Annotated in this window: 111 protein-coding genes and 1 tRNA gene (2 of these 112 only partly in view); 54 read left to right on the plus strand and 58 right to left on the minus strand. The window is 68.7% G+C overall.

From position 1 onward, the window contains the following. The 4 genes from SY26_RS14085 to SY26_RS14100 all read right to left on the minus strand — a co-directional run. Window positions 1-752 carry the 5' portion of a sugar-binding transcriptional regulator gene (locus SY26_RS14085; protein WP_046001030.1) on the minus strand. 205 nt of this gene lie to the left of the window's left edge, so 752 of the gene's 957 nt are visible here — the first part of the coding sequence; the start codon lies at window positions 750-752; its stop codon lies beyond the left edge, outside the window. Next, window positions 749-1,399 carry an HAD family phosphatase gene (locus SY26_RS14090; RefSeq protein ID WP_045982113.1) on the minus strand — a complete coding sequence of 217 codons (651 nt, stop codon included), beginning with the start codon at window positions 1,397-1,399 and terminating at the stop codon, window positions 749-751. The genes SY26_RS14085 and SY26_RS14090 overlap by 4 nt, the downstream gene beginning before the upstream one ends. Before the next feature lie 63 nt (window positions 1,400-1,462). After that, entirely contained in the window at window positions 1,463-6,082 is a 4,620-nt protein-coding gene (locus SY26_RS14095; protein WP_046001031.1) for a DUF3320 domain-containing protein, read from the minus strand. A gap of 156 nt (window positions 6,083-6,238) precedes the next feature. Then, complete coding sequence (locus SY26_RS14100; RefSeq protein WP_157020505.1) at window positions 6,239-8,173, minus strand: TonB-dependent receptor domain-containing protein; 1,935 nt, start codon at window positions 8,171-8,173, stop codon at window positions 6,239-6,241. Between the two features lie 200 nt (window positions 8,174-8,373). Between SY26_RS14100 and phnC the strand changes: the two genes are divergently transcribed. The 4 genes from phnC (at window position 8,374) to phnE (SY26_RS14120) (ending at window position 12,329) form a co-directional block, all read left to right on the plus strand. Continuing rightward, the gene (gene phnC, locus SY26_RS14105; protein WP_046001033.1) at window positions 8,374-9,192 is read left to right on the plus strand and encodes a phosphonate ABC transporter ATP-binding protein; all 819 of its coding nucleotides are present in this window, start codon (window positions 8,374-8,376) and stop codon (window positions 9,190-9,192) included. 19 nt (window positions 9,193-9,211) lie between these two features. Further along, complete coding sequence (phnD, locus tag SY26_RS14110) at window positions 9,212-10,111, plus strand: phosphonate ABC transporter substrate-binding protein (protein ID WP_046001034.1); 900 nt, start codon at window positions 9,212-9,214, stop codon at window positions 10,109-10,111. 62 nt (window positions 10,112-10,173) lie between these two features. After that, a complete protein-coding gene (gene phnE, locus SY26_RS14115; protein ID WP_046001035.1) occupies window positions 10,174-11,019 on the plus strand; it encodes a phosphonate ABC transporter, permease protein PhnE in 846 nt (281 codons plus the stop codon). After that, a complete protein-coding gene (gene phnE, locus SY26_RS14120; protein ID WP_046001036.1) occupies window positions 11,016-12,329 on the plus strand; it encodes a phosphonate ABC transporter, permease protein PhnE in 1,314 nt (437 codons plus the stop codon). The genes phnE (SY26_RS14115) and phnE (SY26_RS14120) overlap by 4 nt, the downstream gene beginning before the upstream one ends. Here phnE (SY26_RS14120) and phnF read toward each other — a convergent pair. Next, a complete protein-coding gene (gene phnF, locus SY26_RS14125) occupies window positions 12,326-13,033 on the minus strand; it encodes a phosphonate metabolism transcriptional regulator PhnF (RefSeq protein WP_046001037.1) in 708 nt (235 codons plus the stop codon). The two genes, phnE (SY26_RS14120) and phnF, sit on opposite strands and share 4 nt — an antisense overlap. Before the next feature lie 87 nt (window positions 13,034-13,120). Between phnF and phnG the strand changes: the two genes are divergently transcribed. Genes phnG through phnN form a run of 8 tightly spaced genes read left to right on the plus strand, consistent with a single transcriptional unit; the run spans window position 13,121 to window position 18,588 of the window. Beyond that, window positions 13,121-13,558, plus strand: coding sequence for a phosphonate C-P lyase system protein PhnG (gene phnG / locus SY26_RS14130; RefSeq protein WP_046001038.1), 438 nt, complete (start codon window positions 13,121-13,123; stop codon window positions 13,556-13,558). Next, on the plus strand, window positions 13,555-14,103 hold the full coding sequence (phnH, locus tag SY26_RS14135; RefSeq protein ID WP_046001039.1) for a phosphonate C-P lyase system protein PhnH: 549 nt from the start codon (window positions 13,555-13,557) through the stop codon (window positions 14,101-14,103). Before phnG ends, phnH begins: the two co-directional genes overlap by 4 nt. Further along, on the plus strand, window positions 14,103-15,170 hold the full coding sequence (locus tag SY26_RS14140) for a carbon-phosphorus lyase complex subunit PhnI (RefSeq protein WP_046001040.1): 1,068 nt from the start codon (window positions 14,103-14,105) through the stop codon (window positions 15,168-15,170). The genes phnH and SY26_RS14140 overlap by 1 nt, the downstream gene beginning before the upstream one ends. Beyond that, window positions 15,167-15,766, plus strand: coding sequence for an HAD family phosphatase (locus SY26_RS14145; protein ID WP_046001041.1), 600 nt, complete (start codon window positions 15,167-15,169; stop codon window positions 15,764-15,766). Before SY26_RS14140 ends, SY26_RS14145 begins: the two co-directional genes overlap by 4 nt. Beyond that, window positions 15,763-16,623, plus strand: a complete 861-nt coding sequence (locus tag SY26_RS14150; protein WP_046001042.1) for an alpha-D-ribose 1-methylphosphonate 5-phosphate C-P-lyase PhnJ — start codon at window positions 15,763-15,765, stop codon at window positions 16,621-16,623. Before SY26_RS14145 ends, SY26_RS14150 begins: the two co-directional genes overlap by 4 nt. Continuing rightward, window positions 16,620-17,378, plus strand: a complete 759-nt coding sequence (gene phnK, locus SY26_RS14155) for a phosphonate C-P lyase system protein PhnK (RefSeq protein ID WP_046001043.1) — start codon at window positions 16,620-16,622, stop codon at window positions 17,376-17,378. The genes SY26_RS14150 and phnK overlap by 4 nt, the downstream gene beginning before the upstream one ends. 2 nt (window positions 17,379-17,380) lie before the next feature. Beyond that, complete coding sequence (gene phnL / locus SY26_RS14160) at window positions 17,381-18,064, plus strand: phosphonate C-P lyase system protein PhnL (protein WP_046001044.1); 684 nt, start codon at window positions 17,381-17,383, stop codon at window positions 18,062-18,064. After that, window positions 18,061-18,588, plus strand: coding sequence for a phosphonate metabolism protein/1,5-bisphosphokinase (PRPP-forming) PhnN (phnN, locus tag SY26_RS14165; RefSeq protein ID WP_046001045.1), 528 nt, complete (start codon window positions 18,061-18,063; stop codon window positions 18,586-18,588). Before phnL ends, phnN begins: the two co-directional genes overlap by 4 nt. On the opposite strand, the gene SY26_RS14170 is transcribed toward phnN, so the two are convergent. Continuing rightward, window positions 18,564-19,229 carry a DUF1045 domain-containing protein gene (locus tag SY26_RS14170; RefSeq protein WP_046001170.1) on the minus strand — a complete coding sequence of 222 codons (666 nt, stop codon included), beginning with the start codon at window positions 19,227-19,229 and terminating at the stop codon, window positions 18,564-18,566. The two genes, phnN and SY26_RS14170, sit on opposite strands and share 25 nt — an antisense overlap. A gap of 95 nt (window positions 19,230-19,324) precedes the next feature. Here SY26_RS14170 and SY26_RS14175 point away from each other — a divergent pair, with 95 nt between their 5' ends. After that, window positions 19,325-20,461 (plus strand): alpha-D-ribose 1-methylphosphonate 5-triphosphate diphosphatase, encoded by a 1,137-nt coding sequence (locus tag SY26_RS14175; RefSeq protein ID WP_046001046.1) that lies wholly within the window; start codon window positions 19,325-19,327, stop codon window positions 20,459-20,461. Window positions 20,462-20,494: 33 nt separating this feature from the next. Here the strand turns inward: SY26_RS14175 and SY26_RS14180 are convergent, their stop codons facing one another. Beyond that, window positions 20,495-22,000 (minus strand): ABC transporter substrate-binding protein, encoded by a 1,506-nt coding sequence (locus SY26_RS14180; protein ID WP_046001047.1) that lies wholly within the window; start codon window positions 21,998-22,000, stop codon window positions 20,495-20,497. Window positions 22,001-22,221: 221 nt separating this feature from the next. On the opposite strand from SY26_RS14180, the gene SY26_RS14185 reads away from it, so the two are divergent. The 4 genes from SY26_RS14185 to SY26_RS14200 all read left to right on the plus strand — a co-directional run bounded on the left by SY26_RS14185 (window position 22,222) and on the right by SY26_RS14200 (window position 26,471). Next, the gene (locus tag SY26_RS14185; protein WP_045983896.1) at window positions 22,222-22,650 is read left to right on the plus strand and encodes a MarR family winged helix-turn-helix transcriptional regulator; all 429 of its coding nucleotides are present in this window, start codon (window positions 22,222-22,224) and stop codon (window positions 22,648-22,650) included. Beyond that, window positions 22,647-24,254 carry an MFS transporter gene (locus tag SY26_RS14190; RefSeq protein WP_046001048.1) on the plus strand — a complete coding sequence of 536 codons (1,608 nt, stop codon included), beginning with the start codon at window positions 22,647-22,649 and terminating at the stop codon, window positions 24,252-24,254. The genes SY26_RS14185 and SY26_RS14190 overlap by 4 nt, the downstream gene beginning before the upstream one ends. Further along, the gene (locus SY26_RS14195; protein WP_046001049.1) at window positions 24,251-25,276 is read left to right on the plus strand and encodes an HlyD family secretion protein; all 1,026 of its coding nucleotides are present in this window, start codon (window positions 24,251-24,253) and stop codon (window positions 25,274-25,276) included. Before SY26_RS14190 ends, SY26_RS14195 begins: the two co-directional genes overlap by 4 nt. 265 nt (window positions 25,277-25,541) lie before the next feature. Next, the gene (locus SY26_RS14200) at window positions 25,542-26,471 is read left to right on the plus strand and encodes a bile acid:sodium symporter family protein (RefSeq protein WP_046001050.1); all 930 of its coding nucleotides are present in this window, start codon (window positions 25,542-25,544) and stop codon (window positions 26,469-26,471) included. Window positions 26,472-26,478: 7 nt separating this feature from the next. Here SY26_RS14200 and SY26_RS14205 read toward each other — a convergent pair whose 3' ends face one another. Beyond that, window positions 26,479-26,982 (minus strand): cell wall hydrolase, encoded by a 504-nt coding sequence (locus SY26_RS14205; protein ID WP_046001051.1) that lies wholly within the window; start codon window positions 26,980-26,982, stop codon window positions 26,479-26,481. A 199-nt stretch (window positions 26,983-27,181) separates the two neighbouring features. Here SY26_RS14205 and SY26_RS14210 point away from each other — a divergent pair, with 199 nt between their 5' ends. The 11 genes from SY26_RS14210 (at window position 27,182) to recR (ending at window position 39,620) form a co-directional block, all read left to right on the plus strand. Further along, window positions 27,182-28,663, plus strand: a complete 1,482-nt coding sequence (locus SY26_RS14210) for a sugar ABC transporter ATP-binding protein (protein WP_046001052.1) — start codon at window positions 27,182-27,184, stop codon at window positions 28,661-28,663. 50 nt (window positions 28,664-28,713) lie between these two features. Further along, window positions 28,714-29,721 (plus strand): ABC transporter permease, encoded by a 1,008-nt coding sequence (locus SY26_RS14215; RefSeq protein WP_232303354.1) that lies wholly within the window; start codon window positions 28,714-28,716, stop codon window positions 29,719-29,721. Window positions 29,722-29,779: 58 nt separating this feature from the next. Then, window positions 29,780-30,760: a substrate-binding domain-containing protein gene (locus SY26_RS14220; protein WP_198143181.1), complete on the plus strand. Its 981-nt coding sequence runs from the start codon at window positions 29,780-29,782 to the stop codon at window positions 30,758-30,760. A gap of 62 nt (window positions 30,761-30,822) precedes the next feature. Next, window positions 30,823-31,578, plus strand: a complete 756-nt coding sequence (locus SY26_RS14225) for a GolD/DthD family dehydrogenase (RefSeq protein ID WP_046001054.1) — start codon at window positions 30,823-30,825, stop codon at window positions 31,576-31,578. An 11-nt stretch (window positions 31,579-31,589) separates the two neighbouring features. Then, the gene (gene dhaL, locus SY26_RS14230; RefSeq protein WP_046001172.1) at window positions 31,590-33,341 is read left to right on the plus strand and encodes a dihydroxyacetone kinase subunit DhaL; all 1,752 of its coding nucleotides are present in this window, start codon (window positions 31,590-31,592) and stop codon (window positions 33,339-33,341) included. A 57-nt stretch (window positions 33,342-33,398) separates the two neighbouring features. Beyond that, window positions 33,399-34,058 (plus strand): dihydroxyacetone kinase subunit DhaL, encoded by a 660-nt coding sequence (gene dhaL, locus SY26_RS14235; protein ID WP_046001055.1) that lies wholly within the window; start codon window positions 33,399-33,401, stop codon window positions 34,056-34,058. After that, window positions 34,055-36,076, plus strand: a complete 2,022-nt coding sequence (locus SY26_RS20590; protein WP_084693858.1) for a bifunctional sugar-binding transcriptional regulator/dihydroxyacetone kinase subunit DhaK — start codon at window positions 34,055-34,057, stop codon at window positions 36,074-36,076. The genes dhaL (SY26_RS14235) and SY26_RS20590 overlap by 4 nt, the downstream gene beginning before the upstream one ends. A gap of 91 nt (window positions 36,077-36,167) precedes the next feature. Further along, window positions 36,168-36,827 carry an HAD family phosphatase gene (locus SY26_RS14245; protein WP_046001056.1) on the plus strand — a complete coding sequence of 220 codons (660 nt, stop codon included), beginning with the start codon at window positions 36,168-36,170 and terminating at the stop codon, window positions 36,825-36,827. Between the two features lie 55 nt (window positions 36,828-36,882). Next, window positions 36,883-38,667, plus strand: a complete 1,785-nt coding sequence (locus SY26_RS14250) for a DNA polymerase III subunit gamma/tau (RefSeq protein ID WP_046001174.1) — start codon at window positions 36,883-36,885, stop codon at window positions 38,665-38,667. 3 nt (window positions 38,668-38,670) lie between these two features. Next, complete coding sequence (locus tag SY26_RS14255) at window positions 38,671-39,015, plus strand: YbaB/EbfC family nucleoid-associated protein (RefSeq protein WP_045982936.1); 345 nt, start codon at window positions 38,671-38,673, stop codon at window positions 39,013-39,015. Between the two features lie 5 nt (window positions 39,016-39,020). Next, the gene (gene recR, locus SY26_RS14260) at window positions 39,021-39,620 is read left to right on the plus strand and encodes a recombination mediator RecR (RefSeq protein WP_046001057.1); all 600 of its coding nucleotides are present in this window, start codon (window positions 39,021-39,023) and stop codon (window positions 39,618-39,620) included. Window positions 39,621-39,716: 96 nt separating this feature from the next. On the opposite strand, the gene SY26_RS14265 is transcribed toward recR, so the two are convergent. The 4 genes from SY26_RS14265 to SY26_RS14280 form a co-directional block, all read right to left on the minus strand. Then, window positions 39,717-40,169, minus strand: a complete 453-nt coding sequence (locus SY26_RS14265) for an Hsp20 family protein (RefSeq protein WP_045982934.1) — start codon at window positions 40,167-40,169, stop codon at window positions 39,717-39,719. 114 nt (window positions 40,170-40,283) lie between these two features. Beyond that, entirely contained in the window at window positions 40,284-41,579 is a 1,296-nt protein-coding gene (glcF, locus tag SY26_RS14270) for a glycolate oxidase subunit GlcF (RefSeq protein WP_046001058.1), read from the minus strand. Further along, window positions 41,579-42,616 carry an FAD-binding protein gene (locus SY26_RS14275; protein ID WP_046001059.1) on the minus strand — a complete coding sequence of 346 codons (1,038 nt, stop codon included), beginning with the start codon at window positions 42,614-42,616 and terminating at the stop codon, window positions 41,579-41,581. Before SY26_RS14275 ends, glcF begins: the two co-directional genes overlap by 1 nt. Further along, window positions 42,606-44,063 carry an FAD-linked oxidase C-terminal domain-containing protein gene (locus SY26_RS14280; RefSeq protein ID WP_046001175.1) on the minus strand — a complete coding sequence of 486 codons (1,458 nt, stop codon included), beginning with the start codon at window positions 44,061-44,063 and terminating at the stop codon, window positions 42,606-42,608. The genes SY26_RS14275 and SY26_RS14280 overlap by 11 nt, the downstream gene beginning before the upstream one ends. A 91-nt stretch (window positions 44,064-44,154) precedes the next feature. On the opposite strand from SY26_RS14280, the gene SY26_RS14285 reads away from it, so the two are divergent. Then, window positions 44,155-44,931 (plus strand): DUF599 domain-containing protein, encoded by a 777-nt coding sequence (locus SY26_RS14285; protein ID WP_046001060.1) that lies wholly within the window; start codon window positions 44,155-44,157, stop codon window positions 44,929-44,931. On the opposite strand, the gene SY26_RS14290 is transcribed toward SY26_RS14285, so the two are convergent. Continuing rightward, window positions 44,837-46,036, minus strand: coding sequence for an MFS transporter (locus SY26_RS14290; RefSeq protein WP_045982930.1), 1,200 nt, complete (start codon window positions 46,034-46,036; stop codon window positions 44,837-44,839). The two genes, SY26_RS14285 and SY26_RS14290, sit on opposite strands and share 95 nt — an antisense overlap. 99 nt (window positions 46,037-46,135) lie before the next feature. Then, window positions 46,136-46,501, minus strand: coding sequence for a hypothetical protein (locus SY26_RS14295; RefSeq protein ID WP_232303355.1), 366 nt, complete (start codon window positions 46,499-46,501; stop codon window positions 46,136-46,138). Window positions 46,502-46,555: 54 nt separating this feature from the next. Between SY26_RS14295 and SY26_RS14300 the strand changes: the two genes are divergently transcribed. Next, window positions 46,556-47,332: an alpha/beta fold hydrolase gene (locus SY26_RS14300; protein ID WP_046001061.1), complete on the plus strand. Its 777-nt coding sequence runs from the start codon at window positions 46,556-46,558 to the stop codon at window positions 47,330-47,332. Here SY26_RS14300 and SY26_RS14305 read toward each other — a convergent pair. The 4 genes from SY26_RS14305 to SY26_RS14320 form a co-directional block, all read right to left on the minus strand. Then, complete coding sequence (locus SY26_RS14305) at window positions 47,329-47,628, minus strand: hypothetical protein (RefSeq protein WP_052715303.1); 300 nt, start codon at window positions 47,626-47,628, stop codon at window positions 47,329-47,331. The two genes, SY26_RS14300 and SY26_RS14305, sit on opposite strands and share 4 nt — an antisense overlap. 43 nt (window positions 47,629-47,671) lie before the next feature. Further along, complete coding sequence (locus SY26_RS14310; protein WP_045982928.1) at window positions 47,672-48,034, minus strand: cell division protein ZapA; 363 nt, start codon at window positions 48,032-48,034, stop codon at window positions 47,672-47,674. Window position 48,035: 1 nt separating this feature from the next. Next, complete coding sequence (locus SY26_RS14315; protein WP_052715294.1) at window positions 48,036-48,506, minus strand: hypothetical protein; 471 nt, start codon at window positions 48,504-48,506, stop codon at window positions 48,036-48,038. A 104-nt stretch (window positions 48,507-48,610) separates the two neighbouring features. Further along, window positions 48,611-50,380, minus strand: a complete 1,770-nt coding sequence (locus SY26_RS14320) for a BCCT family transporter (RefSeq protein WP_084693859.1) — start codon at window positions 50,378-50,380, stop codon at window positions 48,611-48,613. 205 nt (window positions 50,381-50,585) lie between these two features. Here SY26_RS14320 and SY26_RS14325 point away from each other — a divergent pair, with 205 nt between their 5' ends. The 5 genes from SY26_RS14325 (at window position 50,586) to ade (ending at window position 55,603) form a co-directional block, all read left to right on the plus strand. Then, a complete protein-coding gene (locus SY26_RS14325; protein WP_045982927.1) occupies window positions 50,586-51,242 on the plus strand; it encodes a TrkA family potassium uptake protein in 657 nt (218 codons plus the stop codon). Further along, complete coding sequence (locus tag SY26_RS14330; protein ID WP_232303356.1) at window positions 51,239-52,585, plus strand: TrkH family potassium uptake protein; 1,347 nt, start codon at window positions 51,239-51,241, stop codon at window positions 52,583-52,585. The genes SY26_RS14325 and SY26_RS14330 overlap by 4 nt, the downstream gene beginning before the upstream one ends. 45 nt (window positions 52,586-52,630) lie before the next feature. Further along, a complete protein-coding gene (gene hisB, locus SY26_RS14335) occupies window positions 52,631-53,218 on the plus strand; it encodes an imidazoleglycerol-phosphate dehydratase HisB (RefSeq protein WP_046001062.1) in 588 nt (195 codons plus the stop codon). After that, the gene (gene hisH / locus SY26_RS14340; protein ID WP_046001063.1) at window positions 53,218-53,847 is read left to right on the plus strand and encodes an imidazole glycerol phosphate synthase subunit HisH; all 630 of its coding nucleotides are present in this window, start codon (window positions 53,218-53,220) and stop codon (window positions 53,845-53,847) included. Before hisB ends, hisH begins: the two co-directional genes overlap by 1 nt. A 61-nt stretch (window positions 53,848-53,908) precedes the next feature. Beyond that, window positions 53,909-55,603 (plus strand): adenine deaminase, encoded by a 1,695-nt coding sequence (gene ade / locus SY26_RS14345; RefSeq protein WP_046001064.1) that lies wholly within the window; start codon window positions 53,909-53,911, stop codon window positions 55,601-55,603. A gap of 37 nt (window positions 55,604-55,640) precedes the next feature. Here ade and SY26_RS14350 read toward each other — a convergent pair whose 3' ends face one another. Then, window positions 55,641-56,228, minus strand: coding sequence for a d(CMP) kinase (locus SY26_RS14350; RefSeq protein WP_046001065.1), 588 nt, complete (start codon window positions 56,226-56,228; stop codon window positions 55,641-55,643). Window positions 56,229-56,438: 210 nt separating this feature from the next. Here SY26_RS14350 and SY26_RS20010 point away from each other — a divergent pair, with 210 nt between their 5' ends. Continuing rightward, window positions 56,439-57,197 carry a LuxR family transcriptional regulator gene (locus tag SY26_RS20010; RefSeq protein ID WP_052715295.1) on the plus strand — a complete coding sequence of 253 codons (759 nt, stop codon included), beginning with the start codon at window positions 56,439-56,441 and terminating at the stop codon, window positions 57,195-57,197. Between the two features lie 187 nt (window positions 57,198-57,384). Here SY26_RS20010 and tsf read toward each other — a convergent pair whose 3' ends face one another. Further along, window positions 57,385-58,296, minus strand: a complete 912-nt coding sequence (gene tsf / locus SY26_RS14360; RefSeq protein ID WP_046001066.1) for a translation elongation factor Ts — start codon at window positions 58,294-58,296, stop codon at window positions 57,385-57,387. 84 nt (window positions 58,297-58,380) lie between these two features. Continuing rightward, window positions 58,381-59,163: a 30S ribosomal protein S2 gene (rpsB, locus tag SY26_RS14365; protein WP_045982920.1), complete on the minus strand. Its 783-nt coding sequence runs from the start codon at window positions 59,161-59,163 to the stop codon at window positions 58,381-58,383. A gap of 261 nt (window positions 59,164-59,424) precedes the next feature. Here rpsB and eda point away from each other — a divergent pair, with 261 nt between their 5' ends. Beyond that, window positions 59,425-60,066 carry a bifunctional 4-hydroxy-2-oxoglutarate aldolase/2-dehydro-3-deoxy-phosphogluconate aldolase gene (gene eda, locus SY26_RS14370; protein WP_045982919.1) on the plus strand — a complete coding sequence of 214 codons (642 nt, stop codon included), beginning with the start codon at window positions 59,425-59,427 and terminating at the stop codon, window positions 60,064-60,066. A gap of 4 nt (window positions 60,067-60,070) precedes the next feature. Further along, on the plus strand, window positions 60,071-61,267 hold the full coding sequence (locus SY26_RS14375; protein ID WP_046001067.1) for an MFS transporter: 1,197 nt from the start codon (window positions 60,071-60,073) through the stop codon (window positions 61,265-61,267). A 2-nt stretch (window positions 61,268-61,269) separates the two neighbouring features. On the opposite strand, the gene xseA is transcribed toward SY26_RS14375, so the two are convergent. Further along, window positions 61,270-62,853 carry an exodeoxyribonuclease VII large subunit gene (gene xseA, locus SY26_RS14380; RefSeq protein WP_046001068.1) on the minus strand — a complete coding sequence of 528 codons (1,584 nt, stop codon included), beginning with the start codon at window positions 62,851-62,853 and terminating at the stop codon, window positions 61,270-61,272. A 62-nt stretch (window positions 62,854-62,915) separates the two neighbouring features. On the opposite strand from xseA, the gene purD reads away from it, so the two are divergent. Next, window positions 62,916-64,172 (plus strand): phosphoribosylamine--glycine ligase, encoded by a 1,257-nt coding sequence (gene purD / locus SY26_RS14385; RefSeq protein WP_046001069.1) that lies wholly within the window; start codon window positions 62,916-62,918, stop codon window positions 64,170-64,172. Between the two features lie 63 nt (window positions 64,173-64,235). Here the strand turns inward: purD and SY26_RS14390 are convergent, their stop codons facing one another. Beyond that, a complete protein-coding gene (locus SY26_RS14390) occupies window positions 64,236-65,255 on the minus strand; it encodes a ribose-phosphate pyrophosphokinase (RefSeq protein WP_045982951.1) in 1,020 nt (339 codons plus the stop codon). Window positions 65,256-65,339: 84 nt separating this feature from the next. Between SY26_RS14390 and SY26_RS14395 the strand changes: the two genes are divergently transcribed. Together SY26_RS14395 and SY26_RS14400 are read left to right on the plus strand one after the other, a co-directional pair. Continuing rightward, window positions 65,340-65,936, plus strand: coding sequence for a 2-hydroxychromene-2-carboxylate isomerase (locus SY26_RS14395; RefSeq protein WP_046001070.1), 597 nt, complete (start codon window positions 65,340-65,342; stop codon window positions 65,934-65,936). Then, the gene (locus SY26_RS14400) at window positions 65,933-66,709 is read left to right on the plus strand and encodes an alpha/beta fold hydrolase (protein WP_046001071.1); all 777 of its coding nucleotides are present in this window, start codon (window positions 65,933-65,935) and stop codon (window positions 66,707-66,709) included. Before SY26_RS14395 ends, SY26_RS14400 begins: the two co-directional genes overlap by 4 nt. Here the strand turns inward: SY26_RS14400 and SY26_RS14405 are convergent. The 7 genes from SY26_RS14405 to SY26_RS14435 form a co-directional block, all read right to left on the minus strand. Continuing rightward, window positions 66,706-67,053 (minus strand): H-type lectin domain-containing protein, encoded by a 348-nt coding sequence (locus SY26_RS14405; RefSeq protein ID WP_045982954.1) that lies wholly within the window; start codon window positions 67,051-67,053, stop codon window positions 66,706-66,708. The two genes, SY26_RS14400 and SY26_RS14405, sit on opposite strands and share 4 nt — an antisense overlap. A 102-nt stretch (window positions 67,054-67,155) precedes the next feature. Beyond that, window positions 67,156-67,605, minus strand: a complete 450-nt coding sequence (locus tag SY26_RS14410; protein ID WP_045982955.1) for a F0F1 ATP synthase subunit epsilon — start codon at window positions 67,603-67,605, stop codon at window positions 67,156-67,158. A gap of 9 nt (window positions 67,606-67,614) precedes the next feature. Beyond that, window positions 67,615-69,039 carry a F0F1 ATP synthase subunit beta gene (gene atpD, locus SY26_RS14415; RefSeq protein WP_045982956.1) on the minus strand — a complete coding sequence of 475 codons (1,425 nt, stop codon included), beginning with the start codon at window positions 69,037-69,039 and terminating at the stop codon, window positions 67,615-67,617. Between the two features lie 21 nt (window positions 69,040-69,060). Continuing rightward, a complete protein-coding gene (locus SY26_RS14420) occupies window positions 69,061-69,933 on the minus strand; it encodes a F0F1 ATP synthase subunit gamma (protein WP_045982957.1) in 873 nt (290 codons plus the stop codon). 11 nt (window positions 69,934-69,944) lie between these two features. After that, the gene (gene atpA / locus SY26_RS14425) at window positions 69,945-71,480 is read right to left on the minus strand and encodes a F0F1 ATP synthase subunit alpha (RefSeq protein WP_046001072.1); all 1,536 of its coding nucleotides are present in this window, start codon (window positions 71,478-71,480) and stop codon (window positions 69,945-69,947) included. After that, a complete protein-coding gene (locus SY26_RS14430) occupies window positions 71,480-72,046 on the minus strand; it encodes a F0F1 ATP synthase subunit delta (RefSeq protein ID WP_045982959.1) in 567 nt (188 codons plus the stop codon). The genes atpA and SY26_RS14430 overlap by 1 nt, the downstream gene beginning before the upstream one ends. A gap of 273 nt (window positions 72,047-72,319) precedes the next feature. Continuing rightward, the gene (locus tag SY26_RS14435; protein ID WP_046001073.1) at window positions 72,320-73,093 is read right to left on the minus strand and encodes a methyltransferase domain-containing protein; all 774 of its coding nucleotides are present in this window, start codon (window positions 73,091-73,093) and stop codon (window positions 72,320-72,322) included. Window positions 73,094-73,150: 57 nt separating this feature from the next. Here SY26_RS14435 and gloB point away from each other — a divergent pair, with 57 nt between their 5' ends. Together gloB and clpA are read left to right on the plus strand one after the other, a co-directional pair. Further along, window positions 73,151-73,897, plus strand: a complete 747-nt coding sequence (gene gloB, locus SY26_RS14440; RefSeq protein ID WP_046001074.1) for a hydroxyacylglutathione hydrolase — start codon at window positions 73,151-73,153, stop codon at window positions 73,895-73,897. Between the two features lie 216 nt (window positions 73,898-74,113). After that, window positions 74,114-76,438: an ATP-dependent Clp protease ATP-binding subunit ClpA gene (clpA, locus tag SY26_RS14445; protein WP_046001075.1), complete on the plus strand. Its 2,325-nt coding sequence runs from the start codon at window positions 74,114-74,116 to the stop codon at window positions 76,436-76,438. A 162-nt stretch (window positions 76,439-76,600) separates the two neighbouring features. Here clpA and SY26_RS14450 read toward each other — a convergent pair whose 3' ends face one another. From SY26_RS14450 to SY26_RS14465, 4 genes are read right to left on the minus strand one after another with little or no spacing between them, the layout of a single operon-like run. Beyond that, window positions 76,601-77,242 carry an aminotransferase class IV family protein gene (locus tag SY26_RS14450; protein ID WP_232303357.1) on the minus strand — a complete coding sequence of 214 codons (642 nt, stop codon included), beginning with the start codon at window positions 77,240-77,242 and terminating at the stop codon, window positions 76,601-76,603. Continuing rightward, window positions 77,203-78,333, minus strand: a complete 1,131-nt coding sequence (locus tag SY26_RS14455) for an aminodeoxychorismate synthase component I (RefSeq protein ID WP_046001076.1) — start codon at window positions 78,331-78,333, stop codon at window positions 77,203-77,205. Before SY26_RS14455 ends, SY26_RS14450 begins: the two co-directional genes overlap by 40 nt. Continuing rightward, window positions 78,330-81,812 carry a transcription-repair coupling factor gene (mfd, locus tag SY26_RS14460; RefSeq protein WP_046001077.1) on the minus strand — a complete coding sequence of 1,161 codons (3,483 nt, stop codon included), beginning with the start codon at window positions 81,810-81,812 and terminating at the stop codon, window positions 78,330-78,332. Before mfd ends, SY26_RS14455 begins: the two co-directional genes overlap by 4 nt. A 40-nt stretch (window positions 81,813-81,852) precedes the next feature. After that, window positions 81,853-82,425, minus strand: coding sequence for a hypothetical protein (locus tag SY26_RS14465; RefSeq protein WP_046001078.1), 573 nt, complete (start codon window positions 82,423-82,425; stop codon window positions 81,853-81,855). 94 nt (window positions 82,426-82,519) lie between these two features. Between SY26_RS14465 and hemB the strand changes: the two genes are divergently transcribed. After that, window positions 82,520-83,515 carry a porphobilinogen synthase gene (gene hemB / locus SY26_RS14470; RefSeq protein ID WP_046001079.1) on the plus strand — a complete coding sequence of 332 codons (996 nt, stop codon included), beginning with the start codon at window positions 82,520-82,522 and terminating at the stop codon, window positions 83,513-83,515. Window positions 83,516-83,585: 70 nt separating this feature from the next. Then, a complete protein-coding gene (locus SY26_RS14475) occupies window positions 83,586-84,212 on the plus strand; it encodes a YSC84-related protein (RefSeq protein WP_045982966.1) in 627 nt (208 codons plus the stop codon). On the opposite strand, the gene SY26_RS14480 is transcribed toward SY26_RS14475, so the two are convergent. From SY26_RS14480 to SY26_RS14490, 3 genes are all read right to left on the minus strand, one after another. After that, window positions 84,209-84,922, minus strand: a complete 714-nt coding sequence (locus SY26_RS14480; protein ID WP_046001080.1) for an intradiol ring-cleavage dioxygenase — start codon at window positions 84,920-84,922, stop codon at window positions 84,209-84,211. The genes SY26_RS14475 and SY26_RS14480 overlap by 4 nt on opposite strands. A gap of 66 nt (window positions 84,923-84,988) precedes the next feature. After that, window positions 84,989-85,633: a GntR family transcriptional regulator gene (locus SY26_RS14485; RefSeq protein ID WP_084693866.1), complete on the minus strand. Its 645-nt coding sequence runs from the start codon at window positions 85,631-85,633 to the stop codon at window positions 84,989-84,991. A 31-nt stretch (window positions 85,634-85,664) separates the two neighbouring features. Further along, window positions 85,665-86,360 (minus strand): M48 family metallopeptidase, encoded by a 696-nt coding sequence (locus SY26_RS14490; protein ID WP_046001081.1) that lies wholly within the window; start codon window positions 86,358-86,360, stop codon window positions 85,665-85,667. A 97-nt stretch (window positions 86,361-86,457) separates the two neighbouring features. Here SY26_RS14490 and SY26_RS14495 point away from each other — a divergent pair, with 97 nt between their 5' ends. Together SY26_RS14495 and SY26_RS14500 are read left to right on the plus strand one after the other, a co-directional pair. Further along, a complete protein-coding gene (locus tag SY26_RS14495) occupies window positions 86,458-86,775 on the plus strand; it encodes an FYDLN acid domain-containing protein (protein ID WP_045982970.1) in 318 nt (105 codons plus the stop codon). A gap of 190 nt (window positions 86,776-86,965) precedes the next feature. Next, a tRNA-Ala gene (locus SY26_RS14500) sits at window positions 86,966-87,041 on the plus strand. 54 nt (window positions 87,042-87,095) lie between these two features. On the opposite strand, the gene SY26_RS14505 is transcribed toward SY26_RS14500, so the two are convergent. The 4 genes from SY26_RS14505 to SY26_RS14520 all read right to left on the minus strand — a co-directional run bounded on the left by SY26_RS14505 (window position 87,096) and on the right by SY26_RS14520 (window position 91,689). Continuing rightward, complete coding sequence (locus SY26_RS14505) at window positions 87,096-87,782, minus strand: hypothetical protein (protein WP_046001082.1); 687 nt, start codon at window positions 87,780-87,782, stop codon at window positions 87,096-87,098. 1,224 nt (window positions 87,783-89,006) lie between these two features. Then, the gene (locus SY26_RS14510) at window positions 89,007-90,137 is read right to left on the minus strand and encodes a glycosyltransferase 61 family protein (protein WP_052715296.1); all 1,131 of its coding nucleotides are present in this window, start codon (window positions 90,135-90,137) and stop codon (window positions 89,007-89,009) included. Window positions 90,138-90,349: 212 nt separating this feature from the next. Further along, complete coding sequence (locus tag SY26_RS14515) at window positions 90,350-90,862, minus strand: GNAT family N-acetyltransferase (RefSeq protein WP_046001083.1); 513 nt, start codon at window positions 90,860-90,862, stop codon at window positions 90,350-90,352. A 119-nt stretch (window positions 90,863-90,981) separates the two neighbouring features. After that, window positions 90,982-91,689 (minus strand): GntR family transcriptional regulator, encoded by a 708-nt coding sequence (locus SY26_RS14520; protein WP_046001084.1) that lies wholly within the window; start codon window positions 91,687-91,689, stop codon window positions 90,982-90,984. 197 nt (window positions 91,690-91,886) lie between these two features. Between SY26_RS14520 and SY26_RS14525 the strand changes: the two genes are divergently transcribed. Then, a complete protein-coding gene (locus SY26_RS14525; protein ID WP_046001085.1) occupies window positions 91,887-93,098 on the plus strand; it encodes a CaiB/BaiF CoA-transferase family protein in 1,212 nt (403 codons plus the stop codon). Next, a complete protein-coding gene (locus SY26_RS14530) occupies window positions 93,095-93,985 on the plus strand; it encodes a hydroxymethylglutaryl-CoA lyase (RefSeq protein WP_046001086.1) in 891 nt (296 codons plus the stop codon). The genes SY26_RS14525 and SY26_RS14530 overlap by 4 nt, the downstream gene beginning before the upstream one ends. A 39-nt stretch (window positions 93,986-94,024) precedes the next feature. Here SY26_RS14530 and SY26_RS14535 read toward each other — a convergent pair whose 3' ends face one another. Genes SY26_RS14535 through dctP form a run of 3 tightly spaced genes read right to left on the minus strand, consistent with a single transcriptional unit; the run spans window position 94,025 to window position 96,853 of the window. Then, entirely contained in the window at window positions 94,025-95,293 is a 1,269-nt protein-coding gene (locus tag SY26_RS14535; protein WP_045982975.1) for a TRAP transporter large permease, read from the minus strand. After that, window positions 95,290-95,847 (minus strand): TRAP transporter small permease, encoded by a 558-nt coding sequence (locus SY26_RS14540; protein ID WP_046001087.1) that lies wholly within the window; start codon window positions 95,845-95,847, stop codon window positions 95,290-95,292. Before SY26_RS14540 ends, SY26_RS14535 begins: the two co-directional genes overlap by 4 nt. A 10-nt stretch (window positions 95,848-95,857) precedes the next feature. Continuing rightward, on the minus strand, window positions 95,858-96,853 hold the full coding sequence (gene dctP, locus SY26_RS14545; RefSeq protein ID WP_046001088.1) for a TRAP transporter substrate-binding protein DctP: 996 nt from the start codon (window positions 96,851-96,853) through the stop codon (window positions 95,858-95,860). A 351-nt stretch (window positions 96,854-97,204) separates the two neighbouring features. Between dctP and SY26_RS14550 the strand changes: the two genes are divergently transcribed. After that, window positions 97,205-97,483, plus strand: a complete 279-nt coding sequence (locus tag SY26_RS14550; RefSeq protein WP_045982978.1) for an SH3 domain-containing protein — start codon at window positions 97,205-97,207, stop codon at window positions 97,481-97,483. Between the two features lie 6 nt (window positions 97,484-97,489). On the opposite strand, the gene SY26_RS14555 is transcribed toward SY26_RS14550, so the two are convergent. The 11 genes from SY26_RS14555 to purC form a co-directional block, all read right to left on the minus strand. Beyond that, window positions 97,490-98,476 (minus strand): methylenetetrahydrofolate reductase, encoded by a 987-nt coding sequence (locus SY26_RS14555; protein WP_046001089.1) that lies wholly within the window; start codon window positions 98,474-98,476, stop codon window positions 97,490-97,492. After that, window positions 98,473-99,048 carry a methylenetetrahydrofolate reductase C-terminal domain-containing protein gene (locus tag SY26_RS14560; RefSeq protein WP_046001090.1) on the minus strand — a complete coding sequence of 192 codons (576 nt, stop codon included), beginning with the start codon at window positions 99,046-99,048 and terminating at the stop codon, window positions 98,473-98,475. The genes SY26_RS14555 and SY26_RS14560 overlap by 4 nt, the downstream gene beginning before the upstream one ends. Before the next feature lie 385 nt (window positions 99,049-99,433). Then, entirely contained in the window at window positions 99,434-100,576 is a 1,143-nt protein-coding gene (locus SY26_RS14565) for a glycine cleavage T C-terminal barrel domain-containing protein (protein WP_046001091.1), read from the minus strand. 169 nt (window positions 100,577-100,745) lie between these two features. Next, window positions 100,746-101,243, minus strand: a complete 498-nt coding sequence (locus SY26_RS14570) for an Lrp/AsnC family transcriptional regulator (protein ID WP_046001092.1) — start codon at window positions 101,241-101,243, stop codon at window positions 100,746-100,748. 84 nt (window positions 101,244-101,327) lie between these two features. Next, the gene (locus SY26_RS14575) at window positions 101,328-102,659 is read right to left on the minus strand and encodes a glutamine synthetase family protein (protein WP_046001093.1); all 1,332 of its coding nucleotides are present in this window, start codon (window positions 102,657-102,659) and stop codon (window positions 101,328-101,330) included. Window positions 102,660-102,663: 4 nt separating this feature from the next. Further along, window positions 102,664-103,488, minus strand: coding sequence for an ABC transporter permease (locus SY26_RS14580; protein WP_046001094.1), 825 nt, complete (start codon window positions 103,486-103,488; stop codon window positions 102,664-102,666). Continuing rightward, window positions 103,485-104,366, minus strand: coding sequence for an ABC transporter permease (locus SY26_RS14585; RefSeq protein ID WP_046001095.1), 882 nt, complete (start codon window positions 104,364-104,366; stop codon window positions 103,485-103,487). The genes SY26_RS14580 and SY26_RS14585 overlap by 4 nt, the downstream gene beginning before the upstream one ends. A gap of 50 nt (window positions 104,367-104,416) precedes the next feature. Beyond that, window positions 104,417-105,151, minus strand: coding sequence for a transporter substrate-binding domain-containing protein (locus tag SY26_RS14590; protein ID WP_046001096.1), 735 nt, complete (start codon window positions 105,149-105,151; stop codon window positions 104,417-104,419). A 23-nt stretch (window positions 105,152-105,174) separates the two neighbouring features. Next, on the minus strand, window positions 105,175-105,972 hold the full coding sequence (locus SY26_RS14595) for an ABC transporter ATP-binding protein (protein WP_046001097.1): 798 nt from the start codon (window positions 105,970-105,972) through the stop codon (window positions 105,175-105,177). A 93-nt stretch (window positions 105,973-106,065) separates the two neighbouring features. After that, window positions 106,066-106,305 carry a phosphoribosylformylglycinamidine synthase subunit PurS gene (gene purS, locus SY26_RS14600; protein ID WP_046001098.1) on the minus strand — a complete coding sequence of 80 codons (240 nt, stop codon included), beginning with the start codon at window positions 106,303-106,305 and terminating at the stop codon, window positions 106,066-106,068. Between the two features lie 14 nt (window positions 106,306-106,319). Continuing rightward, window positions 106,320-107,081, minus strand: a complete 762-nt coding sequence (gene purC, locus SY26_RS14605) for a phosphoribosylaminoimidazolesuccinocarboxamide synthase (protein ID WP_045981986.1) — start codon at window positions 107,079-107,081, stop codon at window positions 106,320-106,322. A gap of 131 nt (window positions 107,082-107,212) precedes the next feature. Here purC and SY26_RS14610 point away from each other — a divergent pair, with 131 nt between their 5' ends. Beyond that, a complete protein-coding gene (locus tag SY26_RS14610; RefSeq protein WP_046001099.1) occupies window positions 107,213-107,527 on the plus strand; it encodes a DUF1476 domain-containing protein in 315 nt (104 codons plus the stop codon). A 181-nt stretch (window positions 107,528-107,708) separates the two neighbouring features. Continuing rightward, complete coding sequence (locus SY26_RS14615) at window positions 107,709-108,251, plus strand: cytochrome b (protein ID WP_046001100.1); 543 nt, start codon at window positions 107,709-107,711, stop codon at window positions 108,249-108,251. Here SY26_RS14615 and SY26_RS14620 read toward each other — a convergent pair. From SY26_RS14620 to SY26_RS14630, 3 genes are read right to left on the minus strand one after another with little or no spacing between them, the layout of a single operon-like run. Next, entirely contained in the window at window positions 108,248-109,546 is a 1,299-nt protein-coding gene (locus SY26_RS14620) for an MATE family efflux transporter (RefSeq protein WP_046001101.1), read from the minus strand. The genes SY26_RS14615 and SY26_RS14620 overlap by 4 nt on opposite strands. Beyond that, window positions 109,543-110,043, minus strand: coding sequence for a PaaI family thioesterase (locus SY26_RS14625; protein WP_042247551.1), 501 nt, complete (start codon window positions 110,041-110,043; stop codon window positions 109,543-109,545). Before SY26_RS14625 ends, SY26_RS14620 begins: the two co-directional genes overlap by 4 nt. Before the next feature lie 2 nt (window positions 110,044-110,045). Then, window positions 110,046-110,471 (minus strand): PaaI family thioesterase, encoded by a 426-nt coding sequence (locus tag SY26_RS14630; RefSeq protein WP_045981990.1) that lies wholly within the window; start codon window positions 110,469-110,471, stop codon window positions 110,046-110,048. 162 nt (window positions 110,472-110,633) lie between these two features. Between SY26_RS14630 and SY26_RS14635 the strand changes: the two genes are divergently transcribed. Both SY26_RS14635 and SY26_RS14640 read left to right on the plus strand, forming a co-directional pair. Further along, window positions 110,634-110,981: a MerR family DNA-binding transcriptional regulator gene (locus SY26_RS14635; RefSeq protein ID WP_206692757.1), complete on the plus strand. Its 348-nt coding sequence runs from the start codon at window positions 110,634-110,636 to the stop codon at window positions 110,979-110,981. Between the two features lie 106 nt (window positions 110,982-111,087). After that, window positions 111,088-111,313: the 5' portion of a MerR family DNA-binding transcriptional regulator gene (locus tag SY26_RS14640; protein WP_046001102.1), read on the plus strand. It continues 167 nt past the right edge of the window; 226 of the gene's 393 nt are visible here — the first part of the coding sequence; its start codon is at window positions 111,088-111,090; its stop codon lies beyond the right edge, outside the window.

The following is a 111,313-nucleotide window of genomic DNA, read 5'->3' on the forward strand; positions in this document are numbered from 1 at the left end:
CAGCTGGTGATCTCGCCCACGGCACCGGCGCGGGCCAGCTGCGCCATTTCGGCCTCGCTCAGGAAGCCGTCGACATGCAGCGGCGCGGTCATGTCCATCTGTCCGATGCCCACCAGCGACAGGTCGGCGCGGGCGCACAGGTCGATGGTGTTGCGGGCGGCCTGCTGTCCCTGCATCGCCGCCAGTTCCGCCGCGTCGCGCGCCAGCACCGGCAGCGGATAGGGAAAGTGCGGCGCGCCGATGCGCTCTGCCAGCCGGATGGTGGCGTTGTAGGGGGTGGCCGACCCGTCCTCCATCATGTTGCCGAGGCGGGACACGACGACATGCTGGGGACAGGTCATGCGGGGCAGCTGTTCCACCGTGGCGCGCAGGTTGCGCCCGGTGCCTAGGCTGACGATCCGCCGTTCGGGCGATTTCAGCACGCGTTCCAGATGCGCGGCGGCGGCGATGGCGATGCCCGCCAACAGGTCCGGCGCCTCGGGGTCCGAGGGCGCGACTTCGGCGGTCAGCAGGCCGAACCGGTCCTGCAGCGCGCGCGCCAGGTCCATGCAGCGTCCGATCGGGTGATCCAGGCGGACCTTGACCAGCCGTTCGGCCAGCGCCATCGCGACCAGACGCTGCGCGGTCTGGCGGCTGACGCCCAGCTTGCGCGCGATCTCGTCCTGGGTGTTTCCGGCGACGTAGTACAGCCAGCCGGCGCGGGCGGCATCGTCCAGGCGGGTCGTTTCGGGGGTAAAGTGGTTCTGGCTCATGCCGGCACCTGGATGCGCGCCAGCAGGTCGGGGAACTGCGACCAGCAGTCAAAGCCCTCGTCCGTTGCGGGCTGTCCCGCCAGATGGGCGCCGCCGCGGTACTGCAGGACCCGCATTCCCGCCGCGCGGGCCGCCTGCAGGCCGGGCTGGCTGTCCTCGATCACCAGGGCATGGGCGGGATCGACGCCCATCCGTTCGGCCGCGAACAGGAACAGGTCGGGCGCGGGCTTGCCGCGCGCCACCTGGCTGGCCGTGAAGACGTCCGCGCCGAACCGCTGCGCCAGGTCCAGCACCGCCAGCGTCCGCGCAACCCGCGGCGGGCTGGACGAGGTCGCGACGCAGACCGGCAGCCGGATCTGCGCCAGCGCATCGGCAAAGCCCGGTGTCGTGCGCAGATCGGTGTCGAACCGCGCCAGCAGGCGGGCCCGATAGGTTGCCTCGAAATCGGCGGGCAGGGTCAGGGCAAAGCGGTCGCGGATCGACGCCGCGACCGTGGGAAAGCTGCGCCCCAGGAAATCGCGGCGCACATCGTCGGGCGTCACGACGATGTCCAGACGCGCCAGCTGGTCGATCAGCACCTGCGCGGACAGCACCTCGCTGTCGGCGATGACGCCGTCGCAGTCGAAGATGATCAGGTCCACGCGCATCGGTCCGGCTCCCTTGCCTTGTGCGGCAGCCATAATCGCATTCCGCCCGGCGGGGAATAGGCCTCAGGCCGCGGCCATCCCCAGCAGCACCCCCGATATCGCCTCGGACAGGTCCGGCCCCACGCGCTGAAAGCCCAGAAGGCGCGCCACGGCGCGGGTCAGCTGGTCGGGCGTCATGCCGCCGTTCTCGGTCCGGATCATCCGCGCGGCGGCGGCGATCTCTTGCGAGGGCAGGCAGGCGGCCTTCAGCAGGCTGCCCGTCTCGGCGCTGCGGTCGCGGACGGACGGGCTGTCGGCCTGCGCCCGGGTCATCAGGAAATCGCCCTGCCGCATCAGGTCGGCATCGCGGTGCAGGGCCAGTGCGGTGGCCCGGGCCACGGCCTCTCCGATCCGGCTGCCGGTGCGCGCCTTGCCGAAGGCCGCGGCGATGCGCCGCGCCACCTCGTCGGCATGGACCGGTCCCTCCGTGCGGATGACGGCCGCGGCCAGGTCGGCCAGGACGGCGTCGGGCTGGTCATGGGGCTCTCCCTCGGGCGGGGCCTGCAGGTCCGCGCGGCGATAGGGCGGCACCGACAGCAAGGGCGGCGCCAGCTCCAGGATCGGTTCGCGGTCGTCTTGAACGACGGGCCCTGCCCCATGGTTCGCGCCGCGCGGGCGGATGCCGTGCTGCGCCGCATCGCGGGCCTGCGACAGGGCGTCGCGCAGCCGCGCGATCTCCGCCTCGCGGCGGTGGAACCAGTCGGTGCTCCAGATGCGGTGGAACCGCCAGCCCAGATTCTCCAGGATGTCCTGGCGCAGACGGTCGCGTTCGCGCGCCCACAGCGCACCGTGATAGGCGGCGCCGTCGCATTCGACCGCCGCCAGGTACTGGCCCGGACGGTCGGGGTGGCGCACGCCCAGATCGATGCGGAACCCCGCGCTGCCGACCTGCGGATCGGCCAGATAGCCCAGATCGCGGATCACGCGCGCGACATCCTCCTCGAACGGGCTGTCGGGGGCCAGACCCGTGGTGCGGCGTTCCTCGATGATGCCCGACTGCGCGAAATCCAGGAACCGCTTCAGGACGCGCGGCCCCTCGCGGGTGGTCCGCGACGGGTCGATCTGGCCCGGGTCAAAGGACGCGAACACCTCGCAGCGAATGCGTGCCCGGGAAAACAGCACGTTCAGACGACGCTCTCCGCCCTCGCCGTTCACAGGGCCGAACTGCATCCGCGTCAGCGGCCCGTCGGGTTCGGATGGGCCGTAGCCGACCGAGATCAGGATCACGTCGCGTTCGTCACCCTGCACGTTCTCGATGTTCTTAACGAACACATCCTCGGCCCCGCCCTCGCGCAGCAGCGCGTCCAGCGCCGGGTCGCGGCGGCGGGCGGCATCCGCCACCTCGGTCAGCATGTCGGCCTGCGCCTTGGAGAAGGCGACCACGCCCAGGGACAGGCCCGGCCAGTTGCGGGCGTGATCGGCCATGGCGGCGACGACGGCCTCGGCCTCGATCCGGTTCGTCCCCGCACGCCCCTGCCCGCTGCCGCGCGCGGCATAGGCGCCGGACACGCGACGGAACTTCAGCCCGTAATCGGGGTCCAACTGCAGGGGCGACGGTGGCAAAACCAGCCGGTCGTCATAGAATTCCGCGTTCGACACCCGGATCAGCGACGGGTCGCGCGACCGGTAATGCCATTCCAGCATCCGCGACCGCAGCCCCCGCGCCTCGCACAGCGACAGGATGCTCTCCATGTCAGCCACGTTCGCGCCTTGGGGGCCGTCCTCGGGTTCGTCCTGGTCTTCGGCATCGTCGACCAGGCGGTCGAAGAACGATGTCGGCGGCAGCTGCTTCTGGTCGCCCACCACGACGATCTGGCGCGCGCGCGCGATGACGCCCAAGGCGTCCTCGGGGCGGATCTGCGACGCCTCGTCGATGACCAGCAGATCAAAGCTGACCGCATCGGGCGGCAGGAACTGGGCGACCGAGATCGGGCTCATCAGCATCACCGGCTTGATGCGCTGGACCATCGCGCCCGCGTTGCGCATCAGCCAGCGCACCGGCTTGTGCGCGCGGCGGCGGGCGATCTCTCCGCGGATCAGGCCCATCTCTCCCTGCGTGCCGCGGGGCAGCTGATCGAAATGTCGCGACAGGATCAGCGTCTTGGTGGCCTCGATCCGCTCGGCCTCCAGCTGGCGGAACAGGCCGACCAGGTCGTGGCGATCCAGCATCGGCAGATCGTTCAGCGCGGGACGCGCCTGGCGGGCGGCGTTCCAGCGCGCCTCGGCGCAGGCATAGGCGAACTCAGTCGCGGCGTCCTGCGGGGCCAGTTGCCCGGCGCGCACGGCCTCGACCACCGCGGCCGCGCCGTGGCGGCCGGCCACCTGCGCGTCGCGCGCCAGATCGGCCCATTCGGCATAGCGGGCGGGCGCGTCGGCCATGCCCGACAGCGCCGCCTGCCAATCGGCGATCGGCGCATCGCCCACAAGGCCCGCGGCCTCCGCGTCCAGGTCCAGCCTGTCGCGAACCCGCGCAAGCGCCGCCCGCGCATCCTGCACTGCCGCCGCCAGCGCATCGCCCTGTGCCACGGGGTCTGGAATGTCGGTCAGCGCCTGCACCACCGCCGCCCCGTCCGGCAGGCAGCCGTCCAGCTCTCCCAGCCAGCCCGCCACCGCCGCCAGCCGCGCAAAGGGCGTCCGCTCGCCCCGCCAGTCGGTCCCCAGGGTCGCCGCCAGATAGGCTTCGTCGTCGGCCAAGATGCGGCGAAGGCGGCGCAGCGCCACCAGCTCATCCGCCAGCGCCAGCCGGTCGGCGGCCGCAGACGGCATCGGTCCGACCAGCAGCGTCTGCAGCTGTGCCGACGCCCTGCGATAGGGGCCGAACAGCCGGCCCAAGAATGACCCCACCCCGCGCGCCAGCCCGGCCCGCAGGGGCGCGGGGTCCAGATCCGGCGCGGCGGGGGTGAAACGGGTCAACACCTGTTCCTGGGCCGCCGCCCATTCGGCGCCCGCCTGCAGCGCCTGCACCAGGCGGGGATCGCGGGCAGCGGCGAACAGGGTCGCGGCGTGATCCGCCGCCCCCTGGGGGGCGCGTGCCAGCAGACGCAGCATCCGCACCCGCGCCTCGGCCCGGTCCAGCGTCGGCTGGCCCTGTGCCGCGACCGCCGCCAGCGCCGCCAGCGCGGCGCGCAGGTCGTCGCCAAGCCGCGCCAGATCGGTCGGCTGCAGGTCCAGCGCCCGCGCGCCGCGGAACGGATGGGCCTGGGGCGAACCGGCCCGGTCGCGCGCCGCCACGAAACGGGCGATGGCCTGCGCCGCCTGTTCGCGTGCGGCGGCGTCCAGCGCCTCCAGGCCGTCCAGCGGGATGGCCGGCGGGCGGGCGCCCTGTCCGATGAACCCGATGATCCGCGACAGCGCCGCATAGGGCGCCTCGTCCCAGGGCGGCAACGGGTCGTGCAGAAGGCCCGTGACCGCGTTCAGCATGTCGCGCGTCTGGCGCAGGCGCGCGGGGTCCGCCGTGGCGGGCAACGGATGCGCCCCGGCCATCAGGGTCCGGCCCAGCTCCTGCGCAAGGGCCTTCTTGTTGGCGCTGCGCGAATGCAGCTCAAGACAGATGTCGCGCAGGCCCGCGCGGGCCAGGCGGTCGTGGACGACCGACAGGGCGGCCATCTTCTCGGCCACGAACAGCACCGTCTTGCCGTCATGGGCGGCGGCGGCGATGATGTTCGTGATGGTCTGCGACTTGCCCGTGCCCGGCGGGCCCTGCACGACCAGGCTGGCGCCCGCACGGACCTCCTCGATGACCTTGGTCTGGGATGCGTCGGCGTCGATCACCTGGATGATGCGCGCCGGGTCCAAACGGTCGTCCAGCCGGTCGCGATCGCCGAACAGCGGCGCGTCGCCCGCAAACCCCTGCGCCAGCAGCCCGTCCAGCAGTGGGTTTCCGTCGAACGCCCCCTCGGGCCAGTTGGCGGGGTCCAGGTCGCGGTGCATCAGCAGCTTCGCGAAGGAAAAGAACCCCAGCTGCATTCCGTCGCGGTCCACCTGCCAGTCCTGCTGGCCGGACACGGCGTCCTGAACCAGGCTCAGATAGTCGCCGGGCGTCCAGTTGTCGTCCTCCTCGATCTCGGGCAGATGGATGCCGAAATCCTGGCGCAAACGCTCCTGCAACGGCAGGTTGGCGGTCAGGTCATCCTCGCGCGCCATCAGGTCGAAGGTCGAGCTGCGGTCGTTGCGCACCAGCTGCACAGGCAGCAGGATCAGCGGCGCCTCGCGCAGGACCTGCGATCCGGGCGCCTCGCGCCAGCGCAGGAACCCCATCGCCAGGTACAGCACGTTCAGGCCCTGCTCCTCCTCCGCGGTGCGGGCGTCGTGGGACAGGCGCAGCAGGCGGCGGGCCAGCGCCTCGGGGCCCAGGGGGGTCTCCAGTTGGCTGTCGGACTGGGTCTGCGCACCGGGCGCGGCCAGCAGCAGCACGCCCTCGGGCGTGGCCGTGTCGCTGCCCATGGCGCGAAAGCGCATGCGTTTGCCCTGGATGCGCAGCAGGCGCCAGACCTCGTCGCTGCGTTCGTGGATGATGTTCAGGCAGCTGGCGCGCTGATTGTCGCGGTTCACATGGATCAGGCGGTTGCGCGTCCCCGTCTCCAGCAGCTTGCGGCGGGCGGCATCCAGAGTGCGGGTCAGGGCGGCGGGCTGGGATTGGGTCATCGGTCCAGGTCTTCTCGTTGCGCGTCCGACCCCAGGGGGGCGGAAGGGGAACATAACCGCAACCTGAACGAAAGACGAGGGATTCCAGACGGAAAACGCCACTTCCTCGGGACATTTCGAGGGGTGCGGCCCGGTTTCCCGGACCGCGGGGGGCCATCAGAACCGCAGATCGGCCGTCAGCGCGATGCTGCGCCCCGGTTCCAGCTGCTGCACGACGGTGCTGAAATCCGCCCCATAGGTCGCCCGGTCGGCATAGGCGCGGTCGAACAGGTTGTTGACCTCGGCGCGCAGGGTCACGTTGCGGAACGCGGCCGGTTCGTATTCGGCAAAGACGTCCACGACGGTATAGCCGGGCCAGTCGCCGTCGACATCCACGCCCTGCCCGTCCTCCTCGATCGCGTGCTGGATGACGCCGCCCAGGGTCAGCCCGGCCATGACGGCATGGCGCGCCTCCAGCGACAGCATGCCGCCCGGCACGGTGCCCAGTTCGCGCAGGTCAAAGCTGGAGGCCGGCTGGCCGTCCAGCTCGACCGATGTGTCGCTGTAGCGCAGCGCGGCAAAGCCGCCCTGCCAGTCGCGGCGGGCGGACAGACGGAACCCCCGGCTTTCCAGATCGCGCGACACCAGCCCCTTGCGGACCCCGTCGATGCGGGTCTGGAACAGCTCGGCCCCCAAGGTCGTCGCACCCGGCTGCCATTCGACGCCCATCACCACGTTGCGCGCCCGCGTGGGCTCCAGCGCGTCATAGGCCCTGGGCGCGACATAGGGCGCGTCCAGCTCATAGACCGAGGCAAGCTGCGTGCCGCCGAACACCGTCGACCAGCCCGCGTTCAGGCGCAGCGCATCGGTCGCGTGCCAGGTGGCCGCGGCGTTCGCGCTGGTCCCGTCGGTGTCCAGGCGCTGCCCCCCAGCACCGGTGAACCGGCTGAAATCATGGCGCAGCCCCGCGCTGTAGTCGATGTCCCCCGCCGTGCCCCGCGCTTGCAGAAACAGTCCGGTCGTGGTTCGGTCCTCGCGAAACGCGGCGGCCGTGCCGCGGAACACCCCGTCATAGGTCGCGCGCGTGCGATAGTTGTCCAGGCCCGCGGTCAGTTCGACCCCGTGCACGGTCATGCGGTTCTGGAGGACGACGCTGACGGTATCCGCATCGCCATTGTTGAAATCGGAAACGGGGGCGTCGGGCGTGGGCAGGTCGACGGTGTCCAGCTGGTTGCGGCTGCGCGCGATGCGGATCTCGGGGTCCAGCAGGCCCTCCGCGACCGTGCGGCGCAGGGTCAACGTCTGGGTCGACTGTTCCAGCGCATAGCGGCGCGTCTCGGGGACCGGGCGACCCCCGATCGTGCCGGTGAAGTTCGCGCGATAGGGGCGCAGCGCGTCGTCCCGGAACCGGATCGTGCCCAGCTCCGCCCGCCAGTCGCCGAACTCGGCCCCCAGCTTCAGCGCCTCGCTGTTCAGGTCGGCCCCTGTGCGGGCCACGGTACGGCCGTTCCCGTCCTGATAGGCGTCGCCCGTCGCCCGCTTGGCATAGATCAGCGCGTCGACCGGCCCCTGGCGCCCGTACAGCGTCACCGCCCCGGTCGCCGTGCCGCCGTTGTCGCCATAGCCGATGGTGACACGCCCGCCGCGGTCGCGCCCGTCCTCCAGCATGTCGATGGCTGATTTCGTCTCATACGCGATGCTGCCGCCCAGCGCGGCAAAGCCCGCATCCGCCGGCGCCACGCCCGGATCGACGCGCGCGGCCTTCAACAGGCCCGGATCGATCATGTTGGTGCCGGTATGGTGGAACATGCGGTTGTTCTGCGCGGCCCCGTCGACGCTGACCGACAGCTGCTGTTCGTCGATGCCGTTGACAAAGACGCGTTCCGCGATGGCGATGCCGCTGCTGACGGTCACGCTGGGTTCGGCGCGGAACACGTCCTCGATGGTGCCGGTGCGGGCATCCTCGATCTGTTCCGCGCTGGGGGCGATCCGGGCCGGGGCCTCGCCCTCGGCCGTCAGGGTGATCTCGTCCAGCAGGATCGGCTGGGACAGGGCGGGCAGGGGGGCAAGCGCGGTGCCCAGCATCAGGGCGGCCAAGGGGTGTCGCGTCATCGGGTTCTCCATCCATCGGGTCAATGGCTGGCGATGGCGCGGGGCCGGGCTGGCAACCCCACCCTCATAGGGGCAAAGCCGCCGCCTGTTAAGCCCGGATCGCGCGCGGGCCCGTCACCCCTGTCACCCGATCGTCACCGCATCGTCGGATGGGTGTCACGCCCCGCCGCTAGACGGCCCCCATGACATCGAGAGGCCCCATGCTGGACATTCGCGACGCCACCCGCATCTTCGGCCGCAAGGCTGCGGTCGACCACGTTTCCTTCCGCATCGACGGCCCGGCCTTCGTCGGCATCATCGGCCGGTCCGGCGCGGGAAAATCGACGCTGCTGCGCATGATGAACGGGCTGACCCCCGCCACCAGCGGCCGGATCCTGGTCGAAGGGCGCGACGTTGCCGCCCTGACCGGCGCCGCCGCCCGCCAGTGGCAAAGCCAATGCGCGATGATCTTTCAGCAGTTCAACCTGGTGCCGCGCATGGACGTGGTGTCGAACGTGCTGCACGGCATTCTGAACCGGCGCGGCACGTTGCAGACCGTGCTGAACCTGTGGCCGCGCGGCGACATCCTCCGCGCGCTGGAGATCCTGGACCGCCTCGGCATCGCCGAACAGGCGCCCAAGCGTGCCGAGGCCCTGTCCGGTGGCCAGCAGCAGCGCGTGGCCATCGCCCGCGCGCTGATGCAGGACCCCCGCATCATCCTGGCCGACGAACCCATCGCCAGCCTGGACCCGATGAACGCGCAGATCGTGATGGACACCCTGCGCCGCATCAACGTCGAGGATGGCCGCATGGTCATCGCCAACCTGCACACGCTGGACACCGCGCGGCGCTATTGCGACCGGGTGATCGGCATGCGCGACGGGCGCGTGGTGTTCGACGGGCTGCCGTCGCAGCTGACCACGGGCGTGGCCCGCGACATCTATGGCGCCGACGCGGATTTCAACGAAAGCGCGACCTCGACCGCCATGCCCACCGATACCAGCGCGGATGTCGAATACGCCGCCCGCATGCTGGCCTGATCCCGAACCGGAGAGCACCATGACCCGACTGCTGAGCCTGCTGGCCGCGACCGCCGCCCTGACCACCCCCCTGCACGCGCAGGAGATCACCGAATTCCGCATCGGCCTTTTGGGCGGAGAGAACGCCCAGGACCGCATGGCGTCGAACGAATGCCTGCGCGACTATGCCGAACAGGCCCTGGGCGTCCCCGTCCGCCTGTTCACCCCCGCCGATTACAACGGCGTCATCCAGGGGCTGCTGGGCGGGTCGCTGGACATGGCGTGGCTGGGCGCGTCGGCCTATGCCGCCGTGTACGTCGCCGACCCCGAGGCGGTCGAGCCGGTGCTGGTCAAGACCAACCTGGACGGCAGCTATACCTATCACTCGATCGGCTTCGCGCGCGCCGACAGCGGCATCACCTCGCTGGACGACATGGAGGGCAAGAGCTTTGCCTTTGCCGACCCGAACTCGACCTCGGGGTTCCTGATCCCGAACGTGGAACTGCCCGAGGCGGGCTATTCGATGACCGAGGGCGAGTATTTCAGCCGCATCGCGTTTTCGGGCGGTCATGAACAGTCGATCATCGGCGTCGTCAACGGCGATTTCGACGCCGGCGTGACCTGGGCCGACGGCCAGGGCGCGTGGGAGGACGGTTACAACTCCGGCGCGCTGCGCAAGGCGACCGATGCGGGCATCGTCGACATGAACGACATCGTCGAGATCTGGAAATCCTCGCCCATCCCGGAAGGCCCGGTGGTCGTCCGCAAGGATCTGCCCCAGGACGTGCGCCAGACGATGATCGACCTGGTCGCAGGCCTGCACGCATCGGACCCCGAATGCGCCTATGGCGTCGCCGCCGGAGAGACCGCGGGCTTCAGCCCCGTCACCCACGCGGAATACGAGACGATCATCGCCATCCGCCGCGCCGAGATGAACTGATCGCCACCCTTTCCGGGCCGGGCCCCGAACAGGGCCCGGCCTTCGCATATCCAGGAGGCAGCATGGCACTGGTCGAAATCCAGCACGACTATCTGGCGCTGACGCGGCGGCGACGCCTCTATGGCGGGCTGCTGGTCGTCATCTTCGTGGCGATGATGGTGTCGGGGTTCCGCGTGGCCGACGCCCGCAACGCCGGCGGGTTCTGGCAGGGGCTGCACCAGGTGGGCGATTTCCCCGCGGCCCTCGTGTCCGAGGCGGTGCAGAGATCGGCCAACCTGCCCGGCCACATGATCCGCGCCCTGCCCGCCCTGGTCGAGACGCTGAACATCGCGCTGGTCGCCACGCTTCTGGGTTGCATCGCGGGCACCGCCCTGTCTCTGGCGGCCACGCGTGGCTTGGCCCGGTGGCCGCGCTTGGTGCTGGTGGCGCGGCGGGTGTCGGACGTCTGCCGCGCCATCCCGGAAATCGTCATCGCGCTGGTGCTGATCTTCATCCTGGGCGGCGGCCCGGTCCCCGCCGTCATCGCCATCGCGATCCACACCGCGGGCGCGATGGGCAAGCTGTTCTCCGAAGTGAACGAGAACGTCGACCTGAAACCGGTCGAGGGTCTGGCATCCGTCGGCGCCACCTGGTCGCAGCGCATCTGGCTGGGCGTGTTCCCGCAGGTCGCGCCGAACTATCTGTCCTATGGGCTGCTGCGGCTGGAGGTGAACATCCGCGCATCGGCCATCCTGGGCTTCGTCGGCGCGGGCGGCATCGGATACGAGCTGCGCAACGCGATGACCTTCGGTCAGGGCAAGTTCGATCAGGCGGCGGCGATCTTTTTGCTGCTGTTCATGACCATCGTGGTCGTCGACCAGATCTCGGGCCTGGCCCGCAACCGCCTGACGCATGGGGCCCCCGCATGACCACGATGACCCTGCAGGACCGCACCATCCGCATCATGGACCGCAGGCGGCGCATGGCGCTGGCGGTGCCGGCGCTGATCCTGGCCTATCTGGTCTATGCCGCGATCAGCTTCGATCTGGCGGGGTTGGCGCAGCGGGCGCGGCTGGACAACGCGGCCGTGCTGATGGCCGACACGGTCAGCCACAAGATCCACGTGACCCGCGACAACCGCCGCGACGCCCTTTCCGTCAGCGTCGAGGGCAGCGCCCGCGCCACCTTTGCCACCGACCGCCTGCCGGACTGGGTCGCGGCAGAGGGGTCGCGGACGGTGATCGACCTGGGCGCGGGCCATGTCGTCACCTATGACGGGCCGCGCACCACCTATGACATTCCCGATTACGGCCCCGTCACGCTGACCGTAGGCGACGGCGTGACGCTGGACACGCCCGACGGGCAGGTGCCCGCGTTCATCAACGCCAGCCCCGCCCGCGTAACCATCACCACCGATCAGGGCCGCGTCACCGCCACCCGCGCCCGCACGGAAACCCTGCGCTACTTCTGGGGGTGGGAGATGTTCTTCTTCGACCTGTCCAGCCCGCTGGCCGGCCTGTCCGCGGGACAGGTCGCGGCGGCGGTCCTGTGGGGCGACCGGATCGACCCGGCGCGGTCCAACCTGTCGCTGGCCCTGTCGGAGTTCTGGACGAACGACATCTGGCAGCACGGGGCCGTGGCCTGGGCCCTGTTCGAGACGATCCTGATGGCGTTCCTGGGCACCTTCGGCGCGGCCTTCGTGGCCCTGCCGCTGGCCTTCTTGGCGGCGCAGAACTTTGCCCTGTCGCGCATGCTGCGCTTTGCGGTGCGGCGCGTGTTCGATTTCGTGCGCGGCGTTGACGCGCTGATCTTCACGATCATCCTGTCGCGGGCCTTCGGTCCGGGGCCGCTGACCGGGGCGCTGGCGATCCTGCTGACCGACACCGGCAGCTTTGGCAAGCTGTTCTCCGAGGCGCTGGAGAACGTGGACGCCAAGCCGATCGAGGGCATCCGCTCGACCGGCGCGGGCGCGCTGCAGCGCTACCGCTTCGGCGTCATCCCCCAGGTGATGCCGGTCCTGCTGTCGCAGATGCTGTACTTTCTGGAAAGCAACACCCGCAGCGCGACGATCATCGGCGCGATCACCGGGGGCGGCATCGGACTGATGCTGACGCAGGCGATCCAGACCACGCAGGATTGGGAGAAGGTCGCCTATTACATCTTGCTGATCGTGGTGCTGGTCATCGCGATGGATGGCCTGTCGGGCTGGCTGCGCCGCCGCCTGATCCGCGGGTCCTAGTCCGCCAGCACCAGTGAGACCCGGTCGCCCGCGAACCACGTCCGCCCGTATTCCACGGGCCGGCCTCGGTCATCCAGGTTCACCGCCACCGAGCGGAGCACCGGCGTGCCCTGCGGGATCCGCAGGGCCACCGCCTGCGTGGCATTGGCCAGCTTGGCCGTGATGCGGGTGCTGGCCCGCGTATAGTCGGCCACCCCGCAGGCGGCCAGCGCCGCGGTGATCGACTGATGGTCGCGGGCCTGGTCACAGAACCCCGCCAGCCATCCCGGCAGCACCGACCGGAACAGCGCCAGCGGCTGGCCGTCGGCCAGCGACAGCCCCTCGACCACGTGGACCGGATCGCCGGGGGACAGGTCCAGCATCTGCGCCTCGACCGCGTCGCAGGGGCGGGTTTCCAGCCGGGTGAAGCGGTGCGACCCCGTGCGCCCCGCCGCCGCCAGGTTCTGCGAAAACCGCACCCGGCGGCCCAGGGCATAGTCGGTCGGTCGCGCGGTCACGAAGACCCCCGCCCCGCGCCGCGCATGGACCAGCCCCGCGTCGGCCAGCTGCGCCAGTGCGTGGCGCACCGTGTGGCGGTTGACCCCGAAACGGGTGGCCAGCGCCGCCTCGGACGGCAGGCGGTCGCCGGGGGGATAGTGGCCCGAGGTGATCTCGGCCCGCAGGGTGTCGGCGATGGCCTGCCACAGGGGGGTCTTGTCCGTCATCAAAAATTCACACGGTTCCGGTTGAGAACATGGCGCGGGCGCGCTATCACATGTCTAGTTGTATAGATAACGGGACACCCCGGCAAGATGTCAGCTTCCCCCCTTTCCCATCGCCGCGACTGGCTGTCGATCCTGGCCCGCAGCGCCCCCGACCGGCTGGCGCAGCTGCTGCCCGACCTGCCCGATCACGCCCTGCTGCGCGCGCCCGAGACCGGCACCGTGATGGTCCAGGGCCGCATCGGCGCCACCGGCGCGCCCTTCAACGTCGGAGAGATGACCGTGACCCGCTGCGCCCTGCGCCTGCCCTGCGGCACGCAGGGCCACGGCCATGTGCAGGGGCGGTCGCACGCCCATGCGCGGCGGGCCGCGGCGATGGACGCGCTGATGCAGACCGACCCCGACGCCCACGCCCCCCTGATCGCCGCGCTGCGCGACGACGCGCAGGCCGCCCGCGACACCCGCGCCGCCAAGGCCGCCGCCACCCGGGTCGAGTTCTTCACCCTGCAACGCGGAGAGGACGCATGACCGGCCACGGATTCACCGATCCCTCCCGCCAATCGGCCCAGGGGTTCCGCGTGCTGATGGAGGCCATGGCCCGGCCCGGCACGATCCACCGCCTGGATCAGGCCCATGCCCCCGGGGTCGGCCCCGCCGCCGCGACGGTGCTGCTGTTGCTGGCCGATCCGACGACGCCGGTGCATCTGGCGGGCGCGCTGCCCGACCTGGCCCCGTGGCTGCGGTTTCACGCGGGCTGCCCGATGGCGGATGCACCGTCGGCCGCGTTGGCGGTGGGGCGCTGGCCCGATCTGCTGCCGCTGGACCGCTTTGCGGTGGGCCTGCCCGATTATCCCGACCGTTCGGCCACGCTGATCGTCGAGCTGGACCGGCTGGACGCGGACGGTCCCGTCCTGCGCGGGCCGGGCATCCGCGACCGCGCAACGCTGTCCCTGCCCGCGACTGCGCCGTTCCGGGCCAACCGCACCCTGTTCCCGATGGGCCTGGACTTCATCCTGACCTGCGGCGACCGGCTGGCCTGCCTGCCGCGCAGCACCCGCGTGGAGGCCGCCTGATGTATGTCGCCGTCAAGGGTGGCGAACGCGCCATCGAGAACGCCCATGCCTGGCTGGCCGAGGAGCGCCGCGGCGACCCTGACCTGCCGCTGATGTCGGTCGACCAGATCAAGGCGCAGATGGCCCTGGCCGTGAACCGCGTCATGGCCGAGGGCTCGCTCTACGACCCCGACCTGGCCGCGCTGGCGATCCGCCAGGCACGGGGCGACCTGATCGAGGCGGTGTTCCTGATCCGCGCCTATCGCACCACGCTGCCGCGGTTCGGTGCGTCCGTACCGGTGGACACGGGCGCGATGGCGGTGGACCGGCGCGTCTCGGCCACGTTCAAGGATGTGCCGGGCGGTCAGGTGCTGGGCCCGACCTTCGATTACACGCACCGCCTGCTGGACTTTGCCGATCAGGCGGCGGTGGACCCCGCGCCGCTGGCCGCGCCCGACGCCGGCGCCATGCCCCACGTCATGGCGATCCTGGACCGCGACGGGCTGATCGAACCCAGCCCCCGCGACGACACCCCCGCCCCCGACCTGACCCGCGAACCGCTGGAACTGCCCGCGAACCGCCCGCTGCGCCTGCAGGCGCTGGCCCGCGCGGACGAGGGGTTCGTGCTGGGCCTGGCCTATTCCACCCAGCGTGGCTACGGGCGCACCCATGCCTTTGTCGGCGAACTGCGCATCGGCCGCGTGCCCGTGCAGATGCACATCCCCGAGCTGGACCTGACCATCGACATCGGAGAGATCGCGCTGACCGAATGCGAGACCGTGAACCAGTTCAAGGGCTCGCGCACCGAACCCGCGCAGTTCACGCGGGGATACGGCCTGGTCATGGGACAGTCGGAACGCAAGGCCATCGCCGTCAGCCTGGTCGACCGCGCCCTGCGCTGGCAGGAACTGGGCGAGGATTTCACCGGCGCCCCCGCGCAGGACCAGGAATTTGTGCTGTCGCATTGCGACAACATCCAGGCGACGGGGTTCCTGGAGCACATCAAGCTGCCCCATTACGTCGATTTCCAGGCCGAACTGGAGCTGGTGCGCCGGCTGCGGGACGACAACGCAAAGGATGCGCAATGATCAAGGCGATCGTCTTCGACATCGGCAACGTGCTGGTCCGGTGGGACCCGGTGGCCGCCTTCCTGCCCCTGCTGGGCGACCGTGCGTCGGTCTTGGCCTTCCTGGATCGCGTGGATTTCGCCACCCTGAACCAGCGCGCGGACGGGGGCGCGTGCTTCGACGATCTGGCCGAGGCGATCGCCGATCCCCGCGACCGCGCGGCCTTTCTGGCCTATCGGGCCGGACACGCGGCCTCGATCCGCGAGCCGATCGAGGGGACATGGGCGCTTCTGGACCGCCTGCGGGCGCGGGGCCACGCGGTCCACGCGATCACCAACTGGTCCGCGCAGACCTGGCCCATCGGCCTTGCGACCCATCCCCGGCTGTCCACAGCCTTTGGCGTGACCATCGTGTCAGGGATCGAGGGCGTGCTGAAGCCCGACCCGCGCATCTTTGCCACGCTGTGCGACCGGGCGGGCGTGGCGCCCGACCAGTGCCTGTTCATAGACGACAGCCCCCGCAACGTCGCCGGCGCGCGCGACGCAGGCATGGCCGCGCATCATTTCACCGATCCCGCCGCGCTGGAGGACGACCTGATCCGACGGGGGCTGCTATGAGCGGTTACAACTTCGCCTATCTGGACGAACAGACCAAGCGGATGATCCGCCGCGCCATCCTCAAGGCGCTGGCGATCCCCGGATACCAGGTGCCCTTTGCCAGCCGCGAGATGCCCATGCCCTATGGCTGGGGCACCGGAGGGGTGCAGCTGACCGCCGCCTGCCTGACCCCCGACGACCGCCTGAAGGTCATCGACCAGGGCGCCGACGACACCACCAACGCGGTCAGCATCCGCACGTTCTTTCAGCGCACGACGGGGGTCGCCGTCACCACCGCCACCGCCGACGCGACGTTGATCCAGACCCGCCACCGCATCCCCGAGACGCCCCTGACCCAGGGCCAGATCCTGGTCTATCAGGTGCCCATCCCCGAACCGCTGCGCTTTCTGGAGCCGCGCGAAACCGAGACCCGCAAGATGCACGAGCTGGAGGAATACGGCCTGATGCACGTCAAGCTGTACGAGGACATCGCCCGGCACGGCCGCATCGCGACCTCCTACGCCTATCCGGTCAAGGTCGAGGGGCGCTATGTCATGGACCCGTCGCCGATCCCGAAATTCGACAACCCGAAACTGTCGGACAGCCCGGCGATCCAGCTGTTCGGGGCAGGGCGCGAACAGCGCATCTATGCCCTGCCCCCGCATACCCATGTCGTCAGCCTGGATTTCGACGACCACCCGTTCAGCCCCTCGAAGGCCGATCACGCCTGCGACCTGTGCGGCGCTGACGCCAGCTATCTGGACGAGGTGGTGACCGATGACGCGGGCGGGCGGATGTTCGTCTGTTCCGACACCGATTTCTGCACCGCGCGGGTCGCCGCCGGGCACAGGGGCCGCCTGGCCGCGGAGGCCGCATGAACGCCCCCATCCTGTCCGTCCGGACCCTGGAACGCCGCTATGGCGCGCGGATCGGCTGCACCGGCGTCGGCTTTGATCTGTGGCCCGGAGAGGTCCTGGGCATCGTCGGGGAAAGCGGGTCGGGGAAATCGACGCTGCTGTCCTGTCTGGCCGGGCATCAGCGCCCCGATGCGGGCACCGTCACCTATGACGGGCGCGACGTGCTGGCGATGGCCGAAACCGAACGCCGCCGGCTGGCGCGCACCGAATGGGCCTATGTCCACCAGCATGCACGCGACGGGCTGCGCATGGGCGTCAGCGCCGGGGCCAATGTCGGCGAACGGCTGATGGCCGTGGGCCAGCGCCATTACGGCGACATCCGCGCCGCCGCCATCGACTGGCTGGACCGGGTCGAGATCGCCCAGGACCGCGTCGACGACCGCCCGCAGGCCTTTTCCGGTGGGATGCAGCAGCGGCTGCAGATCGCGCGCAACCTGGTGACCGGGCCGCGGCTGGTGTTCATGGACGAACCCACGGGCGGGCTGGATGTCAGCGTGCAGGCACGGCTTCTGGACCTGCTGCGCGGGCTGGTGCGCGACATGGGCCTGTCGGTCGTCATCGTCACGCATGACCTGGCGGTGGTGCGCCTGCTGGCCGACCGCCTGATGGTGATGAAATCGGGCCGCGTGGTCGAACAGGGCCTGACCGACCAGGTGCTGGACGATCCGCAGCACGGCTATACCCAGCTTCTTGTCTCCTCCGTCCTGCAGGTGTGACGATGATCCAGGTCGAAAACCTTTCCAAGTCCTTCACCCTGCACAATCAGGGCGGCACCGTCATCCCGGTCATGGCCGGGGCCGCGCTGCACGTGGATCCCGGCGAATGCGTGGGGCTGGTGGGCCAGTCCGGGGCGGGCAAATCCACGCTGATGCGGATGATCCAAGGCAACTATCTGCCGGGCGGCGGCAGCATCCGCATCGCCGGCACGGAACTGGTGGGCGCCGCGCCCCGCACGGTCACCGCGCTGCGGCGGGGCACCTTGGGCCATGTCAGCCAGTTCCTGCGCGTGCTGCCGCGGGTGCCTGCGGTGGACGTGGTGGCCGAACCGCTGCGCGCGCTTGGGGTGCCCGCCGCGACAGCGCGCGCGCAGGCCGAGGGCCTGCTGTGGCGGCTGAACATCCCGCGCCGGCTGTGGGGCCTGTCGCCCACCACGTTTTCCGGCGGCGAACAGCACCGCATCAACATCGCCCGCGGCTTCGTCCATCCCTATCCCGTGCTGCTGCTGGACGAACCCACGGCCAGCCTGGACGCCGCGAACCGGCAGGTCGTCCTGTCCCTGATCGCCGAGGCCAAGGCCCGCGGCGCCGCGATCCTGGGCATCTTTCACGACGCCGAGGCACGCGACGCGGTCTGCGACCGGTTGGTGGACGTGACCGGGTTCACGCCGGGACGCGCGGCATGATCGCGGCGGTCGTCGGACCATCCGGCGCGGGCAAGGACACGCTGATCGCCGCGGCTTGCGCCGCGCGGCCCGATCTGCGCCTGGCGCGGCGGGTGATCACCCGCCCCTCCGACGCCGGAGGAGAGGATTTCGACGGCGTCACCCCGGCACGCTTCGCGGCCCTGCGCGACGGCGGACATTTCGCGCTGGACTGGCGGGCGCATGGCCTGTGCTACGGCATCCCGCACGATCAGCTGACGGGGCCGTCGGTGATCTTCAACGGCAGCCGCGCGGCCCTGCCGCAGGCGCTGGCCCGGCTGCCGGACCTGCGGGTGATCCTGATCACCGCCCCGGCGGAGGTGCTGGCGCGCCGCCTGGCCGACCGCGGCCGCGAGGGGTCGGCCAACATCGCCGCCCGCCTGCGCCGCGCCGCCTTTGCCATGCCGCCGGGGATCGCCCACCTGACCGTGTGCAACGATGCCTGCCTTGCGCAGGGGACCGCGCGCCTTCTGGCCGCGCTTCAGCCCGACAGGGGCGCGCGATGACGCAGGTGGAACCGGCCCTGCGCATCCTGGGCCACCAGGCACAGGTCGGCGATCACGAAAGGCCGCGGCAGGACAGGGCCAAGCCAGGCCTGAGCCGCGGCCTGCACTGCGGGTCGTTCCGCGGCGGACAGCCGGTCGGTCAGGGTCAGGTGAAACCGGAACTCCTCCATCACGAAGGGATAGCCCCACCGGTCCAGCAGGGAGCACTGGCGCGGGGTCAGGCTGTCGGGGCGCCGCCGCGCGACCTCTTCGGCCGTCAGCGGCGCGCGCAGCGGATCGGTGGCGCGCACCACCGCATCGGCCAGCGCGATCAGTTCGGGCTGGCCCCCGGTGGGCATCAGCGCCAGAAACCCGCCCAGATCGCGCAGCGCCAGCGTCCCGCAGGTCACCGCCGGACGGTTGCTGGCCAGCGCGTCGACGGCCGCGATCAGGTCCGCTTCGGGGACAACGGGACGGAAGGGCGCGCGGATGGTGCCGTGAAACCCGTATCGTCGCGGCTGGCCCACCGGGCGCGCCGGCAGGGACGGATCATCGACCGCATGGCCGCCCGCCAGGTCCCAGCCCAACCACGCCGCCGCACGGTCCGCGAAGATGCCGGGTTGCGGCGCGTAATAGACGGCATATCGTGTGAAATCCTGCATGCGCGGCACCCTAAGACCGTTGTGTCACACGGCTGTGACAGCCGTCTGCCAGATGACGCCCTTCGACATGATCCTTCAAGACGGAACCCGACCGCATGACCGACATCATCCTTGCCAACGCCCGCCTGGTCCTGCCGACCGAGGTGATCCACGGCCACCTGGTCCTGCGCGACGGGCTGATCGCAGAGATCGGCCAGGGCCGCGCCCTGCCCGCGGGCGCGCTGGATTGTCAGGGCGACCTGCTGATGCCGGGCCTGATCGAATTGCACACCGACAACCTGGAACGCCATATCGAGCCGCGCCCCGGCGTGGACTGGCCCCATGCCCATGCGATCATCGCCCATGACGCCGAACTGGCCAGCGTGGGCATCACCACCGTCTTCGACGCGCTGCGCGTGGGGTCGGTCGTGACGTCGAACAATGCGGGCTATGGCGAATATGCCCGCGCCCTGGCCGACGAGATCCTGGGCCTGCGCGCCCAGGGGGCGCTGCGGATCAGCCATTTCCTGCACCTGCGCGCCGAGATCTGTTCCCAGACCCTGCCCGAGGAGATGGCCAAGTTCGGCCCCCGGGACCGCATCGGCATCGTCAGCCTGATGGACCACACCCCCGGCGAACGCCAGTTCCGCGACATCGGCAAGCTGCGCGACTATGTCTGCGGCAAGAAGGGCCTGTCGGATGCCCAGTTCCTGGACCATGTCGCCGACCAGCAGGCCCTGCGCGCCCGCGTGGGCGAGCTGCACGAGGCGACCGCCGTGGCCGAGGCGCGCCGCTATGGTGCGGTGCTGGCCAGCCATGACGACACCACCGCGCCTCAGGTCGCGGTCAGCGCGGCGCATGGCTGTCATTTCGCGGAATTCCCCACCACGGCGGATGCCGCACAGGCCTGCCGCGACCACGACATCCGCGTGATGATGGGCGCGCCCAACCTGATCCGCGGCGGATCGCACAGCGGCAACGTCGCGGCCAGCGACCTGGCGCGGGCCGACCTGCTGGACATCCTGTCGTCGGATTACGTGCCGTCTTCGCTGCTGTCGGGGGCGATGATGCTGGGCGATCTGTGGGGCGATCTGGCGCGCGGCATCGCAACCGTGACGCAGGCGCCCGCCCAGGCCGTGGGCCTGCACGATCGCGGCAGGCTGGCACCGGGCGCGCGGGCCGACGTCATCCGCGTGGCACAGATCGGCGGCGCCGCGGCCGTGCGGGGCCTGTGGACACGGACCGCCGCCTGAGCCGCGCGCCCCGCCGGGGGCGTGCGGCCGTGATCAGCCCGACACGCCGCGCAGCCGGATGATGCCGTCGGCATAGGGTTCGAACCCCTCGATCCCCTGGCGCATCGTGTAGAAGTACTTGATGTGGTACAGGTAGATCAGCGGCAGATCCTGTTTCAGGATGTCGCGCGTCTGGTCGTACAGCGCCTTGCGGGCCGCGGTGTCGGGTTCAGACCGGGCCTGTGCCAGCAGGGCATCGATCTCCGCGTTGCGGTAATGCTGGTCGTTGTTGGCCCCGTCCGACCCGACGAAGGGGTGGATGTTGGCATCCGGGTCGATCCGGCCCGACCAGCCCTGCAGCGACATGTCGAAATTGCCGGCGACGTTCTCGGACAGCAGCGTCGCGAACTCCGTCGCGCGCAGAGAGATGTCGAACCCCGTCTCGGCCGCCATGGCCTGGACCACCTGGCCGACCTGCTGGGCGATGGGGTTGTTTCCGATCTGCATCTCGACGCGGATGGGGGTCTGGACACCCGCCTCGGCCAGCAGGGCGCGGGCGGCATCGGGATCGCGCGCGGGGATCGGATCGCGGTCGTCGTAATAGGGGGTGCCCGGCGCGGCCCATTGGTTGCCGACCACGTATTCCCCCTCGAACACGACCTGGTTCAGCGCCTGGCGGTCGATGGACAGCGACAGCGCCTGGCGGACGCGGGCATCGGCGCCCAGCGGCGCCTCCGCGCGGGGTCCGTTGCCGACGTTGATGGTGATGCCCTGATACCCGATGTTGGGCACCTCGAACAGCTGCAGGCGGTCGTCGGCCCGCACGCCCGGCACGTCGGCGGGGGCGGTGCGTTCGATGATGTCCAGATCGCCCGACCGCACGTTGGCCAGCCGCACCGTCGTGTCCGGGATCGGCAGATAGATCACCCGGTCGTAATGGAACTGGTCCGCGTCCCAGTGATCGGCAAAGCGTTCCAGCACGATCCGGTCGCCCTCGACCCGGTCGACAAAGGCATAGGGGCCCGAACAGACCGGGGCCCGGCCAAAGGCGGCGCCGGCCGCATCGGCGGCATCGGGCGAATACATTCGCCCCGCGTGATGGGCCAGCTGCGCCAGCAGCGTCACGTCGGGTGCAGTCAGCGTGATGGTCAGTTCATGATCGCCCGTCGCCTCGACCCGGTCGATCGATCCTAGCTCCGCCTTGCGGCGGCTTTCCTGCATCGTCATGTTCCGCTCCAGCACGCGGCGGGCAGATTGCGCGTCAAAGGGTGTGCCGTCGTGATGCGTCACCCCCTCGCGCAGCGTCAGGGTCAGCGTCCTGCCGTCATCGGACCAGGCCCAGTCGGTGGCCAGTTCGGGGATGATCTCCATGTCGGCATTGGTGTTCAGCAGCCGGTCGCACAGCGATTCATAGACCAGCGAGGACACGAAGGTCCGCGACTGTGCGGGATCCAGCGAATCCGGGTCCTCGTTCAGGCCGATGCGCAGGTCGGCCGCGGCGGCCATGCCGCCGATGGCGGCGGTGCCCAGGGCCGTGGCCAGAAAGGTGGTCAGCTTCATCGATGTCTCCCGATCGGTTCCGGCGCTTGGCGACGCCCTGTGCGGCCAGCCCGAAATGGGACCGGATCATTAGTGTATACTAAGGTTCACGATCCGCGGCTGGCAACCGTGATGCGTCTGCGCCTCGAAATTGCACATCCTGCAAATTTCTTTCGGTCAGGGCATTGATGCCGACCGACGATATCCTTAGCTAGCTAACGAAACAGCCGAAAGGACGCGTCATGCCCCGCGAAAGCCCGATCCTTGACACCCTGCTGCGGGTCATGCGGACCCTGCGGCGCAGCTATGACCGCAGGGCGCGGGACGTGGGCCTGACCCTGTCGCGGGCGCGCGCGCTGACGACGCTGGCGCATCACGACGGCATCACCCAGACCGAACTGGCCGCCGAACTGGCGATCGAGGCGCCGACCCTGAAACGCCAGATCGACGCCCTGGTCGCTGGCGGTTTCGTCGAACGGCGTCCTCTGGATGGCGACGGCCGCAAGAACGGGCTGGTCGTGACCGAACGCGGTCGCGACAGCGCCATCGTCGAATTCACGCACCGCCTGCGCGGCGAAGTGCTAGAGGGAATCGATCCGCAGGATCTGGACCGCGCGGCCCAGGTGCTGGACCGGATCGCCCGCAACATCGAACGGATGGACCGGACATGAGCGCCCCTGCCGCACCCCCGCCGCCGCATCCGCCGCTGCCCGGATTGCAGGCCGTGGCCTATATGCTGGCCGCCACCGTGATCGGCCTGTCGCAGGGCCTGCAGCAGGGCTTCGTGTCCACCAGCCTGCCCCAGCTTGCGGGCGATCTGGGCATCACCACGACCAGCGCGGCCTGGCTGCTGGCGGTCTACATGATCCCGCGCGCGGCGCTGCCGGTGCTGCTGATCAAGATCCGCACCCAGTACGGGCTGCGGCGGTTCGCGGAACTGGGGATCATCCTCTATGCGCTGGTGGCGCTGGCGTCGCTGTGGGCGGTCGATTTCCGCTCGGCGCTGGTGCTGCAGTTCCTGGCGGGTGCTGCCGCGGCACCCCTGTCGACGCTGGCCTTCCTCTATATGCTGGAGCCTCTGTCCCCGCAGGCCAAGATGACCTTGGGCCTGCCCTTGGCGATGACGGTGCTGATGACCGGACCGACGCTGGCCCGCGTCGTGGGGCCGCACCTGATCGGCGACGGGGGCATGACGGCGGTCCACGTGACGGGCCTGGGCATGGCGCTGGTGTCGCTGATGCTGGTCTTTTGCCTGCCCCTGCGCCCCATCCCCCGCCAGAAGGTGATCGAGCCGCTGGACTTTGCCAGCTTCGTGCTGATCGGCGCAGGCTTCGGCGGGCTGATCGTGGCCTTTGTCATGGGGCCGATCTACAACTGGACGGATGTCGCGTGGATCGGCTGGCTGCTGGCCGGCGCGGCGCTGTCGCTGACCCTGGCGGTGGTCGTGGAGCTGAACCGCACCGCCCCCCTGCTGGACATCCGCTGGCTGGCCAGCCCGGCCATCCTGCACCTGACCGGCACGCTGTTCCTGTTCCGGCTGATCCTGTCGGAACAGTCGGCGGGCGCGCCGCGCATGTTCCAGGTGCTGGGTGTCGCGCCCCAGCAGATGACCGTCCTGTTTGCCGTGATCGCCCTGGCCAGCCTGATGGGCGCGCTGGCCTGCATCGCCTGGATGCGGCCCACCCGCGTGCCCCAGTTCCACTTGGCCGCCCTGCTGCTGATCGCCGCCGGAGCCTGGCTGGACAGCGGTGCCGGCGTGCTGACCCGGCCCGCGCAGATGGTGGTCAGCCAGGCGCTGATCGGCTTTGCCGCGATGCTGTTCATGCCGCCCGCGATGATGGCGGGCCTGCTGTCGGCCCTGGCCAAGGGGCCGCAATATATCCTGTCCTTCGTCATCGTCTTCATCTCGACTCAAAGCCTGGGCGGCGTGCTGGGGTCGGGCCTGTTCAACACCTTCACCACCCGGCGCGAGGCGCTGCACCTGCAGGACCTGTCCGTCCAGCTGACCGCCACCGATCCGGCCACGGTCGCGACCCTGGCGGGCCGGGCCGCGATGCTGGCCGCCCAGATCCCCGATGCCGCCGCGCGCCGCGCGCAGGCGGCGACCGATCTGGGCCAGCAGGTCGCGGCCCAGGCCTGGGTCAGCGCCTATGCCGATGCCTATGCGCTGACCGCGCTGGCCGCCCTGCTGGCGGCGGCCGTGCTGCTGCTTCACCTTTTGCGCGACGTGATGGCCCGCCGGGCCGCCGTCCAGAACACCGGAACCACGCCATGAAGAAAGAGAACCTTGTCCCGACCGCCATTGCCCTGATCCTGGGCCTGGCGGGCACGCTGCTGCTGCTGTTCGCATGGGGCCTGCCGCCCTTCTCGACCGCCGCCCCCCAGACCGAGAACGCCTATTTGCGCGCCGAGGTCACGATGATAGCCCCGCAGCTGTCGGGCTATGTCACCGCGGTCGAGGTCGAGGACTATCAGACCGTCGCGAAGGGCGACGTGATCGCCCGCATCGACGACCGCATCCCCCGCCAGAAGCTGGCCCAGGCCGAGGCCCTGCTGCAAGGCGCCCAGGCCGCGCTGAAGGTCGCCGAACAGGACGTCGTGTCGGCCGAGGCCGTGGCCCGCGCCGAACAGGCGGGCGTCGAGGCTGCCGACGGCGCCTTGGAGAATGCCCGGTCGCAGGCCGACCGCGCGGGGCAGCTGCTGGACCGGGGCGTGACGTCGCAGTCGTCGTCTGACCAGGTCCGCCTGGCCCTGCAACAGGCCCAGGCCGCCCGCATCCAGGCCGGCGCCCGCCTGGACGTCCAGACCGAGGCGATCCGTTCAGCCAATGTCGCGCTGGACGCCCGACGCGCCGACATCGCCAGCGCCGAGGCCGCCGTCCAGCTGGCCCGGATCGAGGTCGACAACACCGTCATCCATGCCCCCGCCGACGGCAGCCTGGGCCAGATCGCCGTCCATGTCGGCCAGTACGTGACCCCCGGCACCGCACTGGTCCCTCATGTTGGCACCGACCTGTGGGTCATCGCCAACTTTCGCGAAACCGCGATGCGGGGCTTGGCGCCGGGTTCCCCGGTCAGCTTTACCGTGGACGCGCTGCAGGACCGCCGGTTCACCGGTCAGGTCGAATCGCTGTCGCCCGCGACCGCATCGGAATTCAGCCTGATGGCGGGCACCGCAAGCGCCGGCAACTTCACCAAGATCGCCCAGCGCCTGCCGGTGCGCATCACCATCGATCCCGACCAGGACCGCGCCGCCCTGCGCCCCGGCATGTCTGTCGTGGTCCGCGCCGGGTCCTGACCCGCCGACGGCCCGGCACAGACCGGACCGCACAGGGGGGCAGCCGGCCCGGGGGCGCGGCAAGGACGCAGTCGGCGCGCACGCGCAGCCGGGCCGGGACGCAACCGGAGTGCCTCCAGGCCGGGATGATGCGCCGGCGCGGACCAGACCACTCACGGCGCCGGGCCGGTTTTTCCGCCACCACGGGTTGAAGCCCGCCACGGGCGGCACTATGGCCCATGCCGAAACGTCAGGGCGCAGGAAAGCTGTGCCAGAGGAGGCATCGGTGAAATCATTGGCATCACTTTCGCGGTTCGTCGGCAATACTTTTGCGGCCTGGGTCGTCCTGTTCGCGGTCCTGGGCTTTCTGCTGCCCGACCTGTTCCGCCAGCTGACACCGTGGATCGTCACCCTGCTGGGGATCATCATGTTCGGGATGGGGCTGACCATCTCGGGGCGCGACTTTGCCGAGGTGTTGCGCCGCCCGGTCAATGTCGGCGTGGGCGTCGCGTCGCAGTTCCTGATCATGCCGCTGCTGGCGGTAGCGCTGACCATGATCATCCCGATGTCCCCCGAGGTCGCGGCGGGCGTGATCCTGGTCGGCTGCTGCCCCGGCGGCACGTCGTCGAACGTGATGACCTATCTGGCCAAGGGCGACGTGGCGCTGTCGGTCGCCTGCACCAGCGTGACAACGCTGATGGCACCGATCGTGACACCCTTCCTGATGCTGATACTGGCAAGCGAATACCTGCCCGTGGATGCCTGGGCGATGTTCCAGTCCATCGTCAAGGTCGTGCTGTTCCCGCTGGCCCTGGGATTTGCGGCGCAAAAGCTGCTGCCGGCCTTCGTGCGCGCGGCGGTGCCTGCCCTGCCCTTGGTCAGCGTGACGGGCATCGTGCTGATCGTGGCCGCCGTCGTCGGCGCATCCAAGGGCGCGATCGTCCAGTCGGGGCTGATGATCTTTGCCGTGGTCGTACTGCACAACATGCTGGGCTATCTGATCGGGTTCATTGCGGCGCGGCTGGCCGGGCTGGACCTGGCCGCCCGCAAGGCCATCGCGATCGAGACCGGCATGCAGAATTCGGGCTTGGCCGCGGCGCTGGCCACCGCCTATTTCTCGCCGCTGACGGCGGTGCCGGCGGCGATCTTCAGCGTGTGGCACAACATTTCAGGCGCGCTGGTGGCCAACATCCTGTCGCGGATGAAGGCCCGCTAGATCCGCCTCAGCGACCCGTGATGCCCTCGATCTGCGGCAGCACGCGGGGCTGGGTCACCAGTTCCGGGCGGCGGCGTTCATAGAACGCGTTGCCGCCCGCCGTCACGACGTAATGCATGTTGTTGTAGGACGCGCGATAGCTGGCCGCGTGAAAGAACTGGGCGTTCTGGATCATCGGATGGCGTTCGCCGCGCAGCACGGACACGGCCGCCTCGCGCAGGCGCGGAGCCGACGCGTGGTCCATCCGCTTGGTCAGGACGCCGGGCGCGAACTGGTTCTTCTGCCCCACCACGCCGCAGACCGACCGCGGATAGTTGCCCGACTGGACGCGGTTCATCACCACGCTGCCCACCGCGATCATCCCGTCCCGGCTGGACCGGTTCGATTCGAAATACATGGCGCGTTCCATGCATTCCAGCTCGCTCTGACGCTTGAAACCGCCGCAGGCGGCCAACGATGACAGCACCGCCAGCAGCGCGGCGCCGCGCAGCATCCCCTTCGAAAAACCCATGCCTGTCCCTGCCCTTGCAGCCTTGTTGTTTCGCAACGCTTAGCAGCAGGCGGGCCGCGCGGACAACTGGCAGATCGCATCTGAACTATGTCACATCCCTGTTGACAGAAGTCACCCGCGCCGCTTAGCGTGCAAATGTCAGAGGGAGACTGACATATGTATCGGCAGCCCGGTGGGCGTCCGGCATGGGGGGGACGACATGACCACGCCGCTGTTGGAGGCCTCGGGCTTTCGCAAATCCTTTGACGGCGTTCCCGCGCTGAAGCTGGGCCAGTTCCGGCTGGAGCCGGGATCGGTGCATGCGCTGTGCGGCGGTAACGGCGCGGGCAAGTCGACCTTCCTCAAGATCCTGATGGGCATCCATCACCGCGATGCGGGCACCCTGCTGTGCCACGGCCAGCCGGTGGTGTTCGACAACCCGTCCCAGGCCCTGGCGCACGGCATCTCGATCATCGAGCAGGAGCTGAGCCCCGTCCCGGCCATGACCGTGGCCGAGAACATCTATCTGGGCCGCGAACCGGTGGGGATGTTCGGGCGCATCGCGTTCCGCGAGATGAACAGCCGCGCCCAGGCGCTGCTGGACGGCTTCCAGTTCGGCATCCGCGCGGACAGCCTGATGATGGACCTGACCGTGGCCCAGACCCAGCTGGTCGAGATTGCCAAGGCGCTGAGCTATGACGCCGAGGTCATCATCATGGACGAGCCGACCTCTGCCCTGGGCGAGGCCGAGGCCGACCAGCTGTTCGCCGCCATCGACACGCTGAAGGCGCGCGGCAAGGGGGTGATCTATGTCAGCCACCGCCTGTCCGAGATCTTCGGCGTCTGCGACAGCTATACCGTGTTCCGCGACGGCAGCTTCGTCGAGACGGGCAACCTGGCCGACATCGACAAGGACCACCTGATCCAGTTGGTCGTGGGCCGCCCCCTGACCGAGGAATTCGTCAAGGAGAACACCCCGCAGGCGCGCCGCCTGCTGTCGGTCGCGGGGCTTGCCGCCGATCGCGGCGTCCGGGACGTCAGCTTCGATCTGCACGAGGGCGAGATCCTGGCGCTGTACGGCCTGATGGGGTCTGGCCGGACCGAGATATTCGACCGCCTGTTCGGCCTGTCGGCCGAGACGGCCGGCACCGTGACCATCGACGGGCGCCCCGCCCGCATCACCACCCCGCGTGAGGCGATCGAGGCCGGGCTGGCCTATGTGACCGAGGACCGCAAGCGGTCCGGCCTGGTCCTGACCGGCGACGTGCGCGAGAACCTGTGCCTGGCCACGCTGGAGCGCATGTCCGCGGGCCCGGTGATGAACGCCCGCGCCGAGGGCCGTGCCGCCACCCGGATGATCGACACGCTGAACATCCGCACCGCCTCGGACCGGCTGAACGTCGCGCATCTGTCGGGCGGCAACCAGCAGAAGGTCGTGCTGGGCAAGTGGTTCCTGACCGAGCCGCGCATCCTGCTGCTGGACGAACCCACCCGCGGCGTCGACGTGGGCGCGAAGCGCGAGATCTATCGCGTGATGTCCGATTTCGCCCGCGCGGGCGGGGCGGTCATCATGGTGTCGTCCGAGACGGACGAGGTGCTGGGCATGGCCGACCGCGCGGTCGTCATGCGGGACGGGCGCGTGGCGGGCGAGTTGGACCGGGCCTCGATGTCGGCCGAGAAACTGCTGCATCTGGCGGCCTGACGCGCCGGGACGGACGCCGTCGACGGATGCATGAACGGGAGAGAGACAGGGTGGAAGACCAGATCAAGACCGCAGCGCAGCCGCGCCGCATGATCCCGGCGCGGATCGGACGTGACGCGCAGCGATACGGCATCCTGATCGCGCTGGCGCTGCTGTGCATCGTGCTGTCGATCGTCAGCGAGAATTTCCTCACCTCGCGCAACATCATCAACGTGCTGCGCCAGACCTCGATCAACGGGATCCTGGCGATCGGGATGACCTTCGTCATCCTGACGCGCGGCATCGACCTGTCGGTCGGATCGGTGGTCGCGCTGGTGGGCGTGGTTTCGGCCAGCTTCGCCACGACCTCGGCGGCGGGGTTCATTCCCGGCGCGCCCTACATGCCGCTGATCCCGATCGCGGTGGGCCTGATCACCGGCACCGCGATGGGCGCGCTGTCGGGGATCGCGGTCGCGCGCTTTGCAGTTCCGGCCTTCGTCGCGACGCTTGGCATGCTGTCTGCGGCGCGCGGGCTGACGCTGATCTATTCGGGCGGACGGCCGGTCCCGGCGCTGACCGACGGCTATCGCTGGATCGGGACGGGCGACATCGCGGGCATCCCGGTGCCGATCATCCTGTTCGGCCTGGTCTTTGCGCTGTCGCATTTCGTGCTGACCCGGACCCGGTTCGGCCGCCATGTCTATGCCGTGGGCGGCAATCCGCACGCCGCCAAGGTGTCGGGCCTGCCCGTCCGGGCCATCCGGTTTTCGGTCTATGCCATATCGGGCGCGCTGGCGGGGATCGCGGGGATGATCCTGGCCGCGCGGACCGGCTCGGCCCTGCCCCAAGCGGGTGTCGCCTATGAGCTGGACGCCATCGCGGCGGTCGTGATCGGCGGTACCAGCCTGGCGGGCGGCGTGGGCCGGGTCACCGGGACCGTCATCGGCGCGCTGCTGATCGGGGTGATGAACAACGGCCTCGATCTGCTTGGGGTCGAATCCTATTACCAGCAGGTGATCAAGGGGGCGCTGATCGTGGCCGCCGTCATGCTGGACCGGTCCCGCAAGACCGAAGACTGAGATCCGGCGCGTGCCGGGACATGGTGTCACCGAGGGAGGAAACCAGATGACGACGAAGATGATGATGACGGCCAGCGCATTGGCGCTTGGCCTGGGTCTTGGCGCGGCGCAGGCGCAGGACGACCCGATCAAGATCGGCATGGCCGCCTATGGCCTGAATGCCGAGTTCATGCAGCTGTGGTCGGCGGCGGGCGAAAAGCACCCGGCGGTCGAATCCGGCATGGTCGAGCTGACCATCTTTGACGGCCGCTATGACGCGCTGGTGCAGCAGGACCAGTTCGAGACGATGATCACCCAAGGCTTCGACGCGATCGTCTTTGCGCCGATGGACGTCGAGGCCGGCGCCACCGCCGTCCAGCTGGCCGTCGATGCGGGCATCCCCGTCGTCGGATCGAACGCGCGGGTCAACAGCGACCTGCTGACCGCCTATGTCGGATCGAACGACGTCGAGGCCGGCTATCTGGAGGCCAAGGCCGTCCTGGACAAGATGGGCTGCCAGGGTGCGGTGGTCATCATCGAGGGCCCGATCGGCCAGTCCGGCGAAATCCAGCGCGGCGAGGGCAACGAGAAGGCCCTGGCCGAATGCCCCGACGTCAAGATCCTGGAACGCCAGACCGGCAACTGGTCGCGCGCCGAGGCGCAGGCCCTGATGGAGAACTGGCTGACCGCGCATGGCAACGACATCAAGGGCGTGATCGGCCAGAACGACGAGATGGCCCTGGGTGCCATCGAGGCGATCAAGGCCGCCGGCATGGACGTGGCCAATTTCGCGATCGCGGGCGTGGACGGGGTGACCGACGCGCTGAACGCGGTCAAGGCGGGCCAGATGGATTCGATCCTGCAGGACGGCGAGGCCCAGGCCCTGGGCTCGATCGACGTGGCGATCAAGGCGGTCAAGCCCGACTATGAGCCCATGTCGGCGATCTGGGAACAGTATCCCGACATGCCGTGGAACAACGGCGCGGACAAGGAATACAACGTGCCCTGGACCCCGGTGACGGCCGAGAACGTCGACGCCCTGCTGGCCACGCGCCAGTAACGACCACCCCCTTCGGCGGCACGCCTGCCGGAGGGGCCACCTGACCCACGAAAGGACTGCGGATGGCCGCTTCACTTGATTTCAGCCTGGGCGGCCGGACCGCCGTGGTGACGGGTGCCGGATCGGGCATCGGCGCCGCCATCGCGCAGGCCTTTGCCGCCCAAGGCGCGCGCGTCGCGCTGCTGGACATGAACCTGGCGGCCGCGACGGATGCCGCAGCCGCCCTGCCCGACGCGCAGGCCTTTGCCTGCGACGTGACCGACGCGGCCAGCATCGGCGCGGCCGTCGATGCGGTGACGCAGGCCTTTGGCGGCATCGACATCCTGGTCAATTCCGCGGGCATCGTGGACCTGGCCTCGGCCGAGGATCTGAGCGACGGCGCCTGGACGCGCACCATCGCGGTCAACCTGACCGGCAGCTTCCTGATGGCGCAGGCCGTGGGCCGCGGGATGATCGCGCGGGCAAAGGGCGGGCGCATCATCAATCTGGCCAGCCAGGCAGGCTCGGTCGCGATCGAGGGGCATGTCGCCTATTGCGCGTCGAAGTTCGGCATCGTCGGCGTGACCAAGACGCTGGCGCTGGAATGGGGCGGGCACGGGATCACCGTCAACTCCATCTCTCCGACCGTGGTAATGACCGATCTGGGCCGCAAGGCCTGGGAGGGCCCCAAGGGCGAGGCGATGAAGGCGCTGATCCCCGCCGGCCGCTTTGCCGAACCCCACGAGATCGCCGCGGCGGCGGTGTTCCTGGCATCGGACGCGGCGGCGATGATCAACGGCGCCGACCTGCTGGTCGACGGCGGATACACGGTGCGATGATGGGGGACGACATGACGACCAAGGCGATGCAGCGTTTCGTCAACGACCCCGACGACATCGTCGACGAGACGGTGGCGGGCTTCATCAAGGCGCATCGCGACCTGGTGCGCAAGGACCCGGCCAACCCGCGCGTGGTCCTGTCGCGCTTTGCGCCCCAGGACGGCAAGGTCGGCATCGTGACCGGCGGCGGGTCGGGGCATGAACCGGCCTTCATCGGCTATGCGGGCCGCAACCTGGTCGATGCCGTGGCCGTCGGAGAGCTGTTCTCGTCGCCCACCGCGAAAAGCTTTGCCGATGCGATCCGGGCCGCCGATGGCGGTGCCGGGGTCGCGGTCCTCTACGGCAACTATGCGGGCGACAACATGAACGTGCGCATGGCCGCGGGCATGGTGGCCGAGGACGGGATCGAGGTCGCGACCGTGGTGGCCAATGACGACGTCTGTTCCGCCCCCGCATCCGAACGCGCCAAGCGCCGCGGCGTGGCCGGAGAGATCTTCATGTGGAAGATCGGCGGCGCCAAGGCCGCGCTTGGCGGCACCCTGGCCGAGGTTCGGGCCGCGGCCCAGCAGGCGATCGACGCCTGCCGGTCGGTGGGCGTGGGCCTTGGCCCCTGCACCCTGCCCGCGGTGGGCCATCCGAACTTCCAGATCGCGCCCGGCACGATGGAGGTCGGCATCGGCCATCACGGCGAACCCGGCACGCGGGTCGAGGCGCTGAAGACCGCCGACCAGGTCGCCGACGACATGGTCCGGATCGTGCTGGACGATCACGCCCTGCCCGACGGAACCGAGGTCGCGGTGCTGGTCTCGGGCCTGGGCGCGACGCCCGTGAACGAACTCTATGTGCTGTACGACCGGATCGAGGTCGGGCTGGAACGCGCGGGCCTGCGGGTGCACCGGGCCTTCGTCGGAAACTATTTCACCTCGCTGGAGATGGTGGGGGCCACGCTGACGGTCATGGCGCTGGACGACGACCTGAAGCCCCTGCTGGACATGGACTGCGCGGCGCCCGGCCTGACCGTCGCGAGCACACGGCCCGCGCCGGTGGGCGCCCTGTCGGGCGGTCCGCGCCACCGCGCCGCCGCCGCGGCCGCCGACACCGCCCCCCGCGCGCCCGAGGCCGCGGGCCATCCCCGCCTGTCCGCCGCGCAATCGGGCGACATCGTGGCGGAACTGGCCGCGGTGATCGTCGCCAACAAGGCGCACCTGTCCGAGGTGGACGGCCTGATCGGCGACGGCGATCACGGGATCAACATGGCCAAGGGCTTTGGCCGCGCCGCCGAACGCCTGTCGGGCCAGCCGCTGGACGGGGCCTTCCTGGTGCTGTCGGACGTGCTGATGTCCGAGATCGGCGGATCGATGGGGCCGCTTTACGGCTTCATGTTCCGCGACATGGGCCGCACCATCCGCGACCGCGCCGCCATCGACGCGGACGGGTTCCTGACCATGCTTCAGGCGGGGCTGTCCGCCGTCACCGCCACGGGCGCCGCCAAGGTCGGCGACAAGACCCTGATCGACTGTCTGGACCCGGCCATCGCGGCCTTCGACGCGGCACGACCCGACGGGTTCGCCGCGGCCTTGCGGGCGATGGCGCTGGCGGCGCAGCAGGGGCGCGACAGCACCGTCGACATGGTCGCCAAGCTGGGCCGCGCGGCGCGGTTGGGCGAACGGTCGCGGGGGGTGCCCGATGCCGGGGCGACGTCCTGCTGCCTGATCCTGACGACGCTGGCCGACAGCGTGGAACGCCGCCTGTCGCAGCCGTGACGTGCCGTTCCGGGACCGCTTGCAACCCTGCGGCGGGCCGTGCCAATGAGGTCCGACATGCAGACGTTCTCGCGCCATGATCTGACCGACCTGTTCCGCAGCCTGGCCGAGCGCATGGCCGCGGAACAATCCTATCTGGCCGAACTGGACGGAGAGATCGGCGATGCCGATCACGGCGTGGCGATGGCCGGGGGCTTTGCCGCCGCGGCGCGCGCCCTGGGCGAGGCGGGCGGGGCGGACCAGACGCTGGCACAGGGGCTGACCCTGGCCGCGTCGTCCCTGCACAACGCGGTGGGCGCAACGACCGGCCCGCTTTATGCCAGCGCCCTGCTGCGCGCCGCCTCGGCGCTTGGCGCCGAGACGCAGGTACCCCTGTCCCGCCTGCCAGAGGTCATCGTCGCGATGGCCGAGGGGATCGCCGCCCGCGGCCAGGGCAAGCCCGGCGACAAGACCATGGTCGATGCCTGGGCCCCCGCAGCCCATGCCGCCCGCGCGGGCCTGCAGGCGGGCCAGCCCGCGACCGAGGTGCTGGCCGCCGCGGCTCGCGCCGCCGACGGCGCACAGGCGACGCGCGCGATGATGGCTAGCCGCGGCCGCGCCGCGCGTCTTGGACCACGCAGCGTGGGCCATCTGGACCCCGGCGCGGTATCGGCCGCGGCGCTGCTGGACAGCCTGGCGCACTGGGCCCGGCGCCGCGCGGAGGGGTCGCGCCCATGACCACCACCTCCCGCCAGCCCCTGCGCTTTGGCGAGGACCCGCTGCTGTGGGCGTCCTGGCTGTATTACCAGGAGGGCCTGACCCAGGGCGACATCGCAACCCAGATGGGCGTGTCCCGCGCCTCGGTGAACGCCTATCTGGCGGATGCGCGCACCCGCGGCATCGTCTCGATCGAAATCGACCCCGAACGGTTCCGCGCGCTGAGCCTGGCGCAGGCGATGCAGGACCATTTCGGCCTGACCGACTGCCTGGTGATCCCGTCCGAAGGCCGCGACAGCCCGCTGATCGACCGGCTTGGCGCGGCCGCGGCGCAGGTGCTGTCGCGTCTGGCGCGGTCGGCCGACACCATCGCGGTGACCTGGGGACGGACCGTCCTGTCGATGGCCAGCCGCGTCGACCGCGCCGGGCTGCAGGACCTGCGCGTGGTGCAGGCGACGGGCGGGACCACCGCCAAGATCCCCTGGACGCCCGAAGCCTGCGCGACGCGGCTGGCGGAATCGATGGGCGCGCGGTGCATCCCGATCTCGGCCCCGGCGATCGTGTCATCGCCCGACATGCGCGCGCTGCTGCTGCGAGAGCCGGTGGTGGCAGAACAGATGGCGGTGCTGGCGCAGGCCAACCGGATCGTGCTGGGCATTTCCTCGCTGCGGCCGGAAAGCACCATCCACAGCAGCGGCTTTTTCGACGACGTGGCCATGCACGCCCATTACCACGCCGCGGTGGGCAGCATCGCGGGACGGCTTATCGACGCCCAAGGCCAGCCCGTCGACGGTCCGCTGGAGGGGCGGACCATCGGCATCGACCTGGGCGGCCTGCGGTCCGTGCCCTGCCGGATCGGCGTTGCAGGGGGCATGGACAAGGTCCAGGCGATCCTGGCCGCGCTGCGCGGGAACTACATCAACGTGATGGTGACCGATGCCGACACCGCCCGCGCCATCCTGACCTCCGAAGGGCATGACGACACGCCCGCGCGGCGCCGCGACCAGACGCCCCAGCCCCTGCCCGAACGCCTGCGGGTCAAGAAGTTCATCAACCGCCCCCAGGACGCCGTGAACGAGACGGTGGCGGGCGCGCTGCTGGCGCATGAGGACATGCTGGCCCCCATCACCGGTGCGCCGCGCGCCCTGCGGGCCACGGGCGCCCCTCGGGCGGGCAAGGTCGGCCTGGTCATCGGCGGCGGGTCGGGGCACGAGCCGGGGTTCTTCGGCTATGTCGGGCGCGGGCTGGCGGATGCGGTGGCGATCGGCAACGTCTTTGCCGCACCGCCGCCCGACCCGATCCTGGCGGCGACGCTGGCCGCAGATGGTGGGGCGGGCGTGCTGCACATCTTCGGCAACTTCTCGGGCGATCTGATGAACTTCGAGATGGCGGCCGAGATGGCCGCCGCCCGCGGCGTGCCGGTGCGCACCATCGTGACCACCGACGATATCGCCTCGGCCCCCGTCGACACGCGGGCGGCGCGGCGCGGGGTGGCGGGCAATGTCTTCGTCTTCAAGGTCGCGGGGGCCGCCTGCGACCGGATGCTGCCGCTGGAAACCTGCGCGGGGCTGGCGCTGCGCGCCAACCAGCGCTGCTACACGATGGGGATCGCGCTGGAACCAGGCGCCTCGGTCGACAGCCAGAAGCCCAGCTTTCGCCTTGGCGCAGGTGACATGGAGATCGGCGTGGGCGTGCATGGCGAACGCGGCATCGCCCGTGCGCCCCTGGCCAGCGCGGACGGCGCCGCCGACCTGATCGTGGACCGCATCCTGGACGAGATGCGCCCCGCCGAGGGCGACCGGGTCGCCCTGTTGGTGAATTCGCTTGGCGGCACGCCCAAGATGGAGCTGTACATCCTGAACCGCCGGCTGCGTGAACGTCTGCGCGCACGGGGCGTGCAGGTGCATCGCACGCTGATCGGGCATTACTACACCTCGCTGGACATGGCAGGCGTGTCGATCACCGCGTTGCACCTGGACGAGGAACTGACCGCCCTGATCGACCACCCCTGCCATTCCCCGGCCTGGACGCAGCCCTAGGCGGCCCGTCGCGGCCTGCAACCCAGCCATGCCTTGCCGATCGCCGCGCAAATCGCCATGTTAGCGCCTGACAGACCTGAAAGGATGACCCATGACCGCCCGCCGTTTCGATGCCGTGATCTTTGATCTGGATGGCACCCTGCTGGCCACCGAACAGATGACCATCGAGACCGGAGAGGCGGCGCTGGCCCGCATGGGACGCGTGGCCCCCGACGGGCTGCTGGCATCGCTGGTGGGCATCGACGAGCCGACCTCGCGCGGGATCCTGCGCGACCACCTGGGCGCGGATTTCGACTTTCCGCACCTGGACCGGATGTGGGCCGAGGCGATGATCGAACGGCGCGACCGCGACGGAATCCCGCTGCGCCCGCATGTCCACACGCTGCTGGACGCGCTGCGGGCGGCGGGACTGCCCTTTGCCATCGCGACCTCCAGCACGGGCGATCAGGCGCGGGAAAAGCTGGCGGCGGCGGGGCTGACCGACAGCTTTGACATCGTGGTGACGCGCAGCGACGTGCCCAGCCCCAAGCCCGCCCCCGACGTCTATCTGCTGGCGGCCCGCCGGCTTGGGATCGAGCCTGCCCGCTGCCTGGCCTTCGAGGACAGCGATGTCGGCGCCATCGCCGCACGCGCGGCCGGGATGACGGTCGTGCAGGTGCCCGACATGGTGCCCCTGTCGGGAGAGAATGCCGACTTTCTGGCGACCGACCTGATCGCGGGCGCCCGGGGCATCGGCCTGCTGGCTGCCTGACCCGGTTGTGGCCCCCGCGGCGCCCCGCTAAGGTGGCGCTGTGCCCGAGGGATCGATGACCGACACCAAGCCCGCCTACCAGGTTCTGGCCCGGAAATACCGGCCCGAAACGTTCGCCGACCTGGTCGGACAGGACGCGATGGTCCGCACGCTGAAGAACGCGTTCGCCGCCGACCGCATCGCGCAGGCCTTCATCATGACGGGCATCCGCGGCACCGGAAAGACGACCACCGCGCGCATCATCGCCAAGGGCATGAACTGCATCGGCCCCGACGGCCAGGGCGGCCCCACGACCGAACCCTGCGGCGTGTGCGAACATTGCGTGGCGATCGCCGAAGGCCGCCATGTCGACGTGATGGAGATGGATGCCGCGTCCCGCACCGGCGTGGGCGATATCCGCGAGATCATCGAATCGGTGCATTACCGGGCGGCGTCCGCGCGCTACAAGATCTATATAATCGACGAGGTCCACATGCTGTCGACCAGCGCGTTCAACGCGCTGTTGAAGACGCTGGAGGAGCCGCCCCCGCATGTGAAGTTCATCTTTGCCACGACCGAGATCCGCAAGGTTCCGGTGACCGTCCTGTCGCGTTGCCAACGCTTCGACCTGCGCCGGATCGAGCCCGAGGTGATGATCGCCCTGCTGCGCCGGATCGCCGCGGCCGAGGGTGCGACGATCACCGACGACGCGCTGGCGCTGATCACCCGCGCCGCCGAAGGGTCGGCCCGCGACGCGACCAGCCTGCTGGATCAGTCGATCAGTCATGGCGCGGGCGAGACCACCGCAGACCAGGTGCGCGCGATGCTGGGCCTGGCCGACCGCGGCCGCGTGATCGACCTGTTCGAGATGGTGATGCGCGGCGACGCTGCATCGGCGCTGACCGAGTTGCAGTCGCAATATGCCGATGGCGCCGATCCGGTCGCGGTGCTGCGCGACATGGCCGAGATCGTGCACTGGATTTCCGTCGTCAAGATCACGCCGGACGCGCTGGAGGATCCGACGATCTCTCCGGACGAACGGTCGCGGGGCAAGGACCTGGCCGACCGGCTGCCGATGCGGGTCATGTCGCGGATGTGGCAGCTGCTGCTGAAGGCGCTGGAGGAGGTCTCCGCCGCGCCCAACGCGATGATGGCCGCCGAGATGGCGATCATCCGCCTGACCCATGTCGCCGACCTGCCCGACCCCGAGGCGCTGATCCGCCGCGTCCAGCAGGCGCAGACGGCAGGAGAGTTCGCGCGCGGACCTTCGGTGGCGGGCGCGCCCGCGGCCCAAGCCCCGCAGGCGATGCGCCGCGCCCGCCCGGCGCCGGCGGTCCAGGCGCACGGCGCCGCGGCCCAGGCCCTGGCCGTGACGCCCGAACTGGTCGAGAGCTATCCCGATTTCGCGTCCGTCATCGAGCTGATCACCCGGATGCGCGACATGACGCTGCTGGTCTTGGTGGAACGCCACGTGTCGCTGGTGCGCTACAGCCCCGGGCGGATCGAGTATCAGCCCCGCGACAACCCGCCCGCCGATCTGGCGCAGCGGCTGGCCGAACGTCTGCGCGGCTGGACCGCCGGACAGCGGTGGGCCGTCACCATCACGAACGAGGACGGTGCCCCCACCATCGCCGAAACTCGCGAGGCGCAGGCCCGTGCCGACCGCGACCGCGCCCTGGCCCTGCCCATCGTGCAGCAGGTGCTGGCCGCCTTTCCCGGCGCGACCCTGACCGGCATCACCCGCGTCGCCCCGGAGGCCCAGGTCGCCGACCTGCCCGAGGGTGCGGCCAATCCCCATGACGGAACCGAAGGCCCGGTGGCCGAGGTTGAGGAATGGGACCCCTTCGAGGATGAGGACTGAACGATGATCAAGGGATTGGGCGGCTTTGGCGACATGGCCAAGATGATGAAGGCCGCCAAGGACATGCAGGACAAGATGGGCCAGATGCAGGAGGACATGGCCCGCATCACCGTGACCGGCGAATCCGGCGCGGGCCTGGTGCGCGCGACCTGCACCGCCAAGGGCGAGTTGACCGCGCTGGAGATCGACCCGTCGATATTCGTGCCGTCGGAAAAGGAGGTGGTCGAGGACCTGATCCTGGCCGCCATCAAGGACGCCCAACGCGCCGCCGAGGAGAAGATGCAGGCCGAGATGTCGCGCATGACCGAAGGCCTGGGCCTGCCCCCCGGCATGAAGCTGCCCTTCTGAGCGGCATGGAACAGGGCAGCGACGACATCCAGGCGCTGATCGCGCTGATGGCGCGGCTGCCTGGGCTGGGCCCGCGATCCGCCCGCCGCATCGTGCTGCAGCTGGTGCGCCGGCGCAGCCAGCAGATGGTGCAGCTGTCGCAACTGCTGGACCGGGTGGCGCAGAACTCGCGCGAATGCGTGGTCTGCGGAAACATCACCGACCGTGACGAATGCGCGATCTGCACCGATCCGGCCCGCGCAACCGGAGAGATCTGCGTGGTTCAGGACGTGGCCGACCTGTGGGCGCTGGAACGCGGCCGGGCCTTTCGCGGCCGCTATCACGTGCTGGGCGGTACGCTGTCGGCGCTGGACGATGTGGGACCGGAGGACCTGGGGATCCCCACCCTTCTGGCGCGCATTGACGACGAAAGCATCACCGAGGTGATCCTGGCGCTGAACGCCACCGTCGACGGTCAGACCACCGCCCATTACATCGCCGATGCGCTGGAGGGGTCACCCGTGACTGTCACGGGCCTGGCCCAGGGCGTGCCCATCGGCGGAGAGCTGGATTACCTCGACGACGGCACCATCACCGCCGCCTTGCGCGCGCGTCGCAGGTTGTAACCACAAAAGGCCGCGTCGGGGGACGCGGCCTCTCCATCGGATCTTGGGCGGACGGGGGGTCCGGGGGGCTGGCCCCCCGGCCGTCGCGGGACGCGATCAGGCGTCCAGCTTGCCGACACGTGCCGGGGTCTTGGCGATCTCGATCCGGCGGGGCTTCAGCGCCTCGGGGATCTCGCGGACCAGGTCGATATGCAGCATCCCGTCGACATGGCTGGCGCCATCGACGCGGACATGGTCGGCCAGCGTGAACTTGCGCTCGAACGCACGCGTGGCGATGCCGCGATGCAGGAAGGTCCGGCCCTCGTCCTCGTCCGCCTTACGGGCCGACACGATCACGGCGCCGTCGCGGACCTCGACGTTCAGGTCGTCGGCGGCAAAGCCGGCTACCGCGATCGAGATGCGATATGCGTCCTCGCCGGTCTTCTCGATGTTGTAGGGGGGATAGGTGGTGCTGGCCACGTCGGCGGTCATGGCGCGGTCCATGACGTCGGCCAGACGGTCGAAGCCGACAGAGGCCCGGTACAGCGGGGTCAGGTCGAAATTACGCATGTGTCACATCCTGTTCAAAGCGATGTCAGAGTTGCCCCCCGAAACTGGGCGGGCAGGGAAACCGACGCCGTCATGGCCGCCGGTTTCCTGAATCTAGATCTCCCGAACCGCGTTTCAAGACCCCAATGCGGCAGGTTTCGGCCCGCCCGTGGCCCAGTCCAGCAGCTCGACCGTGTGCACCACCGGTACCTGCGTCCCGCCGCCGATCTGCATCATGCAGCCGATATTACCCGCCGCGATCACCTCGGGTGCGACCGCCTCCAGCGTCTCGACCTTGCGCGCCTTCAGCTCCGACGACAGTTCCGGTTGCAGCAGGTTATATGTCCCCGCCGACCCGCAGCACAGATGCGGGTTCGCGGGCTCCAGCACGGTGAAGCCCATGCCCGACAGCAGGTCCTTGGGCGCCGACCGGATCTGCTGGCCGTGCTGCAGCGAACAGGCCGAATGATAGGCGACGCGCATTCCCTGCCCCTGATCGCCCGCCCGCGCGGGCAGGCCCAGCCCGACCAGGAACTCGGTCACGTCACGGGCCAAGCCCGCGACACGGCGCGCGTCGGCCTCCATCGGGTCGCCCTTGAACAGGTGCCCGTAATCCTTGATCGTCGTTCCGCAGCCCGAGGTGTTGATGATCACCGCGTCCAGCGCACCCCCCTCTTCGGCCGCAAGCAGGCGGCGGATGCTGTCGCGGGCGCGGGCCTTGCCGTCGGCCTCCTGCCCCATATGCAGGGTCAGCGCCCCGCAGCAGCCGAAATCCTGCGGGATCACCACCTCGACCCCCGCCCGCTGCAGCAGGCGGATGGTGGCATCGTTGATGTCGGTGTTCAGCGCCCGCTGCGCGCAGCCGACCATCAGCGCGACCCGCGCGCGACGGGTGCCCTGCGCCGGGAAGGTTTGGCCGTCGTCGTTTCGGCTGACCGGGGGGATCGACCTGGGCGCCATGTCCAGCATCGCGCGCAGGCGGCGGTCCGGCATCAGCCCCTTGAAGGGCCGCGCGATCCGCGCGCCCATCAGCGCCAGCCGGAACCGGCCCGGATGCGGCAGCACGAATTTCAGCACCCACCGCAGGAAGCGGTCGGCGACGGGACGGCGATAGGTCTCCTCGATATGCTCTCGTGCATGTTCCAGCAGGTGACCGTAATGCACGCCCGACGGACAGGTCGTCATGCAGGACAGACAGCCCAGACAGCGGTCGATGTGCTTGACCGTCTTTTCGTCCGCCGGCCGGCCGGATTCCAGCATCTCCTTGATCAGGTAGATACGGCCGCGGGGGCTGTCCAACTCGTCCCCCAAGACCTGATAGGTCGGGCAGGTCGCCGTGCAAAAGCCGCAATGCACGCAGGTCCGCAGGATCTTATTCGACCGCGCGGTCAGCGGGTCGGACAGCTGTTCGGGCGAGAAATGGGTCTGCATCAGGCAAGATTTCCAAACAGGCCGCGCGGGTCGAACCGTGCCCGCAGGTCACGCTCCAGCCGGTCGGTCAGGGGGTCGGGGGCGGGCAGGATGCCCGGCGCGCCGCTGATGCGGCGGGCATGGCCCGAAAAGGTCGGCAGGTCGGGCATCTGCGCGCGCGGCAGGCGGACATGGATCAATGCCCCGCCCCAGTCCAGCGACCGGGGTTCCGGCAGCCGCGCCAGCAGGGCCGGCGCCTCGCTTGGCCGACAGGTGATGCGCCAGGTGTCCAGGTCGGGGTGGTGGCTGGTCCGGCACAGCAGATCCCAAGCCTCAGGGTCGCCCTCCTGCACGGTACCGAAGGCGGACAGGCGCGCGGTCAGGTTCGCCGCGCGTGCCTTGACCGATGCCGCCAGCCCCTCGACCCGGATCAGCGCGCCGTGGCCGGGCAGCCACGCCGCACCGGACACGTCGAAAGGGCCGCCAAGCGCGCTGGACAGGGCTGGGATGGCGGCCGCGGCGTCCAGGTCCGGCAAAGCCAGGGTCGCGGTCACGGGCGGGATGGGGGCCGTGCGAAAGCTGATCTCGGTTAACGCGCCCAAGGTACCGCGGCTGCCGGCCATCAGCTTGACCAGATCATAGCCGGTGACATTCTTCATCACCCGCCCGCCATTGCTGACGATCTGTCCCTGCCCGTCCACGAAGCGGACGCCGATCATTGCGTCGCGCGCGGCCCCGGCCTGAACCCGGCGCGGGCCACTGGCATTGGTCGCGGCCACGCCGCCGATGGTCGAGCCGGTCATGACCGGGGGTTCGAACCCCAGCATCTGGCCTTCGGCGGCCAAGGTCTGGCGCACTTCCTCCAGCGGGGTGCCTGCACGGACGACCAGCGTCAGCGCCTCGGGTTCGTACAGCGTCACGCCGGTCAGGGCGGTCGTGTCGATCCGGTCCCCCTGCCCCTCTCCGGGCCACAGGCGCGTGGCGCCACCGGTCACGGCGATCGGGCCACGGGCGTCGCGGATCATCTGGGCCAGCTGGCCCTCGGTTTCAGGCCGCATCGGCGGGCCGGTTCAGGCGGCGGTCGCGGCGCGGGGCGCTGACATCCAAGGGAAAGACCTTGGCCGCGTTCAACAGCCAGTGCGGATCGAACGCATCCTTGACCAGCATTTGCGCCTCGAGGTCGTTGGGGGCGAACTGTTCGCTCATCAGGTCTCTCTTTTCGATGCCCACGCCATGTTCACCGGTCAGGCAGCCGCCGACCTTGATGCACAGCCTCAGGATGTCGGCGCCAAGCGCCTCGGCCAGGTCCAGGTCGCCCGGCTTGTTCGCGTCATAGATGATCAGGGGATGCATGTTGCCGTCGCCCGCGTGAAACACGTTCGACACGGCAAGCCCGTATTGCCGCGACAGATCGCCGATGCCCGCCAGGACCGTGGGCAGGGCCGTCACCGGGATCGTGCCGTCCAGGCAGATATAGTCGCCCATGCTGCCCATCGCGCCAAAGGCCGATTTCCGGCCCTTCCAGATGCGGGCGGATTCGTCGTCGGACCGGCTCTCGCGGAACTCGACCGGGTCGAAGGTCATGGCGATGTCGCGGATCAGGGTCAGCTGTTCGTCGATCTCGGGGCCCGTGCCCTCGACCTCGACGATCAGCAACGCCTCGCAGTCGGGATAGCCCGCGCCCGAAAACTCCTCGGTCGCCTTGATGCAGGGGGCGTCCATGAACTCGATCGCGACCGGGATGATGCCCGCCCGGATGATCGCGGCGACGCAGGCGCCCGCGGTCTCGGCTGCGGCAAAGCCGATCAGCGCGGGCCGGGCGCCGGCGGGCTTGGGCAGGATGCGCAGGGTCGCCTCGGTCACGATGCCCAGCTGGCCCTCGGACCCGCAGACGACACCCAGAAGATCAAGCCCCGGCCCCTCGCCCATCGGGCCGCCCAGATGCACGACCGAGCCGTCCATCAGCACGACCGTGACGCCCAGCAGGTTGTTGGTGGTGACCCCGTATTTCAGGCAATGCGCGCCGCCCGAATTCATGGCGATGTTGCCGCCGATGGCGCAGGCCAGCTGGCTGGACGGATCGGGCGCATAGAAGAAGCCCAGCCCGTCCACCGCACCCGACACCGACAGGTTCGTGCGCCCCGCCTGGACCCGGATCAGCCGATCCTCGGGGGCGATCTCCAGCACGTCGGTCATGCGCGACAGGCCGATGACGACCGCGTCGGCGGTGGGCATGGACCCGCCCGCAAGGCTGGTCCCCGCGCCGCGCGGCACCACCGGCACGCGCAGGTCGTGGCACAGGCGCAGCAGGCGGGACACCTCCTCGGTGCTGCGGGGCAGGACCACCGCCAGCGGCGCGCAGCGATAGGCCGACAGCGCATCGCATTCATAGGCCCGCGTTTCCGCCGGGTCGTCGATGACCGCGTCAGGCAGCGCCTGCTGCAGCGCATCGGTGATCGCCTGCCTGCGCGCCAGGATGGACGCGTCGGGTGGGGGCATCTGCATCATGGCCGGTTCTCCTCCCTGCCTGTCGTCCCGACGGTATGCTGCGTCACGGGGGGTTTCAAGGCGCGACGTCCGGCCCTAATGTCGCGTCATGAACCTGCTGGACCAGATTTCCGCCGCTCCGATGGCCCTGCGCGACATGGCCGCGCTGGCGTTCCTGTTCGTCGCCTGGCTGGGGATCGGTTGGTTCACCGAACGCCCGCCGGCGGGGCGGCCGTCGGTCTCGGTGCTGATGACGCGCTATCGCCGGGAATGGATGCGCCATTTCGTCGAACGCGACCCGCGCATCTTCGACGGCAACATCCTGGCCAGCCTGCGCGAGGGGACGGCGTTCTTTGCCAGCGCCTGCATGATCGCCACGGGCGGTCTGCTGGCGCTGATCGGCAACGGCGAGCGGCTGCGCAGCGTCGCCAGCGGGCTGGAGCTGACGCCCACCGCCGGCACGGGGTGGGAACTGCGCCTGCTGGTGCCGATGTTCTTCGTGGTGAACGCGTTCCTGAAGTTCGTCTGGGCGCACCGGCTGTTCGGCTATTGCGCGGTGATGATGGCGGCGGTCCCGAACCGCGCCGACCACCCCGAGACGATGGACCGCGCCATGCAGGCGGCCGACCTGAACATCACCGCCGCCCGCAGCTTCAACGCCGGGCTGCGCAGCGTCTATTTCGCGCTTGGCGCGCTTGGCTGGCTGACCGGCGCCTGGACGCTGATGCTGGGCACGGCGATCGTGCTGTGGGTCACGTGGCGGCGCGAATTCGCGTCCACCTCGCGCCAGGTCATCCTGCGGTCGCTGCCGCCCCCGATGCTGTCCGCCGGGCTTTCCGGTCCTGTCGGACAGCGATCGTCAGCACCACCGCCCCCGCGGCCGTAAGCGCCACGCCCACCAGCCCCGGCGCGCGCCACCCCCATCCGGCCGCCAGCGCCAGCCCGGCCAGGAAGGGTCCAAGCGCGTTGGCCGCGTTGAAGGCCGCGTGATTCATCGCCGCCGCCATGTTCTGGGCCGACCCCGCCACGTCCATCAGCCGCGTCTGCAGCGGAATGACCAGCCCCGCACCGGCGGCGATCAGGAAGGACGACAGCACCATCAGCGGCCAGCTGCCCACGACCAAGGCTGCGAACCCCTGGGTCGCGGCCATCGCGGCCAGGCTGGCGAATGCCGCACGGTCGATGCCCAGGATCTCGGTCAGGCGGCCGGCGCCCCAGGTGCCCAGGGTGCCGCCCACGCCAAAGGCCGCAAGCGTCAGCGGGATCACGTATCCCGGCGCGTCGGTGGTGGCCAGGATCGCCGCCGTCAGGAAGGCATAGACCGCGAACAGCCCGCCGAACCCGATGGCCCCCACGGCCAGCACCCACAGGACGCGCGGGTTGCGCAGCGCCGCCAGTTCGTCCCACGGGCGGGCGTCGGGATTGCCGCCGACGCGGGGCGCCACGCGCAGGATCAGCCACGCCGACAGCAGCGCGATCACGCCGGGCAGCGCAAAGCCCCACCGCCAGCCGATGCTTTGCCCCATCCAGCCCGCCAACGGCACGCCGACGATGTTGGCGATGGTCAGCCCCAGCAGCACCCGTGCCGCGCCCCGGGCCCGCTGTCCCACGGGCAGCGCGTCCGCCGCGTAAAGCATCGCGACGCCCAGAAAGCCGCCATGCGGCAGGCCGGCCAGGAACCGCACCCCGACCAGCGTCGCCAGCCCCGGCATGAAGGCCGCCAGCAGGTTCACGACGCCGTAAAAGGCCATCAGTGCCGCCAGATAGCGCCTGCGCGGCAGCCGCGCGCCCAGCATCGCGGTGACCGGCGCGCCGACCACGACGCCAAGGGCATAGGCGCTGATGACGTGCCCGGCCTGCGGTTCGGTCAGGGCCAGGTCGGCGGCGAAATAGGGCAGCAGGCCCATGGCCGCGAATTCGGACGTGCCGATGGCGAATGCGCCAAGCGCCAGCGCCAGGATCGCGGCGCGAAAATCAGGGGTGGAGGTCATGCGGAGTTCCTGGAACGGGGGTGTTAGCCCTCACACCAGCTTGGGCCGGTTTTGGCAAGCCCTGCGGGGACAGGTCAGCCTTGCATCATGTGCAAGGCGTCACAGCAACCCGCGCTGAACCGCGACCCAGATCGCCAGCGCGGCCACCACCAGCACCCCGAACGCGACCGAGGCGCCAAAGCTGACCGCCCTGCCCTGCCAGCGGGTGATCTCGCCCAAGGGGCGCAGATGCGCGGCCAGCGCCGCGTGATCGCGCGCCAGACGCTCGGCGGGCAGCTGCCGCGCGACCTTGGGCTGGGCCGACAGGCGGTCGGCCTCGGCCAGGCGGGCGGCACGGCGGCGCAGGCGCGCCGGCAGCGCCCCCCGTTCGCCGCGCCGGGCGCCGCCGAACCGGGACGCGATCAGGACCGCGATCTCGTCGGCCATGACGGGAATGTCTTCGAAGCTGTGACCCTTGCGCATCATCGGGTCAGGATAGACGGGATGGCAGCCGCGCGCCAGACGCCGTAAGCTGCCCGCATGAAGCTGAATCACACCGTCGCGGGCCCCGAGGGCGCCCTTCCCGTCCTGCTGGTGCACGGACTGTACGGCCAGGGCCGCAACCTGGGCGCGCAGGCCCGCAGGCTGGCGCAGACGCGCCGCGTGGTCACCGTCGACCTGCGCAACCACGGCGACAGCCCCCAGGACATGGATGCCGACTATCCCGCGCTGGCGGGCGATCTGGCCCGACTGATCGGCGATCTAGGCGGGCGGGTCGATCTTGTCGGCCATTCGATGGGCGGCAAGGCGGCGATGGTGCTGGCCCTGATGCAGCCCGACCTGGTGCGGCGGCTGGTGATCATGGACATCGCGCCCATCGCCTATGACCACGACCAGACCCGCTATATCGATGCGATGGAGGCGCTGGACCTGTCCGCGATCACCCGCCGCAGCCAAGCCGATGCGGCGATGGCCGCGGACGTGCCCGAACCGGGCGTGCGGGCGTTCCTGCTGCAGAACCTGGACCTCAAGGCCACGCCGCCCGCGTGGAAGCTGAACCTGCCCGCGCTGCGCGCGGCGATGCCGCAGATCGTGGGCTGGCCCGACGACCTGCCGCAAGGCAGCTTTCCCCGCAAGGTCATGGCCCTGCGCGGGGCCCGGTCCGATTATGTCGCCGATGCCGGAGAGGCCGCCCTGCGCGCCCATTTTCCGCAGGTGCGCATCGTCACGCTGAAGGATGCCGGGCACTGGCTGCATGCCGACGCGCCAGAGGCCGTGGCCGAAACGCTGGTCAGCTTTCTGGGCGACGGCCGCTAGCAGCGCAGATCGACCAGTGCGACGGCCGAATGGGGGCCGCCCTGCGGGGTCAGGCTGTTGTCGATGGGCCGGCATCCGGTGGCCTGGGCGGCCGCGCGCATCATCAGGTCGGGCATACGGACGCGATCGGCGCGGCGCAGGCGGTCCAGCCTGATCACCTGCGCCTCGGTCCCGCGGGGATAGACGGCAAAGCGCATGCCGTCGACCGTCACGTCCTGACGCGCGGCGGCCAGAAAGCCGGGCGACGGGGTGGTGCAGCCCGACAGGGCCAGCATCAGTACAAGGGGGGCGGTCATGCGCATCATGCCCCCATCATCGCCCGGCAAAGTTAACGGCAGGTTAATCCTGCCGCTGCTCCTCCAACCGGTCAGCCAGCGATTCGGCGCGGGCGGCCAGCTCGGCCATCGCCTCGCGCAGGTCAGAGGGAATCACCGGAACCTCGACGCGGGGCGGGTTCTGCTGCAGCCGATTGATGTGGCGTTCGGCCTTTTCGGCGCGATCCTCCAGCGTGGCGAAACGGTCGGCCAGCATCAGCCCGGCCAACAGCAGCAGGCGCGGCTCGGGGACGCGACCGGCCTGTTCCAGGATCTGGCGCGCCTCTCCGTCCAGGATGGCGGCGGCGCGTTGCAGCAGGCGTTCCTCGCCATCGGCGGCGCCGACGCGGTATTCCTTGTGTCCGATGGTAAATTCGACCTCGGCCATGTCAGCGCTCCTCGTGGTTGGGCGGCAGATCCTCGGGCAGACCGCCCGCATCGCCCCCGGCCTCGTCCGGCACGGCGCCGTCCAGGATCGGCGGTTCGTCGGCCAGCAGGCGCTCCAGCTCTGCCATGATCTCGCTCATCTGCGCCATCTCGGCGGCGCGGGCGGCGCGCAGGGCGGACAGTTCGGCCTGCAGGGCGGCCATCTGTTCATCGGCCCCGATGCCGCCGGTCTCCTGCGCCTCCAGAAGGTCGCGGTTGGCGGTGATCAGTTCCTCGTTGGCGGCGGACAGGCCCGCGGCCTGTTCCGTCGCGGCGTCCAGACGGGCCTGCAGCTCGGCCAGGGCGCCGTCATCGGCGGCGCTGGACGGGGCTGGTGCCGCCGCTTCGGCCGGACGTGGGGGCACGTCAAGCATCTTGTCCATCCGGTCAAGCGCGGCGCGCAGCCTGCGTTCGCTGGCAGTGATGTCGCTCATGGCGCGGGTCCTTTGGTGGCGTCTGTCAGACGTTTTCGCATTGCAGGCCCGGTAAGACAAGAACGGGCGGGAAAACCCGCCCGTTCCTTTCGATTATCCAGGTGTCAGCGCAGCTCTCGATGCTCGGCCATCAGGCCCTTGACCAGGGCATAGCACGCGCCCAGCAGCACGATGGCGAAGGGAAAGCCCGTCGACACCGCCATCGCCTGCAACGCGACCAGGCCGCCGCCCACCAGCAGGGCGATGGCGACCGCCCCCTCGATGGTGACCCAGAAGATGCGCTGCGGGACGGGGGCGTTGATCTTGCCGCCCGCCGCGATCGTGTCGATGACCAGCGATCCGCTGTCCGACGAGGTCACGAAGAACACGATCACCAGCACGATCCCCACCAGCGAGGTGATGGAGGCCAGGGGCAGCTGCCCCAGCATGGTGAACAGCTCCAGTTCCAGCGGCGCATCCAGGATGCCCGAGAAACCGCTGACGGTCAGGTCGATGGCCGTGCCGCCAAGCGCCGTCATCCACAGGATCGAGATCAGCGAAGGCACGATCAGCACCGCGATCAGGAACTGCCGTACGGTACGGCCGCGGCTGACGCGGGCGATGAACATGCCGACAAAGGGCGACCAGCTGATCCACCATGCCCAATAGAACGCGGTCCAGCCGTGGCGGAAGTTGTCGTCCGTGCGGCCGAAGGGATTCGACAGCGGGATCAGTTCGGCACCATAGGCGCCCAGGTTGCTGAAGAAGCCGCCCAGGATGGCCATGGTCGGCCCCACCGCGATGACGAAGATCAGCAGCACGATGGCCAGGATCATGTTCAGCTCGGACAGGCGCTTGACGCCCTTTTCCACGCCGAGGACGACCGAGGCCCCGGCGACGAAGGTGATGCCGACGATCAGCAGGATCTTGTTCAGGCCGGTGTTCTGGAACCCGAACAGATAGGCCAGCCCGGCCATCGCCTGTTCCGCGCCCAGACCCAGCGAGGTCGCAAGGCCGAAGATCGTGGCCAGCACCGCCAGGATGTCGATGACGTGGCCCGGCCAGCCCCAGATCCGTTCGCCGAAGATCGGATAGAAGACCGAGCGCAGCGTCAGCGGCAGCCCCTTGTTATAGGCGAACAGGCCCAGTGCCAGCGCCACCACCGCATAGATCGCCCAGGGGTGCAGACCCCAGTGGAAGATCGTCGCGGCCATGCCGATGCGGCGCGCGGCATCGGGGTCGTCGACGGCGCCGCCCAGCGGGGCCCAGTCGGTGCGCACGCCCCCCTCGGTCACCGGACCGCCCAGCGCGGCCTCGAAATGGCCCAGCGGTTCGCTGACCCCATAGAACATCAGGCCGATGCCCATGCCCGCCGCAAACAGCATCGCGAACCAGCCGGTCAGGCTGAAATCGGGCGTGGCTTCGGGTCCGCCAAGACGGATCCGGCCAAGCGGCGACACGATCAGCGCCAGGCACAACAGCACGAAGACGTTGCCGGCCAGCATGAAGAACCAGTCCAGGTTCGATGTCAGCCCGTCGCGGATGCCCCCGAACAGGGGTTCCAGCTGGCCGGGAAACATCAGGGTGGCGACGGTGAACAGCACCACCGCCGCGGCAGAGATGCCGAAGACCGGGTTGTGGATGTCGAAGGGCACCTTGCCCTGATGCTCGATGTTGTCCTGACCGATGGTATAGTCAGTCTCGATGATCTCTGTCGGGCCTTCGGGCTCGGGCAGCGGCTCGATGCCGTCATCGGGGGCGGGGGCGGGCTCTGCCTTGGGCGGCGGGGCCTTGGGGGCATGGGGCGGGTAACGGCCGCTCAGGGCGTCCTGTTCGCGCGTCCGGTCGCGGGGGGTGCCCGGCGTTCCCGGACCTTTCGGTGGTGTTTGTGACATCTGTCCCTTTCAGATTTGGTCTCGAACGGGTGGCAGGTCCTTGGACCCTTGGCGGAAATCCGCCGCGGAGGCTCACTCCTTCTCACATTTCGGTCAGAAAGGCCACTGCCGGACATTTGGTTCCCACCGGCCCGCCCGGCCCGACCGTTGACTTTGCCGGCGACCGTGACCAAGCATTCGCGTTTTGCGCCGTGGCGAGGACCCGATGGGAAAAGTGAACCGCAGCTTTGTCGTGATCGGGCTTGGCGCCTTCGGCAGCGTCGTGGCCGCCGAACTGGCGCGGTTCGGCAACCAGGTCATGGGCATCGACAAGGACCCGCGGCGGGTGGCGGCGCTGGCAGAACAGCTGCCCGCGTCGCTGATCCTGGACGCCACCGACGAAGGCGCGCTGCGCGAGGCGGGCGTCGACCGCTATGACGTGGGGCTGGTGTCGATCGGCAACAACCTGGAAAGCAACGTGATCGCCGCGATGAACCTGCGGCTGGTCGGCGTGGGCACGGTCTGGGCCAAGGCCGACAACCGCACCCATCACCGCATCCTGTCCAAGATCGGCGCAGACCGCGTCGTCATGCCGGGGCTGGAGATGGGCCGCCACACCGCGCAGATGCTGAACAACCCGGCGGTCCAGGACTATGTCAGCCTGGGCAACGGCTATTCGGTGGTGAACCTGATGATCCCGCACCGCCTGTCGGGCCGCACCCTGTCGCAGCTGAACCCCGGCCCGGGGATCGAGATCCTGGGCATGATGCGCGGCACCGAATATCGCGACATCCGCGGAGAGGACCCGGTCCTGCAGGCCAACGACCGCCTGCTGCTGCTGGGCAAGCGGGTCGACCTGACCGGTTTCGGCGACCGGCTGTGAAGCGGCCCCGCCCCTCGGCGCTGCGGCGCTGGCTAGCGCGCACGCCGCCGCCGGCCGTGCTGGCGGTGGGGTACCTGACCCTGATCGCGGTGGGCGGCCTGCTGCTGATGCTGCCGCCGATGACGCACACGCCGATCACGCTGTCGGATGCGCTGTTCACCTCGACCTCGGCGGTGACGGTGACGGGGCTGAACGTAGTCGACACAGAACTGGTCTATGCGTTCTGGGGACAGCTGGTCATCGCGGTGCTGATCCAGCTGGGCGGGCTGGGCCTGATGACCTTCGCGGTGCTGATCTGGTCGGCCCTGGGCCGCCCCCTGGGCATCACCCAGGGCACCTATCTGCGCGAGGATCTGAACCAGACCTCGTACGGCAAGCTGACGCGGCTGGTCTGGACCATCCTGCGCATCGTCGTCATGGCCGAGGTCGCGGGCGCGATGCTGCTGTGCCTGTCCTTCATGCCCCATCACGGGCTGGGCCCGGGGCTGTGGCATGCGATCTTCCATTCCGTCTCGGCGTTCAACAACGCGGGCTTCTCGACCTTCTCTCCGGGGCTGACGGGATACGCGCTGGACCCGGTGGTCAACGTGGTGATCCCGGTCCTGTTCATCGCGGGCGGCATCGGCTACGTCGTCATCGCCGACCTGTACCAGCGCGCGTTCTGGCGCGGCTGGTCGCTGCACACGCGGATGATGATGGTCGGCACCGCCATCCTAATCGTAGGCGGCGTCGCCATGACCGCGATCCTGGAATGGGACAACCCCAACACGCTGGCACAGTATCACAGCATCACCGCCCGCCTGACCGTCGCGTGGTTCCAGGGCGTGACCACCCGCACCGCGGGGTTCAATTCGACCGACATCGCGGGGTTGGAGGATTCCACCTCGTTCATGTACATGATTCTGATGATCATCGGTGCCGGCCCCACGTCGACGGGCGGCGGGCTCAAGGTGACGACCGTCTTCGTGATGCTGCTGGCGACCTGGGCGTTCCTGCGCCGCCGGACCGAGGTGACGGGGTTCGGCAGGTCCATCCCCCTTGGCGACGTGCTCAAGGCGATGGCGCTGATGGCGATGGCCTCGGCCGTCATCGTCACCGCGATCTTTCTGCTGCTGATCAGCGAGGGCGGCGATTTCGTCGACATCGCGTTCGAGGTTTCGTCGGCCTTCGGCACGGTCGGCCTGTCGCGGGCCTATACGCCTGAACTATCCGAATTCGGGCGCGCGGTCATCATGGTGGTGATGTTCCTGGGCCGGGTCGGGCCGCTGACCCTGGGGTTCTTCCTGGCCACGCGGATGGTGCCGCGGGTGCGATATCCCGCGGGCCAAGTGCACCTTGGCTGATGCGCCCGCCGCCCCTATAAGGCGCCCTGACAGGAAGGACATCCCATGCGCCAGGCGACCATCACCCGCAAGACCTCGGAAACCTCGATCGAGGTGACGCTGAACCTCGACGGCACCGGGGTCTATGACAACCGGACCGGCGTGGGCTTCTTCGATCACATGCTGGACCAGCTGTCGCGCCACTCGCTGATCGACATGACCATCCGCGCGGAGGGCGACCTGCATATCGACGACCACCACACGGTCGAGGATACCGGCATTGCCATCGGCCAGGCCCTGGTCGCGGCACTGGGCGACAAGAAGGGCATCCGCCGTTACGGCAGCTTCCTGCTGGCCATGGACGATTCGCTGGTCCGCGCGGCGCTGGACCTGTCGGCGCGGCCCTATCTGGTCTGGAACGTCGATTTTCCGTCGGAGAAGATCGGCACGTTCGACACCGAACTGGTGCGCGAGTTCTTCCAGGCGCTGTCCACGCATGGCGGCATCACGCTGCATGTGGACCGCCTGCACGGGTTGAACAGCCACCATATCGCCGAGGCCGCCTTCAAGGCCGTGGCCCGCGCGCTGCGCGAGGCGGTCGAGCCCGATCCGCGCATGGCGGGCGTGCTGCCCTCGACCAAGGGGGCGCTGTGATGCGGGTCGCGCTGGTCGATTACGACAGCGGCAACCTGCATTCGGCCGAAAAGGCGTTCCAGCTGATGGGCCGCGACGCGGGCGCCGAGGTCGTCGTGACCTCCGACCCCGAAGTCGCCGCCCGCGCCGACCGCATCGTGCTGCCCGGCGACGGGGCCTTTCCCGCCTGCCGCACCGCCCTTGGCGAGGTGGACGGCATGGCCGAGGCGATCCAGGACGCGGTGATCACCCGCGGCGTGCCCTTCATGGGCATCTGCGTCGGCATGCAGATGCTGGCCACCACGGGCCATGAATACCGCGAGACGCCCGGCCTGGACTGGATCGGCGGAGAGATCCGCGCCATCGCCGCCCCCGGCCTCAAGGTGCCGCATATGGGCTGGAACGATCTGGTCATCGACCGCCCCCACCCCGTGCTGGAGGGGATCGCGACCGGCGATCACGCCTATTTCGTCCACAGCTGGCAGTTCCAGGTAACGGACCCCGCCCATCTGTTGGCCCATGTCGATTACGGCGGGGCGGTGACGGCGGTGGTCGGGCGCGACAATATCGTCGGCACCCAGTTCCACCCCGAGAAGTCCCAGGCCGTGGGCCTGCGCCTGATCGCCAACTTCCTGCGCTGGAACCCCTGAGGGGTCACTGGACCTCGGGCGCCGTTTGCGGTCATGTGCCGCAAACGGACAGGAGAGAGTGATGGATGATCTGGAACGCCGCATCGCCGTGGCCCGGGGCGATCAGCCCGCCGACCTGATCCTGCGCGGCGGCCGGGTCTTCGATCTGATCACCGGCACGATGATGGCGGGCGACGTGGCGATCTGCGGCGACCGCATCGCAGGCATCGGCGATTACGCCGCCGACCGCGTGATCGACGTCACCGGGCTGATCCTGGTGCCGGGCTTCATCGACACGCATCTGCATGTCGAAAGCAGCCTGGTCACGCCCTTCGAGTTCGACCGCTGCGTGACGCCCCGCGGCGTCACCACGGCCATCTGCGACCCGCACGAGATCGCCAATGTCATCGGCCTGGACGGGATCCGGTATTTCCAGGCGGCCTCCGAGCATCTGCTGATGGACCTGCGGGTGCAGCTGTCCTCCTGCGTGCCGTCCACCGAGATGGAGACATCCGGCGCGCGGATCGAGGCGGGGGATCTGGCGCAGGTCATGGGCCACCCCTCGGCCATCGGGTTGGCCGAATTCATGAACTATCCCGGCGTGATCCACCGCGATCCGGGCGCGATGGCCAAGCTGCGCCTGTTCGCGGGCGGCCATATCGACGGGCATTGCCCGCAACTGACGGGTCTGGACCTGAACGCCTATGTCGCCGCCGGCATCCGCACCGAGCATGAGGCCACGACCGCCGAGGAGGCGCTGGAAAAGCTGCGCAAGGGGATGCGCGTCCTGATCCGCGAAGGCTCGGTCAGCAAGGACCTGGACGCGCTGCAGCCGATCCTGACCGAGGCGACCAGCGCCTATCTGTGCCTGTGCACCGACGACCGCAACCCGCTGGACATCGGAGAGCATGGGCATCTGGACTACATGATCCGCCGGCTGATCGCGCTTGGCACATCGCCGCTGGCGGCCTATCGCGCGGCGTCGCTGTCGGCGGCCGAGGCCTTTGGGCTGAGGGATCGCGGACTGATCGCGCCGGGCCTGCGCGCCGATATCGTGGCCATCGACAGCCTGGAGGGGTGCCACGCGCAGCTGGTCCTGACCGGCGGGCGGATCGTCGATGCCGCGGCCTTCGCCGCGCGCGGGACGGTGGCGCCGGTGGGCCGCGCCTCGGTCAAGGCGCCCAAGGTGACGCCGCAGGATTTCCGCTGCACCGGCAACCGCACGGAAACCCCGGTGATCGGCATCCTGGAAGGCAAGATCATCACCGAACACCTGACCCATGACATCCCGCCGCAGGACGGCGACAAGTGCCCCGATCCCGCGCGCGATCTGTCCCGCATCGCGGTGATCGAGCGGCATGGGCGCAACGGCAACATCGCCACGGGCTTCGTGCAGGGGTTCGGGCTGGCGCGCGGGGCCATCGCATCGACGCTGTGCCATGATCATCACAACATCGCCGTGGTGGGCGTCGATTACGCCGACATGGCGCTGGCGGCCAACCGGCTGACCGATCTGGAGGGGGGCTTCGTCGTGGCCTGCGACGGCCGCATCCTGGCCGAACTGCCCCTGCCGGTCGCCGGGCTGATGAGCCTTGAGCCGTTCGAGACCGTACGCGACACGCTGATCGCGCTGCGCGAGGCGGCCCGGACCCTGGGCACGACCCTGGAGGAGCCGTTCCTGCAGCTGGCCTTCCTTGCCCTGCCGGTCATTCCCGCACTGAAGATCACCGATCGCGGCATGGTCGATGTCGCGAAATTCGAGATCATCGCCCCCTGACCCCGCCGGCATAGGCGCGGGACGGGCACCAGGCCCGTCAGTCGCCCCGGACGCGCAACACCTCGGCCACGGCGCGCGCCACGGCATCGTCGATGCTCAGCGTGCTGGTGTCCAGCACGACCGCATCCTCGGCCGGGCGCAGCGGCGCCGTCGCCCTCTGGCTGTCGCGCAGATCGCGTTCGCGCAGTTGGGCCAGCATCTCCTGGGGGTCGGCGCCCAATTCCGCTGCGCGACGCGCCGCCCGCACCTCATCCGAGGCGACCACGTACAGCTTGACCGCCGCATCGGGACAGATGACCGTGCCGATGTCGCGCCCGTCCAGCACGGCGCCGGGGTCCTGCGCGGCAAAGCGGTGCTGGAACGCGACCAGGGCCTCGCGCACGTCGGGAATGGCCGCGATGCGGCTGGCGGCCTGACCCGCCTCGGCGCTGCGAAGGTCCGGGCGGGCCAGATCCTCCGCGTTCAGCGAATGGGCCGCCGCGACCGGATCGCCCCCCTTGGCGCCGGTCGCCCGGTACAGCAGACCCGTGTCCAGGTGGTGAAATCCGAACCGGTCGGCCAGCGCGCGGGCGATGGTGCCCTTGCCCGATGCGGCCGGTCCGTCGATGGCGATGATGAAGGGCATGGCAGGCGATCTGTCGGTTGGCGTTGAGAACGGAATGTCCCGCACCCTTCGCATGCCCGGGGCCACGCGTCCAGCACCCCCGCCCCCGGACCGCCACGCGCAATATTCAGATCACCGGCCATCGCGATATTTTCACGACATTACCCCTTGGCAATCTCTGCGCTGCGCCGTCCTATGGGACTTTAAGAACGCATTGAGTTTTAGACATAGATGTTATCAGGTTTTATCGAACGTCTTCTGGACGCCCCGACCATTGCCGACATCCGCTCCGTATTTCTGGAAGCGGTCGGCCAGCTTGGCTACGATCACGCCCTTTATGCCGCGCGTTTCATGCTGACGGTGCCCAGGGCGCTGTTGCGCGACAACCCCGTGGTCTTCAGCAACCTGCCCCCCGACCTGATCGAACAGGCCCAGCGGCTGCGCGACCTGGATCAAGACCCCTGGGTCGAATGGGTGCGCGACAATGACGGCGACATCGCGTCCGACGCGTTGCAGGACCAATTCGGCCTGTCGCGGTCCTTCGGGCTGGCGGCGGAACACGGGCTGGGCCATGCCCGCATCATCAGCCTGCGCGACAAGGTCCTTCACAGCGTGGGCGCGGTGGTGGTGATGCCGCGGCGGGGTGCCGATGCACAGGACCTGCAGGCGTCCTGGGCGCGGTCGGGCCGCGAGGTCCGGGTGCTGTCCTGGGTGATGCACATGCGCATCGCGACGATGCAGCGCAACCTGCCCAAGGCCACCCTGACCCCGCGCCAACGCGAGGTCCTGGGCTGGCGCTCGGCCGGCAAGACCGTCGGAGAGATCGCGGTGATCCTGGGCATCACCGCCGCCACCGTGGAAAAGCACATGCGCCTGGCCCGCGAGGCCCTGGGGGTCGAGACGACGCCCCAGGCCGTGCTCAAGGCCCATGTGACGCATCAGCTGTTCCAGCCTGCCGCCGCCTCGCTGAGGCTGGGGGGCCAGGGGTAGGGTTTTCCACCGTTTCGCCCGCCCCCGAAACCGCGTCACATCGCGACGTTCCGTGAGTGGTGACACGCAAGTGTCAGGAACAGGCGGCGTGCGGCAAGGTTGCCTTGGCCGGGCGCCGCCACCAAGGTCCGGAACGCGAAATGCCGGCCCAGGGGGCCGGCATTCGTGTCGTTCGATCAAGAAGGGATCAGGCACCGCTGAGGGTCTTGGCGACCTCGGCTGCGAAATCCTCTTCCTTCTTCTCGATGCCTTCGCCGACCATCACGCGGGCATAGCCGGTGATCTGGACGCCGGCCTCGGCCGCGGCCTGCTCGACCGTCAGGTCGGGGTTCATCACGAAAGCCTGACCCAGCAGCGTGTTCTCGGCCACGAACTTCTTCATCCGGCCCGGGATGATGTTGTTCTGGATGACGGCCTCGGGCTTCGGCTTGGCCGAAGAGGCGTTCTCTTCCAGAGCCTTGGCGGTCTGGACCTGCAGCTCGCGCTCCAGCGCGGCGGTATCCATGGTCGCCTCGGACAGCGAAACGGGGTTCGTCGCCGCGATGTGCATCGCGAACTGCTTGCCCACGGTCTGCGCCTTGTCCGCCGGACCCGACAGCGCGACCAGCACGCCAATTTTGCCCAAGCCGTCGGCGGCAGCGTTGTGCACGTAGGACACGACGGTCTCGCCTTCCAGGACCTGCACGCGGCGCAGGGTCAGGTTCTCGCCGATGCGGGCGATGGCGCCGGTCACGACGTCCGAGACGGGCTTGCCGTCCAGATCGGCGGCCTTCAGGGCCTCGATCTCGCCCGCGCCGTTCAGCGCGACGCCGGTGATGTCACGGACCAGCTGCTGGAAATCGGCGTTCTTGGCGACGAAGTCGGTCTCCGAGTTGATCTCGACGGCGACGCCGCGGCCACCCGAGACCTGCACGCCCACCAGACCTTCGGCGGCGACGCGATCGGCCTTCTTGGCGGCTTTCGCCAGGCCCTTGGTGCGCAGCCAGTCGATGGCCGCTTCCATGTTGCCGTCGTTCTCGGTCAGGGCCTTCTTGGCGTCCATCATGCCTGCGCCGGTGGTCTCGCGCAGTTCCTTCACCATCGCTGCGGTGATTGCCATATCCGTCTCCTATCTGTTCAACGCGTCAGGCGGGGCATATCCCCGCCTGACGACAATCCGATGAATGGGTGGTTCCGGGGCGGATCAGGCCTCGGCTGCGGCCTCTTCGGTCGCCGGCTCGTCCAGCAGCTCTTCCGGCGCTTCGGCCAGCGAACCCAGGTCGACGCCCGACGCACCCATATGCGCGGTCATGCCGTCCAGGGCCGCACGGCTGACCAAGTCACAGTACAGCGCGATGGCGCGGGCCGCGTCGTCGTTGCCCGGGATGATGTAGTCGATGCCGTCGGGCGAGCAGTTGGTGTCGACCACGGCCACGACCGGGATGCCCAGCTTCTTGGCTTCCAGGATGGCCAGGTCTTCCTTGTTCACGTCGATGACGAACAGCAGGTCGGGAAGGCCGCCCATGTCGCGGATGCCGCCCAGCGAGGCTTGCAGTTTGGTCTGCTCGCGCTCCAGCTGCAGGCGCTCTTTCTTGGTCAGGCCCTCGGCGCCGCCGGCCATCGTCTCGTCGATCGCCTTCAGGCGGTTGATCGACTGGCTGACGGTCTTCCAGTTGGTCAGCGTACCGCCCAGCCAACGGTGGTTCATGTAGAACTGTGCCGACTTTTCAGCCGCTTCCGCGATGGAACGCTGTGCCTGGCGCTTGGTGCCGACGAACAGGACGCGGCCGCCCTTGGCGACGGTGTCGCGCACGACCTGCAGGGCCGCGTCCAGCATCGGCACGGTCTGCGTCAGGTCCAGGATGTGGATGCCGTTGCGGTCGCCATAGATGAACTCGCCCATGCGGGGGTTCCAGCGTTGGGTCTGGTGACCGTAGTGGACGCCAGCTTCAAGAAGCTGACGCAGCGAGAATTCGGGAAGCGCCATGAGGAGTTCCTTTCCGGTTTGCGCCTTGGCAGGGGGTCTCAGGGCGGATGCCCCAACCGGTGGACCGTTGCGGATATGTCCCGCAAGGCCCTCCCCTGCCTGTGAAGTAGGCGCGCGATAGCCCCTGCGCGGGTGAAAGGCAAGCGGATTCGCTGTTGCATTCCTGCAGATAGCGGTAACATCGGCATGGCGGCACCCTTGCATCGGGCGGGGCTTGGGTTCAGGTTCGCAGCAGTTCCATTCATAAGCGATAGGCCCGCCATGACCCCCCAAGATCAGTCCCGGCAGACGAAAGCCCTGTGCCAGCTTGCGCCGGTGATCCCGGTCATCGTCATCAAGGACGTGGCCCATGCCGAGGGGCTGGCCCGTGCGCTGGTCGCGGGCGGGTTGCCGGTGCTGGAGGTGACGCTGCGCTCGGACGCCGCGCTTGACGCGATCCGCGCCATGAGCGGCGTCGCGGGCGGCCATGTCGGCGCGGGCACCGTGCTGACCCCGGACGACGCCAAGCGCGCCAAGGACGCGGGCGCCAGCTTCGCGGTCTCTCCGGGCCTGACCGACCGACTGATCGCCGCCTGCGAGGATCTGGCCCTGCCGCTGCTGCCGGGCGCCGTCACCGCCTCCGAAGTGATGCGGGCTGCCGACGCGGGCTTCGACATGCTCAAGTTCTTCCCGGCCGAGGCCGTGGGCGGCGCGCCTGCGCTGAAATCGCTGGCAGGCCCCCTGCCCCGCATCAGCTTCTGCCCCACGGGCGGCGTGACACCCCAGAACGCGGGCAGCTATCTGTCGCTGCCCAACGTGATCTGCGTTGGCGGCAGCTGGATCGTGACGGACGCCGACATGGCCGCCGGCAACTGGCAGGCGATCGAGGATCGCGCCCGCACCGCCGCGGCGCTGCGCGGCTGACACGATGGATTTGGCGCGCGCCCGGCGCAACGTCGCGGTCCTTGTGCTGGCACAGGCGATCCTGGGCGCGCAGATGTCGGTCATCTTCATCGTGGGGGGGCTTGCGGGACAGATTCTGTCGCCGCATCCCTGCCTGGTGACGCTGCCGCTGTCGATGATCATCCTGGGCTCGACCCTGTCGGCACGGCCCCTGGCACGCTTCATGCAGGCGCGCGGGCGGCAGGCGGGGTTCCTGCTGGCCGTGGCGGCGGGGGCCTTGGGCGCGGCGATCGCGGCGGCGGGGCTGTGGCTGGGCTCGTTTGCGCTGTTCATGGTGGGGTCGGGGCTGACCGGCATCTACATGTCGGCGCAAGGCTTCTACCGCTTTGCCGCCACCGACACCGCGCCCGAGGATTACGCTCCAAAGGCCATCAGCCTGGTCATGGCCGGGGGCTTGGCCGCCGCCATCATCGGCCCGGCGCTGGTGCGCATGACCAGCGACCTGACCGCCGTGCCGTTCCTGGCGACCTATCTGGCGGTGATCGGCCTGAACCTTGCAGGACCGCTGCTATTCGCCTTCCTGGACATCCCCAAACCGCCCGCTCCGGCGGCGGGCGCATCCACGGGACGCCCGATGGGGCAGATCCTGCGGACCCCCGCCATCGCCGTGGCGATGGTCTGCGGCATGGTCTCCTATGCGCTGATGAACCTGGTGATGACCTCCACGCCCTTGGCCGTGGTGGGCTGCGGCTACGACACGGCGGATGCCGCCAACATCGTCAGCGCGCATGTGCTGGCCATGTTCGCGCCCAGCTTCGTCACCGGCCACCTGATCGCACGCTTCGGACCGGAGCGGATCGTCGGGCTGGGCCTGGCGATCCTGGCCGCCGCGGGCGCCGTCGCCCTGTCCGGGGTGGAACTGGAGCAGTTCTTCATCGCCCTGATCCTGCTGGGGATCGGCTGGAACTTCGGCTATATCGGCGCCACCACCATGCTGACCCGCGCCCATGCCCCCGAGGAACGCGGCCGCGTGCAGGGCATGAACGATTTCGTGGTCTTCGGCGGGGTGTTCCTGGCGTCCCTGTCCTCGGGCGGGCTGATGAACTGCTCGGGCGGGTCCATCGTCGCGGGCTGGAACGCGGTGAACCTGGCGATGCTGCCCTTCCTGGTGCTGGCGGGCGGGGCGCTGATCTGGCTGGTCATGCGCCCCCGCCCCGCCTGAGGTCAGATCAGGGTCTTCTGCTCGGGCGGCGCGGGCTTGCGGCGCTTGGGCTTCTCGGGCGTGGCGTCGGGGCGCACGGCCACGCGGCGGTCGCCCGCGAATTGCACCTCCATCCGCGGGGTCCGGGCGGCGACCTCGGGCGTGGTGATCACCCCGCCCTCCGGGTCGCGCAGGATCACGAAGCCGCGCCGCAGCGTCTGTTCATGCCCCAGGGACAGCCGCATCCGGTCCAGCCGAACCAGCGCATCCTGCCGCTGACGGCGGATGCGGGCCATCGCCGCGACCAGCCGCCGGTCCAGATCGGCCAGGCGCGCGCCCTGCTGCGCCGTCACGCGCCGCGTATCCGCCAGGACCCGGACCAGCGAATTGTCCAGCCGCTGGCGCAGCTGCGCCAGCCGGTCGCGCGGACGCTCCAGCCGCCGGGCGCGCGCGCCCTCCAGCCGCATCAGCGCGCGGTCCATCCCCGCGCGCTTGCCTTGGGTGAACTGGCGCAGCATCGCCGCGGGCATGGGCCGCGAGGCCAGCTGCTGCCGCCGCGCGCGGGCCAGCTGCCGCAGCGCGGGTTCCAGCCGCCCGCCCCACAGGTCCAGCCGCTGCCGCGCGCCTTCGGTCAGCGTAGCAGGACGACCAAGCGCGCGGGCCAGATCGCGCAGGCGCTGGCGCGGGCGTTGGATCGCCTGCGCATTGCTGCGCGCCATCCGCGCCCCGGTCTCGGCTAGGCGCGCGGCCAGATCGGCGCGGACTGGCACCGCCATCTCGGCCGCGGCCGTCGGCGTCGGCGCCCGCCGGTCCGAGGCATAATCGATCAACGTTGTGTCCGTCTCATGCCCCACGGCCGAGATCAGGGGGATGCCGCTCTCCGCCGCCGCCCGCACGACCGATTCCTCGTTGAAGCCCCAGAGATCCTCCAGCGACCCGCCGCCGCGCGCCACGATGATCAGGTCCGGCCGGGGGATCGGCCCGCCCGGCGACAGCGCGTTGAAGCCCCGGATCGCGGCCGTCACCTGCGGCGCGCAACCCTCCCCCTGCACGGCCACCGGCCAGATGATCACGCGGGTCGGAAAGCGGTCGCGCAGCCGGTGCAGGATGTCGCGGATCACCGCACCGGACGGCGAGGTCACCACCCCGATCACCCGCGGCAGGAACGGCAACGCGCGCTTGCGGTCCTGATCGAACAGCCCCTCGGCCGCCAGGGCCTTGCGACGCTTCTCCAGCATGGCCATCAGCGCGCCCGCACCGGCGGGCTCGATCTGATCGACGATCATCTGGTATTTTGACTGGCCCGGAAAGGTCGTCAGGCGGCCGGTGGCGATGACCTCCATCCCCTCCTCGGGACGTTGGATCAGGCGGGCGGCCTGCCCCTTCCAAGTGACGGCGGCCAGCACGGCGCGGTCGTCCTTCAGGTCGAAATACAGATGCCCCGATCCGGGACGGGACACGCGCCCGACCTCGGCCCGGACGCGGACGCGGCCGAACTGATCCTCGATGCTGCGTTTGACCGCGCCGGACAGTTCGGACACGGTGAATTCATGCGCGTTGCTGCCCGGTTCCGGGGCATCGTCCATGTCGTCGTCCAGCAGGTCCATGCGTCTTGTTCCCTTGTCCGGGCCAGACTAGAACGCCGCAAGGTCAAGCGAAAGGGCGGCAGATGAATATCCTGATCCTGGGCGGCGGCGGGCGCGAACATGCGCTGGCCTGGGCGATCCGGCAGAACCCGAAATGCGACCGCCTGATCGTGGCACCCGGCAATGCGGGCATCGCGGGCGTGGCCGAATGCGCCGACCTGGACGTGCTGTCGCGGGCCGAAGTGCTGGAATTCGCGCAGGAGAACGCCGTCGACTTCGTCATCGTCGGCCCCGAGGCGCCCCTGGCCGCGGGGGTGTCCGACGCGCTGCGCGATGCGGGCTTCCTGGTCTTTGGCCCGTCGCAGGCCGCGGCTCAGCTGGAGGCCTCCAAGACCTTCACCAAGGAGATCTGCGACGCCTGCGCCGCCCCCACCGCGGCCTGGGCCCGGTTCACCGATGCCGCCGCGGCGCGCGATTACGTGACCGCCCAGGGGGCGCCTATCGTGGTCAAGGCCGACGGGCTGGCTGCCGGCAAGGGCGTTACCGTGGCCGAGACGGTGGACCAGGCCCATGCCGCCATCGACGACATCTTCGACGGGGCCTTCGGCGACATGTCCGTCGTCATCGAGGAGTTCATGGACGGAGAGGAGGCCAGCTTCTTCATCCTGTCCGACGGCACCGACTGCCTGGCCATCGGCACCGCCCAGGACCACAAGCGCGTGGGCGACGGCGATACCGGCCCGAATACTGGCGGGATGGGCGCCTACAGCCCCGCCCCGGTGCTGACGCAGGCGATCCAGGACCAGGTGGTGGCGCGCATCGTGCGCCCGACCATCGCCGAGATGGCGCGGCGCGGCATGCCCTTTCAGGGGGTACTCTATGCCGGGCTGATGATCGCGGACGGACAGGCGAGGCTGGTCGAATACAACGTCCGCTTCGGCGACCCGGAATGCCAGGTGCTGATGATGCGGCTTGGCGGGCAGGTCTTGGACCTGCTGCTGGCCTGCGCCGAAGGGCGGCTGGCCCAAACCCCCGTGACCTGGGCCGACGACCACGCCCTGACGGTGGTCATGGCGGCCCAGGGCTATCCCGGCAGCTATGCCAAGGGAACCGTCATCGGCGGCCTGCAGGCCCTGCCCGAAACCAGCTTTCAGATGACCTTCCACGCAGGCACGGCCGACCGCGATGGCGCGGTTGTCGCCACCGGTGGGCGCGTGCTGGCCTGCACCGGGCGCGGCGCGACCCTGGCCGAGGCGCATCAGCGCGCCTATGCGCTGGTCGACGCGATCGACTGGCCGCAGGGCTTCTGCCGCCGCGACATCGGCTGGCGCGCGCTGTGAACCCATGACAAAGGGCCGGCCCCGCGGCGGGGCCGGCCCTTGGACGCCGTCGGGACGATCCGGTCAGATCGGCGAATACAGCCCTTCGTAGATCGGCAGAAGGGTGTCCGTCTCGAACAGGCTGCTGACCGAGGTGCCGTTCCAGATGTTCAGGATCGCCTGCGTGAACATCGGTGCGGTCGGCACGATGCGGATGTTGGGCGCGTTCCTGACCGCATCGGTGGGCTGGATCGAATCGGTGATGACCAGCGATTTCATCACCGAATTGGTGACCCGCTCGACCGCCGGGCCAGAAAGGACGCCGTGGGTGATGTAGGCATGGACCTCGGTCGCGCCGTTGTCGGTCAGCACCTGCGCCGCCTTGACCAGCGTGCCGGCGGTGTCGCAGATGTCGTCCACGATGATGCAGGCCTTGCCCGCCACGTCACCGATCACGGTCATCTCGGCGATCTCTCCGGCCTTCTCGCGGCGCTTGTCGACGATGGACAGGGGCGCACCGATCCGGGTCGCCAGTTCGCGGGCCCGGGCCACGCCGCCGACGTCGGGCGACACGACCATCAGGTCGTTCATCCGCCCCTTGAAGTGATGCTGCACGTCCAGCGCAAAGACCGGCGCCGCATAGAGGTTGTCCACCGGCACGTCGAAGAAGCCCTGGATCTGGGCCGCGTGCAGGTCCAGCGTCAGGACGCGGTCCACGCCCGCCTCGGTCAGCAGGTTCGCGACCAGCTTGGCGCTGATCGGGGTACGGGCCTTGGCGCGGCGGTCCTGGCGGGCATAGCCGAAATAGGGAATCACCGCCGTGATGCGCGCGGCCGACGACCGGCGCAGCGCGTCGGTCATGATCAGCAGCTCCATCAGGTTGTCGTTGGCCGGGTTCGACGTGGGCTGGATGATGTACATGTCCTCGCCGCGGACGTTCTCGTAGACCTCGACGAAGATCTCCTGGTCGTTGAAGCGTTCGACGCGGGCGTCCAGCAGGTTGACGCTCATGCCGCGATGCAGGGACATGCGCCGTGCGATGGACTGGGCCAGCGGTCGGTTGGCGTTTCCGGAAATCAGCTTGGGTTCGGTCATGACGGGCATGGGGCGGGCCTTTGGCGGTTGCGTCAGATTGCGGTTGCCTTAGCACCGGGCTAGCCTGCGGGCAAACCCGGAAAGGACAAGGCCATGGCCCATATCGACTATTATCTGGGGACGATCAGCCCCTGGTGCTATCTTGCCGGCGACCGCCTGGAACAGATCGCCGCCCAGCACGGTGCGCAGATCACCTACAAGCCCCTGGACCTGCTGCAACTGTTCGACCGGACCGGCGGGGTGCGCCCGGCGCAGCGCCATGCCAGCCGGATGGACTACCGCAACCAGGAACTGCCCCGGTGGGCCGACCATCTGGACATGCCCCTGAACCTCAAGCCCGCGCATTGGCCAGTCAACATGGCGCCGTCGTCCTATGCCATCATCGCCGCGCAGGCGGCGGGGGGCGATGTCGGCGCGCTGGTCCAGGGCTTTCTGCGGGCGGTCTGGGCCGAGGATCGCGACATCAGCGACGACGCGGTGATCCGCGACATCCTGGGCGCCAACAAGTTCGACCCGTCCCTGGCCGACACGGGCCTGTTCGTGGGCGCCGAGACCTATGGCCGCAACCTGGAACAGGCGGTGGCCGCCGGGGCCTTCGGCGCCCCCTTCTATGTCGTGCGCGAGACCGATCAGCGGTTCTGGGGCCAGGACCGGCTGGACTTTCTGGACCGCCATCTGGCCGCGCTATGAGCGGACTGCACCTGCGGCACTGGCCGGGCGATCCGGATCGCCCGGCACTGGCGCTGCATTGCATGATGGGCAGCGGGTCGGCCTGGGGTCCAATCGCGCGGCTGCTGGAGGGGCGCGTCGATCTGCGAGGCTTCGACATGCCGGGCCACGGGCGCAGCGACGACTGGCAGCCCCAGCCCGACAGCCCCAACTATCACACCGCGGTCACGCGTCTGGCCGCAGCGATGATCGACCGGCCGCTGGATCTGATCGGTCACAGCTTCGGCGCGACCGTGGCGCTGCGCATCGCCGTCGCGGCGCCCGATGCCGTGCGCAGCCTGACCCTGATCGAACCGGTGCTGTTCGCCGCCTGCCCAGACCCGGCCCAGGACGCGCTGGATGCCCGCATGGCCGTCCTTCTGGATCAGGGCCAGGACGACCAGGCCATGGCGGCCTTCCTGTCGGTCTGGGGCGCGCAGGACCCCGACCGCCTGCCCCCCGAGGCCCGCGCCCAGATGGTGCGCCAGATCCGGCTGGTGGCCGGGACCGGAGACGCGCTTCGCCATGACAGCGCCCGCATCCTGCGGGAGGGCGGGTTGGAGCAGGTCGACGCACCGGTGCTGCTGGTCCAGGGGGCCGACAGCCCGGCGGCGATCGGCGGCATCATCGACGCGCTGGCGGGCAGGTTGCCCGATGTCGGGCGCGCCACGATCCCCGGTGCCGGCCACATGGCGCCCCTGACCCATCCGGAACAGGTCGCGGGACTGATCGGGGTCAACCTGGACCGCGCCTAGAGGATGAAGTCCTGTTCGTCGGGCACGGCCCCGATGGCCATCCACTCCACCCGCATCCGCGCGATGCGGGTGTCGCCCCAGGTGCGGAACAGGATGTCGAACCCGGTCAGGGTCACGTTCTCGACCTGCAGGTCGCCGCGCTGGTTGCGATCGCTGTCCAGGTCCCACATCCCGACGCCAAGATGCACGACAGGCGGCGCCACGAAGCGGTCGCCGAACTCGACGCGCTGGCGGTGCGACCGGTCGCCCGTCTCGGTCCACATCGGCCCCTGCGTGTCGAAATCAGAGACCATCGTGACCGCACCGCGTGCGATCCCGATCTCGTGGGTTGCAAATCGTATCATCCGGTCCTTCCCGTCACCCGCGCGGCGATGCTAGCGGCGGCCATGGAGAAAAAAAAGCCCCGGCAGTGCCGGGGCCTTTCAAGATGTCGATGGTCGGACGGATCAGTCCGGAACCGTCGACTGATTGGGGTCCAGCCCGATATGGGTGCCAAGCGCCTGCATGTCGCCCAGAAGCTTGACGGCGGCGGTCACGACCTCTTCGCCGACATGTTCGCGCCGATCCTTGGCACTGCGATGGGCGCGGTGGGCGTCCTTCATCATGTCGTTATAGACGTCCTGCGTGATCTCCTCGCGCGGGTGTCCGCGTTCGGCCAGCAGGCTGACGCTGTCCTGGTTGATCTCGGCAAAGCCGCCGGTGACGGCGAATTCGCTGGTGGTGCCGTCGGCACCCACCAGGATCACCATGCCCGGACGCAGGGTCACGATCGTGGGCGCATGGCCGGGCATGGCGGTCAGATCGCCATCGCTGCCCGGCAGGCGCACCTCGCGCACGGGAACGGAGGCGAGGCTCCGTTCCGGCGACACGAGGTCGAACTGCATGGTATCGGCCATTCTGCCCCCTTACGCCGCTTCTGCGGCCAGACGCTCTGCCTTGGCCTTCACGTCGTCGATGTCGCCGACCATGTAGAAGGCCGATTCCGGCAGGTGGTCGTACTCACCCGCGACGACCGCCTTGAACGAGGCGATGGTCTTCTCCAGCGGCACCTGGACGCCGTCGGAACCGGTGAAGACTTTGGCCACGTCGAAGGGCTGCGACAGGAAGCGCTGGATCTTGCGCGCACGGGTCACGGTCAGCTTGTCCTCTTCGGACAGTTCGTCCATGCCCAGGATCGCAATGATGTCCTGCAGCGACTTGTACTTCTGCAGGATGCCCTGCACGTCGCGCGCCACCTGATAGTGCTCCTCACCGACGACGGCGGGGTCCAGGATGCGCGAGTTGGAGTCCAGCGGGTCCACGGCCGGGTAGATGCCCAGTTCCGAGATTGCGCGCGACAGAACCGTCGTGGCGTCCAGGTGGGCGAAGGTCGTGGCGGGCGCCGGGTCGGTAAGGTCGTCGGCCGGGACGTAGACGGCCTGGATCGAGGTGATCGAGCCGTTCTTGGTCGAGGTGATGCGTTCCTGCATCGCGCCCATGTCGGTGGCCAGCGTCGGCTGATAGCCCACGGCGGACGGGATGCGGCCCAGCAGAGCCGACACTTCGGAACCGGCTTGGGTAAAGCGGAAGATGTTGTCCACGAAGAACAGCACGTCCGTGCCCGACGCGTCGCGGAACTGCTCCGCCAGGGTCAGGCCGGTCAGGGCGACGCGCATGCGGGCGCCCGGCGGCTCGTTCATCTGGCCATAGACCAGGGCCACTTTCGAATCGACCAGGTTGTCGGGGACGATGACGCCCGATTCGACCATCTCGTGGTACAGGTCGTTGCCCTCGCGGGTGCGCTCACCCACGCCGGCGAACACCGAATAGCCCGAGTGCACCTTGGCGATGTTGTTGATCAGTTCCATGATCAGAACGGTCTTGCCCACACCGGCGCCGCCGAACAGGCCGATCTTGCCGCCCTTGGAATAGGGGGCCAGCAGGTCGATGACCTTGATGCCGGTCACCAGGATCTCCGAGCTGGTCGCCTGCGCGGCGAAGTCGGGGGCGGCCTGGTGGATGGCGCGGGTCTCGCTGGTGGCCAGGGCTTCGCCCTCGTCCACGGGCTCGCCCACGACGTTCAGGATGCGGCCCAGGGTCACGTCGCCCACGGGCACCATGATCGGGTTGCCGGTGTCGGTCACGACCTCGCCGCGGACCAGACCTTCGGTCGCGTCCATGGCGATGGTGCGGACGGTGTTCTCGCCCAGATGCTGGGCAACTTCCAGCACCAGCGTCTTGCCGTTGTTTTGGGTTACCAGCGCGTTCAGAATCGCGGGAAGCCGGTCTTCGAACTGCACGTCAACGACGGCGCCGATCACCTGCGTGATTTTACCAGTGGCCTCTGCCATGTTGTCACCTTTGCTTTACGGTCAGAGCGCCTCGGCGCCCGCAATGATTTCGATCAGCTCCGTGGTGATCGCAGCCTGACGCGAGCGGTTGTACTGCGTCGTCAGCCTGTCGATCATGTCGCCCGCGTTGCGCGTGGCGTTGTCCATGGCACTCATCCGCGCGCCCTGCTCGGACGCCGCATTCTCCAGAAGCGCCGCAAAGATCTGCGTGGCCACCGAACGGGGCAGCAGATCGGCCAGCAGTTCCTCCTCGCCCGGTTCGTAGTCGTAGAGGGCGTTCGTCTCGGACGCGCCCTCGGGGACTTCGGCGGGGATGATCTGGCGCGCGGTCGGAACCTGGCTGATCACCGATTCGAACCGGTTGTAGAAGATCGTCGCCACGTCGAAATCGCCGGTGTCGAAGCGGGTCAGCACCTCGTCGGCGATGGCGCGGGCCGTGTCATAGCCCATGCGCTTGACCTCGGAGAGGTCGACATGGTGCACGAACAGGCTGCCATAGTCGCGCTTGAGCTGCTCGCGGCCCTTCTTGCCGACGGTCAGGATCGCGACGTCCTTGCCTTCGGCGCGCAGCCGATCGGCGTGCTGGCGGGCCAGACGCACGATCGAGCTGTTGAAGCCGCCGGCCAGGCCGCGTTCCGCCGTCATCACGACCAGCAGATGACGCTTGTCGTCGCCCGTTCCGGCCAGCAGGCGGGGCGCGCCGGACTGGCCTGCCGCATTCGCGGTCAGGCCGGCCATGACGGCCGCCATGCGGTCGGCATAGGGACGCGCGGCTTCCGCCGCGTCCTGCGCCCGGCGCAGTTTCGCGGCGGCGACCATCTGCATCGCCTTGGTGATCTTCCGCGTGTTCTTGACGCTTCCGATCCGGTTCTTGAGATCCTTGAGACTGGGCATCTATTCCCCCCTCAGGCGCGGGTGCGGTTGTATTCGTCCAGCGCCGCCTTGATCGAGGCTTCCAGCTCGCCGCTGACCTTACGGTCGTTGCGGGTCATGTCCTCCAGCAGGTCGGACTTCTGGCCGCGCAGGAAGTGGATCAGACCGTCTTCCCAGGCAACGACGTCGCGCACGGGCACGTTGTCGATATAGCCCTTGGTGCCGGCATAGATCACGATGACGATCTCGGCGTTGGTCAAGGGACGGTACTGCGGCTGCTTCATCAGCTCGGTCAGGCGCGAACCGCGGTTCAGCAGGCGCTGCGTCGCGGCGTCCAGATCCGAACCGAACTGGGCGAAGGCGGCCATCTCGCGGTACTGCGCCAGTTCCAGCTTGACCGGACCCGCGACGGATTTCATCGCCTTGGTCTGGGCGGCCGAACCCACGCGGCTGACCGACAGACCGGTGTTCACGGCAGGGCGGACGCCTTGGAAGAACAGTTCGGTCTCCAGGAAGATCTGGCCGTCGGTGATCGAGATCACGTTAGTCGGGATATAGGCCGACACGTCGCCCGCCTGCGTCTCGATGATCGGCAGCGCGGTCAGCGAGCCCGAGCCGTTGGCCTCGTTCAGCTTGGCCGAACGCTCCAGCAGGCGCGAGTGCAGATAGAAGACGTCGCCCGGATAGGCTTCGCGTCCGGGCGGACGGCGCAGCAGCAGCGACATCTGGCGATAGGCCACGGCCTGCTTGGACAGGTCGTCATAGATGATCAGCGCGTCCATGCCGTTGTCGCGGAAGTATTCGCCGATCGCGGTGCCCGAATAGGGCGCCAGGAACTGCATCGGCGCCGGATCGGACGCGGTCGCGGCCACCACGGTGGTGTAGGCCATGGCGCCGGTCTCTTCCAGCTTCTTGACCAGCTGGGCCACGGTCGAGCGCTTCTGGCCGACGGCGACATAGATGCAGTGCAGGGTCTTCATGCCCTCGGCCTCACGGCCGTTGTAGCTCATCTGGTTCAGGATCGTGTCTAGCGCGATGGCTGTCTTGCCGGTCTGACGGTCGCCGATGATCAGCTCGCGCTGACCGCGGCCGACGGGGATCATGGCGTCGACCGACTTCAGGCCGGTCGCCATCGGCTCGTGGACCGACTTGCGCGGCATGATGCCGGGGGCCTTCATGTCGGCGATGCGACGCTCGGTCGTCTCGATCGGGCCCTTGCCGTCGATCGGGTTGCCAAGGCCGTCCACGACGCGACCCAGCAGGGCCTTGCCGACCGGAACGTCCACGATCGAGCGCGTGCGCTTGACGGTGTCGCCTTCCTTGATCGAGCGGTCGTCGCCGAAGATCACGATACCGACGTTGTCGGTCTCGAGGTTCAGCACCATGCCGCGGATTCCGCCGGGGAACTCGACCATCTCGCCGGCCTGGACCTTGTCCAGACCATAGACGCGCGCGATGCCGTCACCGACGGACAGGACCTGACCAACTTCGGCAACTTCGGCGTCCTGGCCGAAGTTCTTGATCTGCTCCTTGAGGATCGCCGAAATTTCGGCAGCCTGGATTCCCATTATCCGACCTCTTTCATGACATTCTGCAGGGAAGCGAGCTTCGAGCGGACCGAACTGTCGATCATCTGCGAGCCCAACTTGACAATCATGCCGCCGATGAGGGTCTCATCGACGCGCGTGTTCAGCTTGACCGTCTTGCCGGATTTCTCGGCCAGGGTCTGTTTCAGGCGGTCCATCTGCGCATCGGTCAGCGCGATGGCGCTGGTGACGTCGGCGGTGACCTCGCCCCGCTCCGTGGCGATCAGCTCCGCCAGGCGGGCGGTCAGCTGCGGCAGCACGAACAGGCGGCGATTCTTCGCCATCAGCTGCAGCGTGTTGGCCAGCACCGGCGACAGGCCCATGCGGGTCGACAGCGCGCCGATCGCGGCCGCCTGCTGGTCGCGGGAATAGATCGGGCTGGCGATCAGGTCGCGCAGCTCGGCGCTGTCGTGCAGGGCGGCGTTCAGATCGTCGGTCTGGGTGGCCAGGGCGTCCATGCCCCCGCTTTCCTTTGCGATCTCGAAGACGGCCTGCGCATAGCGTCCGGCGATGCTCTGGGAGATGGAAACAGAGTTGGCCACGGTCATCCTTTACGGTTTGCGCAAACCCCGCTGGCGGGCCGGGCTGCTGCCTGGTCTGTCGCGGGGTGCGGGTCGCGGTCGCGCGGCTGATGGAAGGTCGCGCGCAAATCTGGGGCGTCTCTAGCAGGTGATTTGACGCCCGGCAACCGTCCAGGGCCCTGAAACGCGGGCCTTTGCGACAAACGGCGCAGGATCGGCGAAACCCCACGGGGACAGCGCTAACACCCCGCATCCCGAGCCCGCGCACCGTGCGGCAGGATGTCGCATCAGGGGCCGGTTTCAGTCGATTTCGCGGGCCGTCGGGGCGGCTTGCGGACGCGGACGGGCCACCCCGTCCAGGATCTCCAGCGGACTCGGCACATGGATTCGCACCCCGGGGCCGACCGGCGCGCGGGCGTGCTTGGACAGTTCGACCATGATGACGCCGGCGATCAGCACCCGGCTGATCCGCGCGCCGGTGCGTTCCCAGAACTGGGCGCTGCGCAGCCAGAATCGCCGGTCCGAGGGCGGGATGTAGATGGCGCTGCCGTGCCAATCGGGCTGGAACCCCGCGCGGCGCATCTGCGCCTCGATCTGACCGGTGGTGTAGGACCGCCCAAAGCCGAAGGGCGTGCGGTCCGAGGCGGCCCACAGGCCCGCCCGGTTCGGCACCATCAGCATCATCCGCCCGCCGGGCCCAAGGCAGCGCCATGCCTCGGTCAGCAGTTCGCGGGGATGCTCGCTGGTCTCCAGCCCGTGCAGCATGACCAACCGGTCCAGGCTGCCGGTCTGGATGGGCCATGCGGTCTCGTCGCACAGGACGGCATGGTTGGGCATGCCCGCGGGCCAGCCCATCACCCCCTGCGGGCCGGGCATCAGCGCGGTCACCCGCCGCGCGGTCGGCAGATAGGGCCGCAGCATAGGCGCCGCGAACCCGAACCCCGCCACGGTCATGCCGCTGCTGCGCGCAGGGTCCCACCGCGCGGTCAGCCGGTCGCGCAGGATCCGCTGGACCACGCGCCCCAGCGCCCGCTGGTAGTAGAACCGTCGCAGCTGGTCGATGTCGTGGTGCATTGCGCGCGGGTCCCGGTTTTGACAGGCTCAGGTGAACACATGGTCAAGGATTTGCCAATGCCGCTGGAACTGGTCACGCTGCGCTGTCTCAAGGACAACTACGCCTATCTGCTGCATTCCGACGCGGGCACCGTGCTGATCGACGCGCCCGAGGCCATTCCGGTCCTGACCGAGCTGGAGGCGCGGGGCTGGGGGCTGGACGCGATCCTGCTGACCCATCACCACGACGACCACATCCAGGCCGTGCCGGAGATCGTCGCCGCCACCGGTGCGCGGGTCATCGGGGCCGCCGCCGATGCGCATCGCCTGCCGCCGCTGGACGTCAGCGTCGCGCCCGGAGAGCCGCTGGAGGTTCTGGGCGAACCCGTCCACGTGATCGACGTGTCGGGCCATACCGTGGGCCACGTGGCGTTTCATTTTCCGGACAGTGCGATGGCCTTCACCGCCGACAGCCTGATGGCCCTGGGCTGCGGTCGCCTGTTCGAGGGCGACCCTGCGATGATGTGGGACAGCCTGTCGCGGCTGAACGCCCTGCCCGGCGACACGCTGATCTGTTCGGGGCACGACTATTGCACGGGCAACGGCGCCTTTGCCCTGTCGGTCGATCCCGACAACGCGGCGCTGCAGGACCGCCTGTCGGCCATCGCCGAAGCGCGCATCCCTTGTGCCCCCGCCACGCTGGAGATGGAGCGCGCCACGAACCCCTTCCTGCGCCCCGCCGCGCTGGCACCGGCGCTTGGGATGGCGGGGGCGGACGACGCGCAGGTCTTTGCCCGCCTGCGCCGGATGAAGGACGATTTCTGAGGCCTGCGGCATCGGCGCGCGGGGGCGTGCCGGCCCCGCGCTTGAAATGCGGGCTTTGCGACATCACATCTGCCTCAAGCGTGGGAAAATCGTGGCACCTGTCTGAAAAATCACTTGAAGCCGAACGAAATCCACCAAATCTTAACCCTACCGTGACAGTCTGGGCAGGTGGGCCGCGAACAGCCCATACCGCCAGCCGACTGACAGGAGACGACCGTGCCAAGTTTCTCGACCTCCCTGGAACAGGCCATTCACCAGGCGCTTGCGCTGGCGAACGAACATCGACACGAGCTTGCGACGCTGGAACACCTGTTGCTGGCGCTGACCGAGGAACCCGATGCGGTCAAGGTCATGCGCGCCTGCAACGTGGACCTCGAGGATCTGCGCAAGACGCTGGTCGATTTCATTGAGGATGACCTGTCGACCCTGATAACCGACGTCGAAGGTTCGGAGGCCGTGCCCACGGCCGCGTTCCAGCGCGTCATCCAGCGCGCGGCGATCCACGTGCAAAGCTCGGGCCGGCAGGAGGTCACCGGCGCGAACGTGCTGGTCGCGATCTTTGCCGAGCGCGAATCGAATGCGGCCTTCTTCCTGCAGGAGATGGACATGACCCGTTACGACGCGGTCAACTTCATCGCCCATGGCGTGGCCAAGAACCCGTCCTTCAACGAGCCCCGCAAGGTGGTCGGATCGGAGGAGCCGGTCGAGCAGAGCAAGGCCGAGGCCGCCCCCGACCCCAAGGACGAGACCGCGCTTGGCAAGTACTGCGTCGATCTGAACGTCAAGTCCAAGAAGGGCGATGTGGACCCGTTGATCGGACGCGAATCCGAGGTCGAGCGGGCCATCCAGGTCCTGTGCCGCCGGCGCAAGAACAACCCGCTGCTGGTGGGTGATCCGGGCGTGGGCAAGACCGCCATCGCCGAGGGGCTGGCGCTGAAGATCACCCGCGGCGAAACCCCCGAGGTCTTGGCCGGTGCGACGATCTTCTCGCTGGACATGGGCGCGCTGCTGGCCGGCACACGCTATCGCGGCGACTTCGAAGAGCGGCTGAAGGCCGTCGTCAAGGAACTGGAGGCGCATCCCGACGCCATCCTGTTCATCGACGAGATCCACACCGTCATCGGTGCGGGCGCGACCTCGGGCGGGGCGATGGATGCGTCGAACCTGCTGAAACCCGCGTTGGCGGGCGGCAAGCTGCGCTGCATGGGCTCGACGACCTACAAGGAATATCGCCAGCACTTCGAGAAGGACCGCGCGCTGAGCCGCCGGTTCCAGAAGATCGACGTGAACGAGCCTTCGGTGCCGGACACCATCAAGATCCTGATGGGCCTGAAGCCGCATTTCGAGGCGCATCACGACCTGCGCTATACCAATGACGCGATCAAGTCGGCGGTGGAGCTGGCCGCGCGCTACATCAACGACCGCAAGCTGCCGGACAGCGCCATCGACGTCATCGACGAGGCCGGTGCCGCCCAGCATCTGGTCAGCGAGAGCAAGCGCCGCAAGACGATCAGCCCCAAGGAGATCGAGGCCGTCGTGGCCAAGATCGCCCGTATCCCGCCCAAGAACGTCAGCAAGAACGACGCTGAGGTCCTGCGCGATCTGGAAGCCGGTCTGAAGCGCGTTGTGTTTGGCCAGGACAATGCCATCGAGATGCTGTCCAGCGCCATCAAGCTTGCCCGTGCGGGCCTGCGCGAGCCTGAGAAGCCCATCGGCAACTACCTGTTCGCGGGCCCGACCGGTGTCGGCAAGACCGAGGTGGCTAAGCAGCTGGCCTCCAGCCTGGGGGTCGAGTTGATCCGCTTCGACATGTCGGAATACATGGAGAAGCATGCCGTCAGCCGCCTGATCGGCGCGCCTCCGGGCTATGTCGGCTTCGACCAGGGCGGCCTGCTGACCGACGGCGTGGACCAGCACCCGCATTGCGTGCTGCTGCTGGACGAGATCGAGAAGGCGCATCCGGATGTATTCAACATTCTGCTGCAGATCATGGATGCGGGTCGCCTGACCGACCATAACGGCCGGACCGTCGATTTCCGCAACGTGATCCTGATCATGACCTCGAACGCGGGCGCCGCGGATCAGGCCAAGGCCGCGATCGGCTTCGGCCGCGACCGGCGCGAGGGCGAGGACACTGCCGCGATCGAACGGACCTTCACGCCCGAGTTCCGCAACCGTCTGGATGCGATCATCTCCTTTGCGCCGCTGTCACGCGACGTCGTGGTCCACGTCGTCGAGAAGTTCGTCTTGCAACTGGAAGCGCAGCTGATGGACCGCAACGTCCATATCGAACTGACCCCCGAGGCTGCAAACTGGCTGGCCGAAAAGGGATACGACGACCGCATGGGCGCCCGCCCCTTGGGCCGCGTGATCCAGGAAAGCATCAAGAAGCCCCTGGCCGAGGAACTGCTGTTCGGACGCCTGACGAAGGGTGGCGTGGTGCGCGTCAAGATCGAGGATGACAAGCCGGCCTTCGACATCACCGGCCCCGATGCCCCACGGATCGGCAAGTCCAAGACACCCTTGCTGACTGCTGAATAAGCGCGAAAGGCCCCGCCACCACGGCGGGGCCTTTTTCGTCATGGGCCGGCGTTCCTGAACGCCGCCGGCCATGAACCAGAACCGACGATCGCGACAAGGGAGGCGGGGGCAACGCCCCCGCGCGGGGCGGGCCCCCTCGATGGGGGTCCGCCCCGCTCCCGATCAAGGTGTGATCAGCCGTGCCGGGATCAAGCCGCGCAATGCGTTGCCGCAGTAAAGCTGGCCCTGCTGCAGATCCGCCACCGTCAGCACGGCCTCCTGTGCCCGACCATCGGCCAGCAGCGTCTCGCGCAGGACGCCCGGCAGCAACCCGCTGCGCGACGGCGGCGTCAGCAGTCGACCATCGCGGCGCAGGAAGATGTTGGTGATCGTGCCCTCGCACAGCTCCCCGTCGGCATTCCTCAGCAACCCTTCGTCGATGCCGGAGGGCAGCGCCGCGCGGGCGGCGTCATAGATCGGTCGATGCGATGTCTTGATCCGCAACCATGGGTCGCCCGCCTCAAGGCGCATGTCCGACAGGACCACCCGCCAGACCGCCGGGTTCGGCGGCAGCGGTGCATGGGTCAGGGCGACCTGCCCCCCCTGATCCACCGACAGCCGCGCCCGAAGAGCCGCACCATGCGGCAGCCCCGCCAACGCCGCCGTGACGCTGTCTTCGTCCAGCGCGATCCCGGTGGCTGCGCAGCCGCGGCGCAGACGTGCCAAGTGGCGCGGCCACAGGGGGATACGGCCGTCCGCCTCGGCGCGCATGGTCTCGAAGACGGTCAGACCGTCGGGGATCGGCCCAAGAATGCGGCCTTGCACAGTGCTTCCTCCCATTCGGACCCGGCTTGGCTGTCATGCACGATGCCGCCGCCGACATTCAGGCGCAACCGCCCCGGCGTTTCCACCCAAGGCGACCGGATCGCCACGTTGAACCGCATTGGCCCTGCCGGATCGACCCATCCGATGGCCCCGCAATAGATCTCGCGCGCGGCGCCCTCCAGATCGGCGATGATCTGCATCGACCTGACCTTGGGCGCTCCGGTGATCGACCCGCAGGGAAACAGCGCCGCGAGAATCTGTGCCAGCCCCGCGTCGGGAGCCAGCTGACCCTGCACCGTCGAGACCATCTGATGCACGGTGACATAGGTCTCGACATGGAACAGCTGCGGGACGCGAACGGTGCCGGGCAGGCAGATGCGGCTGATGTCGTTGCGCAACAGGTCGACGATCATCAGGTTCTCGGCCCGGTTCTTGGCCGATCCGTGCAGCGCCTGCGCAGCCTGCGCGTCATTTGCCGGGGTGTCGCCGCGTGCGGCCGTGCCCTTCATCGGGCGGGTGGTGATGTGCCTGTCGGCATCGACGGCAAAGAACAGCTCGGGCGAGCGCGACAGGACGACCGGCCCTCCCAGATCGACAAAGGCCCCCTCGCCCACCGGCTGCCGGGCGGCCAGCGCGGCATAGATCGCCAGGGGATCGCCCTCGACCTCGGCCTGCAGCGGGAATGTCAGGTTGATCTGATAGGTGTCGCCTGATTCGATCAGCCCGTGCACGGCCGCGATGGCCGCGTCATAGCGCGCGCGATCCCACAGGGGGCGCACCGCGCCGATGGCGACGCCGTCGGGTGACGGCAGCGGATCCGCGGGATGGGGGCCGTCAAAAACCCCCATCAGGATCAGCGGCATCTGTCGGTCCGCAGGCATCAGCCCGGCCAGCCGCGGGATCAGCGCGTGACCCAGCTCATAGGACAGATACCCCGCAAGCCAGCAACCCCGCTCGGTCGCCGCCTGCATCGCGGCCAGAGCCGGCCCCACGCCCACCGCGCTGTCCGCCCGGATGATCGCCTTCGGGGCGCGGAACAGCGTGCCGTCGCCCAGGGGCCCGGTGTCGAACCGGATCTGCCCGCCCGTCACGTGGCGGCCTTTTTCGCGGCGGCGCGACCTTCCTTGATCTTGGCCGCCAGATCGCGCGCCACGGCGAAGGCGCCCTTGATGCGTTCGCCGTCGGTGGCAAAGTCGCGCTTCAGCACGACCTTGTTGTCGGTGACCTTGGCGGTGCCGCGTTCGTCGGACAGGAAATCGACCAGCCCGGCGGGGTTGGGGAACTTGTCCTGATGAAACTGGACCGTGATGCCCTTGGGGCCCACGTCCAGCTTGGCGATGTTGGCGCGCTTTGCCATCGCCTTGATGCGGATCACCAGCAGCAGGGTGTTGACCTCGCGCGGCAGCGGTCCGAAGCGGTCGATCAACTCTGCCGCAAAGCCCTCCAGCTCGACCTTGGTCGTCAGGTCGGCCAGGCGTCGATAAAGACCCAGCCGCACGTCCAGATCGGGGATATAGCTGTCGGGAATGGTCACCGGCACGCCCAGGTTCAGCTGCGGCGCCCATTCGTCCTCGGGCGTGCCCTCCAACTCTCCGGATTTCAGCTTGGCGATCGTCTCCTCCAGCATGGCCTGGTACAGCTCGAACCCGACCTCCTTGATGTGGCCCGACTGCTCCTCTCCCAGAAGGTTGCCGGCCCCGCGCAGGTCAAGGTCCTGGGATGCCAGGTTGAAGCCCGCGCCCAGGCCGTCGATGTTGCCCAGGAACTTCAGCCGCCGCATCGCCTGCGGCGTCAGCGGCGCACGCGGCTTGGTGGTCAGGTACGCATAAGCCCGCGCCTTGGAACGACCCACGCGACCGCGGATCTGGTACAGCTGCGACAGGCCGAACATGTCGGCGCGCCAGACGATCATCGTGTTCGCGGTCGGGATATCCAGCCCCGATTCGACAATGGTCGTCGCCAGCAGCACATCGTGGCTGCCATCGTAGAAGGCGTTCATGCGGCTGTCCAGGTCGCCCGCCGCCAGCTGGCCATGCGCCACGATATAGGACAGCTCGGGCATGTTCTCGGTCAGCCAGTGCTCGATCTCGGGCAGGTCGGTCAGGCGGGGCACGACAAAGAACGACTGCCCGCCGCGATACTTCTCGCGCAGCAGCGCCTCGCGGATGGTGACGGTGTCGAATTCGCTGACATAGGTGCGGATCGCCAGGCGGTCGACCGGCGGCGTGCCGATCACCGACAGGTCGCGCACCCCCGTCAGCGACAGCTGCAGCGTGCGCGGAATGGGCGTCGCGGTCAGGGTCAGCACGTGGATGTCGCTGCGCAGCTCCTTGAGCCGCTCCTTGTGGCCGACGCCGAAATGCTGCTCCTCGTCGATGATGAGCAGGCCCAGATTCTTGAACCGCACGCCTTTGGCCAGCACTGCATGAGTGCCCACGACGATGTCCACGCTGCCGTCAGACAGGCCGGTGCGGGTGGCCGACGCGTCCTTGGCGCTAACAAAGCGCGACAGCGGGCGGACGGTGATGGCGGTGCCGCGAAACCTTTCGACGAAGCTGCGGTAGTGCTGGCGGGCCAGCAGGGTCGTGGGGGCCACGACGGCGACCTGCATCCCCTGGCTGGCCGCGATGAAGGCCGCGCGCATGGCGACCTCGGTCTTGCCGAACCCCACGTCGCCCACGATCAGGCGGTCCATCGGGCGGCCGATGGCCAGATCGCCGGCCACGTCCTCGATGGCGGACAGCTGGTCGTCGGTCTCGCTATAGGGGAAGCGCGCGGCAAAGGCCTGCCAGTCGTGGTCGTCGGGTTCCATCACCGGGGCGGGACGCAGCAGGCGTTCGGCGGCGACGCGCATCAGCTTGTCGGCGATCAGCTTGATGCGTTCCTTCAGCTTGGCCTTGCGGGCCTGCCAGGCTCCGCCGCCAAGCCGGTCCAGCAGGCCCTCCTCGTGGCCGTACCGCGACAGCAGCTCGATGTTCTCGACGGGCACGAACAGCCGGTCGCCGCCTGCATATTCCAGCGCCACGCAGTCATGCGGCACCTTCATCGCCATGATCGTCTCGATGCCGGTGTATCGGCCGATGCCGTGTTCCACATGCACGACCAGATCGCCCGGCGACAGGGTCTGGGTGTCCTTCAGGAAGTTGTCGGCCTTGCGCCGTTTCTTGGCGCCACGGATCAGCCGGTCGCCCAGCACATCCTGTTCCGAGATCACCGCCAGCCGCCCCAAGGCGCTGCCGTCGGCCACGAAACCCTCGTCCAAGGGCCAGACGGTCAGGCCGATGCTGCCCGGCTGGTCCGGCAGGTCGCGGATGTCCGCGATGGGCTTGGCCCCGGCCAGCCCCTCGTCCGTCAGAAGACCAGACAGGCGTTCGCGTGCGCCATCGGAAAAGCTGGCGATGATGACGCGGTGGGTGCGCGCCAGCGCCTTGACGTGATCGGCAAGCGCGCCGAACAGGTTGATCTGCTCGGCCTGGCGTTCGGGGGCAAAGTTGCGCCCCTGCCGGCCGCCCGCGTCCAGCACGCCCGGCCCGGGCGGCTGCTGCAGGACCGACAGGCGCAGCACCCGGTGCGGGGCCAGCCAGGCGTCCCATTCGGCATCTGTCGGAAACATCGCGTCGGGTGGCACGGGCTTATAGACCGTGTCGGCCCGCCCCTTGGCAGCCATCGCGGCGCGACGCGCCTCGAACTGTTCGCGGATCATCGTGCGGCGGGCGTCGATCACCTGGCCGATGTGATCGTCCAGCACCACCGACGCGCCGGGGGCATAGTCGAACAGGCTCTCCATCCGGACGTGAAACCACGGCAGCCAATGTTCCATGCCGGCCGTCTTGCGGCCCGCGCTGACGCTTTCGTACAGCGGATCGCTGGTCCCGCCGCCGTATTCGGTGCGATAGCTTTGCCGGAACCGGGTGATCGAGGGTTCGTCCAGGATGACCTCGGACATCGGCGCCAGCTCGATCCGGTCCAGCTTTTCGGTGGTGCGCTGCGTGTCGGGATCGAACCGCCGCGCGCCGTCCAGCACGTCGCCGAACAAGTCCATGCGGATCGGGCCGGTGGTGCCGGGGGGATAGATGTCGATGATGCCGCCACGGATCGCGTAATCGCCCGGGTCGGTCACGGTCGCGGTCTGCGCGAACCCCATGCGCACCAGGAACTCGCGCAGGGCGACCTCGTCGATGCGGTCGCCCACGCGCGCGATGAAGGCCGTGCCGCGGACCAGATCGCGGGCCGGCACCCGCTGCAGCACGGCGTTCAGCGTGGTCAGCAGGACGAACGGTCCCTTGATGCGCCCCTGCGCCAGCCCCGCCAGCGTCGCCATGCGCGCGGCCTGAACCTCGGGCGCCGGAGAGATGCGGTCATAGGGCGTCGTGTCCCAGGCCGGAAAATCCAGCACCGGCAGATGCGGTGCCATGAAGGCCAGCGCCTGGCGCATCGCCTCCATGCGGCGGTCGTCGCGGGCCACGTGGATCACGGGCGCGCCACGGTTCTCGGGTCGCGCCGCCTCGCGCGCGATCAGCGCGGCGTCATAGCCTTCGGGCGCACCGGACAGGATCAGCTTGTCGGACATGGATGCTGACCTAAGCGGCTGCGCGGGGAAGTCAAGCGGGCTAGAAGCCCACAGGATGCAGGACCGTCCACAATGCCCCCCACAACGCCGTCACCGCGACCGCGATCATCGACAGGATCGTCACGAAGCGCTTGTGCCAGACCATCGCGCGGGCCGCATCGCCCGCCGCCTGCGACACGGGGGCGCGCCCCTCCTGCGCGGCATGGACCAGCGGCACCAGACGCCGTGCCAGGCGCACGCGCATCCAGAACAGCACCCAGAACGGCAGCAACAGCAGCGTCAGCGCCTGCGCCATCTCCAGCCAGAAGACGAACCCCAGCACCGCCAGCGAGGTCATCAGAAAACTGGTGACGCCCAGAAAGGCCGCCCCCTCGCGCGGGCGCAGCTGCCAGCGGGGCAGGATCAGCGACAGCCAGTCCAGCAGCGTGATGACCGCCGGTCCCTGCGCATCGTCGCCCGCCAGCGACGCCCGGGCGCGGGCCAGGACCTCGGTCGGAATGCCCAGCACGCTGCGCCCGGCGACCGACCACATGCCGATCAGCACAAGCCAGAACCAGATCGTCGAAAAGGACCGGCTGCCCAGAAGCCCGATCAGGTTGTCGAATTGCGGCACGGGCAGTTCCTTGTCCTTGTCTGCGCGCGACCTTAGAACGGGTTTCAACCAAGGAAAAGCGGCACGGTTGCCCCACCCCAGACAGGAGGCCCCCATGGCCAGTCCCATCATCGCCCCCTTCCCCGCCGGCCGCCTGCGCCGGTTGCGCCGCAACGCCAACATCCGCGCGATGGTGTCGGAGCGGAACCTGACCCCCGCCAACCTGATCTGGCCGATCTTCGTGACCGAGGTCGCCGGCGCCGAGGGCGAGATCGCCTCGATGCCCGGGGTCGAACGCCTGACCCTGGACGGCGCGCGGCGGGCGGCGGAACGGGCGGCGCGGCTGAACATCCCCGCGATCTGCATCTTTCCCCATTCCGACCAGGCCAGCCGCACCGACGACTGCGCCCGCGCATGGGATCCCGACAATATCGGCAACCTGGCCATCCGCGCGGTCAAGGACGAGGTCCCCGACCTGGTCGTGATGACCGACATCGCGCTGGACCCCTATAACGCCAACGGCCATGACGGGCTGGTCCGGGACGGAGAGATCCTGAACGACGAGACCATCGAGGCGCTGGTGCGCATGGCGCTGGTCCAGGCCGATTGCGGCGCGGACATCCTGGGGCCAAGCGACATGATGGACGGGCGCATCGCCGCCCTGCGCGCCGCCCTGGAACGCCATGACCACAAGAACGTCGCGATCCTGTCCTATGCGGCGAAATTCGCCAGCGCGTTCTACGGGCCGTTCCGCGACGCGGTGGGTGCGTCGGGCAGGCTGGTGGGCGACAAGAAGACCTATCAGATCAACCCCGCCAACCGCGGCGAGGCGATCCGCTGCGTCGCGCGCGACCTGGCCGAGGGCGCGGACATGGTCATGGTGAAACCCGGCATGCCCTATCTGGACATCTGCCGGGCCGTGAAGGACGAATTCGGTGCGCCCACCTTCGCCTATCAGGTCAGCGGCGAATACGCGATGATCGAGGGGGCGATCCGCAACGGCTGGCTGTCGCGCGACGCGATGGTGGAAAGCCTGCTGGGCTTCCGCCGCGCGGGCTGCGACGGGGTGCTTAGCTACTTTGCGCCGACGGTGGCCGAAATGCTGGCATGACGCCGGTGGCTGGCGTATCTTGCGCGCCAACGGGCCGAGACGAGCCCCGCACCCCGACACGAGGCGACACATGACCCACCCGATCCACCTGTCCCGTCGCAACCTGCTGCTGACCGGGGGCGCGGCCCTGCTGGCCGCAGGCTGCAGCAACGCGGTCGGCAGCGACGCGGCCGCCCAGCTGGATGCGCGCGTCGACCAGACGCACCAGTATCTGGTGACCACCTATCCCGCATCCCAACCCCTGCTGCAGAACGCCCGCGGCGTGCTGTACATGCCCCTGATGACCGAAGCCGCGCTTGGCTTTGGCGGCGCCTATGGCCAGGGCGCGCTGCGGATCGGCGGGCAGACCGTCGACTATTACTCGGCCACCCGCGCGACCGTGGGGCTTCAGGCGGGCGCGCAGCAATACGCGCATGTGCTGATCTTCCAGGACGAACAGGCGCTGACCGCGTTCCGTGCGGCACCGGGCTGGACCGCGGGTGCCGGGGCCTATTACGCGCTGCCGTCGGGCGGCATGGCGGTGGGGGCCGATACGTTCAGCGCCCAGTTCCCGGTCGTGGCGATGATCTTCGGCCAGTCGGGCCTGATCGCCGGTGCGGCGATCGAGGGGACGAAATACACCCGCGTCATCCCCTCGGCCCTGCCCAACGTCCAGTTCGGCAATCTGGGCCTGCCGCCGATGGGCGTGCAGGGCTAGGACCGCGACAACAGCGCCCCGCGGTCATCGGCCAGCCCGATGACCATCGCGGCCTCGAACCCGCCCTCGACCTGCGTGACCTCGGCATAGGCGCCCTGCCCCGCGCGGCGCGCGATGCCGTCCTGATCGTTGAAGATCTGCCCCCGCGTGCTGTCGCGGGCGTAATCGGGCAGCTGGTCGAAGACCGCACGGCTGAAGCGGTCGGGAAAGAAGATCTGACCGGTCAGCAGGTCGCGTTCCCCCAGCAGCACCTTGAAATGCACATGCGCCGTGCGGCCCTGATACCATCCGGGCCAGATGGTGCGGAACGCCGCCCGCCCGGCCTGGTTGGTCACCTGCGCGCCGCGCAGGAAGGTCTCTCCGCTCAGGTCGCCCTGCTGCTGGCCGGGATACCCGCTGTAATTGCCCTGCGCGTCGCAATGCCAGACATCCACCCGCGCGCCCTGGATGGGCCGGCAGGCCGCATCCACCACCTGCAACCGCAGCGCCAGCGGATAGCCCGCACGCCCGTCGCGGATGTCGCCGCGCATCAGGCGCGGATCGAAGTAGAACGGCCCCTGCGTCGTCGCCGGGGTCACCTGGCAGACGTTCGCGGCGATCAGCCGGGCGGCACGGGCATCCTGGGCCAGCGCCTGCCCCACCGCCCCGATGCCCAGCACGGACGGCGCGGCGATGGCCAGGCTTTGCAACAGCTGACGGCGGTCGATCATTGGGCATCTCCTGTGGTCGGGATGCCATGATGCCCTGCGGGGGACGCGGGCAAAGTCACATTGCCGTCAGGCGCCCTCGGTCGAGGTCAGGTGCCGCAGGCCATGCGTCACGTCGGCCCGCACCGCCAGGCGCAGCGCGGGCTCGTCACCGGCGCGCAGCGCGGCCAGGATCATGCGGTGATGGCGCGGCGGTTCGTTGCGCCGCACACGACCATAAAGCGCGCGCATCGTCGGTCCCAGCTGCAGCCAGATCGTCTCCAGCATGGCCAGCATCGCGGGGGCCTGCGCCCGCAGATACAGCATGCGGTGAAAATCCAAGTTGCAGCGGATATAACCCACGGCATCGTGGCGCTCGACGGCATCCGCGATCCGCCCGTTCATCACCGCCAGACGGTCGATCAGCGCAAAATGCGCCCGCGGCAGGGCGCGGGCCGCCAGCTCGGGCTCGATCAGCGCGCGCAGGGCGGCCAGTTCCTCGATCCGGTCGTCGGACAGGGCCGGTGTGGCCACGCGTCCCGATCCCGACAGCGTCAGCGCGCCTTCGGCGACTAGGCGGCGCACGGCCTCGCGCGCGGGGGTCATCGACAGGTTGTGATCGCGCGCGATGCCGCGCAGCGTCAGCGCCTTGCCCGGCGGCAGTTCCCCCAGCATGATCTGGCTGCGCAGGCTGCGATACAGGCGTTCATGGGCGGTGGGGTCGGTCGGGCTCATGGCCATGATGTGATCACAAATCCGGGCTGCGTCAATCGCGGAACCGCCATAGCATCAGATCGCCCCCCTGCGCGCGCAGCCACGCCCGATGCGGGGCATGACCGGGCATCAGCGCCTCGACCTGGGCCCAGAACCGGGCCGAATGATCCATATGCGCCAGATGCGCGACCTCGTGCGCCGCGACATAGTCCAGCACGGCCGGCGGCGCCATCGCCAGGCGCCACGAGAACATCAGCCGCCCGTCATGGGTGCAGCTGCCCCACCGGGACCGCGTGTCGCGCAGGGCGATGGCGGCATAGGGGCGCCCCAGTGCCTCCGCGAACCGGTCGCAGGCCACCCGCAGGCGCAGCATCGCCAGATGCTTCAGCCAGGCGGCCGCAACGGCGCCCGCCGGGCGTCCTTCGGGGATCAGCAGGCGGCCGTCCTGAACCTGGGCGCGCCGCACCGGCGCCGGTGTCAGGATCAGCGCCCGCCCCTCGACCGGCAGGGCCGCGCCGGGCACCGCCGCCTGTCGCAGGGGCAGCCGGCCCACCGCCGCGCGCAGCCAGTCCCGGCGCGACCGCGCGAAATCCTGCCCCTCGGCCAAGGGTACGCCCACGGGCAGGGTCAGCACCGCGCCCGACCCGTCGCGGGGCACGCGCAGGGTCATCCGCCGTGCGCGCGGCGACCGTCGCAGACGCACCGCCAGCCCCTCTTCGATGATGATCCGCTGATCGCCGCTTGCCATGCCCGCCTTGGCCTGCCAGATAAAGCCTTTGACACCCCTTGGCCTCTGTGGCAGGGGATCACCCGATTTCCCCTAATCGCGGCTGAAGGAGAATACCATGCCCAAAGAGGAATGGGGCACCAAACGCCTGTGCCCGCATTGCGCCACCCGCTTTTACGACCTGAAGGCAGATCCGATGACCTGCCCGGCCTGCGGGAACACGTTCACGGTGACCAGCCTGACCGACGGTCGTGGCAAGACGCTGGTGACCGAGAAGACGGCCGCGGCGAACGATGACGACGAACTGGTCGACGACGAAGAGGATATCGCCGACGACGCGGGCGAGATCGACGACGATCTGCTGGAAGAGGACGACGACGACGGCGACGTGTCGCTGGACGACATCGCCGATGTCGCGGGCGACGAAGAGGAATAAGACCCAAGGCCGCGCCCGAAATGGCGCGGCCTTCTTCGTTGCGGCGCACCGATGCGGAGCGCCGCGCAGGCCTGCCGGGGGAATTTCCGGAAACTGCACGGCACCGCCGATTTTCCGCTTGCACCCCGCCGCGCCCCCTCCTATAGACCCCACACGCGGCGGCGCAGACGCGCTTCGCGGACCTCACGGTGGGGCCATAGCTCAGTTGGTAGAGCGCTTGAATGGCATTCAAGAGGTCAGGGGTTCGATTCCCCTTGGCTCCACCATTAGACTTTCCTTGACATTTCAGACAGCTGAGCCGACCCGCAAGGCCGGCCTGTCTAGACGTCGATCTCGAAGCCTGGCAGCCAGCGGTGCAGCATCGTCCCCGGCAGGTGAACGGCCGGGCGCGACAGCGTCGTGCGCAACAGGCCGCGGCGGGCCGGATGGGCATTCCCCTCGACCCGCATGTTCTGGCGCTGCATCGCGTAGCGTACGCCGGTAACCGGCCCGTCGATGGTCAGGTGCAGATCATTGCCGTCAAGGGCCAGCGCGGTGATCGTGCCGCCGCCGGTGACCTCGACGCCCAGAAACGCGTCGATGCCCCGGCCGCCATAGGGCGAGGCCTGATGGGCCGCCAGGGCTTCGTCCGGGCGCAGGGCAAAGCGCAACGTGATCCGGTCGCCCTGACGCCGTGCGGTCGGGCGCGGGATCGTCCAGCCGCGCCCTGCCATGGTTTCTCGCAGGGCCCATGCCGCCAGCTCTCCCATGATGCGGGAATGGTGCAGGTCCGGGTGCACGCGGTCGGACAGGGCCGAGGGATAGATCGGCCCCACCATCACGGCATCGTCGCGCCCGGCCACGAAAGCCAGCTGATCGGCGGCGGCATGGTTCGTGTCGCTGCCGTGATGCGACTGGTCCGACCCCGCGGTCTGCATCAACAGGATCATCTTGCGCGCGGCGGGGTAAAGATCGTCCAGCCGGGCCCGGATGCGGTTCCAGTGCGCCTGCAAGGCGTTCAGATACACACCCGGCGCGGCCTTGGCGGTCCGCTTCTCCCTGGATCCAGAAATAGACGACCGTCTCTGGCGCGCTCCCCTCCCGCAAATACGCAAGGTGCGTGCCGTTGATGATCATGTCCATGTTTTGACGGACCAGCCCGTCGGACTGATCCAAAACGGCGATGGTCTGCCCGGAGACTGGGCTGCCTGAATCAGCAATCGGTGCGTACCTGCAATGACCGGCATACTCGCTGTTTAGGCCGGACAGCGCTTGAGCCATCGAAAGCGCCGGTGGCATCGGCCCTGCTATCCTAACGCGTGCGAAGACGGCTTCAGAAAAATCGACAGGCCCAACACGTATTTGTAGCCCTTGGAGATCGACTAAACGTCTTTCAGATCCGGTGTAGAGCCCACTGAGCATCTTTACATCAGGGCGGCCCAAGTCGGCCAGTTCCAGCTTGTCGTTCGCAGGCACATCCGGCCCTAACGCCAGCGACTGGCCATTAAAATGGATAAGCATTGGCGATCCGGGCACCAGTTTTTCGGCTGATGCCCACCATGACGACATCCACGTTCGTAAGTCAGCGTACCCGCCCCTCTCAAAAAGATGCATTCGCAACGCGTGCGGCCTTATGGGAGCTTTATTGCCGAATTGAATCTGACGGATTTGTAGCTGATCAATGGGATCGTGGGACCTGCTCTCTTCGATCATACCGTCACTGTGATAGGTGATCAGATGACCGTCCGCAGTCATTAGGAAGGTCAGCGTTTGCCGATCTTGCAATCGACTGACGAAATCCATCCGCGCGGCACCAGCCCGTACAATCCACCGCGTCCCCATATCCCGAAACAAAAGGTTTCGCCCATTAGCATCGATCAAGGACAATATGGTCGCATGAGGAGATGGCGCGTCCTGAGAAAAGCTGAACTCTAGCAGCACGGCGGTGGCACTGAGATATCCCGCCGCAGGCAGGACGCATCGCAGGCTGGTGCCCCGGACAACATTGATCCCGTCCGGCCCGGCGGACAGAACCGTGCCGGGCGGATGCGCCCTGAGCGAAAGGTCGCGCTGGCCCCGCAGCGTGACCGTGGCGACCTGACTGTCCGGGGGTGTCAGGCAGCGTCAGGACCATGGGCGCGGGCACCGATGCGCCATCTGACCCCGGGGTCGAGCCGTCGGACGCGTTGCCGCGGGTCATCGGGGCAGCGACACCCGGCCGGACCTGCCCGATGCAGAGAGATCATGGCCCCTCATGCCGAGGCCTTGGCCGTTCTTCTGGCGTGACGTTCCAGATTTTCGTCCAACGGGTTGAAGGCCTGTCCGTGCAGGTCGGCGATTCGCTGCAGATCCGCGTCGCGCTGGCTGTCGGTCAGCGCGGGCCAGGGCGTGTCGCCGCTGATCATGCCCCGGTCGCGCAGCATCCGCCAGGTCCGCGGAAAGTCCATCTCGCCGAACGACCCACGTCCGGGGCGCAGCGCGCCGCCCTGAACCCAGTCGCGTTCCAAAGTGTTGATCTCGAACGCGGTCATGCCGGTGAAGGTCTGCAGCTGGCGCACGAAGCCGGGTGCAAAATCCATGCTGCGCCGGGTCAGGATCGCCACCCGCTGCGCGGCATTGCCGACATAGGCCATCATGTGCAGCGGAGAGCAGTCGACCGTGATGATGTCCCGCGCGGCCTTGTAGTGCGCGATCTGGACCGCCGCCGGGTGCTTTTGCGGATGGAACATCTGATAGCCTTCCTGGGCCAGATACCCTTCTAGCAGGCTTTCGGCGATCAGGCCGCCGCGCTGCGCGGGCAGCAGGCTGCGCGAGACATAGATCCGTTCGGGCCCCGCCGGGTCGATCCCCGCGCCGGCATGCGCGCCGACAAAGTCGCGGAACTTGGCGCTGCCGACGGTCAGATCGCCCATGCCGACGCCTTGGCGCGGCACGTGCAGACGCTCGACCCGGGTGGGCGTGGTGATACAGCGGACCGGCACATCCAGCCCCAGCGAATCCATCAGCGGCCGCAGGGCCTTGAGCATCGGTTCCAGGTTGGCCGAGCTTTGCTTGGGCGTGAACAGCACGCCATCGATCTGGCCCCGCAGCGCGTCCAACGCCCATGCACGGGCAAAGCTTTCGGTGATGAAATGGCCGAAATGGCCGTACAGCGTCCCCCCGAACATCCAGCTGCCGGACAGGGTTTCGACCGTGTCGGGCATGGCGGGGGCGGCATTCACGGGCTCTCGGCTGTTCGACCAGCTGATCGAGTTTTCGACCATCCGCCCGTCGGGTGTCAGAACGCCCGACGCCTGCTGGCGGCCCCGCCCGTCAACGGGCGGTGGCACCAGGATCGCGTCCTGAACAAGAACCAGATCGTCGGGGGCTTCGAGGTCGAACATCGTCAAACGCTCCGATGGCTGCAAATCTTCGGGATGAAATGGTACATGATGCTTCAACTCAGGAGAGAACGGTACAGGACCGGAACGATCCGGTCCAGCCGCTACACGCCCCGGCCACGCTCAAATGCAGCAAATGCCGTTCGGACGGACGGTATGACCGCGGCAATCCACCCCGGCGGCATTCCCGTCCGGCGCGCCGCGGTGTCGTGGCCCTATCGGGCGGTGGCCCGGCTGAACACGGCGTTCGGATAGGCCTGATCGGCGATCCGGAACGCCGTGGTGCCTACCCTGTCGAACCGGTTCCCTTGATAGAAGGCGATCGCCGGGGCGTTCTCGGCATTCGTCGTCAGCCAGACCGAACCGGCGCCCTTGCCCGCCGCATGATCCAACCCCTGGTGGAGAAGCGCCCGACCCAGACCGCGGCCTTGGTGCCGCGGCTGGACATAGAGGGTGGATATCTCGGTCGTGGAGCAGCCAGCGACGGGCGCCGCCTTTCCACTGCTGATGCGGATGAACGCGTCCGGCCCGTCGTCGTTCTGAGAGACGATGACATGTTCGTCCGGGTCGCCGATCACCGCGGCCAGCCTTGCGGGGGTGAACTGTGTCAGGGCGTAGGTGGCAAAAGCGTCGCTGACGCCGCGACGGATGTATGTGCCCAGCCAGACCTCGATCGAGATGGCGGCAAGCATCGGGGCATCGGAAGGTTCGGCAAGGCGAAATCTCATGCCATCGCCTTTGATCGGGACGTTGCGTGCGGGCCCGCCGGCAACCAGTTCATGTGCCGCAAATCCGGCGGGATACCGGCACCGCAGATGGCCGCGTTCCGATGGTTGGTCGGGTGCGATCAGTCATGGCCGCCGGCCTGGAACAGGGTTTCGGCGGACGCGTCCGGGGCGGGATCGCTGTCCATCGTATCCTCGGCGGACAGGATGTGGACCTGCATCATGCGTTCGGCCCAGTGCGGCTTGCGGGCGGCGATGGCGGCGGCGATCTCCAGATGATGCTGGGCCGAACGGCGCCGCTGCTGGGGCGTGAAGCGGCGAAAGGTGCGCGTGACCAGCGCCACGTCGACCGTCGCGCGGATCAGGTGCATCAGCCTGGGGGACTGCGTCGCCTCGGCGATCAGCGCGTGGAACCGGGCGTTTTCCTGGTCGATGCCGGCGATCAGGGCCTCGCTGTCCTCGGCGACCTGCGCCAGCGCCTGCATGCGGTGGGCGGAGGCGGTCAGCGCCTCGATCTGGGCGGGCGTCGCGCGTTCGGCGGCCTTGGCGGCGGCATAGGATTCCAGCCGCAATCGCAGTTCGAAGATCTCGCGGACCTCGTCGGCGTCGGGGACCACGCACCACAGCCCCTGCCCCTTGCGACGCTCTAGCAGTCCCTCCAGCAGCAGCCGCTTGATCGCCTCGCGGATGGGCGTGCGCGAGATGCCCAGGTCCTCGGCCAGCCCGACCTCGGTCACCTTGTGGTCGGACGGCAGGCGTCGCTCCAGGATCGCCTGGCGTAGTTCGCGATAGGCCCGCCTGGACGCACTTTCCGCTGATTCCGGCTGCATCTCGAACCCTTCCGCCACGTGCTGCTGGGGCGCAGTTCATCATCTGGTCGGGGGCATTACAATCCCCGGCAATGAGTGCAGGAAAGCCGGCATGCTTCACTGGTACCGTAGAAAATCGATCTTCAGCCCAAAAATTGGATACAAATTTTAGGCCGCGCGGATTACACCCGTCATGAACGCATCAGGGAGGGATGGCAATGACAGGGAAAGCACCGTTCGGGCCGCTGCAGGGCCTGCGGGTCGTCGAGATGGGGCAGCTTTTGGCGGGACCGTTCGTCGGCAGCCGCTGCGCCGATTTCGGGGCCGAGGTCATCAAGGTCGAGGCGCCGGGCAGCGGCGATCCGATCCGCAGCTGGGGCCGCCTGCAGCACGAGGGCAAGACGCTGTGGTGGCCGATCATGGCACGCAACAAGAAATCCGTCTCGATCAACCTGCGTGCCGCCGAGGGGCAGGAGCTGGCGCGGTCGCTGATCGCGCAGGCCGATGTCCTGATCGAGAACTTCAAGCCCGGCACCCTGGAACGGTGGGGCATGAGCCCGGAGCAGCTGCACGCCCTGAACCCCGGACTGGTGATCGTGCGGGTCTCGGGCTTTGGCCAGACCGGCCCCTATGCGGCGCGACCAGGCTTTGCGTCGGTGGGCGAGGCGATGTCGGGGCTGCGCTATATCAACGGCTATCCGGACATGCCGCCGCCGCGCTATGGCATCTCGCTTGGTGATACGCTGACGGCGCTGTTCGCGTTCGAGGGGATGATGATGGCGCTGTATCACCGCGACCGGAACGGCGGGCGCGGCCAGGTCGTGGACGCGGCCATCACCGAAAGCTGCTTTGCGATGCTGGAAAGCACGGTCACGGAATATTCCAAGGCCGGAGAGGTCCGCCAGCCGTCCGGCACCGGGCTTGCCAAGATCGCGCCGTCGAACATCTATCCGGCCAAGGACGGGACCTATGTGGTGATCGCGGCCAATGTGGATGCGATGTTCCGCCGTCTGACGCAGGCGATGGGCCAGCCGCATCTGGCGGACGATCCGCGCTTCGTGACCCATATCGCGCGGGGCGAGAACGCGGAGCTGCTGGATGCGATGATCGCGACCTGGTCCGCGTCGCTGGACGTGGCCGACCTGACCGCGCGGCTGGAACAGTTCGGCGTGGTCTTCGGCCCGATCAACTCGATCGCCGAGGTGGTCCAGGACCCGCATTTCCGCGAACGCGGCATGGTGCGTGACCATCACGACGACGATTTCGGCACGATCACCGTTCCCGGCGTCTTCCCGGTCCTGTCCGAGACGCCCGGCGATATCGCTTGGCTGGGCCCGCAGGAGGTAGGCGCGCACAACGCCGAGATCTATGCCCGGATCGGCCTTGGCGGGGAAACGATCGAGGATCTCAAGGCGCGGGGCGTGATATGAGCGTCACGATCTGCGAGGTCGGCCCGCGCGACGGGCTGCAGAACCTGCCGCGCCTGTTCTCGGTTCAGGAGCGGGCGCATCTGATCGCCGAACTGGCGGCCGCGGGGCTGCGCCAGATCGAAGCCGTCAGCATGGTGAACCCGGCCCGTGTCCCCCAGATGGCGGATGCCGAGGCGGTGCTGGAGGCGCTGCCGCCCCTGCCGGCGGTCCAGCTGTCGGCCCTGGTCCTGAACCGCAAGGGGGCCGAACGGGCGCTGGCGACCGGGGTGCGCGAACTGCGCTTTGCGGTCGTCGCGTCGGACACGTTCTGCCGGCGCAACCAGAACATGGGCAGCGACGAGAGCCTGGCGGCCTTTGCCGCCGTGGCGCCGATGGTCGGCCAGGCCGGGCGGCAGCTGACCGGCGTGATCGCCACCGCCTATGGCTGCCCGTTCGAGGGAGAGATCGCGCCCGCGCGGATCGCGCAGATGGCAGAGGCGCTGCGCGGGGCGGGTGCCGACCGGATCGTGCTGGCCGACACGATCGGCGTCGCCGCCCCCCGCGACATCGCGCGGGTCCATGACGCCTGCCGCGACGCGCTGGACGGCATTGCCTGGGGCGTGCACCTGCACAACACCCGCAACACTGGCTATGCCAACCTGATGACCGCGCTGGAACGCGGCGCCGGCATCATCGATGCGTCCATCGGGGGGCTTGGCGGCTGTCCCTTCGCGCCCCGCGCCACCGGCAACATCGCGACCGAGGACGTGCATTACCTGCTGCACCGCGAGGGGATCGACACCGGCCTGGATCACGACCGGCTGGCCCTGCTGGTGGAGTGGCTGGCCGAACGCGTGCCCGACAAGATCACCGGCCAGCTGGCCCGCGCGGGCTGGTTCGGCGCCTGACCTGCGTCGGCGCCCGGCCGTCCGGCCGGGCGCCGATCACTACAGCCCCGGTATCGCCAGGACGATCTGCGGGAACAGCGCGATCAGGAACACCGACCCCAGCATGATCGCGACAAAGGGCAGCGCGCCCTTGGCCACCACCGACAATGGCGCGCGGTCCAGCGACTGGATCACGAACAGGTTCAGCCCGACCGGCGGGGTGATCAGCGCGACCTCGATCAGCAGCACGAAGAAGATGCCGAACCAGATCGGATCGATGCCAAGCGCGATCACCGTCGGCATCAGCACCGGCACCATGATCAGCAGCATCGACATGCTTTCCAGGAAGAAGCCGATGAAGATCAGCATGACCGCGATCAGCAGCAGCGCCAGCGTCGCCGTGTTGAAGTAGTCCTCGAACAGCCAGGCCAGTTGCGCGGGCAGCTGATAGAGGGTGATCGCCTGGCCGAAGATCTTGGCGCCGATGACGATCAGGAAGATGACCGTCGTCGTCTTGACCGTGTCGCGCACGGCGCCCAGGAACACCGCACGGCTAAGCCGTCCGCCCGCCGCCAGGATCAGCAACGCGACGGATGCGCCGATGCCCGAGGCCTCGGTCGGGGTGAAGATCCCGCCATAAATGCCGCCCAGGATCGTGCCCGCCAGCAGCAGCGTCGGCAGGGCGCGCCGCGTCGCGGCCAGACGTTCGGGCCAGGTCGCGCGCGGCATCGCCTGATGCGTGCCCTGGATCGCCGAGGCGATGACGACATAGACGCCGAACAGCACGATCAGCAGGATGCCCGGACCGACGCCGGCCAGAAACAGCTGACCGATGCTTTGTTCGGTGATCGCGCCGTAGATGATCAGCGGGACCGAGGGCGGAATGATGATCCCCAGCGTGCCGCCCGCGGCCATCAGGCCCAATGTCAGGCTGCGCGAATAGCCGCGCTTGACCATCTCGGGGATGGCGACGGTGCCGACGGTCGCGGCCGTGGTGATCGAGCTGCCCGAAATGGCCGAGAAGACCCCGCAGGACAGCAGCGCCGCGATGCCCAGGCCGCCGGGCCAATGCCCGACCCAGCTCTGCATTGCGACGAACAGGTCGCGCCCGATCCCCCCGCGCAGCAGCAGGTTCGACATCAGCAGGAACAGCGGGATGGCCAGCAGCACGAAATCGTTGATGCCGCCGAACAGCGTGCTGGCGACCATCGACAGCGGCAACCCGTCGATGGCCAACAGCCCCGCACCCAGGATGCCCAGCGTGAAGGCCACCGGAATGCCGGTCATCAGCAGCGCCAGAAGCGCGCCGAAGATCAGGAACGGGGTCATCGTCCGGCCTCCCCAGGGGCGTTGTGCGACAGCTCCTGTTCGGCGCTGCTGGCGAAATCGGGGGCGGGACGGCCCGGCAGCCGGATCAGGTCCGCCAGCGCCTGCAAGGCCAGGATCGCAAAGCCAAGGATGATCGGCAGTTCGGCGATCCAGGTCGGCATCCGCAGCATCGAGGGCTGGCGCCGCCCGAAGGCGATCGAATCCAGCATCGACCCCGTGGCGACCCACAGAACAAAGATCGAGAACCCCAGGATCGCCAGAAGGCTCAGCGCCTCGGCCGCCTTGCGGCCTGCGGGCGGCAGTTGCCCGATGACGGCAGTGATGCGGATCATGTGCCCGTCGCGCAGGCAATACCCCATCGCCAGGAAGGTCAGCCAGATCATCACCGTGGTCGCGACGTCCGATGTCCAATGCGTGGGGGCGCGAAAGACATAGCGCGCCACCACCTCATAGGTCAGCAGCATCGTCATGGCGACGATGCCCACCTCGGACAGGCGCGCCGCGATCAGCGACAGCCCGTCCGCCAGGCGCAGCGCGCCACGGGATGCAGTCATGCCCCTGCCCTCAGCGCAGCGCGTCCAGCGCCGTCAGAAGCTGGTCTCCCGCCTCGCCCGCCTCCTGGCGGAACTGCTCGACCGCGGGGCGGGTGGCCTCCTGCCAGACGGCGATCTGCTCGGGCGTCAGTTCGGTGACGGTCGCATGGCCGTTCTCGGCCAGCCACTGCGCGGCCTCGACATTCTCGGCCTCGGTCTCGGCGCGCATCTTCTCCTCGGCGCGGATGGCGGCCTCGGTCATCCAGGCCTGCTCCTGTTCGGACATGCTGTCCCACAGGGCCGGGTTGATGACCGCGATGAATTCGGCCAGGCCGTGGCTGGTCATGGTGACATGATCCATCACCTCATAGAGAGCGCGCGACTTGACCGCGGTGGTCCCGCTCATCCCGATGGCGACCAGGCCGCGCTGATAGGCCACGAACTGCTCGGCGCCGCCGACGACCACCGCCGATCCGCCCACGGCCTCGATCAGATCGCCCGTCGGCTTGCCGGTCGCACGCACCATCTTGCCGCGCATGTCCTCCGGAGAGACGACCGGCGCGCCCTTGGACAGCATCTGCACGGGACCGTAGTCCTGCCACCACAGCACCTTGGACCCGGCCTCCAGCAGCAGGTTGTCAAAGGTCGTGCGGAACGCGCCCTCGCGGTCGGCGGCGCGCGCCAGGATCTGATAGTCCGGGAACATGAACGCGACCGAGAAGATGCCGGCTGCCGGGACGGACCCCGCATATTCGTCGGCCAGCACGATGCCCATGTCGATCGCGCCGCTGGAGATTGCCTGCGGCACCTCCTGCCCCTTGAACAGCGACGCGCTGTCAAAGACGCGCACAGTCATCTCGCCGCCGGAAATCTCGTTCAGCTGCTCGGCGAAATAATGGGTGTTCGCGCCGACGGGGTGGTTGGCACCGACCTGGACGGTCATGCGCAAGGTCCGCTCGGCCGATGCATCTCCGGCCATCAGGCACATCGCGCCGCTCATGACGGCAGCCGCTATCGCGTGTTTCATCACTTCCTCCCTGATATTCCCGGCCCCTCGCCGTGATCCGGCCGCTCCTCCCCGAGCGCCGGCGCCTTTAGATAATGCATACAATATTTTTGCTGTAAAGCGGCGCAGATGATCTGGTATCGCCGTTAAACGTGCAGAAAGGGCATCGACGAAAAATAGTATCGGCCACCCAACTCGCCTTGCACACAATTTTTACCGGGGGTTCTTCCTTGACCAATGTCCCCAATGCTTTGAGCAACGCCACCTTTCCGTCATCCAAAGCAGCGTCAATCGACCGTGACAGCTGCGAACCCGATTGCCGTCATCGGCGCGATGGTGTCGTATCGGCGGCGAAACGATCAGGGACCTACGATGCGACCATATCTTGCGGCCTTTCTTGCGCTCATGACGGTCACGGCCTGCGCGGTCGGCTCCGGCGCGGTGGTGCAGGGTGCCGGCCCCGACGACCTTCTCAAGCTGCGCGAGGGGCCGGGGCTGAACCACAGGATCATCATCGGCCTGCCTGACGGCACGCGCCTGACGCGCCAGAACTGCGTGACCACCGACGGCAAGGTCTGGTGCAGGGTGATGCTTGCCGACCGGCCCAGCGTCTCGGGCTATGTGGCGGCAGAATACCTGGCGCATCGCTGACGGCGGTCAGTCCGCCGGGCGCCCCTCGCGCACGCCGGACTGGGCGATGATCTCGGACACCAGGTGTTCGCGGCGATAAGCCATGACATGCACGCCGCTGACGCCCGCAATCGCGCGGATCTGCTGGATCAGCTCGATGCACAGGCGCTTGCCCTCCTCGCCGGGATCGGCGGCCCGCTCCATCCGGGCGATCACCGCGTCCGGGATATGGACGCCGGGAACGTTGCTGCGCATCCAGCGCGCGGCCCTCGCCGAGGCCAACGGGCCGACCCCGGCCAGGATGAACACCCGCCGGTCCAGGCCCAGGTCGCGCACCCGCGCCATGAAGCGCGCGAAGGTCGGGACGTCGAAGATATAGTTCGTCTGGATGAAGTCCGCGCCCGCCTCGACCTTCTTGGCCAGGCGGTCGGGACGCCAGTCCAACGGCGCGATGCAGGGGTTCTCGGCCGCGCCCAGGAACATGCGCGGCGGGCTGGTGATGCGGCGGCCCGACAGGAACATGCCATCGTCGCGCATCGTCCGGATGGTGCGCAGCAGCGAGATCGAATCCAGATCGAAGACCGGCCGCGCACCGGGCTGATCGCCCACCCCCACCCCGTCGCCGGTCAGGCACAGCACGTTGCGCACGCCCATCGCCGCCGCCCCCAGCACGTCCCCCTGGATCGCGATGCGGTTCCGGTCGCGGCAGGATATCTGATAGACCGTCCCGATCCCCGCCCGCGTCAGCAGGGCCGAGATGCCGATCGACGACATGTGGCAGTTGGCCCCCGACGCATCCGTCGCGTTGATCGCGTCGGCGACCCGGGCCAGCGGGCGCGCGGCGGCAAAGACATCCGCGGGGTCTGCGCTGTCGGGCGGGTTCAGTTCGGCGGTGACCGCGAACTGACCCTGGCGCAGCACCCGCTCCAACCGGCTGCCCGACACGTGGCCGGGGGGCGGCGGGTCATAGGACGGCTGCCAGCGGTCGAAATCGACGGGCGGGAGGTCGGTCATCGGCGCGGCCCACGGTCGGCCGGTCGCGGCTCGACCGCCAGGGGCGCGGCCGCCGGTTCATGGGCGCGGGCCTGCGGAAAGGCGCGGGCGATGGTGCCGCGGGGGGCGTCGGGCGGCCCGACCGGGTGCGCCGCCTTTTCGCGCGCAACGCGCAGCCAGGACGACGACCCCTGCAGGCTGCGGTCCACGGGCGGCTGGACGTCGCCGATCCGCGCGCCGTCGCGCATCCGGGCGGCCCCCTCCCAGGCCATCACCCAGACACAGCGCATCTGCGGATCGACCTCGCAGAAGCCGCCGGGGCGCACGCCGCCGCAGGGACCGTTCCGCAATGTCTTGGGGCAGTTCATCGGGCAGGACATGCCGGTCGAGGACAGCACGCATTGCCCGCACATCCGACAGTCGAACAGCAGGCCCTTGGTCAACCGCTCAACCGCGGCGACGGGGCGTTCCAGCCGGTGATACCCGATGCGCCGGAACAGCGGGTCCAGGGCGACCAGAGCGGCCTCGAACCGGACATAGACCCATTCGAAGGCGCGGGCATGCCGGACGGCAAGACGGCGAAGGCGGTACATGCTATCCGCCCCGCCGCAGGGAAGGCCGGTTGCCCATCATGTCGCCGCGTTCAGACGCCCGACCTGATCGCGCAGCACGCGCGTCCCGATCGGGCGAGGAGATTGAAGAGGTCCGGCGTGTTCGCAGGGTGCCAGACGGGCGACGCACCCGGGCAACCCTGGTCACCCGCGAATACGCGACCAGCCACATAAAGGCGCAGGACGACACTGCACCACGCGTCGCCGGAAAGGTGCGCCCTGCCCCGGGGGGCTGCAGCGACATCGCCTTATCGCGCATCTGCATCCTCAGACATCAGCACGCGGCGGTCCCCGGACAGAGGCACCATCCGCGTCGGGGGGCAGGACAGATCGGACATGTCTGAGGCTCCGTGATCCGGGGGCAGGGTCAGGCGACGGCGATGGTCTTCTTGGGGTCGTGAAAGGGCCGCTCGACGATGGTCGCGGACCGCGTGCCGTCCGGGGTCCGGACCTGAACCTGGGCGCCCATCTGTGCCGATCCGGCCGACAGCATCGCCAGCGCGATGTTGCGATCCAGCCGCGGCGAATGGATCGCCGAGGTGACCTTGCCCACGACCTGGCCGTCACGGGTGACGGGCCAGAAGGTCGTGTTCGGCCCCTTCAGCGGCGCGCCGTCGATCACCACGCCGACCTGGCGGCGGGCGGGGCCGTCGGCCTTGATCCGGCGCAGCGCGTCCTTGCCGATGAAATCGGCCTCGATGTCCAGGTCGACCAGCCGGTCCAGACTCAGCTCATAGGGATTGGTGTCGATGTCGGCATCGGCGTGATAGGACAGCATCGCCCCCTCGATCCGGCGGATCGACGAGGTGTGGCCCGCCTTCAGCCCCAGGGGCGCACCCGCGGCCATGATGCGCTCCCACAGCGCGTCGCCGCGGCTGCCGTCCTGCAGATACAATTCGTATCCCAGTTCGCTGGACCAGCCGGTGCGCGACACGATCAGCGGGATGCCGTCCAGATCGACCCGGCGCAACCAGTAATAGCGCAGGTCCATGATCGCGTCGCCGAACAGCGCCCGCATCACCGCACCCGATTTCGGCCCCTGCAGCTGCAGGGGCGACACGTCCGGTTCCCTGATCGTGACGTCCATTCCCGAATGCACCGCGACCCCCTGCGCCCACAGCAGGATGTCACTGTCGGCCAGCGATATCCAGAAATGGTTTTCCGCCAGCCGCAGCAGGACCGGGTCGTTCAGGATGCCGCCCTGGGCATTCGTGATCAGCACGTATTTGCACTGTCCGACCGCCATCTTGGACAGGTCGCGCGGCGTCAGCATCTGGACGAACCGCGCCGCGTCGGGGCCGGTGATCTCGACCTGACGCTCGACGGCGACGTCGCACAGGATCGCGTCGTTGATCAGGTTCCAGAAGTTCTGCACCGGATCGCCAAAGTCGCGCGGGATGTACATGTGGTTATAGACCGAGAACCCCGTGGCGCCCCATCGGACGGTCGCGTCGAAATAGGGGGACTTGCGGATCTGTGTTCCGAAACCGAAATCTTGGATCTGGGTCATCTGGCGTCTTCTTCCACGAAAATGGGCCGGTGGCCGGGGCGGGACATCTGCCATCTAAGCGCGTATGCGGACGACGCACGGGCCAAATCCGGCGCGCAAACAGGCCGGTCGGGCTGTTCTTGGGGTGGACTGCAGACCGGACGGTCTTGGCCGGAGAATCCCGCGCCGGTCAGGCGGGGTGCGCGGGCGCGCGTGTCAGCGCCTTGAGGTCGGGCTGTGCCGCCTTGACCTGTCGCGTCACGATATAGGTCATATAGCGCTGGATCCCCAGATCGGCCTCCAGCAGCGATTCCATCAGGGTCTGGAACGCCGTCAGGCTTTGGGTGACGACCTTGAGGACATAATCCATCCCGCCGCCGGTCGCGATGCATTCGGTGATCTCCGGCAGGGCGCCGATATGGCTTTCGAACCGGTCGAAATCGACCTTGCGGTGCTGCGCCAGCGATACGGTGACGACGACCTGGGTGACATTGGCAATGCGCTCCAGCACGATGTCGGCCCGGTATCCCCGGATCAGCCCGGCCTTGCGCAGCCGCGTCAGCCGCGCCCAGCAGGGGGTGGGCGACAGGTTCACCAGCTCGGCCAGTCGCGCCTTGCTCAGCTGCCCGTGCTGCTGCACGGCCGCAAGGATGCGGATGTCGGTCGCATCAAGGCCTGGCCTGCTCATCCACCGCCTCACTTGCCGTCACGGACGGCGAACATTGCCCACGGCCCTGCTGCCCGGAAACGGGCGGGCGGGCCATCGTCGCGATCAGACCGTGTCCAGGTACAGCTCGACCGTCTCCTCGTCGGACAGCTCGGCCATGTAATGCAGCTCCTGGCGCTTGGTCATCAGATAGTTGTCGACCAGATGCGCGGGCAGGATGCGGCGGATCTCGGGGCAGCTGTCGAACGCCTCGATCGCCGCGCCCCAGTCGCCGGGCAGCTGCGCCAGCTTCTGGTCATAGGCGTTGCCCTTGAAGGGCGCGGGGGCGACCAGCTGGTCCTCGATCCCGTTCAGCGCGGCCCCCAGGATGGCGGCGATGGTCAGATAGGGATTCACGTCGCCGCCGGCCACGCGATGCTCGATCCGCCGGGCCTTGGGGCCCGAGGACGGGATGCGGATCGCGGCGGTGCGGTTCTCATAGGCCCAGCCGATGCCGGTCGGGGCATGGGCGTTGGGAACCAGGCGGTCAAAGCTGTTCTCGTGCGGGGCAAAGAGCAGGGTCGATCCGGGCATGGCGCGCAAGCAGCCCGCGACGGCCTGGCGCAGCGCCTCGGTGCCCTCCTCTCCGCCATTGTCGAAGATGTTTCGCCCGGCCCGGTCCAGGATCGAGAAATGCATGTGCATCCCGTTGCCCGCGAACATCTCGTAGGGCTTGGCCATGAAGCTGGCGGCAAAGCCATAGGTCCGGGCGATGCCCTTGACCAGCATCTTGAACAGCCAGGTGTCGTCGGCGGCCTTCAGCGGATCGGCCTGATGCATCAGGTTGATCTCGAACTGTCCCGGCCCCGCCTCCGAGATGGCGGTGTCGGCGGGAATGTCCATCGCCTCGCAGGCGTCATAGAGCGTCGTGAAGAACTGGTCGAACGCGTCCAGGGCGCGCAGCGACAGGACCTCGCCGCCGGTGCGCCGCTTGCCGGATTTCGGGCTGGGCGGTACGCGCAGCGTCTTGCCGCTGTCGTCGATCAGAAAGAATTCCAGCTCGGTCGCCACCACCGGCACCAGCCCGGCCGCGACATAGCGTTCGGCCACGCGGGCCAGCGCCTGGCGCGGGTCGCCGTCATAGGGGGTGCCGTCGGGATGGAACATCCACAAAGGCAGCAGCCCCGTGGGCGCGTCCAGCCACGGCATGGGCAGGAACCCCCGTTCGGTGGGCAGCAGCAGCCCGTCGGGGTCGCCGGATTCGAAGACCAGCGGGCTGTCCTCGACATCCTCGCCCCAGATGTCCAGGTTCAGGACCGAATAGGGAAACTTGGTCCCCTCCTCCAGCAGCTTGCCGGCATAGCGGGCGGGCACGCGCTTGCCCCGCGCGACACCGTTCAGGTCTGCTGCCGCGACGCGGATCGTCTTGACCTCAGGGTGTTCGCGCAGCCATTCCATGGGATTATCTCATCAACTGGGGACGGTACCGGACGCGGCTGGTCGCACCCGGCAGATGCCGGTTCAGCCGCCTGTTCACCCTGCCGAAAAGCCAGATCAATGCCAAGGTGGCAGCGATGAAATAAGCGGCGGCAATGGGATAGGCGACAAAGGGGTTGAAGGTCCGGTCCGCGAAGTAGCTGGCATAGTACAGCGCGTCGCCCTTTTGCTGGAACGCCGGAAAGCCGCTGAAATAGACCAGCGTCGTGGCGTGGAACAGGAAGATCGCCTCGTTCGTGTAGCTGGGCCAGGCCAGGCGCAGCATGGTGGGCCAGACGATCCGCCGGAACCGCTTCCACCCGGTCAGGCCATAGGCGTCGGCGGCCTCAACCTCTCCCTTGGGGACCGACATCAGCGCGCCGTGAAAGATCTGCGCGCTATAGGCCGCGGTGTTCAGGATCAGCACGATCAGCGCCCCGGCCCAGGCCCGCGTCAGCCAGCTGGTCTGGATGGTCATCCCCAGGACGTCGATGCCTGCCCGCGGCAGCAGCACCAGCGATTCATAGGCGATGAAGAACTGGATGAACAAGGGACTGCCGCGGAAGACGAAGATGAAGGCATTCGCGGGCTTGCGCAGCCAGGGGTTGGCACTGGCCTTGGCCAGCGCCACGCCCGTCGCGATGAAGAAGCCGACCGACAACGCCAACACTGCAAAATACAGGTTCCAGATCAGGCCCGACCCGATCAACACCGCCTGCTGGCACAGATCATATCCCTCGCGCGGCAACAGCCGTTCGCCATAGCCGATCGAGCGCAGGGCATAGTCCTGGATGGTCTGCATGCAGCTCATGCCGGGGCTCCCTTGCGCTCGGCCTCGCCGCCAAGCGTGGCCTGGCCGCGCGACAGCCGCCGCGTGACGCGGCCCAGCACGCGTTCCGAGATCCAGGTCATGCCCAGATAGAACACCAGGATCGCCAGGAAGTAATACAGCCGCCAGTCCGGATGCGGATAGGTGAAGGCGCTGGTCTTGGACCCGCCCAGCTCGCGCGCCCAATAGACGATGTCCTCGACCCCCAGCAGGAACAGAAGTGGCGTGGCCTTGATCAGGATCATCCACAGGTTGGACAGGCCCGGCAGGGCATAGGTCCACATCTGCGGAATCAGCACGCGGCGGTTCACCTGCGCGGGCGACATGCCATAGGCCTCGGCCGTCTCCAGCTGGGCGCGGGGCACGGCCGCCATGGCGCCTGACAGCACGTTCGCGGCAAAGGCACCGAAGACGATCGAGAAGGCGATGACCGCCAGGAAGATGCCATAGACGTCATGCACCCAGGGCGCGGCGTCGTTCAGCGGCAGCTTGGCCGCGGCGCAAACGACGAAATCGTTGCCCTGCCGGACGGGCGCATCGCTGTCGCACAGGACCTGATGGCGCACCCATTCGAAGCCCTGGTCCAGCGCGATCGGCACGAACAGGAAGAAGATGATATCCGGCACGCCCCGCACCATCGAGGTGTAGATCCCCCCGAACCACCGCAGCGGCGCGATGCGCGAGCGGCTGGCCATGGCGCCGCCAAAGCCGAACAGCAGTGCGATGGGCGCGGTGATCGCCAACAGCAGAAGCACCGTCCCGAAGCTGGTATAGAACAGCAGATGCGTGCCCGATGTCAGGTAGCACGACAGCCAGGCAAGCCCCTGCAGCAGGGACGGATCGGTGCAATATGCGAACATGGGACTTCCCGAAGGGCCGCCGCGGCACGGGTCCGCGGCGGCGGGTCAGATCATTCGAACAGCAGCGCGTCGTCGCCGAACCACTTCTTGATCATGTCGTTCAGGCTGCCGTCTTCCTTCATCGCGGTGATCTGCGCGTCGAATTTCTCCAGCAGCTCGGTGTCGGACTGGCGCAGGCCCATGCCGATGCCCTCGCCCAGGGCGACGCGGTCCATGCCCTCGACCCAGACCAGCTCTCCGCCGGATTCCTCGACGATGGGGGCCAGAAAGTCGCGGTCGGCCAGGATCGCGTCGGCCTCGCCGTTGCGGACGGCGGCGACGGCCTGGTCGGGGTTCGGGAACTCGATCAGCGTCGCGCCGCTCTCGGCGACATAGCCCGCCTGGATGGTGCTGGTCTGGGCCGCGACGATGCCGCCTTCGACGTCGACGTCAGCCGCCAGCGCCGCATAGGCCGACGGCGTCGGCGGGGTATAGGGCTGCGTGAAGGCGATCACTGCCTGGCGTTCGGCGTTGATGTTCATGCCGGCCATGATCGTGTCGTAGTTCGACGAGACCAGGTTCGGGATGATCGAATCCCAATCGTTGCGCACCCAGGTGCAGTCCAGCTCGGCGCGCTTGCACAGCTCGTTGCCCAGCTCGATCTCGAAGCCGGTGACCTCGCCGGTGGCGTCGTCGATGAAGTTGTAGGGCGCATAGGCGCCTTCGGTGCCCATGCGGATGGTCTGGGCCTGGGCCAGGCCCGCGGTCAGCATCAGCGCGACGGCCGCGATCGTCAGGGATTTCATTCGGGGTCTCTCCTGTTGGTTTCTTATGTCGCCATGGTCGCGGACAGGAACTGGCGCAGACGGTCGGTCTGCGGGTTCCCGAACAGGCGATCCGGCGGGCCTTCTTCGCAGACCACGCCCTGATGCAGGAACACGACGTGATCGCTGACATCGGCGGCCAGCCGCATGTCATGGGTGACCAGGATCATCGTGCGATGCTCTCCGGCCAGATCCTTGATGACGCGGACGACCTCCTGCTGCAGCTCGGGGTCCAGCGCGCTGGTGGGTTCGTCGAACAGCAGCGCCTTGGGCTGCATGCACAGCGCGCGGGCGATGGCGGCACGCTGCTGCTGGCCGCCCGACAGCTGTGCGGGCCAGGCGTCCGCCTTGTCGCCGATGCCGACCTTGGCCAAGAGATCGCGGGCGTGGGACTCGACTGCGGCGCGATCCTCTCCCAGCACGGTGACCGGGGCCTCCATAACGTTCTGCAGGATCGTCATGTGGGCCCACAGGTTGAACTGCTGGAACACCATGGACAGGTTGGTGCGCATCCGCGTGACCTGGGCGCGGTCGGCGGGATGGCGGCCCTGCCCCTGCCCCTTCCAGCGGACCGGTTCGCCCTCGAACAGGATCTCTCCGGCCTGGCTGTTTTCCAGCAGGTTGCAGCAGCGCAGCAGCGTGGACTTGCCCGACCCGGACGACCCGATCAGGCTGACCACATGGCCGCGCGGGGCGGTCATGGACACGCCCTTGAGGACGTCAAGCGGACCATAGGACTTGTGCAACCCGTTGATCGAAATGACCGGGGCGGCGCTGTGAGGGGTCGGGGTCTGGTTCATCATCCGCACATTGGGCGTCAAACGCGCGCGTTTTGCAACGGGGTGCAGGGGGCAACCTGCCGATAAGGGCAGGCTGCCGCAGCGTCAGCCGAACGCTTACGCAATCTCGATCGAGTATTTCTCGATCACGGTGTTGGCCAGCAGGCCCTCGCACATCCTGGCGACCTCGGCGCGGGCCGCCTCGACGTCGGTGGCGGCCAGGTCCAGCTCGATCAGCTTGCCCTGGCGGACGCCGGTAACGTCCTGGTGGCCAAGCCCGCCCAGGGCATGGCGGATCGCCTCGCCCTGGGGGTCCAGGACGCCGTCCTTCAGCATGATGGTGACACGTGCTTTCATGGCGGCAGTCCCTCTCAGTTGATCGCGGTCGGTTTCAGGCTGGTCGTGTTGGCGGGCATCAGGCCCAGCCGGCGCGCCACCTCGGTATAGGCGTCGGTCAGGTTGCCCAGGTCGCGGCGGAACACGTCCTTGTCCAGCTTCTGCCCGGTCTTGACGTCCCATAGCCGGCAGCTGTCGGGGCTGATCTCGTCGGCCACGATCAGGCGCATGAAATCATTGTCCCAGACACGTCCGACCTCGATCTTGAAATCGATCAGCTTGATGCCGGCGCCGTAGAACACCCCCGACAGGAAGTCGTTCACCCGCAGCGCCAGGCTGACGATGTCGTCCAGGTCCTGCTGGGTCGCCCAGCCGAAGGCGATGATGTATTCCTCGGACACCATCGGGTCGCCCAGCTCGTCGTTCTTGTAGCTGTACTCGACGATGGGCCGCGGCAGGGCCGTGCCCTCCTCCAGCCCAAGGCGCTTGGACAGCGACCCGGCCGCGAAATTGCGCACGATCACTTCCAGCGGGATGATCTCGACCTGGCGGATCAGCTGCTCGCGCATGTTGATGCGGCGGATGAAGTGGTTCGGGACGCCGATATTCGTCAGCCCGTTCATGAAGAACTCGGACAGGCGGTTGTTCAGCACGCCCTTGCCTTCGATGGTGGCGCGCTTCTGCGCGTTGAAGGCGGTCGCGTCATCCTTGAAGTACTGGATCAGCGTGCCGGGTTCCGTGCCCTCGTAGAGGATCTTGGCCTTGCCTTCGTAAACTTTCTTGCGCCGCGGTGCCATGGGCCCACCGTCCTTTCGCATGTCCCTGAAGATGCCGCTTACCCCGGATTGCCGGTCGGGGGCAATACGAGCCTTGCGACAAGGCATGCCGATGGGCATATCTTGTCCCAGACGCCGCACAGGAGGGCCCGATGACCACGTTCAACGATCGAGAGCGCGCCTACGAATCCAAGTTCGCCCATGACGCCGACCTGCGCTTCAAGGCCGAGGCGCGCCGGAACCGCCTGCTGGGCGAATGGGCGGCCGGACAGCTGGGCAAGACCGGCGACGACGCCCGCGCCTATGCCATGACCGTCGTCAGCGCCGATTTCGCCGAGCCCGGAGAGGAGGACGTCTTCCGCAAGGTCGAGGCCGACCTGACAGGCGTCGCCGATGCCGAAACGATCCGCGCGCAGATGGCCCGCCTGATGGACGAGGCCCGCCGCCAGGTCATCGACGAGACCTGAGCCGCCATCGTCAGCAGACCGGATCAGGGGGGCATCGCGCCCCCCTTTTCCATTCCTTCCCGCGGTGCACGCGCGCAAGGCAGCCGGGGTCAAGCTTTGGTGACCCGGCATTTTTGCCGTCGCGTTCCTGCCGAACCGTGGGATGAAAGGGTCTGCCCTATCAACGACAGGATGCCGGAACATGCTTTGGGACAATCAGGACCGCTATGGAGCCGTGACCCGGACGCTTCATTGGGGAATCGCCGCCCTGATGGCGTGGCAGTTCGGCGGCATGCTGTCTGAAAGCCTGCTGGGCGACGAGGCGCCCCTGGCCGTCGCACTGACCGCCAACCACACCCAGGTCGGAACCATCCTGTTCGTGCTGATCGTCCTGCGCGTGGTCTGGGCTGCCGTGAACCGTGATCGTCGCCCGCCCCGCCGGGCGGGCCTGCTGGGCCATGCGGCAAGGCTGGGGCATGTCGCGCTCTATGCGCTGATGCTGGCGGTTCCCTCGGCGGCGCTGCTGCGGGCCTGGGGCGGGGAACGGGGCTTTGCGCCCTTCGGGTTCCAGATCTTCGCGCCGCGCGCCCCGGACCAGGTCGTCAAGACTGCCACCGACATCGGGTCGAACTTTCACGGAGAGCTGGCCTGGGTGATGGGCGTGCTGATCCTGGGCCATATCGCCATGGCGCTGTTCCACCAGGTCGTACTGCGCGACCGCCTGCTGCGCCGCATGGCGGGCTAGGCGGCGGCGGCCTCGGCATTGGGATAGCGGCGCAGCATCGTCACCGCGCGGGCCAGGTTCAGCGCCATCAGCGCGGCCCACAGGCCGTGGTTGCCCCAGAAGGGCGGCAGGATCAGCACGCAGGCCGCGAAGACCGCCACCGACCGGATCATCGCGTTGCGCATGTCCCGCGTCAGCGTGGCCCCGATGAAGATGCCGTCCAGCATCCAGCCCGCCACCCCGATCAGAGGCGCCAGCGCCAGCCAGGGCAGATAGATGCGCGCCGCCTGCCGCACCGCGTCCGAAGTGGTCAGCAGATCGATGATCGCGCCCCCCGCGACGATGAAGACCAGCCCCATCACGACCGCACCCCCCAGCCCCCAGGCCGAGGTCAGCAGCGACGCCCGCCGCACCCGGTCCGGCCGGCGCGCGCCCACGGCCTGTCCCACCAGGCTTTCGGCGGCAAAGGCGAACCCGTCCAGCGCATAGGCGGTCAGCGCCACGAACTGCAGCAGCACCTGGTTCGCGGCCAGCGGCACGTCGCCCTGCCCCGCCCCCAGGAACAGGAAGCTGGTCATGCAGCCCTGCAGCAGGACCGACCGGATCATGATGTCGCTGTTCACCCGCGCCAGCCGCGTCAGCCGGTCGCGCGCCCACAGCCCCGCCGCGCGCCGCGCCTGTCCCAGCACGTGCCGCGCCAGCCACAGGCCCAGCGCCACGCCGGACAGCTCCGCGATCAGCGTGGCCCAGGCGACGCCCGCCACGCCCAGCCCCAGGCCCAGCACGAACCACACATCCAGCGCGACGTTCAGCCCGTTCTGCACCAGCTGCAGCGCCAGCACCGCACGGGTGCGTTCGACCGCGATCAGCCAGCCGGTGATCGCGTACAATCCGATGGTCGCAGGCGCGCCCCAGATCCGGATCGCCAGATAGTCGCGGGCCAGCGCCTCGACCGCATCCGAGGCCGGGGCCAGCCGGAAGGCCGCCCAGAAGATCGGCGCCTGCAGCGCGATGAAGACCAGCCCCGCGGCGGCGGCGATGGCCAGCGCGCGCAGCAGATGGGCGCCGACCTCGGGCGCGTCGCCCGCGCCATGCGCCTGCGCCACCAGACCGGACGTGCCCATGCGCAGGAACCCGAACACCCAGTAGATGGACGTCAGGATGATCGCGCCGATCCCCACCGCGCCGATGGCCTGCGGCTGGCCCAGTTGGCCCACCACGCCGGTATCGACCAGCCCCAGCAACGGCACCGTCAGGTTGGACAGCACGATGGGCACCGCGATCTGCAGCACCCGGCGGTGGGTCAGCAGGCTCAAGGCTGCGGCATCAGGAAGTGACCGGTGGCCTGGGCGATCAGGCGGGCGCGGTTGTCCTGCCACGCCTCGACATGGACGGACGCATAGCGGCGTCCCGACCGCACCACGCGGGCGCGGGCATAGGCGTCGCGCGGCAGGCCCGAGCGCAGGTAGTCGACGGTGAAATCGATGGTCTTGGGCAGCCGTGGCAGGCTGTCGGGAACGGCCGCGTCGGGGGCGATGCGGCCTGATTCCAGATCCTCCCACATCGCGGCCCAGCCCAGCTCGATGATCGCCGTGACCTCCAGGAAGGCCGCGGTGACCCCGCCATGGATCGCAGGCAGCATCGGGTTGCCGATCAGCTTGTCGTCATAGGGCAGGATCGCGGTCAGTTCGTCCCCGCGCCGGTCGAAGCGGATGCCCAGCCAGGTCATGTAGGGCACGCCGGTGACCATCGCCGCCAGGGCCGAATCGCGGCGCGACTTGATCTGGTGCAGGGGTTCGTTGCGGTCGCCCATGATCACCGCTCCGCCGTGAAGGCGCCGGTGGCGGCGGCGACGGGATTGGCCTCGTCCTCGTCCAGGGCCACGGCGCGCAGAAAGGCCACACTGCGGGTCATGTGATAGCATTCGGCCCGCGCGGTGATCCGCTGTCCCGGCGTAGCGGCCCGCATGTAGTCGATGCGCAGGTCGATCGTCGCGGTCGATCGCGGGTTCGTCGGATGCGCCATCACCGCCGCCCCGCAGCAGGTGTCCATCAGCGCCGAGACGACACCCCCGTGGATCACCCCGGTGCGCGGATCGCCGACCAGGTGTTCGGCCCAAGGCATGCTGATCGTGGCGCGGCCCGCGCCGATCTCCTCGACCCGCATGCCCAGGGCGCGCGCATGGGGGATCGCCTCGATGAACTGCTGGGCGATGCGGGCGTGATCGTCGGGATCGGTCATGGGGCGTCCTTCTTTGCGCGAGGGGTAGCGTCCGGTCGGGACCCGGATCAAGCCCCGGCGCGCGATTCGGTTGAGAAAGGATGCGGCTGCGCTTAGGTTGACGCCAAGGGAAATCTTCCAGGGAGGTGCCGGGTGACCGAAGACCGCATCAGCTTCAAGGACATGTGCGCACGGTTCGAGGTGACGCCCCGCACGCTGCGCTATTACGAATACATCGAACTGCTGCAGCCCCGAAAGGAAGGCCGCGCCCGGTTCTATGGCCCGCGCGAGGTCGCCCGCATGACCCTGATTCTGCGCGGGCGGCGCTTCGGCTTCAGCCTGGAGGAGATCCGCCAGTGGCTGCAGATCTATGACAAGAAGGGCTCTCGCGAGCAGTACCAGGTCTGGATCGACATGGCCGACCGGCAGCTGGCCGTGCTGGACGGGCAGATCGCCGACCTGACGGCGGCGCGGGCGGACCTGGACCAGCTGCGCCAGACCACCGTGGCCGAACTGGCCAAGATGGGCTGACGCGGCGGCACGCGCCCTTGTGACGCCGCGTCCTGCTTACGTTCGCGTCAACTTGGGGCTATGTTCAGGGAAGGACGGAAAGCCGGTTTGAGGAGGAGCCGCACCCATGTCCGAAGATCTGATGACCATCCGCCAGATGTGCGACGCCTTTGACGTGACCCCGCGCACGCTGCGGTTCTACGAGGCACGAGAGCTGATCTTTCCCCAGCGCCGCGGCCAGCACAGGCTGTATGACCGGCGCGACCGGGCCCGGCTGATCCTGATCCTGCGCGGCAAGCGCTTCGGGTTCAGCCTGGAACAGATCCGCCAGCTGCTGCAGCTGTACGAACCCG

This window comes from Paracoccus sp. 228, assembly GCF_000967825.1.
Lineage (GTDB): Bacteria > Pseudomonadota > Alphaproteobacteria > Rhodobacterales > Rhodobacteraceae > Paracoccus > Paracoccus marcusii.

Excerpts from the sequence above, each read along its gene's own strand:
- SY26_RS14090 (WP_045982113.1), bottom strand. The coding sequence starts at position 1,399 with ATGCGCGTGGACCTGATCATCTTCGACTGCGACGGCGTCATCGCCGAC.
- SY26_RS14095 (WP_046001031.1), bottom strand. The coding sequence starts at position 6,082 with ATGACCCAATCCCAGCCCGCCGCCCTGACCCGCACTCTGGATGCCGCC.
- SY26_RS14100 (WP_157020505.1), bottom strand. The coding sequence starts at position 8,173 with ATGACGCGACACCCCTTGGCCGCCCTGATGCTGGGCACCGCGCTTGCC.
- phnC (WP_046001033.1), top strand. The coding sequence starts at position 8,374 with ATGCTGGACATTCGCGACGCCACCCGCATCTTCGGCCGCAAGGCTGCG.
- phnD (WP_046001034.1), top strand. The coding sequence starts at position 9,212 with ATGACCCGACTGCTGAGCCTGCTGGCCGCGACCGCCGCCCTGACCACC.
- phnE (WP_046001035.1), top strand. The coding sequence starts at position 10,174 with ATGGCACTGGTCGAAATCCAGCACGACTATCTGGCGCTGACGCGGCGG.
- phnE (WP_046001036.1), top strand. The coding sequence starts at position 11,016 with ATGACCACGATGACCCTGCAGGACCGCACCATCCGCATCATGGACCGC.
- phnF (WP_046001037.1), bottom strand. The coding sequence starts at position 13,033 with ATGACGGACAAGACCCCCCTGTGGCAGGCCATCGCCGACACCCTGCGG.
- phnG (WP_046001038.1), top strand. The coding sequence starts at position 13,121 with ATGTCAGCTTCCCCCCTTTCCCATCGCCGCGACTGGCTGTCGATCCTG.
- phnH (WP_046001039.1), top strand. The coding sequence starts at position 13,555 with ATGACCGGCCACGGATTCACCGATCCCTCCCGCCAATCGGCCCAGGGG.
- SY26_RS14140 (WP_046001040.1), top strand. The coding sequence starts at position 14,103 with ATGTATGTCGCCGTCAAGGGTGGCGAACGCGCCATCGAGAACGCCCAT.
- SY26_RS14145 (WP_046001041.1), top strand. The coding sequence starts at position 15,167 with ATGATCAAGGCGATCGTCTTCGACATCGGCAACGTGCTGGTCCGGTGG.
- SY26_RS14150 (WP_046001042.1), top strand. The coding sequence starts at position 15,763 with ATGAGCGGTTACAACTTCGCCTATCTGGACGAACAGACCAAGCGGATG.
- phnK (WP_046001043.1), top strand. The coding sequence starts at position 16,620 with ATGAACGCCCCCATCCTGTCCGTCCGGACCCTGGAACGCCGCTATGGC.
- phnL (WP_046001044.1), top strand. The coding sequence starts at position 17,381 with ATGATCCAGGTCGAAAACCTTTCCAAGTCCTTCACCCTGCACAATCAG.
- phnN (WP_046001045.1), top strand. The coding sequence starts at position 18,061 with ATGATCGCGGCGGTCGTCGGACCATCCGGCGCGGGCAAGGACACGCTG.
- SY26_RS14170 (WP_046001170.1), bottom strand. The coding sequence starts at position 19,229 with ATGCAGGATTTCACACGATATGCCGTCTATTACGCGCCGCAACCCGGC.
- SY26_RS14175 (WP_046001046.1), top strand. The coding sequence starts at position 19,325 with ATGACCGACATCATCCTTGCCAACGCCCGCCTGGTCCTGCCGACCGAG.
- SY26_RS14180 (WP_046001047.1), bottom strand. The coding sequence starts at position 22,000 with ATGAAGCTGACCACCTTTCTGGCCACGGCCCTGGGCACCGCCGCCATC.
- SY26_RS14185 (WP_045983896.1), top strand. The coding sequence starts at position 22,222 with ATGCCCCGCGAAAGCCCGATCCTTGACACCCTGCTGCGGGTCATGCGG.
- SY26_RS14190 (WP_046001048.1), top strand. The coding sequence starts at position 22,647 with ATGAGCGCCCCTGCCGCACCCCCGCCGCCGCATCCGCCGCTGCCCGGA.
- SY26_RS14195 (WP_046001049.1), top strand. The coding sequence starts at position 24,251 with ATGAAGAAAGAGAACCTTGTCCCGACCGCCATTGCCCTGATCCTGGGC.
- SY26_RS14205 (WP_046001051.1), bottom strand. The coding sequence starts at position 26,982 with ATGGGTTTTTCGAAGGGGATGCTGCGCGGCGCCGCGCTGCTGGCGGTG.
- SY26_RS14210 (WP_046001052.1), top strand. The coding sequence starts at position 27,182 with ATGACCACGCCGCTGTTGGAGGCCTCGGGCTTTCGCAAATCCTTTGAC.
- SY26_RS14220 (WP_198143181.1), top strand. The coding sequence starts at position 29,780 with ATGATGATGACGGCCAGCGCATTGGCGCTTGGCCTGGGTCTTGGCGCG.
- SY26_RS14225 (WP_046001054.1), top strand. The coding sequence starts at position 30,823 with ATGGCCGCTTCACTTGATTTCAGCCTGGGCGGCCGGACCGCCGTGGTG.
- dhaL (WP_046001172.1), top strand. The coding sequence starts at position 31,590 with ATGACGACCAAGGCGATGCAGCGTTTCGTCAACGACCCCGACGACATC.
- dhaL (WP_046001055.1), top strand. The coding sequence starts at position 33,399 with ATGCAGACGTTCTCGCGCCATGATCTGACCGACCTGTTCCGCAGCCTG.
- SY26_RS20590 (WP_084693858.1), top strand. The coding sequence starts at position 34,055 with ATGACCACCACCTCCCGCCAGCCCCTGCGCTTTGGCGAGGACCCGCTG.
- SY26_RS14245 (WP_046001056.1), top strand. The coding sequence starts at position 36,168 with ATGACCGCCCGCCGTTTCGATGCCGTGATCTTTGATCTGGATGGCACC.
- SY26_RS14250 (WP_046001174.1), top strand. The coding sequence starts at position 36,883 with ATGACCGACACCAAGCCCGCCTACCAGGTTCTGGCCCGGAAATACCGG.
- SY26_RS14255 (WP_045982936.1), top strand. The coding sequence starts at position 38,671 with ATGATCAAGGGATTGGGCGGCTTTGGCGACATGGCCAAGATGATGAAG.
- recR (WP_046001057.1), top strand. The coding sequence starts at position 39,021 with ATGGAACAGGGCAGCGACGACATCCAGGCGCTGATCGCGCTGATGGCG.
- SY26_RS14265 (WP_045982934.1), bottom strand. The coding sequence starts at position 40,169 with ATGCGTAATTTCGACCTGACCCCGCTGTACCGGGCCTCTGTCGGCTTC.
- glcF (WP_046001058.1), bottom strand. The coding sequence starts at position 41,579 with ATGCAGACCCATTTCTCGCCCGAACAGCTGTCCGACCCGCTGACCGCG.
- SY26_RS14275 (WP_046001059.1), bottom strand. The coding sequence starts at position 42,616 with ATGCGGCCTGAAACCGAGGGCCAGCTGGCCCAGATGATCCGCGACGCC.
- SY26_RS14280 (WP_046001175.1), bottom strand. The coding sequence starts at position 44,063 with ATGCAGATGCCCCCACCCGACGCGTCCATCCTGGCGCGCAGGCAGGCG.
- SY26_RS14285 (WP_046001060.1), top strand. The coding sequence starts at position 44,155 with ATGAACCTGCTGGACCAGATTTCCGCCGCTCCGATGGCCCTGCGCGAC.
- SY26_RS14290 (WP_045982930.1), bottom strand. The coding sequence starts at position 46,036 with ATGACCTCCACCCCTGATTTTCGCGCCGCGATCCTGGCGCTGGCGCTT.
- SY26_RS14295 (WP_232303355.1), bottom strand. The coding sequence starts at position 46,501 with ATGATGCGCAAGGGTCACAGCTTCGAAGACATTCCCGTCATGGCCGAC.
- SY26_RS14300 (WP_046001061.1), top strand. The coding sequence starts at position 46,556 with ATGAAGCTGAATCACACCGTCGCGGGCCCCGAGGGCGCCCTTCCCGTC.
- SY26_RS14305 (WP_052715303.1), bottom strand. The coding sequence starts at position 47,628 with ATGACCGCCCCCCTTGTACTGATGCTGGCCCTGTCGGGCTGCACCACC.
- SY26_RS14310 (WP_045982928.1), bottom strand. The coding sequence starts at position 48,034 with ATGGCCGAGGTCGAATTTACCATCGGACACAAGGAATACCGCGTCGGC.
- SY26_RS14315 (WP_052715294.1), bottom strand. The coding sequence starts at position 48,506 with ATGAGCGACATCACTGCCAGCGAACGCAGGCTGCGCGCCGCGCTTGAC.
- SY26_RS14320 (WP_084693859.1), bottom strand. The coding sequence starts at position 50,380 with ATGTCACAAACACCACCGAAAGGTCCGGGAACGCCGGGCACCCCCCGC.
- SY26_RS14325 (WP_045982927.1), top strand. The coding sequence starts at position 50,586 with ATGGGAAAAGTGAACCGCAGCTTTGTCGTGATCGGGCTTGGCGCCTTC.
- hisB (WP_046001062.1), top strand. The coding sequence starts at position 52,631 with ATGCGCCAGGCGACCATCACCCGCAAGACCTCGGAAACCTCGATCGAG.
- hisH (WP_046001063.1), top strand. The coding sequence starts at position 53,218 with ATGCGGGTCGCGCTGGTCGATTACGACAGCGGCAACCTGCATTCGGCC.
- ade (WP_046001064.1), top strand. The coding sequence starts at position 53,909 with ATGGATGATCTGGAACGCCGCATCGCCGTGGCCCGGGGCGATCAGCCC.
- SY26_RS14350 (WP_046001065.1), bottom strand. The coding sequence starts at position 56,228 with ATGCCCTTCATCATCGCCATCGACGGACCGGCCGCATCGGGCAAGGGC.
- SY26_RS20010 (WP_052715295.1), top strand. The coding sequence starts at position 56,439 with ATGTTATCAGGTTTTATCGAACGTCTTCTGGACGCCCCGACCATTGCC.
- tsf (WP_046001066.1), bottom strand. The coding sequence starts at position 58,296 with ATGGCAATCACCGCAGCGATGGTGAAGGAACTGCGCGAGACCACCGGC.
- rpsB (WP_045982920.1), bottom strand. The coding sequence starts at position 59,163 with ATGGCGCTTCCCGAATTCTCGCTGCGTCAGCTTCTTGAAGCTGGCGTC.
- eda (WP_045982919.1), top strand. The coding sequence starts at position 59,425 with ATGACCCCCCAAGATCAGTCCCGGCAGACGAAAGCCCTGTGCCAGCTT.
- SY26_RS14375 (WP_046001067.1), top strand. The coding sequence starts at position 60,071 with ATGGATTTGGCGCGCGCCCGGCGCAACGTCGCGGTCCTTGTGCTGGCA.
- xseA (WP_046001068.1), bottom strand. The coding sequence starts at position 62,853 with ATGGACCTGCTGGACGACGACATGGACGATGCCCCGGAACCGGGCAGC.
- purD (WP_046001069.1), top strand. The coding sequence starts at position 62,916 with ATGAATATCCTGATCCTGGGCGGCGGCGGGCGCGAACATGCGCTGGCC.
- SY26_RS14390 (WP_045982951.1), bottom strand. The coding sequence starts at position 65,255 with ATGCCCGTCATGACCGAACCCAAGCTGATTTCCGGAAACGCCAACCGA.
- SY26_RS14395 (WP_046001070.1), top strand. The coding sequence starts at position 65,340 with ATGGCCCATATCGACTATTATCTGGGGACGATCAGCCCCTGGTGCTAT.
- SY26_RS14400 (WP_046001071.1), top strand. The coding sequence starts at position 65,933 with ATGAGCGGACTGCACCTGCGGCACTGGCCGGGCGATCCGGATCGCCCG.
- SY26_RS14405 (WP_045982954.1), bottom strand. The coding sequence starts at position 67,053 with ATGATACGATTTGCAACCCACGAGATCGGGATCGCACGCGGTGCGGTC.
- SY26_RS14410 (WP_045982955.1), bottom strand. The coding sequence starts at position 67,605 with ATGGCCGATACCATGCAGTTCGACCTCGTGTCGCCGGAACGGAGCCTC.
- atpD (WP_045982956.1), bottom strand. The coding sequence starts at position 69,039 with ATGGCAGAGGCCACTGGTAAAATCACGCAGGTGATCGGCGCCGTCGTT.
- SY26_RS14420 (WP_045982957.1), bottom strand. The coding sequence starts at position 69,933 with ATGCCCAGTCTCAAGGATCTCAAGAACCGGATCGGAAGCGTCAAGAAC.
- atpA (WP_046001072.1), bottom strand. The coding sequence starts at position 71,480 with ATGGGAATCCAGGCTGCCGAAATTTCGGCGATCCTCAAGGAGCAGATC.
- SY26_RS14430 (WP_045982959.1), bottom strand. The coding sequence starts at position 72,046 with ATGACCGTGGCCAACTCTGTTTCCATCTCCCAGAGCATCGCCGGACGC.
- SY26_RS14435 (WP_046001073.1), bottom strand. The coding sequence starts at position 73,093 with ATGCACCACGACATCGACCAGCTGCGACGGTTCTACTACCAGCGGGCG.
- gloB (WP_046001074.1), top strand. The coding sequence starts at position 73,151 with ATGCCGCTGGAACTGGTCACGCTGCGCTGTCTCAAGGACAACTACGCC.
- mfd (WP_046001077.1), bottom strand. The coding sequence starts at position 81,812 with ATGTCCGACAAGCTGATCCTGTCCGGTGCGCCCGAAGGCTATGACGCC.
- hemB (WP_046001079.1), top strand. The coding sequence starts at position 82,520 with ATGGCCAGTCCCATCATCGCCCCCTTCCCCGCCGGCCGCCTGCGCCGG.
- SY26_RS14475 (WP_045982966.1), top strand. The coding sequence starts at position 83,586 with ATGACCCACCCGATCCACCTGTCCCGTCGCAACCTGCTGCTGACCGGG.
- SY26_RS14480 (WP_046001080.1), bottom strand. The coding sequence starts at position 84,922 with ATGATCGACCGCCGTCAGCTGTTGCAAAGCCTGGCCATCGCCGCGCCG.
- SY26_RS14485 (WP_084693866.1), bottom strand. The coding sequence starts at position 85,633 with ATGAGCCCGACCGACCCCACCGCCCATGAACGCCTGTATCGCAGCCTG.
- SY26_RS14490 (WP_046001081.1), bottom strand. The coding sequence starts at position 86,360 with ATGGCAAGCGGCGATCAGCGGATCATCATCGAAGAGGGGCTGGCGGTG.
- SY26_RS14495 (WP_045982970.1), top strand. The coding sequence starts at position 86,458 with ATGCCCAAAGAGGAATGGGGCACCAAACGCCTGTGCCCGCATTGCGCC.
- SY26_RS14510 (WP_052715296.1), bottom strand. The coding sequence starts at position 90,137 with ATGTTCGACCTCGAAGCCCCCGACGATCTGGTTCTTGTTCAGGACGCG.
- SY26_RS14515 (WP_046001083.1), bottom strand. The coding sequence starts at position 90,862 with ATGAGATTTCGCCTTGCCGAACCTTCCGATGCCCCGATGCTTGCCGCC.
- SY26_RS14520 (WP_046001084.1), bottom strand. The coding sequence starts at position 91,689 with ATGCAGCCGGAATCAGCGGAAAGTGCGTCCAGGCGGGCCTATCGCGAA.
- SY26_RS14525 (WP_046001085.1), top strand. The coding sequence starts at position 91,887 with ATGACAGGGAAAGCACCGTTCGGGCCGCTGCAGGGCCTGCGGGTCGTC.
- SY26_RS14530 (WP_046001086.1), top strand. The coding sequence starts at position 93,095 with ATGAGCGTCACGATCTGCGAGGTCGGCCCGCGCGACGGGCTGCAGAAC.
- SY26_RS14535 (WP_045982975.1), bottom strand. The coding sequence starts at position 95,293 with ATGACCCCGTTCCTGATCTTCGGCGCGCTTCTGGCGCTGCTGATGACC.
- SY26_RS14540 (WP_046001087.1), bottom strand. The coding sequence starts at position 95,847 with ATGACTGCATCCCGTGGCGCGCTGCGCCTGGCGGACGGGCTGTCGCTG.
- dctP (WP_046001088.1), bottom strand. The coding sequence starts at position 96,853 with ATGAAACACGCGATAGCGGCTGCCGTCATGAGCGGCGCGATGTGCCTG.
- SY26_RS14550 (WP_045982978.1), top strand. The coding sequence starts at position 97,205 with ATGCGACCATATCTTGCGGCCTTTCTTGCGCTCATGACGGTCACGGCC.
- SY26_RS14555 (WP_046001089.1), bottom strand. The coding sequence starts at position 98,476 with ATGACCGACCTCCCGCCCGTCGATTTCGACCGCTGGCAGCCGTCCTAT.
- SY26_RS14560 (WP_046001090.1), bottom strand. The coding sequence starts at position 99,048 with ATGTACCGCCTTCGCCGTCTTGCCGTCCGGCATGCCCGCGCCTTCGAA.
- SY26_RS14565 (WP_046001091.1), bottom strand. The coding sequence starts at position 100,576 with ATGACCCAGATCCAAGATTTCGGTTTCGGAACACAGATCCGCAAGTCC.
- SY26_RS14570 (WP_046001092.1), bottom strand. The coding sequence starts at position 101,243 with ATGAGCAGGCCAGGCCTTGATGCGACCGACATCCGCATCCTTGCGGCC.
- SY26_RS14575 (WP_046001093.1), bottom strand. The coding sequence starts at position 102,659 with ATGGAATGGCTGCGCGAACACCCTGAGGTCAAGACGATCCGCGTCGCG.
- SY26_RS14580 (WP_046001094.1), bottom strand. The coding sequence starts at position 103,488 with ATGAGCTGCATGCAGACCATCCAGGACTATGCCCTGCGCTCGATCGGC.
- SY26_RS14585 (WP_046001095.1), bottom strand. The coding sequence starts at position 104,366 with ATGTTCGCATATTGCACCGATCCGTCCCTGCTGCAGGGGCTTGCCTGG.
- SY26_RS14590 (WP_046001096.1), bottom strand. The coding sequence starts at position 105,151 with ATGAAATCCCTGACGATCGCGGCCGTCGCGCTGATGCTGACCGCGGGC.
- SY26_RS14595 (WP_046001097.1), bottom strand. The coding sequence starts at position 105,972 with ATGATGAACCAGACCCCGACCCCTCACAGCGCCGCCCCGGTCATTTCG.
- purS (WP_046001098.1), bottom strand. The coding sequence starts at position 106,305 with ATGAAAGCACGTGTCACCATCATGCTGAAGGACGGCGTCCTGGACCCC.
- purC (WP_045981986.1), bottom strand. The coding sequence starts at position 107,081 with ATGGCACCGCGGCGCAAGAAAGTTTACGAAGGCAAGGCCAAGATCCTC.
- SY26_RS14610 (WP_046001099.1), top strand. The coding sequence starts at position 107,213 with ATGACCACGTTCAACGATCGAGAGCGCGCCTACGAATCCAAGTTCGCC.
- SY26_RS14615 (WP_046001100.1), top strand. The coding sequence starts at position 107,709 with ATGCTTTGGGACAATCAGGACCGCTATGGAGCCGTGACCCGGACGCTT.
- SY26_RS14625 (WP_042247551.1), bottom strand. The coding sequence starts at position 110,043 with ATGGGCGACCGCAACGAACCCCTGCACCAGATCAAGTCGCGCCGCGAT.
- SY26_RS14630 (WP_045981990.1), bottom strand. The coding sequence starts at position 110,471 with ATGACCGATCCCGACGATCACGCCCGCATCGCCCAGCAGTTCATCGAG.
- SY26_RS14635 (WP_206692757.1), top strand. The coding sequence starts at position 110,634 with ATGTGCGCACGGTTCGAGGTGACGCCCCGCACGCTGCGCTATTACGAA.